We start from the raw sequence: 111807 nt of genomic DNA, 5'->3' as shown, positions 1-111807 counted from the left end.
AGGGCTACGACCACTCCTACTTCTTCATCTCCACCTTCATGGACGATCATATCGCCTGGGCCGCCGACCGCCTGAAGTAAGGCCCCAGCCACTCACCCCATCCCCGGCCAACCGCGCCCGGGGATGGGTCCATCGGCCGTCGTCCGAGACGGGCCGCACTCCGCCACGCAAAGCGTCGCGTCGAGAACGGGCCCCGGCCCTCATCCGGTTCCACCGCTTCGATCCGCTGGCTCACGCCCCGATCCCGCATCATTTCTGCCTGTGACATCTCCGGCAGGCTGAGTGCGCACAAGCATTACAACCTGCGCGGCCTGTGTCGAAGCAGCAACGGCGAACGACGAAGAGTGTTCGGTATCTTGCCACCGACCGAGCCGAAAGCTACGGCGGAAGGGCGAATACATGTTGTATTACAGTAGTTTATCATAATTCTAAAGAACACTGCAGGCTACGTCTCGCCACTTGCGCGAGCCCGTTCTGCTGCCCGTCATCCGGAGCCAGGCCGTCCATGCCGTCGTCCCCATTCGCCCGTTCCGCCGTCCTCGCGGCCGGGGTGTCGATCACGGTGCTCGCCCTGACGGGAGCCGGTTCGGCGCAGGAACGGGCCGTGACCCTCGATACGCTGAGCGTCGAAGGGTCGGGCGCGGGGAGCGGCACGGGAGTGGGGAATGGCCGCAGCGCGCCCGAGACCGCTCGTGGCCCGGTGGATGGTTACGTCGCGACCCGCAGCGCCACGGCCACCAAGACCGACACGCCGATCATCCGCACGCCGCAATCGATCAGCGTCGTCAGCGCCGATCAGATCAAGGCACAGGGCTCGCAGACCCTGTCCGAGGCCGTGCGCTACACGCCGGGCATCTACGCCAACCAGTTCGGCCCGGACACGCGCCTCGACTGGTTCCTGATCCGCGGCTTCTCGGCCACGGAATCCGGCCTGTTCCGGGATGGGCTCCAGCTGTTCCAGACCGGGTTCGCCAATTTCCGCATCGACCCGTTCGGCGCCGAACGCATCGAGCTGCTGCGCGGCCCCGCCGCCACCCTTTTCGGCGGCAGCCCCGTGGGCGGTCTCATCAACATCGTCTCGAAGCGGCCGACCTTCACGCCCCTGCGCTATCTCGAGCTCGGCGGCGGCTCGTTCAGCCAGCGCTACGCCGCCTTCGATCTCGGGGGGCCGGTGGACGAGTCCGGCCACTGGTTCTACCGCCTGACCGGCCGTTTCCAGAACGGCGACGCCCAGGTGAATTTCGCGCCGGAGGACCGCTACTACATCGCGCCGAGCTTCACCTATAAGCCCGACGGCGCCACCACCTTCACGGTGCTGACGAGCTTCCAGCGCGACGAGACCGGCGGTGCCGGTCAGTTCCTTCCGTATTTCGGCACCGTGCGCACCAACGCTTCCGGTCTCAGGATCGACCGCAAGCTCAACGCCAGCGATCCGCTGGTGGACCGCTACACCCGTAACCAGGCCAATCTCGGCTACGAGTTCGAGCACCATGTCGACGATGTCTGGACCGTGCGTCAGAACTTCCGCTACTCGTTCACGGAGGTCTCGGATTCCCGCTACGTCGCCAACGGCTACAACAATGCCGCCCAGACGGAGCTCGCCCGCTACGGCTTCCTGACGACGCCCCGCGCTGGCATCTTTACCGTCGACAATCAGGCCGAGGCCCGGTTCAACGACGGGACGTTCGGGCATACGGTGCTGATGGGCGTCGATTACAAGCGCTACAGCTTGTCGGACAATCAGGCTTCGACCTTCCCGGCCCCGCCCCTGAACATCCTCGCTCCGCGATACTTCCAGGCCGCCGCCGCGCCCGCCCCCTATCGCGTGCTGAACCAGCAGCTCCAGCAGGTCGGCCTCTACGCGCAGGATCAGATCGCGCTCACCGAACGCCTGACCTTCCTCATCGGCGGTCGCCAGGACTTCGTCGACAACAACATCGACAGCAAGATCCCGGCCGGGACATCGACCCAGATCAGCGAGAGCGCCTTCACCGGCCGGCTCGGCCTCATCTACAATCTCGACAACGGGCTGGCGCCGTACATCACCTACGGGACATCGTTCAACCCGACGGCGGGCGCCGACGTGAACAACCGGCCGTTCAAGTCAGAGACCGGCGATCAGGTGGAAATCGGAACCAAGTTCCAACCCGTCGGCTGGAACACGCTCTTCACCTTCGCGGCCTTCGATCTCGTCCGCAACAACACGCTGACGCCGAACCCGGACAACATCTTCACCAACCTGCAGATCGGTTCGGTGCGCTCGCGCGGCTTCGAACTCTCGGCCACGGCGACCCTCGCCGAAGGCCTGAACCTCACGGCCGCCTATACGCTCTACGGTCTGCGCACCATCGAGGGAACGGTCCTCGACCTCGGCAAGGTCCCGGTGGGCATTCCGCAGACCCTCGCCTCGCTCTGGGCCGATTACACGATCCCGGTCGGCACTTTCAAAGGCTTCGGTTTCGGTGGCGGCGTGAACTATGTCGGCCAGTCCTACGCGGACGTCGCCAACACCCTCGTCGTGCCCGAATACGTCACCTTCGACGCGGCGGTGCATTACGATTACGCCGGATGGCGCGCCGCCGTGAACATGATCAATGTCGGCGACAAGCGCTTCGTCTCGTCCTGCTCGTCCGCGACAGCCTGTTTCTACGGCACGCAGCGCAAGATCGTCGCGAGCGTCTCGTACAAGTGGTGAGCCCGCCCCTCCTGCGATGAGGGACGTTTCGATCCCGATGAGCCTGGCTCATCGGGATTTATCGTTCGCCGGTCAGGACTTGGTCGGCGCCCAGATGCCGGGCGCCGAGGCATCGACGGCGCGCGGCAGCAGGCCCTCGGCGCGGAACGCATCCGCGATGGTCTGTTGCTCGGCGAGACCGTCCCGGGTCACCGGCTCCACCGCGTAGGTGCGGCGGGCATTGGCCTTCGCGACGATGGCGGGATCGAGCTTCCACAGCGCGCCGAGGCGGTTCGCGGATTCGTCCGGGTTGGCCTTCACCCAGGTTCCGGTGTCGCGCAGCTTGGCGAAGACGATGTCGAGGATGTCGCCGTGCTTGGCCGCGTACTCGTCCGAGGCGAGGTAGTAGCGCTTGTAGAGCGACAGGCCGGTTCCGTCCTTCAGGACGCGGGCGCCCGTCTGCAGTTCGGCCGCCGAGAGGAACGGGTCCCAGGCGACCCAGGCCTCGACCCCGCCGCTGGCCAGCGCCGTGCGCCCGTCGGCCGGGGTGAGGTAGGCGGGCGTGATCGCCTTGAACGGAAGGCCTTCGGCCTTCAGGGCGGCGAGCAGGAGGTAATGCGCGCCGGCGCCCTTCGTCACCGCGACCTTGCGGCCCTTCAGGTCCGCCACTGTCTTGATGGGTGAATCGGCCCCCACCAGGATGGCCTGCGCGGCGGGGGAGGCGGCCTCCTGCGCCACATAGGTGATCCGCGCATTGGCGGCCTGGGCGAAGATCGGCACCGTGTCGGCCACATCGGCCGACAGGTCGATCTGGCCTGCGTTGAGCGCTTCCATCACCGGCAGGCCGCTGGTGAATTCGTGCCAGGTGAGCCCGACCTTGAGGGGCTCCAGTGCCTTCTCGAGGCTGCCATCCTGCTTCAGCAGGGCGATCAGGGTCGAGGATTTCTGGTAGCCGATGCGTAGCGTCCTCGGCTCGGCGGCGAGCACGCGTCCCGGGGCGAGGGCGAGAAGACTCAGCGCGGCGGCGGCCCGCAGCGCGTGGCGACGATGGATCATGGAGCGGCGTCTCTCGGTATGGCGCGGAATCAGGGATGCTTGTGGATCGGGTCGACCCAGTGGACCGTCTCGGGACGCTCTACGGGTTCCACATCGGTGATGTTGACCACCACCGCCTCGTTGTCGGAGCGCACCAGGACGCAGTTCAGCGGCTGGTCCGGATCGGCGTTGATCTCCTGGTGCGGCACGTAGGGCGGCACGAAGATGAAGTCGCCGGGTCCGGCCTCGGCCACGAATTCCAGCTTGTCGCCCCAGCGCATGCGGACGCGGCCGGAGACCACGTAGATGACGCTCTCCAGCGCGCCGTGATGGTGCACGCCGGTCTTGGCGTCGGGGGCGATCGCCACCGTGCCGGCCCAGATCTTCTGCGCGCCGACGCGGGCATGGTTGATCGCCGCCTGCCGGAACATGCCCGGTGTCTGGGCGGTGTTCGAATCGAGCTTGTCGCCCGGGATCACCCGCACGCCGTCATGCTTCCAGCGTTCGGCGGCTGGCGCCGCCTCGTGGTCATGCGCGTGGTCGTGGTCGGAATGGGCATGATCGTGGCTGTGGTCGGAAGGGTCGTGCATGGGTCCGGTCCTCGGCGGCGGTCTGTTCAACGTACCGCGATCGCGGCCGGTTCGAAGCTCCGATCGAGGATGATGTCGGCGCGCGGCGCCCGCGCGGCGGGGATCAGCCCGGAACGGACATAGAGGTCGATGTTGCGCTGCTCGTCGGCGATCACCGCGTCGTCGATGGGCACCGCCCGATATTCCGCCCGCGAGAACCAGCGCAGGGGCACCGCCTCCGGCAGGCCGATGAGCTTCGACCAGACCGCCGCGTAGGGCGCGGGGTCCTTGAGCGCCCATTCGCGCGCGCTCACGAGGCGCCGACCGAAATCGGCGAGCTGCGCGCGCTTGGTCTTCAGGGCGGCGTCGCTCGCCACCGCGAAGCTCAGGCCCGGCGTGATGCCGTTGCCGTCGCGCACGACACGGGCGAGGCCGGCGAGTTCGGCCGTGGAGGTGTAGGGCTCCCAGGTCGCCCAGGCATCGACGCTGCCGCCCGCGAGCGCGATCTTGGCATCCGCCGGGGGCAGGAAGCGCAGGGTCACGGCATTGGCCGGCAGGCCCGCCTCTTCCAGCGCGGCCAGCACCACCTGATGGCCGATGGAGCCGCGATTGGTGGCGATGCTCTTGCCCTTCAGGTCGGCCACCGTCTTGAACGGCGAATCCTTGGCGACGAGGATCGCCAGGCCGTCCTGCTTGTTGCGGAAGGCGACGAAGGCCTTCACCGGAACCCCGGCGGCGGCCGCGAAGGTGAAGGGCGCGTCGCCGACGCCGCCGGCATCGATCGCCCCGGCATTGAGGGCTTCGAGAAGAGGGGCGGCGGCGGGAAACTCGCTCCATTCGAGCCGGTAGGGCAGGTCGGCGAGGACGCCGGCCGCCTCCATCAGGGCGCGGGCATTGCCGCGCTGGTCGCCGACGCGAAGCACCGTCTCGTCGGCGCGGGCGATGCCGGCGAATGCCAGCACGGCGAGGAGAGTGATAAGGGCGCGCATCAGGCTGCCTCCGCCCGTGTCCCACGCCGGGCGAGGAGCCGCTTGAAGGTGGGGATCAGGTCACGGCCATACGCGATGGCGTCTTCCAGCGGGTCGAACCCGCGGATCAGGAAGGTCCGCACCCCGAGGTCGTGGTAATCGAGAAGGGCGTCGGCCACCTGCTCCGGCGTGCCGACGAGGGCGGTGGAATTGCCCGAGGCGCCCGTCTCCCTGGCGATGGCGGTGTAGAGCCGCTTGTCGAGGCGCGAGCCCTGGGACGCCGCCGCGAGCAGGCGGCGCGAGCCCTCGTTCTCCGGCACCGGCGCCGGCCCGAGGCCCCTGGCGGCGCGGGTGGCGCGGGTGCGGGCCAGGATGTCCTCGGCCCTGGCCCAGGCTTCCTCCTCCGTTGCAGCCAGGATCGGCCGGAACGACAGGCTGAACCGGGGATCGCGACCATGGGGGGAAGCCGCCGCTCTCACGCGGGCGATCGCCTCCCGGACTTGATCGAGGCTCTCGCCCCACAGGGCGTAGGTGTCGGCGTGACGCCCGGCGACAGTGATGGCGGCCGGGGAGGCCCCGCCGAAGAAGACCGGGATGCCGCGCGGGTCCACCGGCTTCACCTCGGAGAATCCCCGCTCGATCCGGTAATGCGCGCCGGCGAAATCGAACGGCGCTTCGGCGGTCCAGACCTGCCGGGCGATGGTGAGGAATTCGTCGGTGCGGGCGTAGCGCTCGTCCTTGGTCAGGTGGTCGCCGTCCTGCGCCAGCTCCCTGTCGTCGCCGCCGCTGATGGCGTGAATGGCGACGCGCCCGCCGGTCAGCTGGTCGAGGGTCGCGAATTGGCGCGCGGCCACCGTCGGCGCGGTGAATCCGGTACGATGGGCGATCATCAGGCCGATCCGGTCGGTCACCGCCGCGATCTGGGCGGAGAGCAGCAGCGCGTCGGGCTGGGTCGCGTAGAAGGCCACCAGGATACGGTCGAACCCGCCCCATTCATGGGCCTGGGCGAGCAGCCGGAGATAGTCCCGGTCGATGGCGGGGCCCGAGGGCGCATGGGTCTCGGAGGTGTAGCGCGGGGCGGCGAAGCCGATGAATTCGACGGCGTCCGGCGACGGAAAGCTCATCGCGATCTCCTTGAGTCCGTAACTGGGAAGGGGTCAGAGGCCGAGGGCGGCGCGCCCGGCGGCGATGCGGACCGCATCGGTCTGCGGCCAGTGGATGCGCCCGCACAGGACGTCGCGCAGGTGTCGTTCCAGCGGGTTCGCCCGCGACAGGCCGGGATTGCCGGCGAGTTCGACGGCGCGCTGCACCAGCTGGATCGCGTTCTCGGTGACGGTGGTCTTGAGGAAGCCGGATTCGGCGACCGAGGGGCAGGCGCCTCCGTCGACATCCGCGGCGAAGCTCCGGATCAGGCGGGCATTCACGGCGAGCAGTCGCTCGTTCTCGCCGATGGCCTCCTGGAAACGCGGTAGGGTCGCGAGGCTCTGGCCGAGGCTTCCGGGCTTGCGGTTTTTTGTGAAGGCGATGAACCAGGCCTGGGCCGAGCGCGCGACGCCGTCATAGAGGGCGGAGAGCATCGCCGTGCTCCAGGCCTGCTGCTGGAGATCCGGCTTGCGCCAGCCCTCGGGCGGGCGAAGGTCCACCGCATGGTCGGCGGGCACCGCCACATCCTCGAAGATCACGTCGTGGCTGCCGCTGGCGCGCAGGCCGAGATGATCCCAGGTCTCCTCGATCCGCACGCCATCGGAGGCCATCGGCACCAGGATGTTGCCGATGCGCGGCTCCGCCTCATCGGTGCGGACGAAGACGAGGCCATGGGTGAGGGCCGGGCTGCCGGTGGAATAGATTTTTCGGCCGCTGATCCGCCATCCGGTGGAGGTCGCCCGAGCCACCGTCTCCGGCATGCCGCCCCGTGAGGGGGTTCCGAGTTCGGGCTCGACCCGCAGGGCGTTGATGAGCGCGCCGTCCTCCACCGCCGCGCGACCGAGCCCATCGGCGATCGCCTGGGGCCAGCTTTCCTCCGGCGAGGCTGCGCGCGCATGGATCAGCCCATGCTGGAGAAAGTGCATGGTGAGCACCAAGGCGGTGGAGGGCTCGCCTCGCGCCAGGGTGCCGATCACCATCGCGGCCTGCCCGAGACCGGCGCCGGCGCCGCCCAGCCTGCGCGGCACGGTCAGCCCCGGCAGGCCGGCATTCCGGCAATCGGCGATGTTGTCATGCGCGAATCGACCGGCGCGGTCGTGACCGTCGGCCCGTTCGGCGAAAAGCCGGGCGAGCCCATCGGCGGTGTCGCGCAGAGGCGGGGAGAGGATCATTCGGAAAAGACAGGATTCTTCGGACGCGTCGGATCGCCGGGCTCACGGAAGACGCCGCGAAAGCCCCTCACCAAGTGCCTCAATGGTCCTGCCGAAACCCCGCCCTGTCAACGGGAACGTTCTTTTTTAAGAACGAAGGATCGGAGAAGGCCCTTGCCGTTCATCCGTCCCTTTCGCGAAAGTCCTTTCCCCTCAGCTCAAAGCAGAGGGGGAATGCGAATCTCACCCCCGGTCGGCCTTCATCCGTCCGGCGCTCGTTCGGGTCGATTCGTTCGACAAAACAAACGTTTCTGCGGCTCGGCGCGGCGGCTCGATCTCATCGCGATCGTCGAGATCGGGGCTGGCGGCGGAGGCGAACTTGGCGAATTCCCAGCCGTCGATCCAATCCAGTCGGTCGGCGGAATCCTTGCCGCCCGGGGCGTGATCGATGGTCTGGCCCTGCCCGTAGGCTTCGAAACCCAACCAGTAGAAATCCGGCGTCTCGGCGGTCGTCACGGCATTCTCCCTCTCCGGGACGGTCATGCCATGGGACGGGCCGCGCCACATCCTCCGGATGGGGTAGCGCGGTGATTGGTATCGGTCGGGCGTATCGAGATTCAGACGACGACGCCCTCGCTGGTCAACAGGGCGCGCTTGCGTGCGACGCCCCAGCGGTAGCCGGAGAGCGACCCGTCCGAACGGACCACCCGGTGGCAGGGTATCGCCACGGCAAGGGAATTCGCGCCACAGGCCAGCGCCACCGCACGGCTCGCCGCCGGAGCGCCGATGGCTCTGGCGATATCCGCATAGGTCGCGGTGGTGCCGATGGGGATCTTGCGCAGGGCGTCCCAGACCCGCTGCTGGAAGGCGGTGCCGCCGATATCCAGCGGCAGGCCGAGACCGCACGCGGGCGTGGCGACGAACCCCACCACCTGGGCCATCCAGCTCTCGAATGCCGCGTCGCCACCCAGCAGCTCGGCCTTCGGAAACCGGTCCTGCAAGTCGCGGGACAGTTGGTCGGGATCGTCTCCGAGCAGGATGGCGCAGATTCCCTTGACTGTCGCCGCCACCAGGATGGCGCCGAGGGCGCATTGGCCGATCCCGAACCGGATCGCGACGCCTTCGCCGCCCCGGCGGTAGGTCTCGGGCGCCATGCCGAGGCGGTTCGTCGCCTCCGCGTAGAAGCGACTGGGTGAGGCGTATCCGGCCTCATAGATCGCCTGCGTGACCGACGCCGCCCGGCTCAAGCCCGAGGCGAGAGCCTCCGCGCGTCGCGCCGCCGCGTAGGATTTCGGCGTCACACCGGTGACCGTCTTGAACACCCGGTGGAAATGGAACGCGCTGAGACCGGCGGCCTCCGCCAGTGCCCCGAGGTCGGGCAGGGTTTCGGCTTCGTCGATGAGGCGGCAGGCGCGGGCGACGGCCTCCGCCCGGCGCGCGACGAGGCTGGGCGCGTTGGGGAGGCAGCGCTTGCAGGCGCGAAAGCCGGCTGCTTCCGCCTCGGCGCAGGAGGCGTGAAAGCTCACATTCTCGGGTCGCGGCGCACGCGCGGCGCAGCTCGGCCGGCAATAGATCCCGGTGGTGCGCACCGCATAGACGAAGCTGCCATCGGCGGCCTCGTCCCGGGAGGCGAGGGCGGCCCATCGCGCAGCGTCGCCGCCTTCGAGGCGGCATCCTGCAGGATCGGCGATGGATGGGACGTCCGGGCTAGACATCGGTTCGGGGGCGGACACGGCGTCGATCTCCTGATCGGGCGACGACGGCGCGGGCCGCCGCTTCAGGGCATCATACTGGCGCCGAGGCTCGCCGGCCGCATCCCGGTTCTTGCTCCCGCTTTCGTCTCCTTGGTTCAGGCCGTCCTCGGCGCGCCGACGGGGGCGGGTTTCGCACGCTTGCGCGTCTGGAAATGCGCGACCTTGTGGGCGACCAGCGCGAACAGCCCCGCGAGGGCCACCATGGCGGCATCGAACCAGAGGAAGCCCGGATCATGCCGCAGCAGGGCGCTCGGCGACGGCGCGGCGGCGGCCAGGAGGTCCGCCAGGGCCACGGCGAGGAACAGGATCGCGGTGACGACGGCCATCTCCCGCCAAGCGGCGCGATGAGGCCGGAACAGCGGAACCACGCTCATCACGATCCAGGCGCCGAAAAAGGCCCGGACCTCCCAGTCGAGGCGGCCCTCGAGGCCGGGAGGGAGCACGCGGTTGGCGAGGAAATACACCGCGATCCCCGCCGGCAGGCCGATGACGGTGCCGATATTGAGGGCCTGCACCACGCGAAGGCCGAGGGACGGGGCCTCGCCGGGTTTCGGCAGCCGGGCGACGGACCACAGGATCAGCCCGCTCGCCACCATGACGCATCCCATCAGGCCGCAGAGGAAGAACAGGATGCGCAGGGCCGGCCCGGCGAAATGAGCCTCGTGCAGGCCGACCATGGTGGTGAAGGTCTTGGCCGCCGGCTTCAGCCCGCCCTGCAGGATCTCGACGATCTCGCCGGTGGTGCCGTCGAAGGCGATCTGCGGATGCTGGTGGGCGAGTCCGTGCGGCTCCTCGAAGATCGCGATCACCGTGGATCGGGCATCGCCCGGATTGACGATGGACAGGCGCTCCAGCGGCTCGTGGATCGTCGCCACGGCGCGGGCGACCATCGGCCCGATCGGGGCCAGGGTTCCGGGCTGGCCGAGGGGCGGGCGCTGGGCCGTGATCTGGGCGGTCTCGGCGTAGAAGCGCGTCGCATCGCCGTTATACGCGGCGGTGACGCCCCAGGGCATGTAGATCATCGCCAGGGTGACGATGCCCGTATAGGTGATCATCAGGTGGTAGGGCAGCGCCAGCACGCCGGTGACGTTGTGCGCGTCGAGCCAGCCGCGCTGGGCCGACTTGTCCCGGCGCAAGGTGAAGAAATCGGCGAAGATCCGGCGATGGGTGATGATGCCGCTGATGAGCGCCACCAGCATCACCATCGCGCAGATGCCGACGATCCAGCGCCCCCAGAGCGGCGGCATGTGCAGCTCGAAATGGAAACGGTAGAGGAAGTCGCCGCCCCTGGTCTTCCTGAAGGTCGCCGGCTCTCCCGTCTGCCCGTCGAGCTGGACGATGTTCGGGGGCGTGCCCGGCTTCGTCCGCCAGAACAGGTCGATGATCGGCCGGTCCGGCTGCGGCAGGCCGATGGACCAGGACCGCGCGCCCGCGGCATGGGCCTGGAGATGGGCGAGCCCGATCTCCGCCGCGCGGGCGAGGTCGGGGACCGGCTCGGCCCGCGCCGCCTGCCTCAGCTCCGGCTGCATCCAGGCCGTGATGTCGGTGCGATAATAGCTCGCCGTTCCGGTGACGAAGACGGCGAACAGCACCCAGCCGACCACGAGGCCGGACCAGGTGTGCAACCAGGCCATGGATTGGCGAAGGCCGTTCTTCATGCCGCATATCCTTCTGGCATGTCGTTCTCAAGCGGTCTCGGTCGAGGCACCGACGGGCGCGCGGCCATTCTCTACCAGCGATACCGGAGCGTCGCGAGCACGGTGCGCGGTGCGCCGTACCAGCACCAGGCCTGGAAGGCGCAGGATTGCACGTAGGTCTCGTCGAGGAGGTTCTGGGCGTTGACCTGCAACTGCATGCCCTTCAGGCTCGGCGACAGGTAGCTGAAGTCGTAGGACGCGACGGCATCCACGACGAGGTTCGCCGGCACCTTGAAGCTGTTGGCGGCGTCGCCCTGCGAGCCGCCGAGATAGCGGAACCCGCCGCCGAAGCCGAGGCCGGCGAACATGCCCGTGCGGACCTGATAGTTGCCGAAGAGCGAGATCGTGGTGTCCGGCACCTGGATCGGACGCAGGCCGACGAGGCCCACGGTCTGGCGGGTCGTCTCGTTCAGCGTCGTGCCGGTGCCGGCGGAGTTGATGGCGTCGATGAGGGAGAAGCCGCCGACGACGGTGAGGTTCTCGGTGACGTTGGCCCGCGCTTCGAACTCGACGCCCTGAACGCTGACTTCGCCGTTCTGAATGGAGAAGCGCGGACCGTTGGCGATATCGGGAGACAGCGAGTTCTGGCGCTTGATGTCGAAGGCCGCCGCCGTCAGCAGGATGTCCGTGCCGGGGGGCTGGTATTTAACGCCGGCCTCGAATTGCCGGCTGGTGATGGGATCGGGCAGGCGGCCGAAGCTTGGGTCGCCGGTGAAGATTTGCCCTGAAAACTGTGGCTCGAACGCTTCCGAATAGCTGACATAGGGAGCGATGCCGCTGTCGAAGAGATAGAGCAGGCTCGCCCGGCCCGTGAAGGCTTCGCTCGGCGCATCCTGATCGCTGACGAGCTGACCCGCCATGTCCCGGGTCGGGCCGCTCTGTCTCACCCAATCGTAGCGTCCGCCGAGGGTCAGGGTCAGGCGGTCGGCCTTGACCTGATCCTGGAAGTAGATCCCGGTCTGGTGGGAGGTGATGTCGGAATAACCCGAGAAGGCCGGGAAAGAGATATTGGTCAGTCCGTAGACCGGGTTGAGCACGTCGAGGCTCTGGGGGACTGTCGGGAACGGTGTGCTGAACGTCTTCGTATAAAGCGTCTGGTGGTCGAGCCCGACGAGGACGGTATGGGCGAGCGGGCCGGTCTGGAAATCGGCCACGATGTTGTTGTCGTTGGTAAAGGCGTCGATGGCCACGTTGGTGCCGCCGATGGCCCGATTGAGGAATCGGCCACCCCAGGCGAGGTTGTTCGAGGTGGCGTCGTAGAGGCTGCGGTAATCGCCGAGGGTGCGCAGGAAGCGCCCCGACGAGTGGACGCGGATGCCCTCGTCGAAACGGTGATCGAAGATATAGGTCGCCGAGGCCTGGGTGCGGTCCGAGCGCTCGATATTCGGGTCGCCGTCATAGAAGTTGCGCGGCAGGCGGCCGAGCGGTCCGTTGGCGACACCGAAATTCGAGGGGAACAGCGTGCCCTTGGCGGGCAGGGCGCCGTAATAGCCGGAATAAGGGTCGCGCTGGTACAGGCCGATGACCGTCAGCGAGGTGTCGGCGGACGGGCGCCACGTCACGCTGGGGTTGATGAAGCTGCGCTCGATCGAGGTGGTCTTGGCCGGGCCGTCGGCGTTCCAGCCCGCCGCGATGATGCGGTAGGCGAACTGGTCGGCCAGCACGCCGTGGCCCTCGATCGGGCCGCCGACATCCACGCCGCCGCGCACGGTGTTGTAATCCCCGCCCTGGATGAAGATTTCGCCGTGGCGAACGAAGGACGGAACCTTGCTGACGAGGTTGACGATGCCGCCCGGGCCCGATTGCCCGTAGAGGACCGAGGCCGGTCCCTTGATGATGTCGACGCGCTCCAGCCGGAACGGATCGACGGACGGGCCAGCGTCACGGCTGCTTGGCAGGCGCATGCCGTCGAGGAAGAGGGGAGCCGTGAAGCCGCGGATCAGGAACTGTTCGAGGCGGGTCGAGCCGGAGCCGCCGCGCTGCTCGGTGGTGACGCTCGGCGTGTAGCGCAGGGCCTGGTTGACGGTGAGTGCGTTCTGATCCTCGATCTGCTTTCGAGAGATGACAGAAATCGACTGGGCCGTTTCAAGAATAGGCGTATCCGTCTTGGTGCCGACGACGCTTCGCGTGGCAGTATAGCCGCGCACTGGACCGACGGGACCGCCGGCATCCGCGCCGGATGCGCTCGGACGTCCCGCGACACCATCGACCGACAAGGTATCGAGGGTCACCGCGTGGTCCGCGCCCTGCGCCATGACTGGTTTCGACAGTACAGCCAGTACCGCCACGCTCGATAGCAGGGCAAGGATGATTGGCGCGCGAACGGACGACATCGCAGAATGGCCGCGATAATTGAGCGAGGGCTGATGCACAGCGAAACCCGATTTGCCAGGATTTGATGAATTAGAAGCGTTGCAAAGAAAGACTGCTCTCTAATTCGTGTTGTGAAATCATCTGGCAAAGAAGCTATTCTGCATGCAAGTGCTATCTTCTAGAACTGTTTTAGATAAAAACTCCGATTTTATAATAGGTTACTCCTTCGCGGACGGCGTCGGCAGACGATTTTACCCTTCGCGATGGCGCTTGGCGTGAATCTCGCCCGCCCGCGCGGTGCAGTCCCGCAATGGAAGCATGGCCGTTCTGCCCTCCATTCTGGTGTGGATCGCGAGCGTGGCGAGGCGATCGACCCGCCCCGTGGTGGCCCCACCCGCACACAGACTAGCCATCGCGCCATGCGCACGAACGAGCAGGAATTTTAATCCGTGGTATATTGTATGCCTTGAATTTTGATGCATGATGGAGTGGGGATTTAACGACACACCCAAACAAGAATGGATTCAGGGATGGAACGACAGGACGCACCATCCGCCAAATGGCGGCAACTCGCCTTCGGCGTTCTCTGCATGGCGATGATCGCCAACCTGCAATATGGCTGGACGCTCTTCGTCGATCCCATCGACGCCAAGTTCCACTGGGGCCGCGCGGCGATCCAGTTCGCCTTCACGATCTTCGTCGCCACGGAGACTTGGCTGGTGCCGGTGGAAGCCTGGTTCGTCGATCGCTACGGCCCGCGCATCGTCGTCTGTTTCGGCGGCGTGATGATCGCGCTCGCCTGGCTCATCAACTCCCAGGCCTCGTCCCTGTGGATGCTGTACGGCGCGGCGGTGATCGGCGGCATCGGGGCCGGGTCGGTCTACGGCACCTGCGTCGGCAACGCCCTGAAATGGTTTCCACATCGGCGCGGCCTCGCGGCTGGTGCCACGGCAGCCGGTTTCGGCGCGGGCGCCGCGGTGACGGTGGTGCCGATCGCCAAGATGATCGCCAGCAGCGGCTACCAGGACGCCTTCCTGTATTTCGGCCTCGGCCAGGGCGCCATCGTGGTCCTGCTGTCGTTCCTGTTGCGCAAGCCGTCCGTCGCCGTGCCGATCCAGCGCAAGAGCCTGCGCCTGCCCCAGACCAAGGTCGACCGCACGCCGCGCGAGGTGGTGCGCACCCCGGTCTTCTGGGTCATGTACGCCATCTTCGTGATGGTGGCCTCGGGCGGTCTGATGGCAGCGGCGCAGATCGCGCCCATCGCCCATGACTTCCGGGTCGCCGACGTGCCCGTCAGCCTGTTCGGCCTGCAGATGGCGGCGCTGACCTTCGCCATCTCCCTGGATCGGATCTTCGACGGGTTCGGGCGTCCGTTCTTCGGTTTCGTCTCCGACACGATCGGGCGCGAGAACACGATGTTCATCGCTTTCGCGACGGCGGCGGCCGCGATCGTCCTGCTGCTGAGCTACGGCACCAACCCGCTGGTCTTCGTGTTCTCGACGGCGATCTATTTCGGTGTCTTCGGCGAGATCTACTCGCTGTTCCCGGCCACCTGCGGCGACACGTTCGGGTCCACCTTCGCCACCACCAATGCCGGCCTGCTCTACACCGCCAAGGGGACGGCCTCGTTCCTCGTGCCGGTGGCGAGCGTCATCTCGGCAACCTACGGCTGGTCGGCGGTGTTCTCGATCATCATCGGGCTCAACGTGGCGGCAGCGGCCCTGGCGATGTTCGTGCTCCGGCCGATGCGGGCGCGCTACCTCGCGCAAGGCCCGGCGCTGGCTTCGGACACGATCGAAGAATCCGGCCCCGCCCGCCTCGCGCGGACACCGGTCTGATCCGTCCGGATCGCGTCACCGGTCCGGCCTTAGAAGGCCCGGCCTCCTCGGGGAGGGGCCGGGAATACCCCCGCCCCTCGAGGATCGTCATGCACCTTCCCGCCATCCTGGCGCTCCAGACCGTTCCCTTCGCTGGCCTGATACTGGCCGGCAAAGAGGACAGGGACCTGTTCACGGTCGTCTACATCGCGGCCCTCGGGCTCATCCTGGCCCTCGACTTCCTGCTCGGCGGCACGTTCGAGATCGCCACGGCCTTCGGAGGCGGGGTCCGCTAGGGACACCCGCGCCCGGCCTCTCTCGGGAACGCCGCTCCTGGGTAGATGGGCGACGGTCCGCGTCCCATTCCCGTCGGGTCAGGCGGCGCGGATGGTCGAGAGGAAGCGAGAGACCTCCGCGCCGAGATGCTCGGACTGGCGCGACAGTTCGGAGGCGGCGGACAGGACCTGCCCGGCCGCCATCCCGGTCTCCTCCGAGGCCTGCGCCACACCGGCGATATTGCCGGTCACCTCGTTGGTGCCCGCCGAGGCCTGGGCGACGTTGCGGACGATCTCCTGCGTCGCCGCGCCCTGCTGCTCCACCGCGGCGGCGATCGAGGCCGCCATGTCGTCGATCTCGCGGATCCGCCCGGTGATGCCGCCGATCGCCATCACGGCCTGAGCGGTGACGGCCTGCACCTCGCCGATCTGGCGGCCGATCTCCTCGGTCGCCTTGGCGGTCTGGGCGGCGAGGGCCTTCACCTCGCTCGCCACCACCGCGAAGCCCCGCCCCGCCACGCCGGCGCGCGCCGCCTCGATCGTGGCATTGAGCGCCAGCAGGTTGGTCTGGCTCGCGATGTTCGAGATCATGCCCACCATGTCGCCGATCCGACCCGACGTGGTTTGCAGGGCCTGGACCAGATGCACGGTCTGGTCGGCCTCGCCCACGGCCGATTGAGCGAGCATGGCCGAACCGGACACCTGGCGACCGATCTCCTGCACCGACGAGCCCAATTCCTCGGCGGCCGCCGCGACCGTGTTGACGTTGGTGGCGGCCTCCTCGGCGGCGGCCGCGACGGTGGAGGACTGAGCCGCCGTCTCGTGGGCGCTGGCGGTCATCTGCTGTGCGGTGGCCTGGAGTTCGGTGGCCGATGAGGACACGGTCCCGACGATACCGCCGACGGCACGCTCGAACCCGTCCGCCAGCTCGATCATCGTGCGCTTGCGCTCGGCCGCCGCAGCCTCGTCCGCCCGGCGCTTGATCTCGAATTCCTCGGCGGCCTTGCGGGCGACCATGGCCTTGATGCCCTCGACGGCCTTGCCGACGGCGCCGATCTCGTCACCGCGGGCGACTTCCTTGATCTCCGCATCGATCTCACCCCGGGCCATGCGCTGGAGAACGCCGACGAGGTTGCCGAGCGGGCGGATGACATGCGCGATGATCGTGTAGACGCCGTAGGCAATGGTGAGCGCGGCCAGACCGAGCGCGGCCAGCAAGGTGAGCCGCGTCCAACCGGACGTCGCCTCGGAGCGCCTGTATTCCGCCTCCGCCTCACGCACCTGCAGCGTGGCCAGTTTCGTCAGCATCGGGTTGGTGGCCTGCAAGCCTTTCAGCAAGTCCGCATGCGTCGTCTCGAATTCCGAACCGTCCCCGGCAGCGACGCGCTTGAGGATCTCGGCCATGATGAGGCCATTCCCGTCGATCCGCCCCTGCAGGTCCTTGGCGATGATGTCCTCTTCCGGTGTCAGGTAGGTGGCCAGATAGGCCGACCATTGCGTGGTGATGTTCGAGAGGTCGCGCTCGATCTTCTCCCTGGCCTGGGCCGGTTCGATCAGCCGGCTGCGCAACGCGCGCGAGATGTTGGTCAGGTCGTCATAGGCATCCCGGATGACGATGAATTGTCGGAGGGGGACGACGCGATCGTCGAAGGTGGTTTTGAGGCTTTGATTGCTCCAATGCAGAGCAAGGTTGGCAATGCCTGACGTCGCAAGGAGAACTAGGCCGATACAAGCCAGGAGTGCTACAAGCCTCAGCTTGATCGTCATCTTCATTGCGAATGCTTTCAAACTGTGCAGATGAGGTGTCGCGGGTCCACAACTTGGTCAGCGGCACATCATTCAAGACGCACAATTTTTATGCAAATTACTTATAAACTCATAAGAGCTTCCGTTCAGGCGATGAATAATCAGCCTTCTGCGTCAATTTGGCGTCATGGGGAAAGGGCGGCGGCACAGCCTGACGCCGTTTAACTTCGAGCCTTCGACAACGGGGATCGAAGAGGACCATCACGATACCGGCCGAGGACCTGGACGACGCCTTTCGGGCGCCGCTCAAGCCGCGGTGGTCGACGGGTTCGGCGCGACATCGGCCCCGCTCACGGGCGCCCGGCAACGGGCGAGCCCCAGGCGGCGCACCGGTCTCGCTCAGATGGGCTGGTAGGTATGCTCGTCCGCCGGGAAACGGCCGGCGCGGACCTCTTCCGCATAGGCTTCCACCGCGCCCTCGATCTGCCCGCGCAAGGAGCCGAAGCGCTTCACGAATTTCGGCACCCGGTCACTCAAGCCGAGCATGTCTTCGAGGACGAGGATCTGGCCGTCGCAGGCGGTGGAGGCGCCGATGCCGATGGTCACCGTGGTGATGGAGGGGGTCGTGGCGATGGCGCGGGCCACCGGCTCGACGATGCCTTCGAGCACGATGGCGAAGGCTCCCGCATCGCTGATCGCCTGGGCGTCCTGCATCAGCTTGCGCTCGCCCTCCTCGCCGCGTCCCTGCACGCGGAACCCGCCCATCGTGTTCACGGATTGGGGGGTGAGGCCGATATGGCCCATCACCGGAATGCCCCGCTCCACGAGAAAAGAGACCGTCTCGGCGAAACGGGCGCCGCCCTCCATCTTGATCGCGCCGGCGCCGGTCTCCTTCAGCACGCGAGCGGCGCTCATGAAGGCCTGCTGCGGGCTCGCCTCGTAGGAGCCGAACGGCATGTCCACGACGATGAGGGCCCTGGAGGTGCCGCGGATCACGGCCTGCGCCTGGACGATCATCATCTCCAGGGTCACCGGCAGGGTCGTCTCCATCCCGTGCATGACCATGCCGAGGGAATCGCCCACCAGAATGAAGTCGCAATGAGGGTCGAGGATGCTGGCGGTATGGGCGTGGTAGGCCGTCAGCGCGATGATCTTGGCGCCTTCGGCCTTGCGCTTGGCGAGGTCCACGGCACGGATGCGGCGTGACTGAACGACTTGCGACATCGATCTCAACCCGGTTCGGCCGACGGCGCGAAGGCCGGAGGCATGTCGGGGATGTCTATACGCTCGGAATGCTGAAATCACCCGTCGTGATGACGGTCTTCGACGCTTGTAGGGTAAAGAACTGGAGCGGCTGACCGATATCCTGCTGACGATCTGGCGATGGCGTCGCCTGTCGTCGCAACCCTTGACGGGCGTTTCCTCCCTAGACGTCGGGCCGTCTCCGGTGCCTTTATTCTGCCACAACCGGAGCCTTGTCAACGGGCTACTTCGTTTCATAAGCCCCTGACGTTGCTGATTTCGTCGGCTTTCTTCGCCGCTCAGCCCAGTGTCGCTTGGTATACCTTAAAAACGGGTGGTCAGAGCTGTCAGCCAGTCCGGCGAGGCCGAGACGAGAGCCGTCTCGAGACGCTTGTCGAGCCCGGTCAGAATCGCCGATCCGGTGAGGACGAGAACGATTCCGAGCGCTGCTTTGAGGCCCGCGCCGGCCCGCATCATCCGCGACCGCCACGCCATCAGCACCCGGCGCGACAGCAGGCCGAGGCCGAGCAGGGGCAGGGCGGCGCCGAGGCCGAAGACCAGCATGGTGAGGGCGACCTCGGCGAGATCCTTGCCCTGCGCGGCGAGGAGAGACGCGGCACCCAGGGTCGGCCCCACGCAAGGGCTCCACACTGCGCCGAGCAGAAGACCGACGGTGAACTGGCCCGCGAGGCCGGTGGTCGCGATCCCGCCGAAGCGTCGCTCCAGCCGGTCGCTCAGGGGGCCGCCCGCGGCGGCGAGACGGACCTGCAAGGCGGGCACGATGAGGACGATTCCGACGAGAACGAGCAGGAGCGCCGCCACCGGGCGGAGCACGTCGCCGTCGATGCCGAGGCTGAACCCAACGGTCGCCACGAACAGGCCTAGCGCCACGAAGGACAGGGCGAGCCCGCCCGCCAGGGCCGCCGGCCCCAAACGATGCTCAGAGGCCGCAGCCCCCAAAACGATGGGAAGTAGCGGCAGCACGCAGGGAGAGAGAATCGTGAGCAGGCCGGCGAGGAAGGCGAGGCCCAGCGATGTGTTCATGGAAGGGACGTGTGCATGACAGGATGCCCGCTGGATTCCCGGCGCCGCTCTAAAGGGCCTTCTCCACCAGGGACTCGATCCATTCGCCCTGCGTCTCGCCCACGGAGCGGCCGACCTCCTCGCGTCCCTTGAAGACGATGAGCGTACTCTGCATGCGCGCATCGAACCGGCGCATCAGTGCCTTCTGCGTGTCGAAGTCGATCTCGTAGATCGCCAGATCCTTGAAACGCGGCTGTTCGGAGAGAGCCTTCAGGAGAGGCCGCTGCGCCTTGCAGATCGGGCACCAGGGGGCCGTCACCTCCACGACGATCGGGCGTCCGGCACCTTGAGCGGCCGCGAAGGCCGCCTCGTCGAACGGTTCGGCGGCGAGGGCCTCGCCGGCGATGGCGAGAAGGGCCGTCGTGAGGAGGAGGGCGCGACGGCTGATCATCGGGAATGTCTCGACAGTGAGGTGTAGGCGGCTTGAAGCCGGCCGCGTTACCGAGGCTGGTTACGTCGGTAACTGCTGCTCTATCGCTGGGCCGAGACCCGAATTGGGGCTCATGTCACCTGACCCATGGAAACGTACAAACTGGCTTTGATACCCAAGTCGTCATTCCGGGCTCGCCTTCGGCGCCCCGGAATGACGGTGTGCCCTGTCCATCGTCATGCCGAACCCCTTGACCCGAGTTCGGGCGCTGCCTCGCCGGCAGGCGACTATCTCTGCGCCTCGCCGGCGGGCTTGGCGGCCCAGGCGGCGTCGACCTTGAGGATCGTGGTGTCGTGCCTGTCCTGCCAGCCCTCGACCCCGTCGGCGAACCAGTAGACGCGGGTATAGCCGTTCTGGAGCAGGCGCTTGCCGGCATTCCAGCTGCCCCAGCATTCGGGATGGCAGAAGGTGACCACCGGCTTCGTCTTGTCGCCGCCGGTGAGGTCGGCGACGCGGGCGAGGAACTGCGCCTCCCGCGCCGGGGCCATCGGCGCCGCGCCCGCACCGGGCATCCAGACGCTGCCGGGAATCGAGCGGTGGGCGGGCAGCCAGGGCCGGTCGGTGGGGAAGCCCACCGGCTTCTGGTCGGCCATGGCCACATCGATCATCACCGGTTTCTCGGCGGCGACCAGCTTGTCGAGGGCGTCGATATCGACCACCGTCGCCCCCGTCAGGGTCTTGGGGGTGTAGGCCTTCGGCGGCCCGGTCCAGAAGCCTTCGGGCTCCGGCACGTTCACGGGTGAATCTGCGGGGCTCGCCGCCCAGGCCGGCGCGCCCGACAGTATGGCGAGGGCGATGGCTGCGACTCCGATCGATCGAATCATGCGCGGCATCCTCATCGTCAGTTGCTCGGGGTCGGCGTGTTGAAGCTGTGTTCCCAGCGGCTCTGCTGGTTGTCCGTGGCCACCACCTTGATCGGACCCTTTGCGTCGGGCGCGAGGGCGAAATTGATCACCGGGTTCGACGCGATGGAGATGTCGCCGTTCATGGAGAAGACGAGCTTGCCGTTGGAGGAGACGTCGAGTTTGTTGATGTAGCGGGCCGGCGTGTAATCGCGGGTGATCTGGTTCATCTGCATCCCGCTGAAATTCGGGTGACGGACCATCAGCGTCGCCTCCGTGGGCTTGCCCTGGCCGCCCTCGGCGAACTTCATCTTCATGTCGCCGGCCCCCTTCAGGGCCTCCTCGTCGCTCATCCCCATGGGGGCGGAACAGCCGCCCGAGGCTTTGACGAACTTCACGGCCTCGTAGAGCTTGCCGTCCTTGGTTTCGGCCACGGCATGGACGTTGGTGTAGTTGTTGATCCGCACCCGGAGCTTCACCTCGCTCGGGTCGGCGGCGGGGCCGAAGGTGATGTGGGCGGCATAGGGTGAGGGATTGTCGTCGATGATGAGATGAACGGCGGCGATCCTGTCCTTCTCCGGCATCATCAGGGTGATCGGCACCAGGGAGGCGTCGAGGGCGCGCGGCGGGGCGTCGACCTTGATGAGCGCATCGGTCGGCTCGATCGTGCGGTCGCCGAAAATGGATTTGGCGATGTCCCGCCAGCGCTCCAGCCGCTCCGCATCGGTGTCGCTGGAGCCGGCGGCGAGGGCGGAGCCGCCCATCAGCATGGCGGCGGACAGGCACAGGGCGGCGGTGAAGGACCGTTTGGTCGCGGAGATCGGTGTCGGCGCGTAGGTGGTCATGGCGTCTCTCCTCGTCGTGATGATGTGGCGCTGGCTCATTCCCACTCAAGCTCCTTGTAGGCCTGAGTGACGTTGCGGCCGTTATAGGTGTCGAACAGGACCCATTTCTCGCGCTCAGACTGGCCGATACTGTCGATCGCCTTGTCGATGGGTTGATCGGCGGCGATGGCCTTGCGGGTCTCGTCGCGGAGCGCCGTGAGGTAGCGCGTCAGGTCGGCGAAGGCGGGCGCGGCATCGACCAGGGTCGGGCCATGGCCGGGCACGGCCTTTGTCGCACCCAGTCCGGTCAGTGTCTCGACCTCCTTCAGCCAGCCGAGCAGGCTGCCGTCGAGGGACGGGACCCTCGTGACGAACAGGAGATCGGCCGGGAACAGGATGCCCGTCCGGGTATCGACCATGGAGAGGTCGCAATTGGTATGGGCGGTGCCGTGGGCGGTGAAGCGCAAGCTCCGTCCGCCGAGGTCGATCTCGGCCGTGTCGGCCACCTCCATCGTCGGGTACACCACCGATCCGGCCTTGTCGGCCCCGAGGATTTCCACGAGGCGCGTCCTGTAGAAGTCGCCCCGCGAATCGAGGGCGGACCGCAGGGCGTGGTGGCCGACGAAGACCGGCTTGTCCTGCGCGAAGGCCTGCGCGCCGAAGCAATGGTCGGGGTGGACATGGGTCAGCACCACATGGCTGACTGGCTTCGACGTGCGTTTCCCGATCTCGGCGCGCAACCATTCCCCATCGGCGAGGCTGCCGCCCGACTCCGTCACGAGCACGGATTTTTCGCCTACGATGAAGCCGATATTGGCGATGGCGTCGCCGTTCTCGGATGTCGCCTCGGCATCGAGGCCGCGCCGCATGAAGATGCCCGGCCCGACTTCGTCCATCGTGAAGGATTCCGCCGCCCGGCCGAGGCTCGGCAGGCAGCACAGGCACAGCCCGCCGAACAGAGTGGCGCGGCGCGTGGCCAAGCTCCGCAGAGGCTGCGGGTTCATGGCATATCCTGCGAGGATCGCCCGGCGAAGCGACCTTTCATGAATTATCCTCCCGTTTTTATGGCTACCATCTAGTAGGTAGATTTTTGCTGCCGTCAACGGCATAAGTGCTGACGCGCGGAGTTGCCCATCACGCCTTCGTGCCTCCTTCCCCGGTTTCGCGAAGCCCCCGACCATGATCGACCGACCATGAGAGACACCAGAGCGGAGCTGCTGGCCCAGGCCGAGATCCTGGTACGGGGCCGGGGCTATTCCGGTTTCAGCTACGGCGACCTCGCCGAGGCGGTGAGCATCCGCAAGGCGAGCATCCATCACCATTTCCGCACGAAGACCGACCTCGCCCTCGCATTGGTGGAGGCCTACGACGCCCGCTACGACGCGGCGCTCGCCGCCATCGTCGCGGCCCAGCCGGACGCGATCGCGCGGATCGAGGCGTATGGCCGGCACTATCTCACCGGGGTCGAGGATGGGCTCGGCTGTCTCTGCGCCGTGCTCGCCATCGAGAGGGACACGCTGCCGGACGCGCTGCGCGCCGAGCTCGCCCGGTTCTTCGACAAGCACATCGCCTGGCTGGAGCAGGTTCTGGCCGAGGGGTGTGCCGACGGGAGCCTGCGCCCCGGTCTCGATCCGGCCGCCACGGCCCGGATGGTGGTCGCGACCCTGGAGGGCGCGCTGATGCTGGAGCGGCTGCTCGCCGGATCGGCCGGCTTCCGCCTCACCCTGGCGGCGTTGTGCGAGAGTCTCAGGCCAGCCCGGACAGCGTGAGGAAACGCCCTTTCATCGCAGGGCGATGATACAATATAACAGGCGCCACACAGCCGACGCGGCCGATTACGCGAACCTGAAGAGCCTTTCATGTCCGACAGCCCGACACCCGCCTCCTCGAAGATCCCCGTGACCGTGCTCACCGGCTATCTCGGAGCCGGCAAGACCACGCTGCTCAATCGCATCCTCACCGAGAACCACGGCAAGCGCTACGCCGTCATCGTCAACGAATTCGGCGAAATCGGCATCGACAACGACCTCGTCATCGGCGCCGACGAAGAAGTGTTCGAGATGAACAACGGCTGCGTCTGCTGCACCGTGCGCGGCGACCTCATCCGCATCATGGACGGGCTGGTGAAGCGGCGCGGCAAGTTCGACGCGATCATCGTGGAGACCACCGGCCTCGCCGACCCGGCGCCCGTGGCCCAGACCTTCTTCATCGACGAGGATGTCGGCGCCGCCGCCCGCCTCGACGCGGTGGTGACGGTGGCGGATGCCAAATGGCTCGCCGACCGCCTCAAGGACGCGCCGGAGGCCAAGAACCAGATCGCCTTCGCGGATGTGATCCTGCTCAACAAGGCGGACCTTGTGGAGCCCGCCGATCTCGACCGGGTCGAGGGCCTGATCCGCTCCATCAACCCCTATGCCAAGGTCCACCGCACCAGCCGCTGCGACGTCGCGCTCGATCAGGTGCTCGACCGCAACGCCTTCGACCTCTCGCGCATCCTCGATATCGAGCCCGATTTCCTCGAAGAGGGCCACCACCATCACCATGACGACGAGATGCAGTCGGTCTCGGCCAGGATCGACGGCCCGGTGGACCCGGAGAAGTTCATGCCCTGGATCTCGACCCTGACCCAGGTCCAGGGGCCGGACATCCTGCGCTGCAAGGGCATCGTGGCCTTCCCGAACGAGCCCCAGCGCTTCGTCTTCCAGGGCGTTCACCAGATCCTCGACGGCGACCTCCAGGGGCCGTGGAAAGAGGACGAGGCCCGCGTCTCCCGCGTCGTCTTCATCGGCCGCAAGCTCGACCCTGAGGCGATCCGCGAAGGATTCTACGACTGCAAGGCGGCCTGACGGGCTTTGTCCGGAATCGAACCGCTCGGAAACAGGCGCATTGTCCGCCTGTCTTCCTTTCGTCCGGATGTCCCGATGATTCTGCGGCTCGCCTTCGCGTCCCTCCTCGTGCTGACGGCGGCGGCCCCCCTCGGGAGCGTCGCGTTCTCCACGCCGGTCGCGGCGAAATACACGATGGATCGCGAGAAACGTTTTGGCGGCCTCTGCAAGCCGCCGCTGAAATTCGCGGCCGGGGCCTGCGTCAAGCGGTGCCCCGCCGGCTATCGCGATACCGGCCGGGGCTATTGCCGCTTCAAGAACATGAACCGCTGAGATCCCGCCGTCATATCGATGAAGCGGCCTTGACCGAATCGGCGAGGTCGCGGCGGGATACGCTCACGTCTCGTCCATCGGAAACCGCCATGATCTCGCGTCTCGCCCTTCGCGCCGCCCTGTTGCTCGCCGCTTCCCTCACTCTCGGTGGAGAGGCGATGGCCGGTCCGGCGCAGGATTACGAGTTCCGGCCGCGGAGCGTCCGCAACGCCTGCCGCCCGCCGCTGAAATTCGCGGCCGGCGCCTGCGTCCGACGCTGCCCCGCCGGCTACCGCGACAACGGCCCCACCTGCGGGTTCAAGTCGATGAGGCGGTAAGCGCGGCGCACCCCCGCGTCCCGCCACGACCCACGTTCGGCGACGCATGGCTGTCGTTCAGTCGAGCGTCGTGAAAGACTTGGTTTACCATTCCGGCACAGGATCGAATCCGAGCCGGCTTGATGCTGCCGGCGGCTGTCGGCTGCTCGTTCCGGGCGCCGTAAGGCTCACGGAGAGCGACGCCCCATGATGTCCCGCGCGGAACGCACGCCCCTGACCGACTGGTGGTGGACCGTCGATCGCGGCCTGCTTGCCGGCCTCACCGCCCTGATGGTGGCCGGCCTCGTCTTCCTCATGGGCGGCGGACCGCCGGTGGCGGAGAAGATCGGCCTGCCGACCTTCCACTTCCTCAACCGCCAGGCGATGTACCTCGCCCCGACGATCCTCATCATCGTCGCGGTGTCGTTCCTGTCCCTGCGCCATATCCGCCGCGTGGCCCTGGCCACCTGGATCGTCGGCGTCACCCTCTGCATCCTCGCCGGCAAGTTCGGGCCGGAGATCAAGGGCGCGCATCGCTGGATCCAGTTCGGCCCGTTCGGCCTGCAGCCCTCCGAATTCGTGAAGCCGGCCTTCGTGGTCGTCGCAGCCTGGGCCTTCTCGGAAGGTGCGCAGCGCCGTGACATGCCCGGCGGCCTGCTGGCGATCCTGCTCCTGCCCGTCACCATCGTGCCGCTGATCCTGCAGCCGGATTTCGGCCAGACCATGCTGATCACCATCGTCTGGTGCTCGCTGTTCTTTGTTGCCGGCCTGCATTGGTTCTGGGTCGCGGGCCTCGGTGTCGCCGGCCTCGTCGGCGTCGGCTTCGCCTACCAGTTCCTGCATCACGTGCGCGAGCGCATCACCCGCTTCCTCGACAAGGATTCCGGCGACAGCTTCCAGGAATACTGGGCGCGGGAATCGTTCAATTCCGGCGGCTGGTTCGGCACCGGCCCGGGGGAGGGCGTGGCCAAGCGCCACCTGCCCGACGCCCATACCGACTTCATCTTCTCCGTCACCGGCGAGGAGTTCGGCGTCATCGTCTGCCTCGGCCTCGTCTGCCTCTTCGCCTATATCGTCATGCGGGGGCTGAAGCTGGCGCGACGCACCGACGACACCTTCTCGCGCCTGGCCATCACCGGTCTCACCACCCTGTTCGGCCTGCAGGCCTGCATCAACATGGCGGTGAACGTGCGGCTGATGCCGGCCAAGGGCATGACCCTGCCCTTCGTCTCGTATGGCGGCTCGTCGCTGATCTCGCTGGCATTGGGCATGGGCTTCCTCGTGGCGCTCACCCGCAAGCGGCCGCGCATGTCGACCCTCAGCCAGAAGCCCCCGGGCACCGCGCCCGCCACCGTCGCCGGAGTGATGCGGTGACCGTGATGACGCCGACGATCCTGCTCTGTGCCGGCGGCACGGGCGGCCATCTCTTCCCGGCCGAGAGCCTCGCCCATGCCCTGCGGGCGCGGGGCGTCCGCGTGGTGTTGGCGACAGACGCCCGCGTCGATTCCATCGCGGGTGAGTTTCCGGCCTCTGAGATCGTCACCATCGCCTCGGCGACGCCGTCCGGCCGCTCCATCGTGAAGCGGGCGGGGGCGCTCCTCACCCTCGGGCGCGGCTTCGGCGTGGCCGCGCGCGAGATCCGGCGGATCAACCCGGCCGCCATCGTGGGCTTTGGCGGCTATCCGACCGTGCCGCCGGTTCTCGCCGGGCAGATCCTGCGTGTTCCGACCATCCTGCACGAGCAGAACGCGGTGATGGGGCGCGCCAACGCCTTCCTCGCGCGGGGTGCGCGCGCCATCGCCACCGGCTTCGCGGAGGTGCGTGGCATCCCCCTGAAGGCCACTGCCCCGCGCACCCATACCGGCAACCCGCTCCGTCCCGCCGTGCTCGCCGCCGCGCGGACGCCCTACCCGCCCGTGGGCGAGGCGGATGAGCGCCATCTCCTCGTCTTCGGCGGCAGCCAGGGCGCGGCGGTGATGGGGCAGGTGGTGCCGAAAGCCATCGCCCAGCTGCCCGCCGACCTTCGCGCGCGGCTGATGCTGGTGCAGCAGGTGCGGGCCGAAGACCTCACCGAGGTCCAGAACCTCTACCTCTCCCTCGGCCTCGCCGGTCTCGAGACGGCGCCGTTCTTCAAGGACCTGCCGGCCCGCATGGCCCGCAGCCATCTGGTCGTCGGACGCTCCGGCGCGTCCACTGTATCGGAACTCGCCGCGATGGGGCGGCCGTCGATCCTGGTACCGTTGCCCGGCGCCCTCGACCAGGACCAGGCCGCCAATGCCGCGACGCTCAGCCGGATCGGCGCGGCGCTCGCCATCCAGCAGAGCGCCTTCACGCCGGATCGCCTCACGGCCGAGCTCCTCGACCTGTTCACCGATCCGGCAAAATTGACCGCGGCGGCCGCAGCCGCCAAAAGCGCGGGCATCCACGACGCCGCCGAGCGGCTGGCCGATGTCGTCCTCGAGACGGCGGCCCGCACCTGATTCCGAGCCGGGGCGCCCTCACGCGCTCCGCGACACGACGAGACTGAGTCACACCATGAAGCTGCCCGACAAGCTCGGCCCCATCCATTTCATCGGCATCGGCGGCATCGGCATGTCCGGCATCGCCGAGGTCATGTCGAATCTCGGCTACACGGTGCAGGGGTCGGACGCCAACGACAACGCCAATGTGCGGCGGCTGGCCGAGAAGGGCATGAAGACCTTCATCGGCCATGCGGCGCAGAACGTGGAGGAGGCCGCCCTCGTGGTGGTCTCCACGGCGATCCGGCGCGACAATCCCGAGCTCATCGCCGCCCGCGAGCGCCGCCTGCCGGTGGTGCGCCGCGCCGAGATGCTGGCCGAGCTGATGCGCTTCAAATCCTGCGTCGCCATCGCGGGCACGCATGGCAAGACCACCACGACGTCGCTGGTGGCGACGCTGCTGGACGCCGGCAATCTCGACCCCACCGTCATCAATGGCGGCATCATCAACGCCTACGGCACCAATGCCCGCATGGGCGAGGGCGAGTGGATGGTGGTGGAGGCCGACGAATCCGACGGCACCTTCCTGAAGCTTCCCGCCGACGTCGCCATCGTCACCAATATCGACCCCGAGCATCTCGACCATTTCGGATCGTTCGAGGCGGTCAAGGACGCGTTCCGGCGCTTCATCGACAATATCCCGTTCTACGGCTTCGCCGTCATGTGCATCGACCATCCGGTGGTGCAGGATCTCGTAGGGCATATCGAGGATCGCCGCATCATCACCTACGGCGAGAACCCGCAGGCCGATGTCCGCCTCATCGACGTGGACCTGCGCGGCGGCCAGAGCCGCTTCCGCGTCATGATCCGCGACCGGCGCCCCGGCTTCCGCATGGAGATGGAAGATCTGGTCCTCCCCATGCCGGGCAAGCACAATGCGCTCAACGCCACCGCGGCCCTTGCCGTCGCGCACGAGCTCGGCGTCGAGCCGGAGGCGATCCGCAAGGCACTGGCCGGGTTCGGCGGCGTCAAGCGCCGCTTCACCAAGACAGGCGAGTGGAACGGCGCGCTGATCTTCGACGATTACGGACACCATCCGGTGGAGATCAAGGCGGTGCTGAAGGCCGCCCGCGCCTCCACCGAGGGCAACGTCGTCGCCATCGTCCAGCCGCACCGCTACACCCGGCTCGCCTCGCTGTTCGACGATTTCTGCACCTGCTTCAACGATGCCGACACGGTCATCGTCGCCCCCGTCTACGCGGCCGGCGAAGCCCCGATCGAGGGCATGGACCGCGACGGCCTCGTCTCGGGCCTGAAGTCGCGCGGCCACCGCGATGCCCTCGCCTTGGAGCGCACCGAAGACCTCGCCGGCCTCGTGGCCACCCGCGCCAAGCCCGGCGATTACGTCGTGTGCCTCGGCGCCGGCAACATCACGCAATGGGCCTACGCCCTGCCGGGCGAATTGGCGGCGTTGCAGGGGTGAGGATGGGATGCGTGCCGGCGATCCGAGACGAACTGGATTTCGCCGGCATCTGAGACGGGAGCAGACCGATGCGGAGCGCCGTCTCTGGCATCACCTTCGCGATCGACGCCTCGCAGGCTTCAAGTTCACGCGCCAGGAGAGCATCGGCCCCTACATCGCCGATCTCGCCTGTCGCGAAGCGAGGCTCATCGTCGAGGCCGATGGCGGCCAGCATGCGGATAGTCTGCCGGATCGCGTTAGGGATGCGTGGTTGTCTGCGAGGGGCTATCGCGTCCTGCGCTTTTGGAATGCTGAGATCATGAACAACATCGCTGGCGTCATGGACACGATCCGAGCCGCTTTGCCCCCCTCTCCCCGCTTGCGGGGAGAGGGTCGCGACGACCTCGTCGTCGGCGCGACGAGCCCGCAGGGCGAGGGTGAGGGGGCGATTCCCGGAGAGTCACTTCCGGTGGCGCCCCCTCACCTTCGCTCCGCTCCCCTCTCCCCGCAAGCGGGGAGAGGGGAGGTGCTCCCATGACCGCCTTTCCCGACATCACCCCCGCCATCCGCGCCGCAGCGCCCGCCCTGCGTGGTCGGCTCTTGGCGAATCCGTCGCTCGCTGACCTCACCTGGTTCCGCGTCGGCGGGCCGGCGCAGGTGCTGTTCACGCCGGCCGATGAGGAGGACCTCGCGCACCTCCTGGGCGCCCTCGACCCGGAAACTCCGGTCACCGTGATCGGCCTCGGCTCGAACCTGATCGTCCGCGACGGTGGCATTCCCGGCGTCACGATCCGGCTCGGCGGCAAGGCCTTCGGGTCCGTGGAGATCGACGGCGAGACCCTGCGGGCCGGGACCGCGGTGCCGGACATGCGCCTCGCCAAGGCGGCGGCGGAGGCGTCCCTCGACGGATTGGCCTTCTTCCGGGGCATTCCCGGCTCCATCGGCGGCGCGCTGCGCATGAATGCCGGCGCGCATGGCGGGGAGACCACCGACGTGCTGGTGGAGGCGCGCGGCATCGACCGCTCGGGAGCGCTGCGGTGCTTCACCCATGCGGAAATGGGCTTCACCTACCGTCACAGCGCCTCGCCCGAGGACGTGATCTTCACGAGTGCGCTGTTCCGGGGCCGTCCCGGCGACCGCCACGCCATCGAAGCGGAAATGGACCGCGTCACCGCCGCGCGCGAGGCGGCCCAGCCGATCCGCGAGCGCACCGGCGGCTCGACCTTCAAGAACCCGCCGGGCGGCAAGGCGTGGCAGCTCGTCGATGCGGCCGGCTGCCGTGGGCTCACCATGGGTGGCGCCCAGGTCTCGGAGATGCACTGCAACTTCCTGATCAACCGCGACGGCGCCACCGCCGCCGATATCGAGGGGCTCGGCGAGGAGGTCCGCCGCCGGGTGCGCGAGCATTCGGGCGTCGAGCTGCATTGGGAGATCAAGCGAATCGGTGTCCCGGCCTCGACACCCGGCTAGAGGCGGCCCGAATCGCACGACGATTCTCGGCACAACGATTCTCGGCACAACGATTCTCGGAACCACGAGGCCGTCTGCCGAGCAGAACCAAGGGCGAGCGCGTCACGGCCATGGCCAACGACGCGGCATCGGAAGGAATTGGAAATGTCCAAGCACGTCGCCGTCCTGATGGGCGGATGGTCCTCCGAGCGTCAGGTCTCCCTGAACTCGGGCAGCGCCTGCGCGGAAGCCCTCGAAGGGGAGGGGTTCCGCGTCACGCAGGTGGATGTCGGACCGGATATCGCGACGGTGCTCACCGACCTGCGCCCGGACGTCGCCCTCAATGCCCTGCACGGTCCGGCCGGCGAGGACGGCACGATCCAGGGGCTGCTGGAGATCCTGCGCATTCCTTACACCCATTCGGGCGTCCTGGCCTCGGCCCTGGCGATGCATAAGGAACGTGCCAAAACGATCATGAAGGCCGCCGGGGTGAGCGTACCGGAGGGGCTGATCGTTAACCGTCATGATGCCGCGAAGGCACACCCGTTAACTCCTCCCTACGTGATCAAACCCATCGCCGAGGGCTCCTCCATGGGCGTCATCATCGTCCAGGACGGTCGCTCCCATCCGCCCCAGATTCTCGCCTCGGACGAGTGGGTCTATGGCGAGCAAGTCCTTGCAGAGACTTACATTGCTGGCCGTGAGCTCACCTGCGCGGTGATGGGGGACAAGGCCCTCGGTGTCATCGAGATCAAGCCCGCCTCGGGGGAGTGGTACGACTTCGATGCGAAGTACGCCGAGGGGGGGTCGATCCACGTTCTCCCGGCAGAAATTAAACCAAAAATTTACCAGCGTGTCCAAGAGTTGTCGTTAACGGCGCATCAAGCACTTGGATGCCGGGGCATCAGCCGTGCGGACCTTCGATACGACGACACACCGGGTGGAACCGGTGCCCTCGTCGTCCTGGAGGTCAACACGCAGCCCGGGATGACCAAGACGAGCCTTGTGCCGGAGATCGCAGCCTACGCTGGCTTGAGTTTCGGTGAGCTCGTCCGATGGATGGTGGAGGACGCTACTCTGGGTCGTTGAACGCAGCCGGTCAGGCTGGCGTCGACGGAACCCCCGCGCCCGGTCCGGGCTCGCTCGTCGCCGGTCTGGCGGCGCGCTTGCCCCGGCTGGTACGCCCCTTCATGCGGTCGCGCCGTGCGCGGCTCGCCCAGCCGATCGAGCGGCGCATCCCGCGTCATGCGGGCACGCTGACCGTCACGGTGGCCTTCGCCGCCCTGTCGATCACCGGTTTCGTCGCCAGCGGCCGCTACGACCGCTTCGTGCTCGAGAACGGCCGTCCCTCCGACGTCCTCGCCCGCCTCGCCGGTTTCGGCGTCGAGCGCGTTACCATTTCGGGCATCTCCCGGCTCTATGAGCGGGAAGTGCTGCAGGCCGCCGGCATCGACGGTCATTCTTCCGTGGTCTTCCTCGACGTCGCCGAAGCGCGCCAGCGCCTCCTCGACGTGCCGCTGATCGCCAGCGTCTCGGTGCGCAAGGTCTATCCGAACGAGATCGTCATCAACCAGGTCGAGCGCGAGCCCGCCGCCCTGTGGCAGCGCAACGGCGAGATCTCGGTCATCGCCGCCGACGGCACCGTCATCGACGAGATGCGCGACGACCGTTACGCCACTCTCCCCCTTGTGGTGGGTGAAGAGGCCAACGAGCGCCTCAAGGATTACCTCGCCCTCATCGAGGCGGCGGGCGATCTCGGCGAGCGGGTCAAGGCCGGCACCTACGTCTCCGGCCGGCGCTGGACCCTGAAGCTCGACGGCGTCGACATCCGCCTGCCCGAGACCGGGGCCGCTGAGGCTCTCGCCCGCCTCGCCAAGCTCGAGCGCGACAGCCGCATCCTCGAGAAGGACATCATCGCCGTGGACCTGCGACTGCCCGACCGGGTGGTGGTGCGGCTCACGGAGGAGGCGGCCGCCACCCGCGCCGAATCCCAGAAGAAGAAGCCGAAGGGCAAGGGGACAGAGACATGAGCCGTACGATTCGTCCGGCGCCTCTCGCGTCCCGCCAGCCCGCCCTTCCCGCCTCCTTCGCCCGGTAATCCGATGCACGCGCAACACGGCCTGACGCCGCGTATGAAACCGCTCTCCGCGCGCCGGAGCACCATCCTCTCGGTGCTCGACATCGGCACGAGCAAGGTCGTCTGCCTCATCGCCGAGCTCCAGCCGGCCGAGGCTCTCACCACCCTGCGCGGACGGACCCATTTCGCCCGCATCATCGGCATCGGACATCAGCGCTCGCACGGCCTCAAGGGCGGTGCCATCGTCGATCTCGAAGCCGCCGAAGGGGCGATCCGCCAAGCGGTCCACGCCGCCGAGCGGATGGCGAAGGTCGAGGTCCAGTCGGTCATCGTCAACATGTCCGGCGGCCGCCTCGGCTCGCAGCATTTCGAGGCGCATGTCGGTGTCCGCACTGGCACCGTCATGAGCTCGGATGTCGAGCGCGCCCTGGAGACGGCGAGCGCCCATGGCGTCAGCCACGGCCGGACCGTGCTCCATGCCCTTCCCACCGGCTACGCCATCGACGGCCAGGGCGCGGTCATCGACCCCACCGGGATGATCGGCGAGTCGCTCGGCGTCGACCTCCACGTGGTCACGGCGGAGGCGGCCGCCGCCCGCAACCTGATGCTCGCGGTGGAGCATTGCCATCTCGGCGTCGAGGCGGTGATCGCCACCCCCTACGCCGCCGGCCTCTCCGCCCTCGTCGACGACGAGGCCGAGATGGGCGTCTGCGTCGTCGACATGGGCGGCGGCACCACCAGCTTCGGCGTGTTCGAGGGCGGGCACCTCGTCCATGTGGACGCCCTGGCGGTGGGCGGCCACCACGTCACCATGGACATCGCCCGCGGCCTCTCCACCCGCGTGGTGGCGGCCGAGCGTCTCAAGACCCTCTACGGTTCGGCGATCTCCACCGCCTCCGACGAGCGCGACATGATCGCGGTCCACGGCGTCGGCGAGGACGAGGGCGACGCACCGACCCACGTGCCGCGCTCGCACCTCGTGCGGATCATCAAGCCCCGGGTGGAGGAGATCGTCGAACTCGTTCGCGATCGTCTCCGCAACGCCGGCTTCGCCGCCCAGGCCGGCCGCCGGGTGGTGCTGACGGGGGGCGCGAGCCAGCTCGTCGGACTGCCTGAGGTCGCCCGCCGGGTGATGCAGGGTCAGGTCCGGATCGGCCGGCCGCTCGGCATCCGCGGCCTTCCCGAGGCCGCCAAGGGCCCCGCCTTCTCCGCCGCGGTCGGCCTGCTGGTCTACCCGCAGGTGGCGCATGCGGAACATTTCGAGCCACGCGGGCACAGCGCCTTCGCGGGCACCGGAACCGACGGCTACATCCCCCGCGTGTACCGCTGGTTGCGCGAGAGTTTCTAGGAACGCCGGGACCGGTTGCCCGACGCCCCAGAAGGGGATCGGCGCCGGACCCGACACAAGCACATCGGCGGTCTCACCGAGAGGCCGTCAAATGAAACGTGAAAGGCACGAGAGGCTCGACACCATGGCCATCAGTCTGCAAGCGCCGGATATCCGCGAACTCAAGCCCCGCATCACCGTCTTCGGTGTCGGCGGAGCCGGCGGCAACGCCGTCAACAACATGATCGAATCGGGCCTCCTCGGCTGCGAGTTCGTCGTCGCCAACACCGACGCCCAGGCGCTCACCTCCTCCAAGGCCGAGCGCGTGATCCAGATGGGTCTCGGCGTGACGCAGGGCCTCGGCGCCGGCTCGCATCCCGAAGTCGGTTCGGCCGCCGCCGACGAGGTCATCGACGAGATCCGTGACCAGCTCTCCGGCGCCCACATGTGCTTCATCACCGCCGGCATGGGCGGCGGCACCGGCACCGGTGCGGCTCCGGTCATCGCCCGCGCCGCCCGCGACATGGGCATCCTCACCGTCGGCGTCGTCACGAAGCCGTTCCAGTTCGAGGGCGTGCGCCGCATGCGCACCGCCGAAGCCGGCATCCAGGAGCTCCAGGCCGCCGTCGACACCCTCATCGTGATCCCGAACCAGAACCTGTTCCGGGTCGCCAACGAGAAGACCACCTTCGCCGACGCCTTCGCCATGGCCGACCAGGTGCTCTATTCGGGCGTCGCCTGCATCACCGACCTGATGGTCAAGGAAGGCCTCATCAACCTCGACTTCGCCGACGTCCGCGCGATCATGCGCGGCATGGGCAAGGCCATGATGGGCACCGGCGAGGCCTCCGGCGAGAAGCGCGCCAACCGCGCCGCCGAAGCCGCCATCGCCAACCCGCTCCTCGACGACGTGTCGATGAAGGGCGCGCGCGGCCTGCTGATCTCGATCACGGGCGGCAACGACCTCACCCTCTACGAGCTCGACGAAGCCGCGACGCGGATTCGCGAAGAGGTGGATTCGGACGCCAACATCATCCTCGGCGCCACGTTCGACGAGAGCCTCGACGGCATCATCCGCGTCTCCGTGGTCGCCACCGGCATCGAGCCGGCGCTGATCACCGCGCATTCGCAGAACAACCCCGAGATCGTCCAGACCGAGCAGCGGATCGCTGAAGTGGCCGAGCGCCTGCGTGCGGAAGCGAGGGCCAGGGCGGCACAGCCCGCCCCCACCTTTCGTGCCCCCGGACAAGAGCAGCCGCTGACCGGCAACGCCCCCGCGCCCCAGGCGCCGGTCCAGCCGCAGGCTCCGCGCCCGGTGGCGTCCGAGCCGGTGGCCATGGCCCCCGAATCCGTGCGCATGGAAGCTCCCGCCGCCCCGATCGTTCATGACGAGGTCGTCCTGACCCAGATGCCGTCGCGGACGGCCGTGGCCTACGAGCCGGCTCCGGCTCCGGTCCAGGCTCCGGCCCCGGTGCAGCAGGCCGCCGGCCCGTTCGTGCCGCCGCGTCCGGCGGTGGCGGTGGCCCGCGCCCCGCGCATGCCGCAGATCCAGGATCTGCCGATGCCCGGCCAGGCTCAGCTTCGCGCCAGGAACGCCGTGGAGCCGGCCGAGCCGGCAGGGGATTCCAAGCGGATGACGCTGCTGCGCCGCCTTGCCACCGTCGGCTTCGGCGGACGCCGCGAGGAGGCCGAGACCGCTCCGCTGCCGCAGATGCGCGCGCCTGCCCCGCAGCCGGCGCCCCAGCCGGAATACGCCAAGCGGGCACCCGTTGCGGCTCCTCCGGCCTACCGTCCGGCTCAGGGCAACCTCGATCCACAGGGACGTGTGGCCCCCCAGCCCCGTCTGATGGATGACGACCAGCTCGAAATCCCGGCCTTCCTCCGTCGTCAGGCGAACTGAAACGCCACGCTAAGCGTCCGTAGCGGTGTTTATGCAACAAGCCCGGGGTCTCAGGACCCCGGGCTTAACCTCGTTTTAAGTCCTTGTCCGAAAACGGTTATCCAGAACGTCTCCGGAAAGCGTGTCTGTAACAGAGCGTAAGAAAGCGTGATTTGGCTAACGCTTCGGGCCCCGCGTATACGATTTTTGGAACGAAAAAGGCGCGGCGGTTTCGCCGTCAGCGCTCGCAGGGGCTTCAAGCAGCGGACGGATCGCAGAGGCGGCGCAATCCCGTAATCCAGGGAGAGCGAGCCTGATCACGGCCGAGGGCTAGGGAATGCGGACGAACCAACAAACAACTCTCAAGGGCCCGGCCACGCTTCGTGGCATCGGCGTCCATTCCGGCAAGCCGGTGGAGATCACTCTCCATCCCGCTGCGGCCAATCACGGAATCTGCTTCCTCCGTACCGGAATGCCCACCGGTCACGACCGGCTCATCAAGGCCCACCACGCCTGCGTCTCCGCCACCGAGTTGTGCACCGTCATCGGTGACGTGGAGAGCGGCGCGGTCGCCACCATCGAGCATCTGATGTCCGCCCTCTACGGGCTCGGCATCGACAACGTCCTCGTCGAGATCGACGGGCCGGAAATGCCGATCCTGGACGGCAGCGCCCGCCTCTACGTCGAAGCCATCGACGCCATCGGCATCACCACCTGCGGGGCGCCCCGCCGCTGGATCAAGGTGCTCCGCACCGTCCGCATCGAGGTAGGCCGCGCCTTCGCCGAACTCCGCCCCATCGACCGCGGCTTCCGCCTCGACGTGGAGATCGACTTCGAGAACCCGGTGATCGGCCGCAGCCGCAAGGCGATGGACCTGAACCCCGCCTCCTACCGCCGCGAAATCGCCAATGCCCGCACCTTCGGCATGATGAAGGACGTGGAGCGCTACTGGAAAGCCGGCTTCGCTCTCGGCGCCTCCCTCGAGAACACCGTGGCGGTCGGCGACAACGCCGTCGTCAACCCCGAGGGCCTGCGCTACGCCGACGAGTTCGTGCGGCACAAGTATCTCGATGCCGTCGGCGACCTGGCCCTCGCCGGCCTGCCGATCCAGGGCGCCTACCGCTCCTATTGCGGCGGCCACCGGATGAATGTCGGCGTCCTCGACGCGCTCTTCGCCGACCGCGCCAACTACACGATCCTCGAAGCAGCCGGCGCCCGCCGCGAGACCTCCCGCCCGGAATTCGGCGTCGGTCTCGGCCTCGCCGCCTTCGCCAGCGACCTGTAACCTCTCAGCAACACCCTCGCTTCGATTGCGTCAGCCTCTCGGCCGCCGCTTTCACGCCCAAATCGGACGCCACTGGTAAAGCGTCCGTGACAAGAGGCGAGGTTGCGTGTGCCCCAAAGAGGCACATGGGCCGTGGCACCGTGCCGTCAGCCGCTCGACCGACATTTGTATGGCTTGACGATGCGGCCCCCTTGCCGGGCGCATCTGTTGGGGGAACCGGAATGCGTCTCAACGATCGTAACCGCGGGGCGACGGCTTTCGTGCTCCTGGCGCTCTGCGGCCTCGGCCTCGGCGGCTGCGACACCCTCGACTCGATCAATCCCTTCGCCGAGAAGTACAAGCCCGAGGTCATTCCCGACGTCCCGGCCGACAAGCTCTACAGCGAGGGCTTGGCCAAGATGGAAGACAAGGATTTCGAGGGCGCGTCGAAGAAGTTCGGCGAACTCGACAAGGCCTATGCCTATTCGGACTGGTCGCGCAAAGCGCTGCTGATGACGGCCTACTCGAATTACGAGGGCCAGAAATACGACGACGCGATCAACGCCTCGAAGCGTTACCTGCAGCGCCATCCGGCGAGCAAGGACGCGGCCTACGCCCAGTACTTGATGGCGATGTCGCATTATAAGCAGATCCCCGACGTGACCCGCGACCAGGACCGCTCCGAGAAGGCGCTGGCCGGTCTGCAGGAGCTCGTCCAGAAATACCCGACCTCCGAATACGCGGCCGATGCCAAGGCCAAGATCCAGATCACCCGCGACCAGCTCGCCGGCAAGGAGATGGAAGTCGGCCGCTTCTACCTGGAGCGCCGCAACTTCCCCGCCGCGATCAACCGCTTCCGCGACGTGGTGAGCAAGTACCAGACGACCCGCCACGCCGAGGAGGCGTTGGAGCGTCTGGTGGAAGCCTACATGGCGCTCGGCATCACCGCCGAGGCACAGACCGCCGCCGCCGTGCTCGGCCACAACTTCCCCGACAGCCCCTGGTACAAGGATGCGTTCGCGCTCCTCCAGAACGGTGGCCTGGAGCCGCGCGAGGAGAAGTCCTCCTGGCTCAGCAAGGTCTATCGCGGCGTCATCGGCCGTACCGCCGACGCGCGCTGAGCGCTCTACGCCGAAGCGGATACCGGTTCGGCGACAAACGAGCCCTAGCCGCTCGATCCGGCCCGCGACGACACGCTTTCGTTCGCGGGCCATTTTTCGAGTGAAGCCGCCGCCGCTTCGCCGTAAGACGTGGCCACCGTATCCAACGAGGCCAAACCCGCGGCATGCTGAGTCAGCTCGCGATCCGCGACATCGTTCTCATCGATAAGCTCGCCCTGAATTTCCGCGAAGGCCTCAGCGTCCTGACCGGGGAGACCGGCGCGGGCAAGTCGATCCTGCTCGACGCCTTCGCGCTGGCCCTGGGCGGGCGCGGCGACGGCGGCCTGGTGCGCCATGGCGAAGGGCAGGGCGGCGTCACCGCCGTCTTCGATGTGCCCCTCGACCATCCCGCCCGCCGCCTCGCGGCCGAGGCCGATATCGACACCGAGGGCGACCTGATCCTGCGCCGGGTGCAGATGGCGGACGGCCGTACCCGCGCCTTCGTCAACGATCAGGCTGTCGGCGTGCAGGTGCTGCGGGCCATCGGCGCCACGCTCGTGGAGATCCACGGCCAGCACGACGATCGCGCCTTGGCCGATCCCGGCACCCACCGCGCCATCCTCGACGCGTTCGGCGGCCTGCACGCGCCCCTGGCGGCGGTGGGGGAGGCGGCCAAGCGCGTGCGCACCGCCCGCTCCGCCCTGGCCGAGCATCGCGCCAGGGTCGAGGCCGCCCGCAAGGAAGTCGATTTCCTACGCCATGCGGCGGCGGAGCTCGAAACGCTCGATCCCCAGGCCGGCGAGGAAACCTCGCTGGCCGAGCGCCGCATGGTCATGCAGCAGAGCGAGAAGGTGGCCCGCGAGCTGACCGAGGCGATCGAGGCGGCGGGCGGCCCGAATTCGGCCGTGTCCCACCTCTCCTCGGCGATGCGCAAGCTGGAGCGGCGGGCGAGCCAGATCCCGGCCCTGGTCGAGCCCTGCATCGCCGCCCTGGATGCCGCGCTCGCCGCCCTCGACGAGGCCCATTCCGTCCTCGACACGGCGTTGCGCGAATCGGAATTCGATCCGCGCGAATTGGAGCAGGTCGAGGAGCGGCTGTTCGCCCTCCGTGCGGCCTCCCGCAAGTATCAGGTGCCGGTGGACGACCTCGCCGCCCTGCGCCAGCGCTACGAGGCGGATGTGGCCGCCATCGATGCCGGCGAAGAAGCTCTCACTGGCCTGGAGGCGACCCTCGCCCAGGCCGAGGCCGCCTATGCCAAGGCCGCGACCAAGCTCAGCGAGGGGCGTCGCAAGGCCGCCAAGGCCCTCGACCTCGCGGTGAAGGCCGAATTGCCGCCCCTGAAGCTGGAGCGCGCCCGCTTCATCACCGAGATCGTCACCGATCCCGAATCGCGGGACCCGGCGGGCTACGAGCGCGTGGAGTTCTGGGCCCAGACCAATCCCGGAACGCGGCCCGGCCCGATGATGAAGGTGGCGTCCGGCGGTGAGCTCTCCCGCTTCATGCTGGCCCTCAAGGTGGTGCTGGCCGACAAGGGCTCGGCTCCGACCCTGATCTTCGACGAGATCGATACCGGCGTCGGCGGCGCCGTGGCCGATGCCATCGGCGCCCGCCTCGCCCGTCTCGCCGCCGGGGTGCAGGTCGTTGCCGTGACCCATGCTCCTCAGGTCGCCGCGCGGGCCGAGACGCATTTCCTCATCGCCAAGGACCCGGTGAAGGGCCGCGACCGGGTCGCCACCCGCGTCTCGCCCCTCGAAGCCCCGGCGCGGCGCGAGGAGATCGCCCGGATGCTGGCCGGTGCCACGGTGACCGACGAGGCCCGTGCGGCGGCGGCGCGACTTCTTCAATCCACGGATGCGTGAGGCGCGATCTTAACCTTTGGTTAACCATCTTCGCCGATGATGCGAGCACGACGCAGGGAATCTTAGCGAAACGCGTCGGCACATCGGGAGATCGCGTGATGGATCTGGGTGACGGTGAGACCGATCCCCGGCCTGTGAACGAAGCGGATGGGATGCCGATCCTGTCGAGTCCGACCCGTCACCATCTCGGTGGCACTCTTCGGGCGATCTACGAAGACACGTTCGACACGCAGCCGATCCCCGACGGTCAGATCGACCTTCTCCTGCGCCTCCGGCACAAGGAACGCGATCGCCGCCGCGTGGGCTGATCCCGTTCTCCGGAGGTCGCCGCTACCAGCGGCGAGCTCCCGGCATGCGCTGATACTCGGCGCCGCGGATCAGGGTCATCACCGCGTCGAGCTCCGCCAGCAGGGCGCGCTCGTCCTGGCCCGCCTTCTCCACTTCGCCCGGATCGGTCCCGAATTGCCGGCGCTGCTGGGCGAAAGCGAGGTCGCGTTCGAGGTCCTCCCTGCGCTCGTGCAGGGCGAGGAAATCGGCATCGCCATCACCCCCGGCGGGTGTCATGCTCGATTCGTTCTCCAAGATGCTGACCTTCCAGGACGGCTGGCGAGACGGGCTGCTCCGTCGTCGACATCGCCGAATCGTATAACGCACGAGCCCGTCAAACCGTGCCGCGCTCGTTCGAGCCCCGGTCCATACCGTGTTTTCCCCCTGTCCTACAGCGCTCGAGCGGTCGCCGGCCGGCCCCTGTCATCGATCTGTCATGGCTCCGTCATAGAGCCAGCATGATCGGGCGGGTAACGGTGCGCTGCAGCAGGATTGCTCTTGCAGCGCGGCACGTACAGCGCCCGGACAGATTACGGAGAGCCACCGTGAAACCCTTCCATTTCGCCCTCGCCATCGGGCTCGCGACCGCACAGTTCGGCGCCGTCGCCCAGGCCGCCGACATCACCGGTGCCGGCGCGACCTTCCCCTTCCCGGTCTATTCGAAATGGGCTGAAGCCTACCGCAAGGATACCGGCACTGGCCTGAACTACCAGTCCATCGGCTCCGGCGGCGGCATCAAGCAGATCCAGGCCAAGACCGTCGATTTCGGCGCCACCGACGCCCCGCTGAAGGGCCCCGCCCTTGAGAAGGACGGCTTCGTCCAGTTCCCCACCGTCATGGGCGGCGTCGTCACCGTGGTGAACATCGCCGGCGTCGAGCCGGGCAAACTCAAGCTCACCGGCGAACTCGTCGCCGACATCTACGCCAACAAGATCACCAAGTGGAGCGACCCCAAAATCGCTGCCCTCAACAACGGCCTGAAGCTCCCCGACGCGCCGATCACCCCGGTCTACCGTTCGGATGCCTCCGGCACGACCAGCATCTTCACCACCTATCTCAGCGCGGTCTCCGAGAGCTGGAAGAAGGAATTCGGTGCGGCCACCACGGTCAGCTGGCCCGCCGGCCAGGGTGGTAAGGGCAACGAGGGCGTTACCGCCACCGTCAAGCAGGTCGCGAACTCCATCGGCTACGTGGAATCGGCCTACGCCAAGCAGAACAAGCTCAGCCACACCCTGATCCAGAACAAGGCCGGCAAGTTCCCGGCCCCGGATGACAAGGCGTTCCAGGCCGCCGCCGCCTCCGCCGATTGGAAGGCCGCTCCCGGCTTCGGCATCTCCCTCGTGAACCAGGCCGGCGACGAAGCTTGGCCGATCACCGCGGCCACCTTCATCCTCGTCTACAAAGAGCCGGCCGACGCCGCCAAGTCCGCGGAAGTGCTCAAGTTCTTCGATTGGGCCTACAAGAACGGCGACAAGCTCGCCGTCGATCTCGACTACGTGCCGCTGCCCGACAACGTCGTCGCCCTCGTCCACAGCGAGTGGAAGGAAATCAAGGGCAAGGACGGCAAGCCCGTCTTCTAAGGCACGTCCTCACGGACCGAACCACCCTCTCAGGCCCGGCGAAAGCGTCGGGCCTGCTCCACGAGAAGACATGGCGACACACCTCGCCACCCGTCTCCCCACGCGATACGACCCCTCAAGGTGAAGAAGTAGACGTCGGATGGCCGCCTTGACTGAACAGATTTCGCTGGCCCGCACGGGCTCCCCCGCTCGCAAGAAGCCGGGCGGCCTCGGCGACCAGCTCTTCCGCGCCGCCTCCTACGCGTCGGCGCTGCTGGTCCTCCTCTTCCTCGCGGGCATCCTCGCCTCGATCGCCTATGGCGGCTGGCCGGCCTTCGCGGAATTCGGCCTCGGCTTCATCACCTCCAGCTCCTGGAACATCGGCCAGGAGCAGTACGGCGCTCTCGTCGCCATCGTCGGCACCCTGGTCTCGGCCGTCCTCGCCCTCCTCATCGGCGTGCCGATCTCCATCGGCATCGCGGTCTACCTCACGCAGCTCTGCCCCGGCTGGGCGCGCAAGCCCGTCTCGATGACGATCGAGCTCCTCGCCTCGGTGCCGAGCATCATCTACGGCATGTGGGGCCTGTTCATCTTCGCCCCGCTCTTCGCCCATTACGTGCAGATGCCGGTCTCGAGCGTAGTGGAGGGCATGCCCATCGTCGGCACGCTGTTCTACGCCCGCGTCCCCTCGGGCGTCGGCATTCTCACCGCCGGTATCATCCTGGCGATCATGATCGTGCCCTTCGTCGCCTCGATCACCCGCGACATGCTCGACCAGATCCCCACCGTGCTGCGCGAGAGCGCCTACGGCATCGGCTGCACCACCTGGGAGGTCGTGCGCCACGTGCTGGTGCCGCAGGCCTCGGTCTCGATCATCGGCGCGGTCATGCTCGGCCTCGGCCGCGCGCTCGGCGAGACCATGGCGGTGACCTTCGTCATCGGTAACGCCAACCGCCTCTCCGGTTCGATCTTCGATCCCGGCTCCACCATCGCCTCGCGCATCGCCAACGAGTTCAACGAGGCCGACGGCCTGCAGCTCAACTCGCTGATGGCGCTCGGCTGCATCCTCTTCATCATCACCTTCATCGTCCTGATCATCGCACGCCTGCTCGTCCGGCGCGTGAAGGTCGCCTGACCCCGGGAGCCCGAATCATGGACGCCGTCACCACTCTCCCCACAACCGCGGCCCCGGCGCGTGTCAGCCGGGTCCGGTCGAGCCGCCGGGTCGCCGACAAGCTCCTCATCGTCGGCAGCACCGTCGCCACGCTGATCGGTATCGTCGTGCTGGGCTCGATCCTGCTCATGCTCATCGTCGAGGGCATGAAGGGCTTCTCGCCGCTGCTCTTCACCGAGCCGACGCCTGGCCCGGGCTCCGAAGGCGGCGGCATCGCCAACGCCATCCTCGGAAGCCTGGTCCTCACCCTCATCGGCATCGTCATCGCGACGCCGGTGGGTGTCATGGCCGGCACCTATCTGGCCGAATACGGCCGCAACTCGAAGCTCGCCGACGTGATCCGCTTCCTCAACGACATCCTGCTCTCGGCCCCCTCGATCCTCATCGGCCTGTTCGTCTACACGCTGATGGTGCGACCGATGGGGACCTATTCGGGCTGGGCCGGCGGCGTGGCTCTGGCCATCATCGCCACCCCGGTGATCGTGCGCACCACCGAGGACATGCTGCGCCTCGTGCCCTCGACCCTGCGCGAGGCCGGCGCGGCCCTCGGTGCCCCGCCCTCCATCGTCATCAAGAGCATCACCTGGCGCGGCGCCAGCGCCGGCATCGTGACCGGCATCATCCTGGCACTCGCCCGCATCGCCGGCGAGACCGCGCCGCTGCTCTTCACCGCGCTCAACAACAACAGCTGGTTCTCGCCCAACCTCATGGGCGGCATCCCCAACCTTCCGGTGATGATCTACCAGTTCGCACTCTCGCCCTACTCGAACTGGCAGCAGCTCGCCTGGGCCGGCGCCCTCCTCATCACCGCTACGATCCTCGCCCTGTCGATCGTGGCCCGCTTCGTCATCAAGAGCGAGCGGGCGCGCTGATCCCGCGCCCCCGTCCCACCCCGTTTTCGACAAGGACACGCATCCGATGAACGCCGCTCCCGCGATCACGCAGGCCCAGCTGACCGGTCGCCACCAGGCCGACGATCAGGCCCCCATCCGCATCGCCGTGAAGGACCTGAACTTCTATTACGGCTCGTTCCACGGCCTGAAGTCGGTCAACCTCAACTTCCACGACCGCCAGGTCACTGCCCTGATCGGCCCGTCGGGCTGCGGGAAGTCGACCCTGCTGCGGACCTTCAACCGCATCTACAGCCTCTATCCGGAGCAGCGCGCCGAGGGTGAGATCCTCCTCGACGGGCAGAACGTGCTCGATTCGAAGGTCGATCTGAACGAGCTGCGCTCGCGCATCGGCATGGTGTTCCAGAAGCCGACGCCCTTCCCGATGTCGATCTACGACAACGTCGCCTTCGGCCTGCGTCTCTACGAGAAGCTGCCCAAGGCCGATCTCGACGTGCGCGTCGAGGAGAGCCTGCGCAAGGCCGCCCTCTGGGACGAGGTGAAGGACAAGCTCAAGCAATCCGGCATGGGTCTCTCCGGCGGTCAGCAGCAGCGTCTCTGCATCGCCCGCACCGTCGCCCAGCGTCCCGAGGTGATCCTGTTCGACGAGCCGACCTCGGCCCTCGACCCGATCTCCACGGGCCGCATCGAGGAGCTGATCGAGCAGCTGCGCTCGGAATTCACGATCGTCATCGTGACCCACAACATGCAGCAGGCCGCGCGCATCTCGCAGTTCACGGCGTTCATGTATCTTGGCGAACTGGTCGAGTTCGGCCCGACGACACGGATCTTCATGAACCCCGAGAAGCGTCAGACCCAGGACTACATCACCGGCCGCTTCGGCTGAGCCCGCCGGGGCCGCGTTCCGCGGCACCGGTCCCGATCCTACGCGATGCAGGCTGCCAGGGGCGGCCTCGGTCGAGGAGTGCGAGCATGCCCAACCACATCGTCAGTTCCTACGACACGGAACTGGAAAACCTGCGCCGCTCGATTTCCGAGATGGGCGGGATCGCCGAGAAGATGATGACCGATTCCGGCAATGCCCTGGTGCGCCGGGACGTGCCCCTGGCCCACGCTGTCATCGCCGCCGACAAGCGTCTCGACGCGATCCAGCACGAGGTCGAGGAGAGGGCGATCCTGCTCATCGCCAAGCGCCAGCCGCTGTCCATCGACCTGCGCGAGACGGTATCGGCGATCCGCGTCTCGAACGATCTCGAGCGGATCGGCGACCTGTCCAAGAACGTCGCCAAGCGCGTGGTCGCCATCGCCGATCAGATCCAGCCGCAGAAGATCGTCATCGGCGTCCAGCATATGGGCGATCTGGTGCAGGAGCAGCTGAAGGACGTCCTCGACGCCTATGGCAGCCAAGACGTGAAGGCCGCCCTCGACGTCTGGGAGCGCGACGATTCCATCGACGCCCTCTACAACTCGCTCTTCCGCGAGCTGCTGACCTACATGATGGAAGATCCGCGCAACATCTCGTTCTGCACGCATCTCCTGTTCTGCGCCAAGAACATCGAGCGGATCGGCGATCACACCACCAACATCGCCGAGACGATCCATTATCTCGTCACCGGCACGAACGAGCTCGCCGAGCGGGACCGCCCGAAGAACGACGCGTCGAACTACGCCACCGTGTCGATGCCCGCCAGCGCCTGATCGCTGCCCCTGCCGGCCGCTCCAGCACACGCTCGGCGCGGCCGTCGCATCCATCCGGGACGGTCGCCATCACCCTGAAAACATCCGCATGAACACGCGCATCCTGATCGTCGAGGACGAGGAGGCCCTCACTCTCCTCCTCCGCTACAACCTGGAAGCGGAGGGCTTCGTCGTCGATTCCGCCGCGCGGGGCGACGAGGCCGATCTGCGCCTTCAGGAGCAGGTTCCCGATCTCGTCCTGCTCGATTGGATGATGCCCGGCCTGTCCGGCATCGAGCTGTGCCGCCGCATCCGCGCACGGCGGGAGACCGAGCGGCTGCCGGTGATCATGCTGACGGCGCGAGGCGAGGAGGGCGACCGCATCCGCGGCCTCGGAACCGGCGCCGACGATTACATCGTCAAGCCGTTCTCGGTGCCCGAGCTCCTCGCGCGGGTGCGTGCGCTCCTGCGGCGGGCCAAGCCGACCCACGTGTCGGACCTGCTGGTGGCCGGCAATATCGAACTCGACCGGGTCAGCCACCGCATCCGGCGGCAGGGCCGCGAGATCCATCTCGGGCCCACCGAGTTCAAGCTCCTCGAATTCCTGATGCAGAGCCCCGGCCGCGTGTTCTCGCGCGAGCAGCTGCTCGACGGGGTCTGGGGCCACGACGTCTATATCGACGAGCGCACGGTGGACGTCCATGTGGGCCGCCTGCGCAAGGCGATCAACCGCCCGCGCCAGAGCGACCCGATCCGCACCGTGCGGGGCTCCGGCTATTCCTTCGACGAGATGTTCTCCACGGACGAGTGAGGCCACGGCCGGCTTTGCGCCGCTCCGTCCGGAACGAGCGTCCCCATCGTGACGATGGCGGGGCGCCTTGCCTCCGGGCGATACTCGCGAACCGATGCCATTCCGGCCGCCACGAGATAGCGCGTTCGATCTCGGACGTCTGTCCGTTCCGGCATGTGCTCGCCCCAGGGGGGCTCAGGCATTCACCCATCTGGCGGGCAGCATGAGTCCCCCTCTTTTTCCAGGGGACGGGTGGCGGTCGCGCCTGTCGAATCTTCCTGGATAGAGGGAACAGCCGTCGGGCAGATGTCTGAATCCGTCAGACCTAGAGCTGCACCCGACCACGTTGGGTCGGGTGCAGCTCTAGGCCTTTGTTTTGCCGCGCTCTTTTTCGCCGAACCGGCATCCACTTCGGCGGTGAGCGCTCTAGGGGCGGAAATCCGACGTTCGGTGCCCGCTGCCGGGTCCGCTTTCGACCCGACGTCGACGGATCCTGCGGCCGCCGCCATCCGCTGAGAGCGGACATTGATCATGGGCGGAAACGACCGCTCCACTATGCGGATTATCCGCTTTCGACGTCGCGACGTCACCTTGTCAGGTGACGTCGGGCTTCAGCACCCGCGTGTCATACCAACCGAGACGGCGGTCATCGGCGGATCGCAAGGTGAGTTGAGCGACCGGAGCCCCGACTTCACGATCGACCAAGCGAGACCGGCGATCGGTCGGCTCATAAAGATGAGCCTCCCCCCATTGTCGAAGCGCGACGATGACGAGGAACAGGCCGCGCCCCTTCTCCGTCAGGACGTATCCCCGGTAGGCGGTCCCGTCCGAGGCGGGCGCCGTCTCCAGAATTCCCCGTTCGGTCAGGTCGCGAAGGCGGGTCGCCAACATACCCTTAGCGATGCCGAGACCAGTCTGGAACTCACTGAAGCGCCGCACACCGTCGAAAGCATCGCGGATGATGAGGAGCGACCACCAGTCGCCAATGACATCGAGCGCGCGCGCAACCGGGCACCCGGCGTTCCAGAGGCTGACGCGCTTTGCCACGAAGGTACGCTCCCGTTCCAAACTAGTCTCAATTTAGAACTGGAATGGGCCGGTCACAAGTGGTCTCAAAATAAAACCAGATTGGATGTCATCGACAGGACCGCCATGCCGCACGGAAAAGATGAGCGAACCTCCACCGAGCCGGAGGGGGCCTTACCCAGGACGACGATCCTGATTTTCGCTGTCGCCGCCGGCTTGAGCGTCGCCAACATCTACTACGCCCAGCCCCTGCTCGATGCGATGGCGTGGGAGTTCGGCATCTCGCCTGCCGCGATCGGGCTCGTGGTGACCCTGACCCAGGTCGGCTATGGGCTGGGCTTGATCTTCATCGTGCCGCTCGGCGATCTCATCGACCGCCGTCGCCTCATCCTCGGCCAGGGGCTTCTGTCGGTGCTCGCGCTGGTGGCGGTGGCCACGGCCAAGTCCGGAGCGATCCTGTTCGCCGGCATGGCGGCGGTTGGGTTGCTCGCCGTCGTGGTTCAGGTTCTGGTCGCATTCGCCGCGACGCTCGCGACACCGACCGAACGAGGTCGCGTGGTCGGTACGGTCACGAGCGGCATCGTGATCGGCATCCTGGCGGCGCGCTTCGCGGCCGGGATACTGGCCGATATCGGTGGCTGGCGAGCGGTCTATCTGGTCTCCGCGATCCTGTCGCTCGCCCTCGTCGGCCTGCTCGTGCGCGTCCTGCCACGGCATCGGATCCCGGCCGGAACCGGCAGCTACGTCGCTGCACTTCGCTCGGTCCCCATCCTGTTCCTCAGCGAGCCGGTCTTGCTGGTTCGCGGTGTTCTCGCGCTTCTGATCTTTGCGTCGTTCAGCACATTCTGGACCGCGCTGGTGCTGCCGCTGAGTGCGCCGCCCTTCTCCTACTCCCATACCTGGATCGGCCTGTTCGGCCTCGTAGGCCTGGCGGGAGCGATGGCCGCGACGGGGGCCGGGCGGCTCGCGGACCGGGGCCACGGTCAATGGACGACAGGCTTAGCTCTTATGCTCCTGCTCGTATCGTGGGCGCCGATTGCGCTGCTGCCGGTATCGATTCCGGCCCTGATCTTTGGCGTCGTCCTGCTCGATCTCGCCGTACAGGCCGTTCATGTCACGAACCAGAGCCTCATCGTCTCCCTGCGTCCCGAAGCCAGCAGCCGGCTCATCGGCGGCTACATGGTGTTCTATTCAGTGGGCAGCGCCCTCGGCGCCGCTGCTGCGACGTCCATCTATGCCCGGGCTGGCTGGCCCGGCGTCTCGGCGCTCGGAGCGACGTTCAGCACTGCGGCCCTGCTCGTGTGGCTGTTCACCTTGCGCGCGGTGCGGACATGTCGAACGTAACTCGGTGATCCAACCGAAACGGCAGCTCCATCCTCGATCTTCGCGGAGAGCGGCCGGTCCGCTCACCACCCATCTCGGGCGTTCAGGGCGGGTACCAACCGTCAGAGTTTGACGACGACAGGGCGCGGGTAACGGAGGAAGGCGCCAAGTTGCCGTCGATGCCGGCTCAGCGGTCGAGGCGGCGCATCGAACGGCTGTCCCGCTCGGCGTTGCGCCGAATCCTGTCATCCGCTCGGGCCCGGTCGCGCTGGACCGTCTCCATACGCCGGAGCGTCTCCGTCTGCTCGCGGTGGGCCCGCGCCAGGTCGCTCACCGCGTTCATCGCACGCACCCGGTTCGCATCCTGTGCTCGTGCGTCGAAGGACCATGCCGCGAGAAGTAGGGCGACGAGGGCTGTGGTGGGGCGGGGCATCTGGCTGGGACCTTCGGGTGGGGGAGGGGCGGATCGAGCTTGCGGCTCAGCATGCACCATAGTGCGTTAAATGCAGGGCTTCGCAGGATATCGTGCATTCCATGCGCGGACTGCATGAGTGGTATTTGGCGTTTGGTATACCAGCCCGGCCGGCGGGCTGTCATACATGCTGCAACGCAAACGCATCGCTTCGAGGAACACCGATATGACCGCTCTCATTCTCACCGCCGTCGCTGTCGCCGCTGCCGCCAACATCTCCCTGGTGGCCTTCGTCGCCGATCGCCTGACCCCCACCTCGAACACCTCCACCAACACGGCGGGCGAGCTCGTTCTCGTCAACGACAACGCTCCCGAAGCCCTGAAGCTCGCAGCCTAAATCTACGCGCACGGCTCCAATGGCACCGTCATCGGCCCCGCCTTACCAGGCGGGGCCTTTTCACGTCGCGTACCGCCATAAACCCCTGTCCCATGGCGGTCGAAACGGGGGTCGCGTGGCGGTCGATCCGCCCGTCTCATCCGACGGATTTCGGGGCCGATGCGTCGCTCTCCCGCGCCAGCGAGGCGGCCTCGGCGAACCGGGCGCGGACCGTCTCGCTCATCCGGCCGAGGCCCAGCTGCGCGGCCATCCGCCCCTCGACACCGGGTGCCGGATCGAGGTCGCGGGCGAGGCCGGTGAGTTCCTGAAGCGGGATGTCGGCGGGGGCTCGCCCATCCCCTTGAGCCGGCCGGAAACTCACCGGCCCGGCGGGCGCCACCCCCGGCCAGAGAACGATGCGCTCACCCTCACTCGTATGGGGGCAGCGGGGATCGACGGCCGCCAAAGCGCGCTGGCGCAGGCGGGCCGTGATCCGGGCAAAGCCATGGGCGCGCAGCAAGCGCTCGGCGAGAATGTCAGCGAAAACAGGACCTTCGCGCAGGACCACCTCGCTCGCCATCGCCGCCAGCGTGGCCTCGTAAGCCACATCGTGGAAGCGCGCGGCATTGGGAGAGAAGCCCGACAGGTCGGCGGGTTCATAGAGGCCGGGGGGCTCCACCTGCGGGATATCGGGAGTGTCCGGCTCGGTCGCGACCGGCTCCGGCTTCGCCCTGTCGGCGTCGAGATCGGCCCGCAACGCCGTGTCGAGCCGGTCGAGGGCGCCTTGCGGATCGTTCCACCAATCGGTGCTCCAGACCCGGTGGATGCGCCATCCGAGATCGGTCAGCACCCATTCGCGCAGACGGTCCCTGTCCCGCGCCGTCGCCGCCCGGTGATAGGTCGCCCCGTCGCACTCCACTCCCGCGAGGTAGCGCCCCGGAGCGTCGGGATGGACGATGCCGAGGTCGATCCGAAAGGCGGAAACCCCGACCTGAGGTACGATTCTCCAGCCTCGTGCGGCCAAAGCCGCCATCACGGCACCCTCGAACGGCGATTCGATGTCTCCCCCCGTGGGAGCAGCCGCCGTTTCGAGAGCGCCGGCACCGTGCTCGGCGAAGGCGAGGAAGTGCTTGAAATCACGCACGCCACGGGCGCTGCCGCGGCCGAGATCCACCTGATCGGCCCGCATCGACGCGAAGACAACGAGCTCCCGCCGGGCCCGGGTGATCGCCACGTTGAGGCGTCGGTGACCGCCCTCGCGGTTGAGCGAACTGATCTGTCCGGTGATCCGGCCCGTGGCATCCGGCCCTGCCGCCACCGAGAACAGGATCACGTCGCGCTCGTCGCCCTGCACGGTCTCGAGGTTCTTCACGAAGACCGGCTCTTTCCAGATCCGCCCGTCGAAGAACCGCTCCAGCTCCGGCCTACCCCGCCTCTCGGCATCGAGCAGGTTCTCGATCAGGCGCTGCTGCTCGCCATTGAAGGTGACGATGCCGAGCGAGCGCTCCTCCGCCGCGAAGGCGGGGTCCGAGAGGCGGGCGACCACCTCCGCCACCAGGGCGCGCGCTTCCGGCCGGTTCACCCGAGCGCCGCCGCGCTCGTAGAGGCCATCGGCCACGAGCTGTAGCCGCACCGCCCGGTCCTCGGTGACGGGGGAGGGGAAAGTGACGAGCCCGCCGCGATAATAGTGACGGTTCGAGAAGGCGATGAGGCTCTCGTGCCGGCTTCTGTAGTGCCAGGCGAGGCGCCTCTGCGGCAGATGCGCGGCCAGGCACTCGTCGAGGATGCTCTCCTGATCGGCGACGTCGAGACCGTCCGAGATCTCGTCGACCCCGCGATCGCCCACATTGGTGGGCGGCAATTGTTCGGGATCGCCGACGATGACCACCTGCCGGCCCCGTGCGATGGCACCGATGGCATCCCACGGCGCGATCTGCGAGGCTTCGTCGAAGATGACAATGTCAAACGGCTTCGCCTCGGCCGGCCAATATTGGGCGATGGAGAGTGGGCTCATCATTAAGCAAGGCGTCAGGCGGGTCAGCGCATTCGGCATCCGCGCGAAGAGCTGGCGCAGGGGTATGTGCCTGGCGCGCTTGGTGATTTCCCGCGCCAGGGTGCCCCATTCGGGATCGGTGCCGAAGGCGCCGGCGAGCGGTACGCCGCCACCGATGCGGGCACGCACCGCCGCCCCGGCGAGGCCGGAGAGCCGGGAATCTGCCTCGCCGAAGCCCCGGATCGCCTCTTCGTGGCGCTGGCCCATGAAGTCGCGCAGGCGGATGTCGTCGGTGGCGGCATGGTCGATCCACCAGCGCGCATAGGCGCCCTCGAAGGCTGGAAGGATGGCGTCGTCCTGCAGCGTTCCCACCTCGATCGCGGCGACGAGTGGCCCGAGCCCCGCCTTCGTCGCCGCGCTCGCTGCCACCTGCCAACCTGCCCAGGCCTGCGCTTTGGGCAGCGCCCTCCGCCAGCCTTCCGCAACGGCGAGGGTGCCGGCCACCCAATCGCCCTCCGTCTCCACTGGGCGGTCGGGCTTGGCCCTGCCGGCCAGACGCCCGAGCGTCTCGATCGCCTTCACGGCAGCGCTTCTCCGCGTCGTGAAATCCTCCTTTGCCAAGGCCAAGCTGCCGCCAGGTTCGAGCCTGCGATCCTCGGTGTCGAGGAACGCGGCGAGCCTCGCGCGGACGATGTCCGGGCCTCCGACGAGCGGCGCCACGGCGGTGATGACCGGTGCGAGCCGCGTCGCCCAGGCTATCGGAGCGGTGAACAGGTCGGCGGGGGCCGCTGGATCCGACCAGGGATGCCCGAGTTCCACGGTGGCGCTCTCTAGAACTTCCGTCAGAGCGGGTCTTGTCGCCTGCAGGGCCCTGATCTCGGCGAGGGTGACGAGGTCTGGCCCGATATCCTCCGGTGCGTTCCCTTGCGCGAAGGGGGCGAGGAGGTCGCGGACCCGGCCGAGGCGCCGCCCCCGCAGGAAGAAGTTGGAGGCTTTCGCTTCGCGCCAGTCGGCCAGCAGGCGGTCGAGGTCGTTGCCGAACACAGAGGAGGCGTAGGGGACGAAGAGCCGGGCGTTCAGCCGGGCGAGCTCGTCCTGTCGGATGCGACGCGCCTCGACGGCCTGACGCAAAGCCGCGCCTCCGGGGCCGAGGAAGCGCAGGCCCATCCGCGCCTCCGGCCGGAACAGGGCAATGGCGAGGGAGGACAGCGCGCGCAGGCCGTCATAGGTCTGGCCGAGGGGCGTCAGGCCCATCGCCTCGGCGAGACGCTGGCCGGATGTCGCGAAGTCCGGCAGGGTGCGGGCGAGTTCGGGAACAGCCTGCTCCATCTCGGCCCGCCACAGGGGCGACCATGCGATGGCGCCGATGCCCCGGAGGGGATGGTTCGCGATGTCCCCGACGATGGGGCGAAGGGCGGCAAGCTCACCGCACTGGGCGCGTAGGCTATCCCGGTGGCCGGGCGCTGAAATCGCGTCCTTCGGCCAGACGAGGCTGAGACCCTCCCGGCCGGCCTGCCGGTCGGCGATGACCCGCGCCATGGCCGTATGGGCGCTGAGGCCGTTCGCCCGTGTGGTGTGCAAGCTCTCAACCACGCCGTTCAGGCCCTCTCGGCGGCGCTGAAGATCGGTGGCCGCGTCCTCCCAGGGGACGTTCTCGCCGCCCCTCGCGGTCCAGGCCTCGCGTAGCTGCGCGATGACGTGCGTCTTCTGGGCCTTGGCCGCATGGACTTCGAGGCAGCAGGCGCCCAGCCCCACCGCGTCGAGGCGCCGGCGCACCACTTCCAGGGCGGCGCTCTTCTGCGAGACGAACAGCACCGTGCGCCCAAGCGCCAGGCACTGCGCGATCATGTTGGCGATGGTCTGGCTCTTGCCGGTGCCGGGCGGGCCGAACAGCACGAAATCCTTGCCCGAGGCCGCCGCGAGGATCGCCGAGAGCTGAGAGGAATCGGCGAGCAGCGGCGTGAAGATACCGGAAGGCGGATGCTCCGCGTCGAGGCGCTCAGGCACGGGAAAGCCCGTCCCGTCGCCGTAGGCCTGTTTCGGCGTGTCGAGAAGGTGGCGCACCACCGGGCTGCGCTTCAGGAGGTCCGCCCGCTCGCTCAGATCCTTCCACATCAGAAATTTGGTGAAAGAGAAGGCCGAGAGCACCACCTCGGTCGTGACCTCGAACCCCTTCAGGTTGCGGATATGGGTGCGCACGATGCGCCAGACGGCCTCGACATCGATGCCGGATTCATCGCCCGGCAAGCCCTCGGCGAAATCCGGCATGTCGAGGTCGAAATCCTGGCGCAGCATCTCCAGTAGCGTCGGGTTGAGGCGCGCCTCCTCGTCGTGCCGGACGAGACGGAAGCCGGCGCGGACGCTCGCGCGGGTCAGGGCCGCCGGTACCAGCAGCAGCGGTGCCCGGGCAGGCGGCATGCCGTTGCCACGGGTCCAGGTGAGGAAGCCGAAGGCGAGGAAGAGCACGTTGGCCCCGCCCTCTTCGAAACTGCCGCGGGCGAGCCGGAACAGGTCGGTGAGGCGCGCCTCCACTTCCTCCGATCCGACATCGACGGTGATCTCGCCGCGTTCCTGCCCCGACCCGTCGATTGGCGCCTCGGGGGCGGGCCGAGCGACGAGGCGGAAGGCACGGCCCGTCGTGAGGGCATCCTCGAAAGCGCCCGGCTCGGGACAATCGAGGGTCAGCGAGCCCTTGCCCGGTTTGAAGTTGAGGAGCTTGTTGCGCAGGGTCAGATCGAGGAGCCGCAGCTTCCAGGCTTCCAGCCGGTCGCGGGGCTCGCGACGGGGCAGATCGAGGCGGGGAGCGGGGATATCCTCGACGAAGGATGGGGGCGCGCCGAGCGCCTGGACGAGCGCAGCCGCCATCTCCGGAGCCGGCGCCTGTGCGCCGGGCTCGCCTGTGTCGAGGGGAGAGATGCCGGATAGACGGGCTCGCCGCAGATCGAGGACCATCTCCATGGGGGACTCGGCATCCGCATCGATCAAGCGCGCGCCGGCCGCCACCGCATCCGCGAAACTCCCTGGCGGATCGGCGGTGAGTACGGTGGTCTCGATCAGGATCAGTTCCTGCAGGTCACGGCGTTTCCGCAGGGCCTGGGCGTCGTCGCCGACCCTTTCCGGCAGGGTCTCGTCCACGAGCCACAGCCCGAGCAGCGCGTGATCGCGGGTGAGAACCAGGAGCGGATGGAGCCCGGCCTGTTCACAGCAGGCGGCCCAGAGCAGGGTGAGGTCGAGGCAGGTGGCGAGCCGTCGCTCGACGATGGCTCCGGGCTCGCGGACCTTCTGTCCCGAGCGTTCGAAGCTCGCGGGCGGTAGGATGTAGGTAATCCGCAGGGCCGCCATCGCCGCGTGGATCGCCTCCGCCATCTCCCAGGCCCTGGCCTTCCTTCCGCTGCGATAGCCGTCGAAGGCGGTGCTCCGCCTTGCCCGCTCCAGGATCGCCGCAGCGGAGCGCAGGATGCCGTCCACGGCCGGGTCGTTGGGCCTGACGAAGGCCGCGAGCAGTTCGGGCGCCGCATCCGCGCCTCCCCAATGCGAGGGCGGCAGGAGCCGCAGGTCGAACTCCTCTCGGGCTAACTCGCTCTCCTCGCCCGAGCTCATCAGTGTCAGCGTCACCGTACAGGACCGGCTTTCCAGTAGTCCGGCCAGGATCGCTCCATCGATCCGCAGACCCGGTGCATCGATGCGCTGCACGCCCCCTGCGGTTATCCGCTGGATCGTCAGGGTGGTAGGTCGGAACAGCGGCGGCGTCGCGCTGATATGGAGGGTGACATCGGCGAGATCGGTATCACCGCCATTGGTCAGAGTGATGTCCCGGATGAGTGGAACCCCATTCTGCCAAAAGGCGACGCTGGCATGATCGACCACCGTGCAGGCGAGAGCACAACGCGTGCGGACCCTATCGGAAGCCTCGAGCGTATCGGTCATCGCGCCCGGTTCTCCGTCACCGCCAGCGTTCTACAAGCGCGCCGCGCGTGCTCGCAAGCGCCGCCTGCCCGTCGCTCGCGTGTCTGCAGGCTCGTCCAGGCATCGTACTTGGAATCATTCCACAACATAGCGATTGCCCGCGGAAGACGAGGCTTTGTATAGCGTTCGGTGTTCGGCGTTTCAGCAAAGATGCCGACTGTCGTGACGCCGAGGCCATCGGTTCTGCTGGCGCTGCGTTGCTGAGCCCATTTGTCATTCGCTCCTCGACCGGGAGCGCCCGCTTCCTCGCAAACCGGGGCCGACCGCCGATGACGGATATGACCAAGCCGAGTATACCGCCATCGCAGGGTCGCTACCGCCTGATAGTGGCCGGCCGGACCCTCCTTGCGATCTTCGGCGGTTATGCCCTGGCGGCCGTTGCCACGGCCTTCTTGTCCCTGACCTTGCCCCTCGACCGTTCGGAGGCCGTTGCCGCCGCCACCCTGGCGAGCTTCGCGATCATGGCGGGTGCGGTGATCTGGGTCTTCTCCGCCCGCACCCTCGCCCGTGCGGCGATAGGGCTGGCGCTTCCGGCTTTGTGCCTGGGCGCCGGTCTCTGGCTCGCCCTCGGCAACGCGGTGCAGCCTGCATGAAGCAGAGTTTTCGCCAATCGATGGCATGGCTGCACACCTGGGCGGGGCTCGTGACCGGCTGGGTGATGTTCGCCGTCTTCGTCACCGGCACTGCCACCTACTACAAGTCCGACATCTCTCTCTGGATGCGGCCCGAATTACGCGCGCAGGCGGAATACGACGTGGTTCGCGCGACCGAACTCGGAGTCGCGTATCTCAAGGTCCATGCCCCAAAGGCGATGGCTTGGTTTGTGGGCGTGCCGCAGCCCGACAAGCCGTATATCGGCGCCTATTGGATGGTCACGCCGGACGGCGAGTTTGGAAAGGCTCTCCTCGATCCGGATACCGGCGCGCCAACAGAGGCCCGGGCGACACAGGGCGGTGACTTCTTCTACCGCTTCCATTTCGAATTGCAGATGCTCCCGGCAATCGGCCGCTGGATCGTCGGCATCTGCGCGATGGTCCTGCTCGTCGCCCTCATCAGCGGCATCGTCACCCATCGCCGGATCTTCGCCGATTTCTTCACCTTCCGGCGTTCGAAATCCGCCCAGCGCGGCTGGCTCGACGCGCACAACGTCACCGGTGTTCTGGCGCTGCCGTTCCACCTGATGATCACCTATACGGGCATCGTCTCGCTCGCGCTCATGTACATGCCGTGGGGAATGGTGAGCGCCTACAAGGGCGACGAGCTACGCTTCTACGTCGAGTCCGGTCAGATGCCGGCCTGGCGAGCCGCCGAGGGCAAGCCGGCCGAGCCGGCGCCGCTCGGTCCTCTCATCCGCCGCGCCCAGGCCGAGGTGAGCGAGCCGCTCGAGATGGTCTCGATCAACAATCCCGGTGATGCCAATGCCACCGTGGTGGCGGTGTTCGAGGAGCCCCATGGGCTCGCCCATCGCCATCCGCAGATCGCCTTCCACGCGGTGACCGGAGAGGTGGTCGAACGGACCGGGCCGCTGAAGCCGGCGGCGCATGCCTATACGAGCTTCGTCGGCCTGCACGAGGCGCATTTCGCCGGGCCGGCCCTGCGCATCCTGTTCTTCCTGTCGGGCCTAATGGGCTGTGCCGCCATCGCCACTGGCCTCGTCCTGTGGACCGTGGCGCGGGCGCCGAAGGCGGTCGTGCGGCCCACTCTCGGTTGGCGCATCGTCCATTCCCTCAATATCGGTACGATTCTCGGCCTTCCCATCGGCATGGCGGCGCTCTTCCTCGCCAACCGTCTGATTCCTGCAGGATGGGCCGCTCGTGAATCCTGGGAGGGTGGCGTGTTTTTCGCAGCCTGGTTCCTCGCCGCCCTGGTCTCCCACGCTCGCCCACATCGCCAGGCATGGGGCGAGATGAGCTATGCCGCCGCGCTGCTGTTCCTGGCCGTTCCTCTGGTCGATTGGGCACAGACGGGATGGCGCACAGAGTTCCTGGGCTTCAACGCCGCCATGGTGGCGCTCGCACTGATTTTCCTCTTCGGCGCGCGAAAGCTCGGGTGCCATGAGGGATCGCAGAGAGCGGCCCGTACCACCGGAGATTTCGCCCGCGTATGACGCCACTTGCCGTCTCCCTCACCTCCCTCTTGAGCTTCTCCGGCCTCGCCTGCCTCTGCCTGAGCATGGACCGGCATGGCCGGACCTTGTTCCACGGGCGCCCCTCCCGGCGGCGCGACACAGCGTTCCGTGTGGCGGGCTGGCTTTTCATCGCCCTGGCTTTCGCGGCCGCCGTCGTCACGGCGAACTGGAATTTCGGTCCGGTGCAATGGCTCGGCTCGCTCACCGGGGCCGCGCTCATCGTCGTGGCGCTGATGTCTTATCGTCCGGCCTGGATCCGTCCGGCAGCCATCGCCGCTCTTCCCCTCGCCATGGCCACCGCGTTCTTCGTCTGAACCGGGGCCGATTTTCCGAGCGTCCGGATAGGCCTATGTGAAGGGTTGCCCGACAGGCTTTCACGAGGAGTATCCATGGCGCTCGACCCCGCTCTCGCGGATCGCATCTCCGCCTCGGTCGAACAGGGATTTGCCGATCAGGTCGCCCATATCCAGGACCTCGTTCGGTTCGGGTCGGTGCGCGGCGCCGAGCACGCGATTCAGGACCATGTCTTCCGGTGCCTGGAGCAACGCGGCTATGCGATGGAGCGAATCCGCATGGATTCTACGGCCATCGCCGCGCATCCTGGCGGAGGCAGGATTGCACCGGGACATTCGGATGCGCCCATCGTTGTCGGCATCCACCGGCCTCGTCACGAGACGGGACGCTCCCTGATTCTGCAGGCACATGTGGACGTGGTGCCACCGGGCCCACTCGACCTCTGGAGCCAGCCGCCCTTCGATCCGGTGATACGGGGCGACTGGATGTACGGCCGAGGTGCCGCCGACATGAAGGCCGGGCACGCGGCCAACCTGTTCGCGCTCGATGCGCTCAGGCGGATCGGCCTTCAGCCGGCGGCGACGGTCACGATCCAGTCCGTGGTCGAGGAGGAATCCACGGGCAATGGAGCTCTCATGGCACATCTGCACGGTTACCGCGCCGATGCCGTGCTGATCCCCGAGCCGGAGGACGAGAAGCTCGTGCGGGCCAATACCGGCGTGCTGTGGTTCACGGTCGAGGTGCAGGGCACGCCGGTCCATGTTCGCGAGATGGGTGCTGGCGCCAACGCCATCGATGCCACCTATCGGGTGATCGGTGCCTTGCGCGAACTCGAAGGGAATTGGAATGCCCGTAAGGCAGGCCGCCGCCATTTCGAAGGCGAGGCCCATCCGATCAACCTCAATGTCGGCCGGATCGAGGGCGGAGACTGGGCGTCTTCCGTCCCCGCCTGGTGCCGGATCGATTGCCGTATCGCCATTTATCCCGGTGTGAAGGCGGCGGATGCGGCGGAAGAGATTGAATCTGCGGTGGCGACTTTCGCCCGATCCGATCCGTTCCTGGCAAAGTCGCCACCGGTGGTGGCTTTCAACGGGTTCTTCGCGGAAGGCTACGAGTTAGACGAAGGCTCGGAGGCCGAGGCCGTACTCGCCGCCGCTCACAAGCGGGCCGTGGGTGTCGATCTTCAGAGCTTCATGTCACCGAGCTATCTCGATACCCGCGTCCACGCACTCTACGACCGGGTTCCGGCCCTCTGCTATGGGCCGATCAGCGAGAACATCCATGGCTCCGACGAGCGCGTGAGCCTCGCCTCGGTGAAGCGCATCACCAAAGCCATTGCGTTGTTTATGGCCGAGTGGTGCGGGACCGAACCGCTCGAGCATGTGAGGTAGGCGACGACATCGCGCTCACCGATCCCGCGCGTACCCGATTGTAAGCGCGCGGGCGTTGTGTCGTGCTTACCGAATGCCGCCGCTGGCGGTGATCACCTCGCCGGTCAGCCAGCGGGCATCGTCTGAGGCGAGGAACGCGACCACCCCGGCGATGTCGTCCGGTTGGCCCGCCCTGCCTAGCGGCGTCTGCGCGATGAAGCCGGCCTCCATGTCGGAACCGACGACTCCGGCCGTATGGGTGCCTTCGGTCACTACGAAGCCGGGGCTAACCACATTGACCCGGATCTTGCGTGGCGCGAGCTCGTTGGCCAGCACGCCCGAGATAGCGTTCAATGCCCCCTTGGTTCCGGCATAAACCCCGGCGGCCGGTGTATGGACATGGGTGATGGCCGAAGAAATATTGACGATGCTTCCGTTTTCTCCAAGATGCTTCACTGCCGCTTGGGTCGTGAGCAATACGCCGAGCACATTCACGTCAAAGAGACGGCGATAATGCTCTTCGGTCACGTCCTCGATCGTCGCGAATTCATAGATGCCGGAATTATTGACCAGCACGTCGAGGCGGCCGAACTGATTTACCGCCGCCTCGATCAGCCCCTGTGCCTCTTCCGCTTTGGAGACATCGGCCTTCACCGCGATAGCTTTGCCTCCAGCTGACGCAATGGCCTCGACAACGGCGTCGGCACCCGCCCTACTCGAGGCGTAATTGACCACGATCGCGGCACCGTGCTGTGCGAGATTTTTGGCGATCGCGGCACCGATGCCCTTCGATGCGCCGGTCACTACGGCGACCTTTCCGTCAAGCTTCGACATATGTGCTATCCTTCGACGGGAACCGGCTCGGACTGGTTGGCCTTAGTTCCATAGTTCGGAAATTCGGAACTAATGGAGCGAAGGTCAAGCCCCAAATGGATGAAATATGAGGCCGCTGTTTCACCCGGCGATTGAGGACGTCCAGCCACAGGCAATCCTGCACGCCTTGTCGGATCCCCGCCGGGCAGCGATCTTCGCCGCAATCGCAACGGCGGGCTGCGTTGAGGCCTGCTCGGCGCTGTCGGGTGTCGGAGACCGGACGATTCCGAAATCGTCGTTGTCCAGCCATTTCAAGGTACTGCGCGAAGCCGGCTTGATCCGGTGCGAGCGTCGCGGTGTCGAGATGCGAAACCATTCGCGCTGCGCGGAGGTGAACGCACGTTTCCCTGGCTTACTCGCCGCGATCATGGCCGCTTATGCGTCGGGTGGAGAGCCCGGCGCCCATGGGGCAGATGCGTAGGCGCTATCAGAATGCTCGCTTCGCCTCGATGATCCATGACGGAACGCTCCTTCGACCGCCGTCTCATTCCGATGCGATACGCCAATCCGCGCGATCGTGCGCCGACCCGGATTCACCCTATTCCCGTACGGATAAGTATCCGGTGGGATAGGTGCCGTTCGACGGGTTCCGGGCGATCTTGAGAGGCGGCGGCGCGAGATGAGAGGCAGACACGCAGTCACACCCCTTGCCGGAACGCTCTACACCTTATATTGCGACGCGATAGCTCGATCCCGTGACCCGGCGCTGCCGGCCGCATTCCTGCGGCCCGTCGCGTGACGGGCTCTACTCGCTTCCGGATACCTTATGAAGCTTCGCAACATCGCCATCATCGCCCACGTCGACCACGGCAAGACGACACTCGTCGACAAGCTGCTGTCCCAGTCGGGATCGTTCCGAGACAATCAGCGCGTCGAAGAGCGCGCGATGGACTCGAACGACCTCGAGAAGGAGCGTGGCATCACGATCCTGGCCAAGGCGACTTCGGTCGTCTGGAAGGATACCCGCGTCAACGTCGTCGACACCCCCGGCCACGCCGATTTCGGCGGTGAGGTGGAACGTATCCTCTCGATGGTGGACGGCGTGATCGTGCTCGTCGATGCCGCCGAGGGTCCTATGCCCCAGACCAAGTTCGTGGTCGGTAAGGCGCTCAAGATTGGCTTGAAGCCGATCGTGGCGATCAACAAGGTCGACCGTCCGGACGCTCGCATCACGGAAGTCGTCAACGAGGTGTTCGACCTCTTCGCCGCTCTCGATGCGACCGACGACCAGCTCGATTTCCCGATCCTCTACGGTTCGGGCCGCGCAGGCTGGATGGCGACGTCCCCCGATGGTTCTCAGGAAGACGGTCTGGCGCCGCTCTTCGACCTCGTGCTCACGCATGTACCTCAGGCCAAGGTCGAAGAGGGTCCGTTCCGGATGCTCGGCACCCTGCTCGAAGCCAATCCCTTCCTGGGTCGCATCATCACCGGCCGCATCGCGTCCGGCACTGTGAAGCCGAACCAGGCCATCAAGGTCATGGATCGTACGGGCAAGCTGGTTGAAACCGGCCGCGTCTCGAAGATCCTGGCCTTCCGCGGCCTGGAGCGCGCACCCATCGACATCGGCGAGGCGGGCGACATCGTCTCCATCGCCGGCCTCGTGAAGGGCACCGTGGCCGACACCTTCTGCGACCCGCAGGTCGAGACCCCGATCCAGGCCCAGCCGATCGATCCGCCCACCGTCACCATGTCCTTCATCGTCAACGATTCGCCCCTGGCAGGCACCGAAGGCGACAAGGTCACGAGCCGCATGATCCGCGACCGCCTGTTCAAGGAGGCCGAGGGCAATGTGACGCTCAAGATCGAGGAAGCGGCCGACAAGGATTCGTTCTTCGTCTCCGGCCGCGGCGAGTTGCAGCTTGCCATCCTGATCGAAACCATGCGCCGCGAAGGCTTCGAGATCGCCGTGTCGCGTCCTCGCGTGGTGCTCTCCAAGGACGAGAACGACAATGTCCTCGAGCCGGTCGAGGAGGTCGTGGTCGACGTGGACGAGGAATACTCGGGCGTCGTCGTGCAGAAGATGTCTGAGCGCAAGGCCGAGATGATCGAGATGCGGCCCTCGGGCGGTAGCCGCCTGCGCCTCGTCTTCCATGCGCCAACCCGTGGCCTCATCGGCTACCAGGGCGAGCTCATGACAGACACGCGCGGCACCGCGATCATGAACCGCTTGTTCAAGGCCTACGAGCCCTACAAGGGCGAGATGCCCGGCCGCCGCAACGGCGTGCTGATCTCGAACGACAAGGGCGAGGCCGTGGCTTACGCCATGTGGAACCTGGAAGATCGCGGCCCGATGATGATCGAGCCCGGCGCCAAGGTCTATCAGGGCATGATCATCGGCGAGCACAACCGCGAGAACGACCTCGAGGTGAACGTGCTCAAGGGCAAGAAGCTCACCAACATCCGTACCACTTCGAAGGACGAGGCCGTGCGCCTCACCCCTCCGATCCGCATGACCCTCGAGCGCTCGCTGGCCTGGATCCAGGACGACGAGCTGATGGAAGTCACGCCGAAGTCGATCCGCCTGCGCAAGACCTACCTCGATCCCAACGAGCGCAAGCGCTTCGAGCGTTCGGGCGGCGTCGCGTAAAACGCTACTCATTCGAAGAGAAACGAAAAGGCCGGGCATCGCCCGGCCTTTTCCGTTCATACTGCCAACAGGGCCTGCCTCGATGCCGTTTCGCCTTCCCCGATCGTGAGGTGGGATCGGACGTGGGCTTCAACACGAGGGGCTGGAGTGGATAGAGGCCTCACTCTTCCTTCGCCCGCTCTCGCAAGAGGTACTTTTGCACCTTGCCGGTCGAGGTCTTGGGGAGCTCGCCAAAAACGATCTTGAGGGGCAGCTTGTAGCCAGCGAGTCGTTCGCGACACCAGGCAATCAGGGCATCGGCTTCCACGGTCGCGCCGGCTTTGAGCTCCACGAAGGCCATCGGGGTCTCGCCCCATTTTTCGTCGGGTCGCGCCACTACAGCGGCGGCCGAGACGGCGGGGTGGCGGAACAGAGCATCCTCGACCTCAATGGAGGAAATGTTCTCGCCTCCTGAGATGATGATGTCCTTCGATCGGTCCTTGAGCTGGATGTAGCCGTCAGGATGCTTCACTCCGAGGTCGCCAGAGCGGAACCAGCCACCGGCGAAGGCAGCCTGAGTGGCGGAGGGGTTCTTGAGGTAGCCACGCATCACCACATTGCCGCGAAACATCGCCTCGCCCATGGTCTCACCATCGGAGGGTACGGATTCGCAGGTCTCCGGGTCTCGGATGTCGAAGCCTTCGAGCACAGGGTAGCGCACGCCTTGTCGCGCCATCCTGGCCGCTTTCGCCTCGTCCTCAAGAGCGTCCCAGTCGCGATGCCAAGCATTCACGACTGCGGGGCCGTACGTCTCGGTAAGGCCATAGAGGTGCGTGACGTCGAAGCCAGCCTTGCCCATGGCAGCGAGCACCGCCTGTGGCGGGGGCGCAGCCGCCGTGAGGAAGGCGACCCGGCGGGGGAGGGGGCGACGCTCGTCCTCGGACGCATTCAGAAGAAGCTGCATCACGATCGGCGCCCCGCACAGATGGGTGACACCGTGCTCCGCCAGTGCCGCGTAGAGTGCGCCCGCCCTGACCTGCCGGAGGCAGACATGGGTGCCAGCGACGACGGACAACGTCCACGGGAAGCACCAGCCATTGCAGTGGAACATGGGCAGCGTCCAGAGATAGACAGGGTGCTGCCCAAGCTGACCGGTTATGACGTTGCCGAGCGAGAGAAGGGCCGCACCGCGGTGGTGATAGACCACGCCTTTAGGGTCGCCCGTCGTGCCGGAGGTGTAGTTCAGCGAGATCGCATCCCACTCGTCCGCCGGCATGGCCCAGTCCTGTGCCAGATCCCCTTTTTCAAGAAACGCCTCGTAGCCAATCTGCCCGAGGATCGTGCCGTCCCCGGTATAGACCGGATCGTCGACATCAATGACCAGTGGGCTCACTCCCGCCCGTTCCAGGGCGGCACTAACGACGCGACTGAACTCACGATCTGCAATCAATACCTTGGCTTCGCCGTGGTCGAGACAGAAGGCGAGACCTGCAGGATCGAGGCGGGTGTTCAAGGTGTTGAGCACGGCGCCAGTCATCGGTATCCCGTAATGACACTCGATCATTTCGGGCGTGTTGGCGAGCATCACAGCGACCGTGTCCCCGCGTCCGATACCGTGCGCCGTCAGTGCAGCAGCAAGTCGTCTGCTCCGTGCATACAATTCGGCATAGGTTCGGCGCAGAGGGCCATGGATGACGGCGATATGTTCGGGAAAGACACGCGCCGAACGGTCCAGGTAGTTCAGCGGCGTCAGCGGCTGATAGTTCGCCGGATTCCGGTCGAGGTCCCGATCATAGATCGAAAGCTCAACCTGTGAGGCTGTAGTGGTCGCCATGGATGTATCTCCCTGTCGCGCATCGTATCAGGAGATCGACATCCGACAATCAACCGTTCGATACGGCGAGCCGAATTGGATCGCCACACCGAACGAAACCTATAGCTCGCTCGTGCTATGCTGTGAAAAGCGGAAGGAAGACACCAACTCTCAACCCCCGCCCGGATCAGTCTCGTCGTCGGGTGTCGTGCCGCCCTTTGAACCTTTGCCGGGCGTGGGCCCTTCACCCGGCTTGCCGTCGGTCTTTTCATTGGGATCCATGACGGCGTCGGGGGCCGAATTGGCTGGCTTACCCGTATTCTTTGCGGTGTTACTCTCGGTCTCGCTCATGGCTGCTCACCTTCTCGAGTGATCTTCAATCCTGCCGGCGATCGGATTGCCCGTTAGACGAGCCGCCTACCGGCGCCGGGTTTCGACCCTTCTGACCGCCGGCCTCGTTCCAGTTCTGATTACGCTCGGCATCTGTGACGCCACCGGCCCCCTGATCGCGCGCTGCCTCCTGTTCGGGCGTTTGTCGGCCGCCCCCGACGGCGGGTGCACCCTGCGAGCCGACATCGTCGTCGGGCTTGCGCGTCGCTGCATCGGTGGGATTGTCCTTCTCGCTCACGCGCCGTCCTCCGAATCCTTGCCGACCGGTGCGGTCGCGCGGTCGACAGCCTCCGACACGGTGCTCGTCTGGGAAGCATCGCCGATATGGCGCAGGTTCTCTGGTGGCGTCTCGGCCTCGGTGGCCTCGGTGGCGTCCTGGCGCGGTGTGCCGGATGCGATGCGCGCAGCTTCGGCTTGGCCTGACGGATCGCTCTTCAGGTCGTGCTGGGTCCGGGCGGGAGTACCGATGTCGCGGGCATCGTCCTGGCCGAGACCCTGTCCGTTGCGATCGCTATAAGCGTCGAAATCCTTCAGCGAGGGGCGCTCGCGCTGCTCGTTGCTCATGGTTTCCTCCAATGTTGGAGGTTCAACCTGTCGAACGCTCATGAGGTTGCCTGACGCTTGGAGAGCTCACTCCCTTCGGGGGACGACGCGCAGAAAAAAGGCGCTCCCGTGAGGGAGCGCCGATGATCGGGATGGGTCCAAGAAGAGGTCAGATCCCTTCGAAGAGTGCGGACGAGATGTAACGTTCGGCGAAGGAGCACGCGACGGTAACAATGCGCTTGCCCTGGAATTCCGGACGTGCCGCCAGCTTCAATGCGGCAGCGACATTGCCGCCTGTGGAGATGCCGCCGGGAATACCTTCCAGCTTGGCGAGGAGCCGCGCCGTGTCGAAAGCTTCCTGGTTCGATACGGTGATGACCTCATCGATGATTTCACGGTCGAGATTGCCCGGGATGAAGCCGGCGCCGATTCCCTGGATCTTGTGCGGGCCAGGCTGACCGCCGGAGATCACCGGGGAATCCGTCGGCTCGACGGCGATGACCTTGAGGTTCGGCAGGCGAGGCTTCAGCACGGAGCCGACGCCCGTGATCGTTCCGCCCGTGCCGACACCGGCGACGAAGGCGTCGAGCTGGCCCTGCGTATCGTTCCAGATCTCCTCGGCCGTTGTCTTGCGATGGATCTCGGGATTCGCCGGGTTCGAGAATTGCTGTGGCATGATCGAGCCGGGGATCTCGTTGAGAAGCTCCTCGGCCTTGCTGATCGCTCCCTTCATGCCCTGCGGACCGGGCGTGAGGGCCAGTTCCGCGCCGAGGAAGGCCAGCATCTTGCGGCGCTCCAGGGACATGGTCTCGGGCATGACGAGAATCAGGCGGTAGCCGCGCGCCGCCGCCACGAAGGCCAGGGCGATTCCGGTATTTCCAGAGGTAGGCTCCACCAGCGTGCCGCCGGGCTTCAGCTGGCCGGAGGCTTCGAGGGCATCGATCATGTTGACGCCGATACGATCCTTAACGCTCGCGATCGGGTTGAAGAACTCGAGCTTCAGCAGGATTTCGGCATCGACGCCGCGCTCCTTGGTGATCCGGTTGAGCCGGACGAGGGGCGTGTTGCCGATCGTCTCCGTGATCGAGCCGTAGATATGACCGTGGCCGGGTTTGCGGGACTGCGAGGGGCTGGTGTCGGCCATGACGAAATCTCCTGAGCGGCGTTTATGCGTTGTGCAGGCGTCGATCGACCTTGCACACGGTGCGCGCCGGGATATCGCGTCGTCCTAGGCGAAGCAATCGCTCATAGACTTAACGCAAAGACAAATCTTCTCTGTCGTCAAGTGCGAGTGCTGCCAGTAGACATTTTCATTTGCTGGATGCGTTGTCTGTGGGACATTGTTCTCCGGCGCCGCCTTCTATCCCGTCCCGTGAAGTATCTGCTCGGTCGCGCCCCAGCCAAGGCGGCGAAGAGGCGGCGCCTACGAAAACAGGATCATCGCGGAGAGCACGAGAAAAGTCGCACAAAGCGGTGCCGACAATGCGATCCGGAATGCGGCCGGATGCAGGCTCGGCGAGCAAGTGTAGATCATCTCTTCGGAGACGCCATGCCGGACGATACTGCCGGTCGCCCATTCAAGCCGCTTCACCATTTCGCGTCCCCTGCGCTCAGCCGTGATGGGCAGAAAGCGACAGGGGCATTCAACGAGGGGTAAAGCTGAAGCCGCGACCTTGGATCGTCGTCAATGCGATCTTAAAGAGAGGCTGACGATTGCGACGGAGTCGGTACTGGCCCCGGCCCGGCCCGGCCCGGCCCGGTCTCATTCTCTGCGACGGCTCTTCCAGGCCCGAAGACTTCGGAGGTTTAGCCGAGATGCCAAACGACCCGCGCGCCCGGGCCCGTGCCTGTCTGCATGCCGATTCCCGAGAGCATGGGAGGCGCTTCGTCCGGGCGATCCAGTTGCACCGCCGGTGGTCGCAGGGTTCATGGCTCGGCTGTGCGAGGCAACCGGCATCAGCAGTAGTCGCTGAAGTAGGTCGCAGACTGTCACGACACTGCCAGCCCCGGGGAAATCTCTCATGGCCCGCTCTACGGCCCGTTAGACGAGCCGTAAAAAGTGGGTATCTTGCCGCCCCGCGTTTTCACGAGGGACGGTATGGTCGGCAATTGCCGGTCAAGCGCAGAGATTTAGAGCGCGCGGTCGAACTTCAGTTCGCCCTTCTGGCTCTTGATCACCAGCTGCGAGCCTACGAGGTCCCATTGGGCAGCGGTTCGCAGGGCGATGAAGAAATCCTGCTCGCTCGCTCCGGTACCCTTGTCGCAAGGCTTCTTCGTCAAGGCGAGGGGGCCGACCGCAAGATGCTGCTCGCGCAGGGGGAAGGCCGTGGCGGCGAAGGTGTTGCACCCGCCGTAGCCGCGTGCGCGATACTGCTTGTCGATGATGAAGCTCGGCCGGTCGGTGCCGTTGAACGGCTTGCCGTTCAGGCTCACGGCAGTCCAAGTCGCGTCGAGGGGAAACATCTTTTCCTGAGCCTTGGCGGCCGGAACATACTGTTTCTTCTCTGGCTTCTCGCGATTGTCCTTGCCGAAACCCGTGACGTTGGATCCCTGCGCCATTGCCTCCGTCATCGGCATCCCTGCCGTCGCGGCAAAAGCCATCACGGCGAACAGCATCGCTCTCATCGTCAGGCCCTCCTTCGTCATCATCAATCGAACTCGCGTCGTCGCGCGCCTCACCCCGGTTTCGAGGCGTGATCATTTGGACCGTGCGCCACACACCAGGGTCGGCGTCGGCCGATGCGTCGCGTGGACAGGGTGCAACCGCCCATCGGATAAGATTCCAGCACAAATATGGTCAAGACTGCGGGCGGCGAGATTTCATGATCATCCCCTCCTAAACGACGTTCCATGCTTGCTGTACGTGAACTATCCCGATGCCAGTCTCGTTAAGCCAGCTTAGAGGCTGCGGCAGGTGGAGCGCCGCCGAGGAAGGGGAGAGTTTCCGTGTCGGGACTGGACGAGAGCGGGCGTGGTGGATCAGGGCTGAATACGATGAGCCCTGCGCAATCGCGGGCCGCCCGCGGGATGCTGGGCTGGTCGGAAGCGGATCTCGCTGGCAGGGTCGGACTCGCAGAGCAGGATGTGAAGGATTTCGAGAGCGGAGCCAACGATCCTGCCTCGGGGCAGATCGAGGCGCTGAGAAGTGCTCTGATGAGCGCCGGCATCGTCTTTCATGAGGGGCGCGAGAACGGCGTCAGCCTACGCGCTAAGGGCGGAGACGAAGGTACGCGGCTCTCCTCGCTGACCACCGAAAACGATCACTGAAGTCCGCAAAGGAAACCTTTGGGGCTCCGGGATCGGCACTGAGCGAATGCGTTACGCGCCGCCTCGTCCCATGGCGAGAGCCTTCAAATCGAACGTGGGATCGGCGGCCTCATCTGGCGTTGGTGAAAGGCCGCGCGCGATGATCCGGCGGGCGGCCATGTGCTCGGTCGCCGAATCCACCGTCTCGATTCCTGTCAGGTATGCATCGCGATAGCGGAACACCGCGAAGCCTCCGGCGGTCGGGCGCCGTACCGAAACATCGCCTGGCAATGGCAACCCAACCATTTGCAGTTTGTGTCCGCCCTGATCGCTCCAGAACCACGGGACGGCATCGTAGGGCGCCGGGCGTCCGGCGATGCGGGCGGCGACACAACGTGCCTGGTCGATCGCGTTTTGGACGGATTCTACGCGCGCTACGCCATGCGCGGCGAAACGTGTTGGAAACCTGGCGCAATCGCCGATAGCCGAGATCGACGGATCGTCGGTGACGAGGACAGGATCGACGACGATGCCGTCTTCTACACGGAGCCCCGCCTCGGCTGCGAGCTCCTGGTTCGGAAGCACACCGATGCCGATCAGGACCAGATCCGCCGGGCACGCGGTGCCGTCGGACAGGCGGAGGGCCTCGACCCGACCGGTGCGGCCCTCGATGGCCTGGACGCCGCTGCCAAACAAGAAGCGGATACCGGCTTTCTCGTGAGTCTCTCGGAAGAAAGCGGCGACGGGTTCGGACACGGCCCGCGCCATGGGTCGGTCGGCGGCTTCGATGACGGTGACACAAAGACCACGCGCGGCGCAGATACTGGCGAATTCGAGCCCGATGAACCCCGCACCGACGATGGCAATGTTGCGCGCCTCGCCGATGGCCTCCTGGATTCGATCTGCATCCGTGATCGAGCGCAACTGGTAGACGCCCGTAAGTTCGGCTCCCGATACGGGAAGAGGCCGGTTCCGCGAACCTGTGGCGAGGACGAGATGATCGTAGGCAATCTCGCGTCCATCGCCGAGGCGGATTCGGCGCCCTCCACGGTCGATCGAGACCGCCATGGACGAGGTCTCGCAGTCGATGCGGTGCTCCACATAGAACTCGCGTGCACGCAGGAACAGGCCGGCGGCGTCCACCTTGCCAGCCAGATAGGCTTTCGAGAGCGGCGGTCGCTGATAGGGAAGGATCGGCTCGTCGCCAATCATCGTCACCGGTCCGTCGAAGCCCGACTCCCGAAGGGAGGCTGCCGCCTGCAAGCCGGCCTGACCGGCACCGATGATGACGATCCCGCTCTCGTTCACGCCTCGAACTCCGCGGTCACCGGGCTGACGGCTGGCGACAGCGCCAGACGCGGCAGTTTCCGTCCGCCTTCCTTCACCGTGAAATCCCAGAATGCCGCCGCCGCCGGACCCAGCACCTTGTCGGCGCGGCGGACCACGTACCAGTCGCGACGGATCGGCAATCCCTGCACGTCGAGCAGGATCATGCGACCGCTTTCAACCTCGGCCGCTACCGTGTGGGCGGAGATGAGTGCGATACCGAGTCCGGCCATCACCGCCTGCTTGATCGTCTCGTTCGATCCGGAATCGATTCCGAGCTTCGCGCGCTGAATCATGATGCCCGACATGAACTCCTCGAACACCGTGCGGGTGCCGGACCCTTCCTCGCGAACCAGGAAGGATTCCTCGGCCAGATCCGCCCGCGTAAGATTGGTGCGCGTGCTGAAGCGATGGTTTGGCGCAGCGATGATGACGAGCGGATGCGCGCCGAACATCTCGGCCTCGATCGCGAAATCGCGGGGCGGCCGGCCCATGATCGCGAAGTCGATCTCGTAGTTGCGCAGGGCCTCGACCATGGCGCCGCGATTGCCGACAACGAGGTTGATCTCCACCGCTGGAAAGCGCGCGACGAAGCCGGCGATGATCTGAGGCGTAAAGTACTTGGCCGTCGAGACCACCCCCATGGCGACCCGGCCGCCGCTCCCGCCCTTGAGGGTCTGGAGCTTGTCGGCACAGGTCTCGAGCACGGTGTTGATGCTGTCGATTGCCCAGAGCATTTCGCGCCCGGCATCCGTGGGTTTCAGGCCCGTCGGCGTGCGGTCGAACAGGAGCAGCCCCGCCTCCTCCTCGAGCTGGCGGATGCGCGCGTAAAGCGCCGCCGAGGTGACGTTGAGTTCCTGGGCCGCGCGGGTCATCGTTCCGAGGCGGGCGACCGCTGCGACGGCCTGGAGTTGCTTGAGCGAGAGGTTGCGCATTCGCCGTTTTTAGTTTTTTTGGAACTGCCCGCAAGTTTTTTCATAATTCCTTCTTTGCACGGGGATTGCCTGTCTGGCGCTCTGGTTGATGGCAGCGCTATCGTGCAAAGGGCGCTATCAGGCCGTGGAAGCTTGATGCCGGGTTGGGCGCTGAATGGCCGGGTTCTCCCGGCAGGTCGATGAAGAGGACGTGAGCCGATGTCGTTGGGGTCTCTGGAGATCGGGTCTCGTCTCGATGCATGCCTCGCTCAGGCCGTTGCGGCCAATCCGGCCCTGACCGATGTGGCGGCCGTGATCGCGGCCTGCGCCGAAGCGGCCGTGGATGTGAGCGAGGTCATCGGTCGCGGCGCCCTGGGCGGTGGCGATCTCGCTGCGCAAGGCGAGCAGAATAGCGACGGCGACGTTCAGAAGGCCCTCGACGTCCTCGCCCACGAGCGTTTCACCGAGGCTCTGCGCGGTGCGCCGGTGGCGGAGGTTGCCTCGGAGGAGGCGGAGGGGATCATGCTCCTGAACGCGGGCGCCCCCCTTGCCGTCGCGATCGATCCCCTGGACGGCTCTTCCAACATCGGCGTCAACATGGCGGTTGGGTCGATCTTCGGCATCCGTCCGGTCGCCGCCACCCCGGATAATCCGGCCGGTTCCTTCGCGACACCCGGTACGGCACAGCTCGCCGCCGGCTTCGTCACCTACGGCCCGGCGACGTCCCTTGTCGTTACCCTGGGCTTCGGCACGCAGATCTACACCCTCGATCGGGCAGAGCGCGTATTCCGCCTTACCAGCCCGCGGATCGAAGTCGTGGCGACAGCCAAGGAATACGCAATCAACGCCTCGAATGCCCGTCATTGGGACACGCCGGTCAAGGCCTATATCGAGGATTGTCTGGCCGGCGCTGACGGCCCCCTCGACAAGAACTTCAACATGCGCTGGCTCGGCTCGCTGGTGGCGGACGCCCAGAGAGTTCTCATCCGCGGCGGAGTGTTCCTGTATCCCGGCGACAACCGGAAAGGCTATGCCCAGGGTCGTCTGCGCCTCCTCTATGAGGCAGCTCCCATCGCGATGCTGATGGAACAGGCCGGAGCCTCCGCCACGGACGGTGCCAACCGCATCCTCGACATCAGCGCCACCGGCATTCACGAGCGCGTGCCCTTGGTCTTCGGATCGACCGAGGAAGTCGCCTGCGTCGCGAAGTACTACGGCGGCCGCAATCCCGCTGCCGGCCGTTCACCCCTGTTCGGCCAGCGCGGCCTGATGCGCGGCTGACAGGGCAGAGACTGGAACCGGTCGGGCATCGTTCATGTCGGCGCGTCACCCCATCATCTCGGTGACCGGCTCGTCCGGGGCCGGCACGACGTCCGTACGCAACACGTTCGAGCAGATCTTCCGCCGCGAGGATGTCAGTGCCGTCTATATCGAGGGCGACGCTTTCCACGCCCTCGATCGCAATGCCATGCGCAAGGCGATGGCGGAGGAGCCGACGCTCAGCCATTTCGCGCCACGCGCCAATCTTCTCCCCGAGCTGGAGGAGGTGTTCCGCACCTATGGCGAATCAGGCATCGGGCGGACGCGTCATTACGTCCACGACGCCGCCGACGCTCAGGCGTATGGGGCAGAGCCCGGCACGTTCACCCCCTGGGAGGATTTTCAGCCTGGTTCGGATCTGCTGTTCTACGAGGGACTGCACGGTTGCGTGGTCGACGACAATGTCGACATGGCCCGCTACGCCGATCTCAAAATCGGTGTAGTGCCGGTGATCAACCTCGAATGGATTCAGAAGCTGCACCGGGACCGCTCGTTCCGCGGTTATTCCACCGAGGCGGTGACCGACGTCATCCTGCGGCGCATGCCCGATTACGTGCAGACGATCTGCCCGCAATTCACCTGGACGGACATCAACTTCCAGCGCGTGCCCACGGTCGACACGTCGAACCCGTTCATCGCCCGCTGGATCCCCACCGCCGACGAATCGATGGTGGTGATCCGCTTCAAGGACCCGAAGGGCATCGATTTTTCCTACCTGATCTCGATGATCCAGGGCTCCTTCATGAGCCGCGCCAATTCCATTGTGATCCCGGGCGGCAAGCTCGATATCGCCATGCAACTCATCCTCACGCCGATCATCATGCAATTGGTGGAGCGCAAGCGCCGGCTTGCCTGAGACCGCCGAACGTCCGGGCTCATGCTCTTGCCGGACCGACAGAGTGAACGAGATAGTCCGAATGACGACCCGCATGACCGGCCCCATCATCTCCCCGTCGATCCTCTCGGCTGACTTCGCCGCCCTTGGCGAGGAGGTTCGCGCGGTGTCCGAGGCGGGGGCGGACTGGATTCATCTCGACGTGATGGACGGGCATTTCGTGCCTAACATCACCTTCGGGCCCGATGTGGTGAAAGCGCTCCGACCCCATAGCGACAAGGTGTTCGACGTTCATCTGATGATCGCGCCGGCCGACCCGTATCTCGCGGCGTTCGCTGAGGCGGGAGCGGATGCGATTTCGGTCCATGTGGAGGCCGGCCCGCACATTCACCGCTCGCTCCAGACTATCCTGAACCTCGGAAAGCGCGCCGGAATCGCGCTGAATCCGGGCACCCCTGCGAGCGCCATCGAACCCTTGATCGACATGGTCGACCTCGTCCTGGTGATGACGGTGAATCCCGGCTTCGGAGGGCAGAGTTTCATCCCCTCGACGCTGGAGACCATCGCCCGGATCAAGGCGATGAGCGCCGGACGCGACATCGATATCGAGGTGGATGGCGGCATCACGCCCGAGAATGTGGGCCTCGCCGCTGCCGCCGGAGCCAACGCGTTCGTGGCCGGCAGCGCCGTATTCAAGGGCGGGCCCGCCGGCTATGCCGGGCGCATCGCCGCCATCCGGGCGGGCGCCAGCGGCACCGTCGCATGCTGAAGGCGCTGATCTTCGACGTCGACGGGACACTCGCCGAGACCGAGGACCTGCACCGACAGGCATTCAACCGGGCCTTCGCCGAACTGGGGCTCGACTGGAACTGGTCGCCGGAGGCCTATGCCGACCTTCTCACCGTCATGGGCGGGAAGGAGAGGCTCGCGCATTACGTGCGGACCGAGCATGGCGAGCCGGATGCGCAGCGTCGCGTCCAGATGAGCGAGATCCACGACCGCAAGACCAGGATCTATGGCGATCTCGTCACGCAGGGGGCGCTCGCCCTGCGCCCTGGCATTGCGCGCCTGGTCGAGGAGGCGAAACGCGCGGGCCTACGTCTCGCGGTGGCCAGCACCACGAGCAGGCCCAATATCGATACCTTGATCGCCGTGAATTTCCCCGAGGGCAATCCGTTCGATGCCATCGCCTGCGGCGACGAGGCCGAGCGCAAGAAACCCCATCCAGACGTGTTCGTGCTCGCCCTGAAGCGCCTCGGGGTCGAACCGGGCGAGGCCATCGCCTTCGAGGATTCCGCCCCCGGCATTCGCTCCGCCCTGGATGCCGGCCTGCCGGTCATCGCCACGCGCAGCCTCTATACCGGTGGTCACAGCCTGGAGGGCGCGTTCTCGGCCGTTTCCGATCTCGGCGAGAGGGAGGCGCCGCATAGCCATCTCGCCGGATCGGCATGGCCCGGCGACGTCATCACTCTCGCGGCGTTGAAGGACTGGCACGCCCGGCACGCGGGGTGACCCCTTTCGCGGGCCGCGGAAACAAAGTCGAGCCCGCAACGATGCCGAGGCAGGCGGTAAAGGCGAGGCGCCACCAGGGCCGCACCGCGCCGCCGTTTCCTTCGTCTGCCATCGCTTCTGTCCCCGTTGCGAGGAGAGAAACTCCCTGCCGCATCAACGCCGGGGGCCTCACCGCGTTGCCTCGATGAGCGGACCCGGCCTATAACCCGGCCCAACCCCGCTGCGGTGACGCGCGCGCGCACTTCCGCTCCACCTCCGACACGACCCAAGGTCACGCTATGGCCGGCCATTCCCAGTTCAAGAACATCATGCACCGCAAGGGCCGCGTCGATGCGGTCCGTTCCAAGATCTTCGGCAAGCTCGCCCGCGAGATCACGGTTGCGGCCAAGCTCGGCATGCCCGACCCGGCGATGAATGCGCGCCTGCGCGCCGCCATCATCGCGGCACGGGCCGAGAACGTGCCCAAGGACAATATCGAGCGCGCCATCAAGAAGGCCTCGGGCGCCGACGCCGAAAGCTACGACGAGATCCGCTACGAGGGCTACGGCCCGGGGGGCGCTGCCCTCATCGTCGAGGCGCAGACCGACAACCGCAACCGTACCGCCTCCGACGTGCGCTCGGCCTTCACAAAGTCCGGCGGCAGCTTGGCCGAGACCGGCGCGGTCTCCTTCATGTTCGACCATGTCGGCGTGGTGGAGTTCGATGCCAAGGTGGCGGATGCCGACACGATGCTCGAGGCTGCCATCGAGGCAGGCGCCGACGACGTGCGCTCCTCCGAGGATGGCCACGAGATCACCTGCGCCCAGGATTCCTACGGCGAGGTCTCCAAGGCCCTGGAGGCCCGCTTCGGCGAGCCGCGCCGCACGGCCCTGATCTGGAAGGCCCAGAACACCATCGAGGTCGACGACGAGACCGGCGAGAAGCTGATCCGCCTCGTCGAAGTCATCGAAGACCAGGACGACGTCCAGAACGTCTACGTCAATTTCGCTCTCTCCGACGCCCTGGTCGCCAAGCTCGAAGGGTGAGCGGCCCGGAGCCACAAGCGATCGTTCCAGATCCGATAGTCCCCTTCGTGATGGCGGATCCAGGATTCGGTCCGGTGCCGCGCGTACTCGGCTGATCCGGCATCCGCTTCGTTCGAGCGGAGCCAGGATCAGGCTGCTTTTGCGGTGTCGAGGAAGCGGTTGACCAACGCCGGCGCGTCAGCTTTCCGAGCCCCGCCAGAACGGTTGCCGCCAGGATCGGCCCTGTCGGAACGTTCCCGCTGAACTGAGCTCCGAGCCCGGCGATCGGCAGGATTAGCCAGAGGCAGATGCTCAGGAATCAGTCGGAGCTCCGCCGGCAAGTCTCGATATCCGCATTGGAATTCTGATTTTTCGGATACGTCGGGCTTATGGAACGGGAGCTTACGCGCGCGTCGCCGGTATCCGCGACGAGCTACGCGCTGGAGACGTAGAGACGGGCGACGAGATCCGGTGGGACGGCGGTGACCACGACGCTGTGGGTCCGTCCCCCCATGGATAGGATCGTTTCCCGCCAGCTCAGGCGACGAGGGCGGCAATGTCTTGCCCATGCCATCGCCCATGCCTTGGCACAAGACTTCGTTCACGATATGTCCTTAACGCTCAGATCGGCGCGGCGCTCGCGCCCGGACCTGTCCAACCCATGATTTTGTCACCTCTGGTTTTGAGCGCATGACCGGCTCCGTCCGCATCCTCGGCATCGATCCCGGCCTGCGCCGGACCGGCTGGGGGCTCATCTCCGTCGTCGGGACGAAGCTGACCTATGTCGATTGCGGCGTGGTGACGTCGGATGGGGACCTGCCTCTCGCCCTGCGCCTTCGAGAATTGCACGAGGGCATCACCCGCGTCGTGTCGGGTTTCTCGCCCGACGAGGTCGCCGTGGAGGAGACCTTCGTCAACAAGGACGCGCAGGCGACCCTGAAGCTCGGCCATGCCCGCGCTATCGCCCTGCTGGTGCCGGCTCTGGCGGGTCTGCCGGTCTCCGAATACGCCGCCAACCTGGTGAAGAAGACCGTCTGCGGCTCGGGCCATGCCGAGAAGGTGCAGATCCAGGCGATGGTGAAGTTTCTGATGCCCAAGGCCGAGTTCAAGACGGCTGATGCCGCCGATGCCCTCGCCATCGCCGTCACCCATGCCAATCATCGCGGTGCGCATGCGCTGAAGAAGCTCCACGCTCCCGTCGCCGGGGTGAGCGGGCTTGCCGCCGCACGGATCGCGGCGGCTCTGGCGAAGAGGTGAGCATGTCCTCTCCCGGCGCTGGGCGCGGGGAGAGGGGGCTTTACGTCCTGGGCGGGTTTACTGGGCCTTGAACTCGCCCTCCAGGCGCAGGCTCACTTCGTCGCTCACTGCCGGCACGAAGGCCGAGACACCGAAATCCGAACGCTTGATCACGGCCCAGCCATCGAAGCCCACGGTGTAGCGCTTGTCGACGGGGTTGGTGCCGGCTTGGTTGAACGTGGCGTCGAAGGAGACGGGCTTCGTCACACCTTTCAGGGTAAGGGTGCCGGTGATCCGCGCCGTGGTCGGGCTGGTGGGCTCCACCAGGGTCGCCGTGTAGGTGGCGGTGGGGAACTTGGCCGTGTCGAAGAACTCGGGGGCCTGGAGATGCTTGTTCAAGGCATCGTTGAGGCCGTTGATGCTGGCCATGCCGATGGTGACGCTAAGCTGGCTCTTTGCCGGCTCCTTCGGATCCAGAACGGCCTTGGCCGCCACATCGGTGATCTGCCCATAATAGGTCGAGTAGCCGAGATGGATCACCGACCAGGTGATCTTGCCGTGTGCCGGATCGAGCACGTAGGTGCCGGGCTTGACCTGGGTCGGGTCGCGCGACGGACCAGCTTCGGGTGGCGTCTCCTGCGCGTAGGCGCAGGGCGAGGCCAGAAGCAGGAGGGCGAGGAGGCGCGTGCGCATCATGCGGTCACTTTCTCTATGGCTGGTCGGACAGGAGGGCCGGTCCCTGATAAGACCCTGTCTCTGATGACGAGATGATGCATGATCGGCAAGCTGAAGGGTGTGGTGGATTCCTACGGAGAGGATTTCGTGATCCTCGACGTGCAGGGGGTCGGCTACGTGGTGCATTGTTCCGCCCGGACCTTGCAGCGGATGCCGGGCGCGGGCGAGGCCGCTTCCCTCGCCATCGAGACCCATGTCCGCGAGGACATGATCCGGCTCTATGGTTTCCGCTCCGATGCCGAGCGCGAATGGTTTCGCCTGCTTCAGACCGTTCAGGGGGTCGGCTCCAAGGTGGCCCTCGGCCTGCTCTCCGTGCTGGAGCCGGAGGCCCTCGCCACCGCCATCGCCATGGGTGACAAGACCGCCATCGCCCGCGCCCCCGGGGTCGGGCCACGCCTCGCCGCCCGGCTCACCGCCGAATTGAAGGACAAGGCCCCCGCCTTCGCGCCGATCGACCCCGCCGTCCTAGCCCTCTCCGGAGCGGTGGAGGATCGAACTGCGCCTCAGCCCGCCGCCGATGCCATCTCGGCCCTGGTCAATCTCGGTTACGCCCCGGTCCAGGCCTCCGCCGCCATCGCCGCCGCGATGAAAGGAGCCGGTGAGGGCGCCGAAGCCAAGACCCTTATCCGCCTTGGCCTGCGCGAACTCGCCCGGTGAATCGGATGGTCCAAGGCGCAAATCCGCGTCCGGCCCGACGCCTGTTTTAACGGTTTATGCTACATAGTTACCCATCATCCTATGGGAGAACCAGCTTTCGTTCTTCCGGTAAACTGTCTAATCCGCTATCGACCGGAGCCCCGACTGGGCGGACCGCGCTCCGGGATTGAATATGACGGGCTTCTGGACATTCCTGGCGACCGCGCTGGTCTCCTGCGCGGCAGTGGCACCGGCGCTGGCCGCCGATCCGGCCGGCGCGCAGCCACCCCTTCCGGATGCGCCTTCGCCGTTCTTTCTCTTTACCGATACCCAGGTGAGCTACCACTACCAGTTCCCCGCCGCCGAGCCGGGTATACGGGTGCGGGACGCCGACGGGTCGTTCCGCTCGCGCGGTATCCCCAAACAGATCTTCAATGTCGCGCATGCCAATGCCTGGGCCTACGGCACCAATCTGTTCTCGCTCGACATCCTGAAATCCGGAGCGCAGGAGCGAGCCGGTACCACCAACGCGCCGGGCGGGTTCCTGCTTCGCGATGAGGGTGCGACGGAAGTCTACGGCCTCTACCGCGGCACACTCAGCCTCAACGCGCTCACCGGGACCAAGGCGTTCGTGGTGCCCGGCCTCGTCAAGGACATCTCCCTGTCCTACGGGTTCGACGCCAATACGAAGGATACCGCCTTCGGCCCCCGCAAGCGCAACGTCGTCGGCGGTCTTAACCTTTCCTTCGACGTGCCGGCCGGTTTTCTCAACGCCTCGGTCCATGCCTACAAGGAGTGGAACCGCAACGGCTTCAATCCCTATCCGAACCGGGACATCAGCTACGACACCGTCCCCGAGATCGAGATCGCCTATAGCTTCCCGCTGGCCTTCACCGGCCTGCCGCTCAGCGTCACCGGCATCAACAACATTGTCCTGCCCAAGGGGCGCGGTGTCCGTAATCCAGCGATCTTCGCCTTCAATCGAGAGACGGGGCTCGAATTCGTCTCCCGCACCAATCTGGTGCTCGACCTCGGCAAGCTCGTCTACGACCAGCCCAACCGCGTCGATGTGTTCATCGGCTTCCAGTACTGGCTGAACAAGTTCGGCAATCTCGAAACGGCGACCCTGAAGGGTACGGAAGAGAAGAGCTTCCTCGCTGGCGTCGCGTTCCACGTCTTCTGAGCGGGTTCGTCCCCGCCAGGATATCGCTGCCGCGAGGACGGTCGCGGTACCGATGGCCACGGCTGTGTGACCTACCCGACTTCGACCCGAGAGACTGCGCCCCAGAGACGGTGTTGCACGCCCACGGGGCTGGCTCCTGTCGTCGCAGGCAGGTCTGCGCGCCTTGCGCAAAAATCCCATGCCAGTTAAGTTATTGAAAATGCAGTAGATTTTAAGAGTTCTAAAGAGGCGCTCAAGTCGATGCACGAAACGGGGAATCTGCCTCGCGCACGATTCTTTCGTGGTCGATCGAAGCCTCTCATCCCGTCCAGCGAGCTGTCATGATCGTCTGTTCCTGTAACGTGTTGTCCGACGGCGCCGTCCGCGCCTGCCTCAAGGATGGGCCTGATTGTCCGCGCACGCCGGCACAGGTCCAGGCCTGTCTCGGTTGCAGCCCGAAATGCGGTCGCTGCGCCCGGACGATCCGCTCGATCATGCAGGCGGCCCTGCAGGGTGCTCTGCAAGACGCCGTGGCGGAAGCCGGCCATGCGTGCGGAACGGGTTGCGCCAGCGCTTGTAGTTTGGTTCAATTCCAAACTGCGGAGGAGGGGATCGCCGCCTGAGGGCCTGTGCGAGGCTCCACGCTCCCCTTCATGCTCGAGAAGCTGAACGGGAGTGAGTGTTATGAAGGGTGATGTGAAGGTCGTCGAGTACCTCAATCGAGGTCTCCGCAGCGAGCTGACGGCCGTGAGCCAGTACTGGCTCCATTTCCGGATGCTGAACGACTGGGGCTACATCGACCTCGCCAAGTTCTGGCGCAAGGAATCGATCGAAGAGATGAACCATGCCGACCGGTTCATCGACCGGATCCTGTTCCTCGATGGGTTTCCGAACCTGCAGGAGCTTGATCCGCTGCGGATCGGCCAAAATATCGAAGAGATCATTGCTTCTGATCTCGCGGCCGAGACCGAGGCCCGCGCGCTTTATCTCGAAGCCGCGCAGTATTGCGATTCGATCAACGACCGCGTGTCGAAGATCCTGTTCGAGGAGCTGGCCGCCGACGAGGAGGGCCATATCGATTTCCTCGAGACCCAGCAGACCCTGATCGCTCAGATCGGCCTGCCGCTCTACGCCCAGAAGCATATCGGTGGCCTCGAGGCGATCGCTCCCGAAAAGGACTGACATCACACCAACACCCCGGAATGCAGGCGGCATTCCGAGGGGTTTCGTCGGACGATGAAGGTAAGGCCCGCGCCGGAATGGGGCGGGCCTTTTTTGCATTCAGGACATCTGCTGCGTCTGGGCGCCACTATCCGGGCGTGCCGGACCAAGAACCGGCTCTTCGCCCATGGGGGCGTTCTTGACCACGTTGAACGTACCCTTTCCGTCGAGAGACGGGCCGCTGGTCCAGCGTCCTTCGGGGAGAGGCGAATCGTCGGCGGTGGAGACGAAGAAGCTGTAGCTGTGCTTCTGGCTCTCCTCGCTCTGCGGGAAGCTGTTGGGGATTGGAAGGTTCGCTTCCATGCCGCCCATATCCTCAATGACGGCGAGCCATTGCTGCTGGTGCATCGTGTCGCGCGCGATGAGGAAGCTCCACATGTCGCGCATGCCCGGATCGTTTGTCGCGGTCATGAGGCGCACGGCGAGGGTTCGTCCCGTGGTCTCGGCGGCGACGTTGCAATACATGTCCGCCGCGAGGTTTCCGCTGGCGTAGATGTGGGACATGTCGAAGGGAACGCCGTCGCAATTGGCCGGGAAGGCGGCCATGCCGGTGGAGAGGATGTGGCGGTGGAGCATGCCTTCCACCACGTGACGCGGGTTCTCACCGTTCATCACGGCGCCGACTACCGCATCCTTCACGCCCGCTTCCTGCAGCTTGGTCGGAGCTGTCTCCAAGTTGAGGGCGACGGCGGTGGCGAGCATTTCGATATGCCCGATCTCCTCCGTCGCGGTGTTGAGGAGCATATCGCGATACTTGGTCGTCGGTCCGCGTGCGCCCCAGCCCTGGAAGAAGTACTGCATACAGACGCGGATCTCACCCTCGATCCCGCCGATGGCCTGCTGCAACATCCGCGCATAGACCGGATCGGGAGACTCGACCCGAACGGGATATTGCAGACGCTTGTCGAGATAGAACATGCTGGTCGGCCCTTTCGAGTGAGATGATGCGGCCAACGGCGGATTGACCGCCGATGGATCGCTAATTTAAGAAGTTAGTCCTATAAGCGGCCGTAAAGTCGTTCGGCCGGCCCTGGCCCAGAGGTGAATCCACCAGCCGCGACGCTGCCCGGAGCGCCAACGGTCTCCGGTCACCAAGTTGCGAGCAGATGTGACGGAGATATCGCCGGTACGGCCACGATCTCCAGAACTGCCATGGTTGTTGTAGACAAGACCATGTTGTCTTGCCGCAATCGCCCATCGTCCTGGCTTGATAAATCTCTCTGAAGCGTAGAGTTCCAGAAAATTGTCGTTGTGTCAGGCATAAGACATAGCAAAAATCGGCGTTAACCTGGATCATGCGCTGTGTTTACATAAGATAGTCGCTCCCGCGGTTCGGGCTCGTCATAGGCGTTGCTGATCCGTGACGCTTGGAGCGAGGTCGTGCTGGACCGAGGCCACTCTGCTTTGTTCTTGCGGGAAGAAGGCGAGAGGGTGCCGATCCGTCACGCATTCAGGTGCGCAGGGTCACCATGAGACCCTCGTGCCACGCATCCGCCTTCGTGGCGCCGGGCGCCTGTCGCCGGCCGGCGACGTAGCGCGCGCGGCGGCGTTGTGCGACATCGGGCGAAACGCCCATCCACCGGAGCAGGCCCTGTGCCGGGCCCCGACCGAGAGCCCGTGTGAGCAAGCTCCCCAGATCGCCGAAATCGCCCACCCTTCATCCGCTGCCGGAATCGCTCCTGACGCCGGAGCGGCGGCCGGACGATGTGGAGCAGTCGATCCGTCCGCTGAGCCTTCCCGAATTCATCGGGCAGCGCGCGGCGCGGGCAAACATGCAGATTTTCATCGAATCCGCGAAAAAGACCGGCTCGGCCCTCGATCACGTCCTGTTCGTGGGGCCGCCGGGCCTGGGCAAGACCACTCTGGCGCAGATCGTGGCCCGCGAACTCGGGGTGAATTTCCGCTCCACCTCCGGCCCGGTCATCGCCAAGGCGGGAGACCTCGCGGCGCAGCTCACCAATCTCGAGGAACGCGACGTCCTGTTCATCGACGAGATCCACCGTCTCAATCCGGCGGTGGAGGAAATCCTCTATCCGGCGATGGAGGATTACCAGCTCGACCTCATCATCGGCGAGGGGCCGGCCGCCCGCTCGGTGAAGATCGAACTCCCGAAATTCACGCTGGTGGGCGCCACCACCCGTGCCGGCCTGCTCACCACGCCGCTTCGCGATCGGTTCGGCATCCCGATCCGCCTCGAATTCTACGATGTCGACGAGCTCGAACTCATCGTCTCGCGCGGCGCGCGGGTGCTCGGCATCGGCATGTCGGCGGAGGGCGCGAACGAGATCGCCAAACGGGCGCGGGGCACGCCGCGCATCGCCGGGCGACTCCTGCGCCGGGTGCGCGACTTCGCCATCGTGGCCGACGCTCCCACCGTCACGCGGGCCATCGCCGACCGGGCGCTCCAACTCCTCGACGTGGACCCGGCCGGCCTCGACGTGATGGACCGCAAATACCTGACCATGATCGCCACCTCCTTCGGCGGCGGCCCGGTGGGAATCGAGACCATCGCGGCGGCGCTTTCCGAGCCGCGCGACGCCATCGAAGACATCATCGAACCCTTCCTCATCCAGAAGGGCTTCGTCCAGCGCACCCCGCGTGGGCGCATGCTGACCCCGCACGCCTACAAGCATATGGGCTTTGCCGTGCCCCGGCGCGATCCGGCCTCGCAGTTCGGGCTGTTCGGGTCGGAGGATCCCGATGGCTGAGGCAGCCAATGGCGTCTGCGTTCTGCTCCCCGCAAAGACAGTGCGATGACGGATGGGCAGCGTGTTTGAAGTGAGACGATGTGTGCACATCCCCTCTCCCCGTGGGCGGGAAGACGGGGGCTAACGTCGGTCCGAACAGCAAGTCCTCTGCGATAGAACCGGCCGAAAAGCGACCTCCACCCCATGAGCTCCGACCCCGCATCCTCCCCGGTCCGGATCACCCGCCGCACCGTCGTGCTCGGCCTCGGGGCAATGGCGTTGGCGGGCAGCGGCACGGCGGCCTACGGGATCGGGGTCGAGCCGATGCGTCTCGCCATCACGCACTACCGGATCACCCCGATGGCGCCGTGGCCGGCGGGACTGTCCCTGCGGATCGTCGCCGTCTCCGACGTCCATGCCTGCGATCCGTTCATGACCCCCGCGCATATTCGGCGGATCGTCGAGGCGGCCAACGGCATCGGCGGTGACGTGATCGTGCTGCTCGGCGACTACGTGAGTGGCATGGACCGGCTCGCCGGCATCGTGGACTCCGCCGATTGGGCGCCCGTCCTCGGGGCGTTGAAGGCGCCCCTCGGCACCTATGCCATCCTGGGCAATCACGATTGGTGGGCGGATCGCGCCGCCTGCGAGCGAGGGCACGGCCCGACCTTTGCCGGGGAGGCTCTGACCCGCGCCGGCATCCGCGTGCTCGAGAACGAGGCGTTGCCGCTTCGGTTGAGGGGACACGAAGTCTGGCTCGCCGGGCTCGGCGATCAACTGAGCTTCGAGCGCACATGGTGGCGTTTCGGTCTCCCCCGGAAGGGCAGCGACGACCTGCCGGCCACCCTCGCCGCCATCCCCGACGGCGCGCCCTCCATCCTCCTCGCCCACGAGCCGGACATCTTCCCGCAGGTGCCCGCCCATGTGGCCCTCACTCTCTCGGGCCATACCCATGGCGGACAGGTCCGGTTCCTTGGCTACGCCCCCGTCGTCCCCTCCCGTTATGGGCGTCGCTATGCCTATGGCCATGTGCGCGAGCAGACCGACCTCGTGGTTTCCGGTGGCCTAGGCATGAGCGGCCTGCCGGTGCGCTTCGGGGTTCCGCCAGAGATCGTGGTGGTCGACCTGTCCTCGGAGCCCATGGCATGAACCCGGTTGACGATCGGATCGGCGAGGAGACTCTGCCCTCCAGGACACAAGCGGTGAGGATCACGCGCCGGACGGTTCTCGCCGGCCTCGGCGGCATGGCCCTCGCAGGAAGTGCGACGGCGGCCTACGGCGTCTGCATCGAGCCCATGCGCCTGTCGGTGACGCGCTACGCCATCACGCCGAAGGGCCACTGGCCTGCCGGGCTGAAGCTCCGCATCGTGGCGCTGGCCGACATCCATGCCTGCGAGCCGTGGATGAGTGCTGCCCGCATCGCCGGGATCGTCGAGACCGCCAATGCGCTCGGCGGCGACCTGACGGTGCTCCTCGGCGACTACGTCACCGGGCAGAACTTCGTCACTCGCACCGTCGAGGCCGCCGAATGGGCGCCCGAACTCGGCCGCCTCAGGGCGCCGCTGGGCACCTTCGCCATCCTCGGCAATCACGATTGGTGGGAGGATCGTACGGCACAGGCACGTGGCGCCGGCCCGACCATCGCCGGTGAGGCCCTGACGCGCACGGGCATCCGCGTCCTCGACAACGAGGCGATCCGCTTGGAAAAGGACGGGCGCGGGTTCTGGCTCGCGGGTTTGGGCGACCAGCTCGCCCTCCTTCCGGGCGCCAAGCGCCACGGCCATGCCCGTATCGGGGTCGACGATCTCGACAGGACGCTCGCCGCCGTGCCGCAGGGCGCACCGACGATCCTGCTGGCGCATGAGCCGGACATCTTCCCGCAAGTGCCGGCTCATGTGGCGCTGACCCTGTCCGGCCATACCCATGGCGGGCAGGTGCGGTTGTTCGGCTATTCTCCCGTGGTTCCGTCGCGCTACGCCAACCGTTACGCCTACGGCCATGTCCGCGAGCAGGCGGATCTCGTCGTCTCCGGCGGCCTCGGCAACAGCATCGCGCCGGTTCGCTTCGGCGTTCCCCCCGAGATCGTCGTGGTCGACCTGTCCTCGGAAGCCATCGCATGACCTCTCATCGCATCGATATCCGCGTCTATTACGAGGACACCGATTTTTCCGGTTTCGTCTATCACGCCAATTACTTGCGCTACATGGAGCGCGGCCGCACCGAGCTGCTTCGTGCCCTCGCCATGGAGCAGGTCGATCTGCAGCGCGATGCCGGGTTGATCTTCGTCGTCCGGCGCATGGTGCTCGACTTCCTGAAGCCAGCGCGGATGGACGACATGCTCGCCATCATGACCACCGTCGTCGAACTGCGCGGCGCTTCGATGCCGATGATCCAGGAAGTGCGGCGCGGCGACGAGGTCCTGCTGAAGGCCGAGGTCACCGTGGCGGCGGTGCGGGATGGCCGCGCCGTGCGCCTTCCGGACAGCCTCCGCCGGGCCATGTCCCAGCGTTTCGAGAGCCCGTCGCTTTAGGCTCTCGCGGGCCGGCCTGGCTTTCCGTCGGTTAAGCGATGTGCCCAGGACAGCGAGAGGTCCGGCGAGAGAGAATCCGACGCTTCCTCATGGTTCATTAACCTTGACGGACGAGGAAGGTGCGGCGTGCATTTTGCGATGCACCCCATACTTTCGACAGATTCACCAGCGATCTGGGGAACATACCGCCCGGGTCAGGTGGAGCGCGGGAGTCGACCGCCCGGTCGACCCGGGACGAGGACGAACGCATGAATCCCGCCGATGCCATGCAGGCGCTGCCGCCGCCGGACATGAGCCTGTTCAACCTGTTCTGGCACGCCCATCTCGTGGTGAAGCTGGTGATGGTGGGCCTGCTCGGCTGCTCCGTCTGGTGCTGGGCCATCATCGTCGACAAGACCCTGCTGTTCCGCCGCACCAAGACCGAGATGGACGCGTTCGAGGAGGCGTTCTGGTCCGGCCGTTCGCTGGAAGAACTCTACCGCTCGTTCAACGACCGGCCTGCCACCAATCTCGGCGCCCTGTTCGTCGCCGCCATGCGCGAATGGAAGCGCTCGTTCGAGGGCTCCGGCCGGCAGATCCAGAGCCTGTCCCAGCGCATCGACAAAGTGCTCGACGTCACCATCCAGCGCGAGGTCGAGCGTCTTGAGTCGCGCCTGCTCTTTCTCGCCTCCATCGGTTCTGCCGGTCCCTATGTCGGGCTGTTCGGCACGGTCTGGGGCATCATGACCTCCTTCACGGCCATTGCGGCTTCGAAGAACACGTCTCTGGCCGTGGTCGCACCCGGTATCGCCGAGGCCCTGTTCGCCACTGCCATCGGCCTGTTCGCGGCCATTCCCGCGGTGCTCGCCTACAACAAGCTGCAGTCGAACGTGTCCAAGGCCCAGTCGCGGCTCGAGGGCTTCGCCGACGAGTTCTCCGCCATCCTCTCGCGTCAGATCGACGAGCGCCTGTCGCTCGCCGCCTGATCCCGACCGACAACAGAGCGAGGCACGATCATGGGCATGGCCCACGGAGCGGCGCAGGGTGGAAGCAGGCGGCGTCGTGCGCGCCGCGGCGGCGCCATCAACGAGATCAACATGACGCCGTTCATCGACGTCGTGCTCGTGCTGCTGATCGTCTTCATGGTGGCCGCGCCGATGATGACGGTGGGCGTTCCCCTTGACCTGCCGCAATCCAAGGCGAGCCCTCTCAACTCTGATTCGACGCCGGTGACCCTGTCGATCCGCCAGACCGGCCAGGTCTTCATGGGCGAGGCCGAACTCACCGACGACACCATCGTGCCGAAGCTGGTGGAGACCTCAAAATCCGGCTTCGAGGAGCGGGTCTTCGTGCGCGGCGACAAACGGGTGGATTATGGCCGCGTGGCCCAGGTGATGGCGATCGTGACCGGAGGCGGCTTCAAGAAGGTCGCCCTCGTCACCGAGCCGGACCAGAAGTAACGGGCGCGGCGGATCGTGAAGCTTCCCTCCAAATTCCGGGAACCGGGCGTCTGGGTGTCGAGCGGCGTGCATGTCGCCGTGCTCACCGTGGCGCTGATGTCCGTCGCCGCTCCCGCCCTGCCCGACGCCCAGGAGGGTGTGCCAGTGGAGGTGATGACCGAGCAGCAATTCTCGGAACTGACCAAGGGCGAGAAGAACGCCGACAAGCCGATGCCCGACGCCAAGCCCCGCGCCGACAAGGTCGCGGAGAAGGTCGAGGAGCGCGAGCCCGAGAATGCCAAGGTCGATGCGCCCGCGCCGCCGAAACGCCCGGCCGACATGAAGGTCGCCAGCGCCGAGGAGATGCCCCTGCGCATGCCCGATCACGAATCCGAGAAGGAAGCGGCAGAGGCCGCCGCCAAGGCCGAAGCGGCGAAGCTCGCCAAGGAAGCCGCCAAAGCCGAGGCCGCGAAAGCAGCAGAAGCCAAGGCTGCGGCGGAAGCTAAGGCTGAGGCTAAGGCCGCCGCCAAGGCCGAGGCTGCCAAGGCCGAGGCTGCCAAGGCGGAAGCGGCCAAGGCTGAAGCCAAGGCCGAGGCAGTGAAGGCCGCCAAGGTCGAGGCCGAGAAGCGCGAGAAACTCGCCGAGCTCATCGAGCGCCAGGAGGCCGAGGCCATCGCCAAGGCGGAAGCCGCCAAGGCCGAGAAAGCCAAGGCCCTGGCGGAAGCCAAGGCCCAGGCCGAAGCCAAAGCTCTGGCCGAGGCGAAGGCGCGGGCCGATGCGAAGGCCAAGGCCGAAGCGCTCGCCAAGGCGGAGAAGGCCGAAGCCGAGGCGGAAGCCAAGGCCGAAGCGAAGGCGAAGGCCGAGGCCGAACGTCAGCAGGCCGTCGCGGAGGCCAAAGCCGCTGCGGATGCCAAGGCCCAGGCCGAAGCGAAGGCCAGGGCAGATGCCGCCGCCAAGGCCAAGGCGAAAGCCATGGCGGATGCGCGCGCCAAGGCCGACGCGGAGGCCAAGGCGAAGAAGCAGGCCGAGCTCGCCGACAAGTTCAATTCCGGCGACATCAAGCAGCTGCTCGCCTCGCGGGCGCCCTCGCAATCCACCGGCGCTACCGGCCACGAGGTCCAGCGCACGGCCTCGCTGGGAGCCGCAAGCGGCACCTCGCAGCGTTTGTCGCCCTCCATGCGCGATTCGCTGATCGGAATGCTGACCCAGCAGATCGAGCGCTGCTACTCGGCGCCCCCCGGCGCGTCGCAGGGCGTGGTGCTGCCGATGCTCGATATCCGCCTCTCGGCCAACGGTTCGCTGAGCACCGAGCCGCGGATCATGCGCGGTGGCGCCAACGCCGTGGACCGCTCCCTCGCCGAGGCCGCGCTTCGTGCCGTGAAGCGCTGTGCACCCTACAAGATCCCGCCCCAGTTCGCGCCGTATTATGACGACTGGAAGGCGATCAACGCGGAATTCGAGTTCTCGCGGGTGTGATACAGATCGGTGATCCTTCCTTCGGATTCGTCCAATCCCTCTCCCTCAACCTGAGGTGCCGAAGCGTGAGCGAAGGCCTCGAAGGAGGCATCCAGGGCCCTCGTGCTGTCTGGAAATCTCCTTCGAGGCCCGCTGACGCGGACATCTCAGGGTGAGGTCGAGGATAGGAAGAACCGACGCTCCCAGAATCCCTGTTCAAGGTTTTCGGAATCTCTTCATGACCGACATTCTCCACCGGCGGCTCGCCTCGCCCCTGGCGTCGCTCCTCGCGGTGCTGGCCCTCGTGCTCGCCTTCGCCGTGCCCGCCCAGGCGCAGCTGAACCTGCGGATCGGCGGCGGCTCGTTCCAGCCGATGCCCATCGCGGTGGCCGATTTCTCCGGCGATCCGAGCCTTGGCCTGCTGGTGTCGAGCGTGGTCACGAACAATCTGAGGCGGTCCGGCTATTTCGTGCCCCTGGAGAAGGGGAAGTTTCCGGAGAACCCCGGATTCGATGCGGTGCCGGGCTTCGACAAGTGGCGTGCCGCCGGTGCCCAGGCTCTCATTACCGGCCGGGTCGGGCGTGATCCTTCGGGCAAGCTCAAGGTTGAATTCCGGCTCTGGGACGTGACCTCGGGCCAGCAGCTCACCGGTCAGCAATACGGCGCGGATGTCGCCAATGCGCGCCGCACCGGCCACCTCATCTCCGACGTGGTCTATACCAAGATCACCGGACTCGGCGGCTGGTTCGACAGCCGCATCGCCTTCGTCGACGAATCCGGATCGAAGGAGAACCGCCGCAAGCGCCTGATGGTGATGGACCAGGACGGCGCCAATGTTCGCGCCCTCACCAACGGCGAATCCGCCGTGGTGGCGCCGCGCTACTCGCCCTCGACGCAGGACATCGCGTTCATGACCCAGTCCACCGGCCAGCAGCCGCGTGTCCAGGTGATCAACCTCGAGACCGGCGCGCGCCAGGCCATCGGCCGGATGGATTCGATGAGCACCAGCCCGCGCTTCGCGCCGGACGGTCACCACCTCGTCATGAGCGTACAGCAGGGCGGCAACGCCGACATCGTCAAGATGGATCTCGGCTCGAAGGCGCAGACGCCGATCACCAACGGCAACGCCATCGACACCTCGCCGACCTATTCGCCGGATGGGCGGCAGATCGTCTTCGAATCGGATCGCGGCGGCTCGCAGCAGATCTACGTGATGGGCGCCGACGGCTCGAACCCGACCCGTATCTCCTTCGGCGAGGGCTCGGCCTCGCAACCGGCCTGGTCGCCCAAGGGAGACCTCATCGCCTTCACCCGCCAGCGCAAGGGCGGTTTCGCCATCTGCGTGATGAAGCCGGACGGTTCGGGCGAGCGCGTGCTCACGGAAGGCTTCCACAACGAAGGACCGACCTTCGCGCCCAATGGCCAGTACGTCCTGTTCTTCCGCGATCCCGGCGGCCAGGGCGGCGGCAAGCTCTACATGGTCGACATCACCGGCAAGGTGGAACAGCCCGTCCCGACGCCGTCCTACGCCTCCGACCCCACCTGGTCGCCGCTGCTGGCGGGGAAGTAGGGGGAGCGGCTGGCGACGATCTCGACCGGCATTCCCCCCAAGCCAAGTGCTTCCGTCGAAAGGCATTATCCCTTACCGAGCCCTTGCGTGACGGGAAAGGGATAATGCCACCACAGGACGTGGCGGGGATGCGTACCCCGGGGCTACGGCGTCCCGATCACTCCGCCGGCAGCAATCGGTCCCCCGCCTTGAGCGCCGGGAACAGGCGGCCCCACAGCACCGCCACGAGGATCGTCGCGAGCCCGCCCGCCACCACGGCGGGTACCGCGCCGACGAGGGTGGCGAGCGTGCCGGATTCGAACTCGCCGAGTTCGTTGGAGGCGCCGATGAACACCGTGTTCACTGCCGAGACCCGTCCGCGCATGGAATCGGGCGTCTCACCCTGGGCGAAGGTCTGCCGCACGTAGACGCTGATCATGTCGGCCGCCCCCGTGACGAACAGGCAGGCCATCGAGAGCGGGAGGGATGTGGACAGGCCGAACGCCGTGATGGCGACGCCGAAGACGGCCACCGCCTGCAGCATCCGCTGGCCGGCATGGCGTTCGAGGGGGCGATAGGCGAGGAGGATGGCGGTGACCACCGCACCGGCCGCTGGCATGCTTCGCAATGCGCCGAGCCCAAGGGGGCCGACATGAAGGATCTCGGCGGCGAAGATCGGCAGCAGGGCGGTCGCTCCTCCCAGCAGCACGGCCACGAGATCGAGGCTGATCGCGCCGAGCACCACCGGCTGCGAGCGGATGTAGGACAGGCCAGCCGAGAGGGTGGCCCAGGTCACGGGTGGACGCTCCATCACAGCAGCGGGGCGAAAGCGGATCGCGACCACGAGGGCGCTCGCCAGGGCGAAGCTCGCCGCCGCCGCCCCGAACACCGCCGCAGGGCCGAGCATGTAGAGAAACCCACCAGCGGCCGGGCCGAGGATCGACGCGCTCTGCCAGAGCGAGGCGTTCCAGGCGATGGCCGATCCGAACAGGGGGCGCGGCACCAGGGTCGGAAGAAGTGCCTGGAGCGCCGGGTTGGCGAAGGCGCGCGACGTGCCGATGACCACGACGAGGGCATAGATGGGCCAGATCGAACCGGTGCCGGACAGGGCGATGGCAACGAGGCCGAGATCGGCCGCGGCGAGGGTCGCATAGGCGATCGCCGTCACCAGACGCCGGTCGTAGGTATCGGCCACGTGCCCGGTGATCAGGGCGGAGAGCATCGCCGGGAGGAAGCTCGCGAGCCCCACGAGGCCGAGGGCGAGAGCCGAGCGGGTCAGGTCGTAGACGAACCATCCCACCGCCACGGCCTGCATCTGGTAGGCGAGGCCGGTGAGGAACCGTGCGGCTCCGTACAGTCGGAAATCGCCGTTGCGGAAGACCGACCAGCGGGGCGCGGCGGATGCTGTCATGAGGGATGGGCCAAGGGCGTGAAGGGAGAGCCGCACCGCATCGTCTCTACAACGCCGAGGGTGCGACAGTGATGCCGCAGCTATGCCGCATGCGAAGTGCGGCCTTGTCGAATTGCTAATCTATCGGCCGAATAATTGCTGGTCGGGACGGAGCGTCATCGGGTTGTGCCAGCATGAACCAAACTAGCCTTGGGCTGAACCCGGAAGGCCAAGCTCAGCTTCCGGCTGACGTTCAAAATATCGTGGCTTCGTCTTCACGCGGCTCGATCCGTGCGTTCCAGAGGAGCGATATTCCGCAGGTCTGTCACCTGTTCTCGCAGACGTTCCGCCTCGGCAAGACTTATCAGGCGGCCAAGCTCGCGGCCTGCCTGGAAGCGACCTATTTCGATTCGCCCGGCTATACCGAGGGCACCGGCTCCATCGTCCATCTGGATCGGAACGGGGCCGTGAACGGTTTCATGGGCGTCATCTCCATGACCATGGTCGTCGGGGAGCGGACCCTGCGCGCCGGCATTCTCAGCGCCTACATGGCCGCCGATCCCGACAACAACCCCGGCATCGGCGTCAGCCTCATCCGGGGCGTCACCGCCCGCGATTTCGACCTCCTCTTCACCGACACCGCCAACCGCACGTCCCTCGATATCGCCCGTGCCACCCGCTTCGTGATCCTGCCGGCGCAGAGCCTGGAATGGGTGAAGATCCACCGGCCCGCGGGGACGGCGGCGTATTTCCTGGGTAAGCGCCTGCCCCGGCTCGCGCGCTGGACCATCCCGATCGCCCGCGTGGCGGATAGCGTGCTCCGGCGATTCCTGCCCTTCGGCTCCCCGCGCCCCGACGGTATCGTCTCGCGCCCCATCACCGCCGCCGATTTCGCAGAGGCCGCCCGTCCCTTCCTCGCTCACTACGATCTCAAGCCGGACCCGGCCGAACTCGGCTGGTTCGTCGAACAGGCTGGTCTCCAGACCAAGTATGGTCTCCTCCAAATTCGCGAGGTGGTGGATCGGATCGGCCGCCGGATCGGGTTGTATCTCCTCTACGCCCGCCGCGACGGCGTCGCCTATGCGCTCCAGATCTTGGCACTGCCCAACCGCGAGGAACTCGTCGTCGGCCAGATGTTCGTCGATGCGGCTGAATTCGGGGCCGTGGCCGTACGCGGGGCGACCTCACCCGACCTGATGAAGGGGCTCTTCCGCCAGAAGGGCCTGCTCTATCACCACATCATGGGAACGATTGCCTGGACGCGCGATCCGGAGGTGGCGGCGACACTTCGCGGCGGTAACGTGTTTCTCGGCGGTATCGCCGGCGAGACCTGGGCGCGGATCGTCACCGAAGATTTCTCGTGACGGGGTGGCGTCCCTACGAGGCGTATTTCACCGTGCAGCCATAGGGCTTTGCAGTCTTCACGCTCACCAGTCTGCCGGCGGCGATCTCGTTGAGGGCAAGGTCCACGTAGTTCTTTGCGGTCTTGAGATCGTCGAGATTGGCGGAGGGCTTATCGTCGATGCCGCCCTGGAAGAGCAGGGTTCCGTCTCCCGAGACGATGAACATGTGCGGCGTCGTCCGGGCAGCGTAAGCCCGACCGATCGTGCCGGTTGGGTCTAGGATGACAGCGGTGGGGGAGGCGCCGCGGGTCTGTGTCAGACGGTTCGCTGCCTGCCCGTCCACCGCGCCCTGCTCGCCGGGAGCAGACGAGATGACCGACAGCCAGACGATCCCGGCCTCGGTCCACTTCTTCTGCAGGGCCTGCATCGCCTGGCCACCGTAATGCTTCATCACGAAGGGGCAATCGTGGTTGGTCCATTCGAGGACGACGGTCTTGCCCTTGTAATCCTCGAGCCGGACGGTCCGGCCATCGGCATCCGTGCCGGTGAAGAGGGGAGCGGGTTTACCCACCTGTGGGCCTGCCGCCATCGCTGCGTGCATGCACAGTGGACCGGCCAGCGCGGCGGCGATGGCGGCTCCGAGAAACATCCGGCGGGGCAGGGCCATGGCTCTCACCTTTTCGTGGTTTCCAGGGCGGCGCGCTGGTTAGCGGTATTCTCAGGGATCTTGGAGAGTTCGTCGAGGACGATTCCCGATGTCAGGATCTGCGGCAGCACGATGGGCTCGCCGGTGCCGGTATAGAGCAGGTAGAGCGGCACGCCGCTGCGGCCATGCTTCTCTAGGAGGGCGGTGATCTCTGGGTTCTGGTTGGTCCAGTCGCCCTTGAGATAGGTCACGTTACGCGCCTTGAACGCGGCCTCCACGCTCTGCGTGCGGAGCGCCGTGCGTTCGTTGACCTGGCAGGTGATGCACCAGGCCGCCGTCATGTTGACGAAGACCGGCTTGCCCTCGGCCACGAGGGAATCGAGGCGTGCCTGCGTGAACGGGGTGATACCCTCGGCCGTCGCATTCCTCATATCCGTCGAGGCCCGATCCTGGTCGAGGCCGAAGGTCAGCGCGAGCGTCGCCGCCAGGGCCGCGACGGAGGTCAGGCGGGCGAGCCCGGCGCCGATCCCGCCCGCGTGGCGGGCCCGCTCCCAGGCCCAGGCGGCGAGGCCCACGAGGACGAGGCCGATCAGCGCAGCGAGGAGCCCGGCCGACCCGACCTGTTGCGACAGCACCCAGACGAGCCAGGCCACGGTGGCGTAGATCGGGAAGGCGAGCGCCCCCTTCAACGTCTCCATCCAGGCGCCCGGACGTGGCAGGCGCCGTACAGCCGCCGGCCATGTAGTGAGGACGAGGAAGGGCAAAGCGAGGCCGAGGCCGAGGCTCGCAAACACAGTGAGGCTCACCAGCGGTGCCTGCGTGAGTGCGAACCCTACCGCAGAGCCCATGAAGGGAGCGGTGCAGGGGGTGGCCACCACTGTCGCCAGGATGCCGGTGAAGAACGAGCCTTCGAGCCCCGCCCGCCGGGTCAGCCCATCGCCGAGCCCGGCGATTCCGCCGCCCAGATGGACCACACCGGAGAGGCTGAGGCCCATCGCGAAGAGCAGGTAGGCGAGGCCCGCCACCACGAGGGGTGATTGCAGCTGGAAGCCCCAGCCGATTCCGGCGCCCGCGCCCTTGAGGGCGATGAGCAGCCCCGCCAGGGAGAGAAAGGCGGCGAGGACGCCGGCGGTATAGGCGAGACCGTGCAGGCGCACGCGGGAGGCCGGCTCGCCCGAATGCTTGACGAGGCTCAGCACCTTGATCGACAGCACGGGAAAGACGCAGGGCATCAGGTTGAGGAGGAGCCCGCCGAGGAAGGCGAGGCCGGCCGCACTCCACAGGGTCAGGCTCTCCTCCGGCGAAGTGTTTCGCGATGCGGAATCCGATGCCGTGGGGATCACCCCGGTGGGAGCGGCGGCCGGCGCCTCGCCGATGGCATAGGAGCGCTGAACCAGCCCATCGGCGGTCTGTTCCCCGAAGGTGAGGACGCCGGGAAGCTCCGCCGGGGCGGGCTCGCCGGGTGTCGCTCGCGCGAGACTGAGGCTGAACCCCTTGTCGTCGATAGTCAGGGTCTGGGGAGCGGCGTTCTCGATCGCCGTCTCGGAATAGGGGAAGAAGGCGGGGTCGCGGATCGCGTCCGGTTTCAGGTCGGGCGCGGCGGCGGTGAGAAGCAGCCTTTCGCCCTCGCTCGTCAGTTTGACCGGCCAGGGGGCCGGAATGGGGAGGGCCGCGCGGGCATCCTCGAACAGCAGGATGTTGGTGGCCGAACTGCCGGTGCTGGTTCCTGGAGCGGCCACCGGTACACTCAGCTTGAGGTCGGCAGATCCCGGAATGCATTCGCGCTCGCAGACGAGGTAGGTGAGCTTGGCCGTCAGTGTCACGGCCTTGCCGGGCGGCAGCACCGCCGGCGGGGTCACCTCGGCCAGCAGCACCGTCTCACCCTCGAAACCGAAATTCACCAGGTGAGCCACTGGAATGCGACTCGGCGTCGGCCACTGGATCGCGCCCGCCGTGAAGCCCTGCGGCAGCGACCAGGCGACTTCCGGCGAAAGACCGGAATCGCCCGGATTGCGCCAGTAGACGTGCCAGTGCGGGCGCATCACCATGCGGATACCGATGGTGAAGGGTTCCCCGGCCCGGATCGCGCCCGGCTCGGCCACGAGGTTCGCCTTGACGAGGTCGGCCGGCGGCTTGAGGCCTTGCGCCGAGGCGCCAGCCGCACCGATCAGCGCGAGGAGCAGGAGGGCGAGGAGCCGGATCATCGAAACCTTGAGGCGGAGGGGGCACCGAACATGGCACCCTGACGCCTAGATATGGCCGTTTGGTGCCGGGGTAAAACCGGCGGCACGCAATTGCCCGCGACGGAATTGCCGCAATGGGGCGCTTCACGTGGGTCTGCGAGGTTCACAGGAAGCGTCGGGGATCGAACGGCGCGAGGGGGATTTCCGGTGTCGCGCCGCCGACGAGCTGGGCGACGAGGCGTCCGGTCCGCGCCGAACCGACAAGACCCACATGGCCATGGCCGAAGGCGTAGACGACATCCGTGGTCTTGCGCGCCGTGCCGATACAGGGCCGCCCATCCGGCATGCTCGGGCGGTGGCCGAGCCAGACCTTCAGGCGGTCGGCCGGTATCGGGTTCGGCAATTCGGGAAACATCGAGATCAGGTGGTCGTGCAGGATCTCCGCGCGCTTCCAGTTGGGGGCCGCCGCCAGCCCGGCGAACTCCACCTGACCGGCCGCGCGCAGGCCGCCATTCATGAAGTTCACGATCATCTTGGCATCCGATGCCATGACGGGCGTGCGCGGCCCCGCCTCGGCACCGGTCACCATGACGTGGTAGCCGCGCTCGCTCTCCAATGGCAGCGGATCGCCGAGGGACGCGGCGAGAGGCTTCGACCGGGCGCCCGCCGCGACGACGGCGCGGTCGCAGGGTATCTCGCCCTGTTCCGTCGTGACGGCGGCGAGGCGCCCGCGTTCAAGCCGGAACCCGGTCGCGCGGGTGGCGATCCGGGCGGCCCCGCGCGCCTGTGCCAGATCGGACAGGGCGGCGACGTATCCGCCGGGATCGCGGCAATGGCCGGCCTCCTCGACCACGAGGCCGAACGTGTAGCGCCGATGCAAGGTCGGCTCCCTCAGCCGCAACTCATCGGCCGAGAGTTCGAGCCACGTGACGCCGACCTTGCGCCTGATCTCCCAGGACCGCGCCTCGCGCTCGAAGGCCGCCCGGTCGGGATAGACATGCAGCACGCCGCGCCGCTCGACGAGTTGCGGAACCCCCGCCTCCACGGCGAGCGTCGCGTGGAGCTTCGGCGCATCGACGAGGAGTGTCCGCATGGCACGGGCGGTGCGCTCGATCCGGGGTGTCGTGGAGGCGGCGAGCAGAAACCGCGTGAGCCAGAGCATCACCTTCGGCAGGTAGGCCCAGCGGATCGAGAGTGGCCCGAGCGGATCGAGGAGGAAGGAGGGCACACGCTTCCACATGCCGGGCTCCGCCGGCGGGATGACCGAATGCGACGAGAGCCAGCCGGCATTGCCATAGCTCGACGCCTGCTCGCCGCCGGGCGGGCCGGGATCGACCACGGTGACCCGGTGGCCCGCCCGCAGGCATTCGATGGTGCTCACCGTCCCGACCGCGCCTGAGCCGATGACGACCACGTGAAGACCCGTCTGGGCGGTCATCGGCTCTGTTCCCGTGTGGATATGTCGATGAGCCTCGTCATCAAGCGCGGCGCCCGTTCGCCTGCAAAGGCCGCGTCGCCGCTTCGAGCCACACCCGCGTCTCGTCGTCGAGATCGGCGTTCAGGGCGTCCCGCACCCGCGCGTAATACGAATCGATCCAGGCGATCTCGGCCTCGTCCAGCAGCGAGAGGTCGATGAGGCTGGCATCGTAGGGGGCGAGCGTCAGGGTCTCGAAGCCGAGCATCGGCCGGTCCCCGCCGGGGATCGCCCGTTCTTCCACGAGGACGAGGTTCTCGATGCGGATGCCGTAGGCGCCGGCCCGGTAGTAGCCGGGCTCGTTGGAGAGGATCATGCCGGGAGAAAGGGCGGTGGTGCCGGTCTTGGCGATGCGCTGCGGGCCTTCATGGACGGAGAGAAACGCGCCGACGCCGTGGCCGGTGCCGTGATCGAAATCGAGCCCCGCCTCCCAGAGCGGCGCGCGGGCGAAGGAATCGATCTGCGCACCCGTGGTGCCCTTCGGGAACATTGCCCGCGCGATGGCGATATGGCCCTTGAGCACGCGCGTGAAGCGGTCGCGCATCTCGTCCGTCGGCGTGCCGATCGCAACGGTGCGGGTGATGTCGGTGGTGCCGTCGGCATATTGCGCGCCCGAATCCACGAGGAACAGTTCGCCCTCGCCGACCGTACGGTCTGTGTCGCGGGTCACGCGGTAATGCACGATAGCGCCGTTCGGGCCGCTGCCCGAGATGGTCGGGAAGGAGATGTCCCGCAACAGGCAGGTCTCGCCGCGAAAATCCTCCAGAGCCTCCACGGCGGCAATCTCGGTGAGGCGGCCGCCCGGCGCCTGCCGCGAGAGCCAGGCGAGAAAGCGGGTGACTGCGATTCCGTCGCGTTGATGGGCCGCGCGCGATCCGGCGATCTCGCCCGCGTTTTTTACCGCCTTCATCAGCGTGATCGGATCCGGGCCGGGATCGACCCGGCCCCCGGCCTGTTCCACCAGTGTCGCCAGCGCCGACGCGCCGGTGGCGGAATCGAGCCTGATCCTGGACTCTCCGGCAGCGAGAGCGGCGAGGGCGGCGTCGAAATCCGCCCGCCCGGCGATGTCCGCGGCGGACGAGAGCGCGTCCCGCAAGGCGGGATCAATGGCGGACGAGGTCAGGTAGAGGGCGGCGCGTCCCGTCCGGGGGACGACGGCATAGCCCAGCGCCAGGGGCGTATGTGCCACGTCGCCGCCGCGCAGGTTGAAGGCCCAGGCGAGATTGTGCGGATCGGAGATCACCAGGGCGTCGCAGCCGCCGCGTCCCAACGCTTCGCGGATGCGGCTCAGCTTGGCCTCGACGGATTCCCCGGCGAGTTCGAGGGGATGCGCCACCACCGCGCCCGCGGGAGAGGCCGGCCTGCCGGTCCAGACTGCATCGACGAGGTTCTCAGGGACCGGCGTGATGCGGGCCCCAGCCTTGGTCGCCGCCTTCTCCAATTTGGCGACGCCCTCGGCGGTGTGAAGCCATGGATCGTAGCCAAGTACGGAACCCTGCCTCAGATGCCGGCCGATCCAGGCTTCGAGACTGGTTTCGGCGAGCTGAACCGGGGTGAGGATCGTGGTGTCCACCTGGGCGGGGGCCTGCAGCGTGTAGCGCCCGTCCACCACCAGGGCCGCTTCGTCGGCAAGGATCACGGCAGTGCCGGCCGAGCCGGTGAAGCCCGTGAGCCAGGCGAGGCGTTCGGCATTCGCGGGCACGTATTCCGACTGATGCTCGTCGGCGCGGGGCACCACGAACCCATCGATCCCCGCCCGCCGCATCGCCTCCCTCAGGGCGGCGATGCGCGTCGCGCCCTCCCGGTGGCTCGGATCGTCGAAGGTCTGGAAGCGGGCGCGGCTCATGGCGCCGAGAGTTACGCGCCGCCGGACGAGGCGGCAACCGCCCTCAGAGCGGGCGCGGTGCCGCTCCGCCGCGCTTGAGCACCAGGGTCGCCCAGCCTTCGATCAGGCCATGCCGGGCCAGGTGGAAGCCGCGATGACGATAGGTCGAGAGAACGCCGGGCACGTCGCGTTCGATCAGCCCCGAGAGGATGAGCACGCCGTGGTCGGCCACCGTCGCGGTGAGGGTCGGTGCGAGGCGCTTCAGGGGCCGGGCGAGGATGTTGGCGAAGACTACATCGAAGCGGCGGCTGCGGTCGGCGCTCGCATGGCGCACGCCGGGTCCGACATAGAGCCGGACGAGGCCGCCGAGACCGTTCAAACGGGCATTGCCCTTGGCGGTGGAGACCGCCTCGGGGTCGAGGTCGCCGGCATGGACCGGCTGGTGCAGGGCCTTGGCCGCCGCGAAGGCGAGGATGCCGGTGCCCGTGCCCACATCGAGCACATGCGCCGGTCGGCCTTTCTTCATGACATCGACCAGGGCCTTGAGGCAGCCCAGCGTCGTGCCGTGATGCCCGGTGCCGAACGCGAGAGCCGCCTCGATCTCTATGGCGAGGTCGTTCGGACGTATCGTGTGGCGGTCATGCGAGCCATGGACGAGAAACCGCCCGGCGCGGACCGGATTCAGCCCCTCCAGGGAAGCTCGAACCCAATCCTGCTGGTCGATCGTCTCGAAGATGGCGGCGTCCGCCTGTTCGCCCACGAGGGGGCGAATCAGGTCGCGGACCATCTCCTCGTCCGGCGCATCGGCGAAATAGGCCTCCAGCCGCCAGGTCTTGCCATCCTCCGCCTCGAAAGCGGCGACGGCCGTCTCCGTCGGGTCGAACATCTCGCCCAGGATATCGGTCATGGCCCGCGCCGACCTCTCGTCGGTGAGGAGGCGCAGCACGTGGGTCGGACGGTTGGGGTGAAGGCCTTCGAGCATGAAAGGGGCTCTAGCATCCGTGAGGATTCCCCGCCACCGTCGCGGAACCGTGCGCTGCGATCGGCGTTTTCCTGCGCTTCTCCTGTCGTCCCCGTGGCGTTCGAGGGTGCGGTGTTGAGTACGAACCAGAAGAAAAACATGACCCGGGCCCCCGTGGCCATCGTCGGCAAGAGGACCGCCAGGCGTCTCCGTCGCAACGGAACGTCGGGTCTCCTGGATTCCGAGCCGAATTTCGAGCCTGTCCCGGGCTCGATGCTGGTGCTTCTCAGCCGGCTGCATCGTGCCGAGCGTCAGGCAGCGAGTGAGGACGACGTATCGAAGCCCTGATCCTGGACAGGATTCCGTGCTAACGACGCCTCCGGCGGATGAGGGAGCGCGCGTCGTCATGATCCAGTGCAGAGGCACCCTCTCCCCCGAGAGCCGGCGCTGATCCGTCGCCGGTGATCGCTCTGACACCCGACGAATGGACAGCCATCGGCCTCAGCCTGCGGGTCGCTGCCGTGGCCACGCTGGCGAGTTTGATCCCCGGTCTCTTCGTCGCCATGCTGCTGGCGCGTGGGCGTTTTCACGGCCGCGCCCTGCTCGATGGCCTCGTCCACCTTCCCCTGATCCTGCCGCCTGTAGTGACGGGATATCTTTTGCTCCTGTCGTTCGGGCGGCGCGGCACCTTCGGTGCGGCGCTCGCCGAGGTCGGGATCGTGTTCTCGTTCCGCTGGACCGGAGCAGCCCTGGCCTGCGCGATCATGGGGTTCCCCCTCATGGTCCGGGCCATGCGCTTGTCCATCGAAGCGGTGGACCGACGCCTCGAACAGGCGGCCGCCACGCTCGGAGCACGGCCGAGCGCGGTTTTCCTCACCGTCACCCTTCCGCTCGCCATGCCGGGGATTCTCGCCGGGGCGGTGCTGGCTTTCGCCAAGGCGATGGGCGAGTTCGGTGCCACCATCACCTTCGTCTCGAACATCCCCGGCGAGACCCAGACACTGCCATCCGCGATCTACAGTCTGACACAGGTGCCGGGCGGGGAGGCGGGTGCTTTGCGCCTCACCCTGATCTCGGTGGCGCTGTCGATGACGGCTCTTCTCGTGTCCGAGCTGCTGGCCCGCCGCCTCGCCCGCCGCCTTGGAACCGGGTGAGGCCCCCTATGTCCGCGACGCTCGATATCGACGTCTCGCTGAACCGGGGCGCCTTCAGCCTCGAGGTCGCGTTCGCCGCCGGCCCTGGCCTGACCGCCCTGTTCGGTCGCTCGGGTTCGGGCAAAACCACGGTGATCGATCTTATCGCCGGCCTGGCGCGACCGGATCGGGGTCGCATCGCGGTGACCGGTGAGACGTTGCTCGACACGGAGCGCGGGATCGCCGTGCCGGTTCATCGCCGGCGTATCGGCGTGGTGTTCCAGCAGGCGCGACTGATGCCGCATCTCTCGGTACGCCGGAACCTTAGCTATGGCCGAGCCTTCGCCCGCGGCCGCAGCGACGGCATCGCCTTCGAGGGCGTCGTCGACCTGCTGGGGCTTGGCCATCTGCTCGAACGGCGACCGGCCGGTCTCTCGGGTGGTGAAGCGCAAAGAGTAGCGATCGGCCGGGCCCTGCTCAGCCGGCCCCGGCTCCTGCTCATGGACGAGCCCCTCGCTGCCCTCGATGAGGGCCGCAAGGCGGAGATCCTTCCCTATATCGAGCGCCTGCGCGACGAGGCTGGCTTGCCCATCGTCTATGTCAGCCACGCGGTTTCGGAGGTGGCGCGACTGGCGCGCACCGTCGTGGTGCTCGAAGCGGGTCGCGTCGCTGCCGTTGGAGCGGCCGATACCGTCCTTCGGCGGGCCGATCTTCTCGCAACGCAGGAGGCCGAAGCCGGTGCGATCCTCGACATGATCGTGGAGGAGACGGATTCCGAGACTGGCCTGACCCGTCTGAGCGGACGCGTCGGTCGCCTTTGGGTTCCCCGCTTGCTACGAAGCATCGGCACAGCCGTCCGCATCCGCGTGCCGGCGCGGGACGTTCTCCTCGCGACGCAAGCCCCTGTCGGCTTGAGCGCGCGCAATATTCTGGAAGGGCATGTCGTCTCGATCCATGCCTTCGGGGAAGCGGCTGCCATGGTTCAGATCGATTGCCACGGCGTGCTGCTCGCCGCCCGCCTGACCCGCGCCTCGGTGCGCGATCTCGCCCTTGCGCCCGGCCGCGCCGTCTATGCCGTGGTGAAAAGCATCGCTTTCGATCCCCAGGGGGTGGGGACGGCCGGGCCCGCGCCGGTGGAGATCTGATGGCGGGCTGGTAGGATCGTTAAAATTTCATACTTTCTCTGAACGACTTCTTTGCCGTTCTGTTGAACAGCGGTGAGTAACCGGCCCATCTTAAGAAGCGATTCATCCTCGCCATCGTTTTTGGTTGCATGACACGACCACCTTCGAAAGGGCGTGCAATGACGATCCTGAGTATTTCTTCGGTGTCGACGGCTCCCGTCGCTCCAAATAATCCATCCGTGAATTCACCGACGCCGGTGCCCAAGGCTGCGCCCGTGACGCGCGTCGCCACGCCTCTGGACCCGCCTGTGAAGTTCGATGTTCGCCGGGACGAAACACCCGCCGCCGATGAACCGGCGTCCAAGTCGGATATTGGGCTGCCCACTGCGGATGAGCGTCGGGTCACCGTGGATCAGGACACCAAGAGCATCGTGTATCAGGTAGTGGACCCCGATTCCGGCGACGTGGTCGTGCAACTGCCCGAGGCCACTCTCCTGAGAGCGCGCGCCTATGCGGAAGCGACGGCGAATCGGGCCAGCGCCTTCCGGGTGACGGAAGACGAGCAGCCCGTGGATCGGACCGCCTGATCAGGGCCGACGCATCGCCCCATTCATCGATAGGAAACACGTAAGGCTGGAGCGAAGGCTCCGGCCTTTTGGTACTTGCGCAGGACGCCCAACTCAGGCTCGCTGAGCCTGCGAACGATCGAAAAGGCTCCGCTTCGGCCGAGACAAACCCGGTCTCCCAAATGGATGCATTCAGGCGGTGTGAGCGTCACAAGGCGCGGCGGGCTCGCCGCCCGAGCCCGCACTTATCCGGGCTCCGCTGACCTCGTAGCGAGGCACGTTCCGCTGCGACGCCAGTGATGGGCGTTCGCTTCGCGTCGTGAGTGCCCAGCGAGGTGTCAGGTCCGTAGGCCGGCCGCGATCTGGTGGTTGATGTTGATGAGTGCCGTCAGTTTTTCAGCCTTGGGTTCGATCATCGTGTCGATCATGCGTTTGAACACGAAGGTCGAGAGTTCGGCGATGCTCGTCTTGATCGAATCCGGCAACGGATTCTCCGGCGCGGTCGCGGAGCCGGCGATGATGGTCCAGACTTTCTGGTTGAAGTTCAAGGCATCGTTCAAAGCCGGGCGCTGATTGTCCCAATCCGCCTGAATTGCCTGGAGCCTACCTGCCGCCTTGATAAGGACAGCTGCCTCGGCGCCGCGAGGCGTCAACGCGGTCTGCGCGACCCGCGCATAGGCACTGGCTCCATAGGACATGATCGCTCCTTCTCCCGACGCGGCCATGCCGATTCGTGCCGCTCGAATCAGACCGTAGTCGAGGTAAGGTTAAAAGACGGTAAGGCGGCGGGATCGCCCCAATCATGCCGGGAAGCTGGGGGAGGACGGAGCGACGGGGGAGCGACCCTGATCAATCCGGCGGGATCAACCTATACCGATGGCGTGCATTGCAACACATAGTCACCGAGATCCGGCTTTTTGCAACGCATCCGTCAGGTTTTGCGAGCATCCTGGAGATGGGCCGAGTCGGGCCCCCGATGGGTACGCCCCTTCACTGACATGATGAATTTTCTGCTCGGTACGCTCGCCGGAGGTCTCATCGCCGGAATCGTGACCATCGTCGCCGTGCGTCATCCGGAGGTACAGACCAAGCTCGGTCTTCATCCGGTCTCGTCGGCGCTTCTGCTCCCCGCTGCACCGCCGCGGATCGAGCCTCCCTGCAGTCTGGTCCCGGCTCGTCCCCAGGGCGACCAGAGCGTCGGCAACGCGGACATGCTGTTCTCCAGGCGACGGTTCTGGTTCGTCGCCCCGTAGCCGCGGCGCTCGATCAGAGGCTGCTGAGCAGGAACATCACCATCGTCGTGGCGACCGTCGTCGAGAGGAAGCCGCACAAGGCTGCGGCGAAGGAGGGGCCGGTCGCGGCGGAATGCGTAGCCTGGGACGATAGCAGAGACAGATCGCTATGCTGGGCGGATGCGTTCATGGGTTTGGCCTCCCGACGGACAAGTCCTCCGTCGTTCCTTGATCTGTGATGTGAACGGAAAAGCGTGGCTGTGCGTGGCCGCACCGGGTCGGCACGTGCGGAAAATATCCGCATATGGGAAAGTGTTGTCAGATACTGATATTCGGTACCGCGGGGCCGGGAAGGAGTATCGGCATCCCGGCCGCAGAGTTCAGTCGCAGCGATTGACAGATTTTGCTGCGCGCAAAGCCCGCGTTTCGCTGCGTAGGTCGATGGCGACGATGCCGGCACCGCAATCCTCGAACGCGTCCTTGGCCTCTTCGTAGCGATCGCCCACTTCATCGAGCGTGTCGCAGACCCGGTCGCGATTACCGAGCCGCGCTTCTTCACGGGCCTGGTAGCGAAGGGCTGCGGCTTCCTGAACCTTCCGTTCACCCTGGAGGCATGACGGCGCCGCCAGTATCGGAGTGATCATGCACAGCACGAAGCCAAATGCGGCGATGGGCGTTGCAGGAGCGAAGCGCATGGGGAAATCCAATTGTGCGTCTCGTTGAAGGCGGATGTCCGTCTTTCGAGTTCAGTGCCAGAGCAAGGTTAGCGCCAAAGACACGTCCCTATCGTCCAGTCTGCGTCACAAACGGCGAACTCACGGCGAAGGTTCCGCAGGTTTCTTGCGCCTGCGAGAAACCAGAATTTCGTCGAGTCGCACCGGGGCGCAGGCATGAACGTCGACCCCGACATCGTACTGGCGCGGGGCCGGCGCGAGCTTGCCGTGCGAATGGCCGTGTAGGTTGAGTGCGCCCCGCCCGATGCCGTTCCAGGTTCGGAACGCATAATGGCAGAGCACGAGCTGGCGTCCGTCCACGTCGATCTCGGCATAATGGCCCACCGAGGCCCAGGCTTGCAGCGCCAGCGTGCCGGGCCCGTCATTGTTGCCGATGATGAGGTGCTTCACGCCGTTGAGTGAGCCGACGATCTCGGCGATGCGCGTGTCGGAGGGGCCGAGCGCGACGTCGCCGAGATGCCAGACCGTGTCGTCGGGTGCGATCCTCTCGTTCCAGTTGGCGATCAACCCGGCATCATGGGCCGCGAGGTCCGGATAAGGGCGGCGGTCGATATTCAGCGCACGCCGGTCGCCGAAATGCGTATCGCTGGTGAACCAGACTGCCACCGCCCCTCCCGGCTCAGCCGCCTGGCCGGAAGCGCATGGGGACGGTGACGGCGAGGCTGCTCACGGTGACGCCAGGAGGAGCCGCCGGCAGCGATCCGCGCACGGCGGCAAGCGCCGCCCCGTCGATGACGCTGATGCCGCTGCTGCTAGCGAGCCCGGCACTGAGCACCTGACCCGACCGCGAGACGGTGAAGCGCACCACGGCGGTACCGCCCGCCGTCCCCGCCGCCGCGTTACGGTTCATGCGCCCATTGATGGCCGAGGCGAGAGCTCCCTGCCATTGACGCAGGGCGCTGGGATCGTTGCCGGAGGCGGATGAGCCCGTGCTCGCCTGCCTCGCGGACGAGGCCGAGCTGCTCGGACCGCCCTCCTGAGCGGCGCGTCGGCTGGTCTCACGCGCAGCCCTCAGCTTGGCCTCCTTAGCCGCCTTCAGCTTTGCTTCGCGAATGGCCTCGCGCTTGGCTTCCAGTTCCTCCTGACGCTTCGCCTCGATCTTGGGATCGGGCTTCGGCTTCGGTTTGACGATCTCGACGGGCTTGGGCGGCTTCACCGGCTCGGGCGGCTTGGCCACGACGGGCGGCGGGGGAGCGAGGGGCTCGGCCACTTCGGCGGTGGAAGTCACGACCTGCTCCTCCGGCGGCACCTCTGTGATCGTGTCGGGCGTGACGATGGGCTGAGTCTCTTCGGGTGGGACTTCCGCAGTCTCGGGCGGCGTCACCTCCGCCATCTCCGGCGGCTGCACCTCTTCGAGGACGTCCGGCGTCTCGACGGGGGATTCTTCCGCCGGGGGAGGCACCGCCTCCGTCATGGCGGGGGCGGACGGGGCTTCGGCCTCGGTCGATTGCGGCGCCAGATCGATGGTGATCGTGTTCTCGCCGGGTGGCGCCTTGGGTGGCTGGCCGAACAGCATCATGCCCGCTAGAACCGTCAGGTGCAGGACGAAGGCCACGAGGAAGGCCGCAGCGAGGCCCGTGGGACCTCGCTGTCCGGGCTCATGTGTCGAGACGAGGGCGTTCATCGGGTCTACCGCGTCGCTCCGCTCGCCGCAGGGGCCGCCGGAAGCGCTCCGCCCGGGGATTGCGCGATGAGGGACACCTTGGTGAAGCCGGCCTGGCCGACGAGGCCCATCACTTCCATGATCTTGCCGTAGGGCACGTCCTTGTCTCCGCGCACCAGCATGACCTGGGACGGGTCTTCCGCCGCCAGCGCCTTCAGGCGCGGCATGATCGTCTCCGCTGTCAGCTCGTCCTTGGCGAGGAATGGCTTGCCTTCCTTGTCGATGGAAATCTCCAGGGGCTTCTTCGCCTGCGCGACCTTGGCGGCGGTGGTCTTGGGCAATTGCACCGGCACGCCCGTCGTCATCAGCGGTGCCGCCACCATGAAGATGATCAGCAGCACCAGCATCACGTCCACCATCGGGGTGACGTTGATCTCAGACATCGGCGCGGAATCGAGGTCATCCTCGTCATCGCCGCCGCCGCTGGCGCGGACCGAACCCATACCCATCGTTTAGCCCTCCGGGGCTTCGGCGGCCGGCTCGATGGCCCGCCGCATGTCGTCATCGTGCCGTCGCGTCCGCGCCGGCCATGAAATGTTCGTTGCGTGGGAGACGCCGTGCTACTCGGCGGCCGCGGCGTGCGGCACGCTCTTGCGGTCCCGCGCGAGGCGGTTGCCGAGGGTACCGATGCTGGCGACGAAGGCGGATTGCACCCGGCCGAGATCGTTCGTGAGCTTGTTGTAGGCCATCACCGCCGGGATCGCGACGATGAGGCCGATCGCCGTGGCGAAGAGGGCCTCGGCGATGCCGGGGGCCACCACGGCGAGCGAGGTATCCTGGCTCTGGGCGATGGACGAGAACGAGTTCATGATGCCCCAGACCGTGCCGAAGAGACCGATGAAGGGGGCGGTGGAACCGGAGGTCGCCAGGAGCGGCAGGCCCGTCTGAAGGCGTTTGACCCGCAGCGTCAGGGCGGCCCGCATGGCGCGCTCGATGCGTTCGCGCCGCTCGGCGCGGGTCTCGGTGGCGTCCTGGTCGCGCCAGGCTTCGAGCCCGGCCTGCACGATGCCGGCATCGATACCCGATCCCGTCGTTTCGAGGGAGCCGCCCGAGCGCACCAGCGTGTCGAAGGCCTTGGCCTGACGCTTGGCGGCGGCGAAACGCACCAGCTTCTCGAACACCACCGTCCAACAGGCGATCGAGGCGATCACCAGTAGAATCATGACACTTTTGACGATCGGGTCTGCTTGAAGGAACAGGCCGATGAAGGAAAAGTCGTGGGCGACAGCGGCCGGCGCGGAAGTCGGATCCATGGCGGGCTCCTCGGGGTTCGTTGGGTGGTGGCGATCGCCGAGGGGCGACCGGATCGGCAATCAGAAGGTCGGCGTGTCAGCCCGTGGGATCAGCGCGTGAAGCTCGCGCTCGTCTTGCTCTCGGTCTCGATCCGGTCGAGGCATGTCTCGCGGCTGGCCTCGCCGCCTTCGCAGGCGAGCACGTCGTTCAGGAGGACGCGGCCGATCTTCGGGCAGGAAAGGGCCGGGAAATCGAACAGCCGCACCATGGTCTTTCGGTCCTGGATGGGGCCGAGTTCGACGGCGAGGCGCTTCTGCGCGACGCCTTCCGTATCGAACGCGAAGAGGTCGAGCTTGAGGGATTTCAGCGCGGGGCCGCGGCTGTTGTCCACGAGGAGATAGGTGCGGCACGCCTCGCCCGCCGGCTCGAGACGGTTGAGCTCGAGCTTCAGGGGGCTAGGTTTCGCATCCTGGGCGATGGCGGGCGCGCCCCATCCCACCGAAAGGGCAACGGTGACCAGCGCGGCGCCAATGGCACGGCCGGCCGGGAAGGATGGGAATTCGGTCACGCAGTGCGCCTCGTTCATAACGGTCCGATTCTCCTCGGTTACGGCAGTCCCAAGTCGCATGCCCAAGTTGCCTGCCCAGGTCGCCTGCGTCGATGCGCCTTCGCGAACGGCAATCGCAGAGACCCCCAGGGGGATCGTCTTCGGCGGTTCCTCTGGCATTGAGCGCGACGCTCGCGTTGCGGTGCCGCTCCAACCTGACGCATGACGCCCGGCGCTCGCACCGCCGCATCGTTCGACGTGGCGCGGAGTATCCGAGTTGTCCCTGTAAGATCAAGCTTTGCGCTGAAAATCAGAGCAGTTCCAAACTGTTACTGCGACGCTCGGCGCAGCGACGGGATTGCCTAATGCTCCCATGTCCAATGCTTGATCATCCCAGGTTTCCCTCTTTGACGACATCCACAGCCTCTTCCTGTCCGCTCCGCTGATCTTCGGGCTCGACATTTCCGTGCGGTCAGGGAGGCGAGTCGACGCGAGGACCGGTCTGACGGCGGTGCCCTTGATGCCGCTTTTCCACATCTCCATATCGCGGTGACCGGCAGACGACCGTCGGGAGGAGTGCTGCTTCAGGCGGGCTCCGACAGATCGAAGTGCCTCATCTATCGACCCCGGGGCTTCGCCAAGGACTAGATCACGTGACCACACGGCCTTCACCGTTCGGACATCCGTTTCTTCTCGGCTTCGACGAAATTGAACAGGCCCTCGACCGCGTGTCGAAGGCGGCCAATGACGGGTATCCGCCCTACAATATCGAGCGGGTGGCCCGTTCCGACGATCAACCGGAGCGGCTGCGGATCACTCTCGCGGTGGCCGGGTTCACCCGGGACCAGCTCGACGTGATGCTGGAGGAGAACCAACTCGTGGTGCGAGGGCGGCAAGTCGACGACAAGGCGCGGCAATTCCTGCACCGAGGCATCGCCGCGCGTCAGTTCCAGCGTGCGTTTCTTCTCGCCGACGGCATGGAGGTGATGGGCGCGGACCTTTCGAACGGGCTCCTGTCCATCGATCTGACCCGCCCCGAGCCGGAGCGGATCGTCCGCAAGATCACCATCGCGTCGCGCGACGAGGTCTGAGGGCACACTGAGTTTTCACCCGGATACGGGCCGAACGCGGCGCCGATCCTATACGCTCTGCCTCGAAAGGAGGGCATCATGACCGATTTCAATGCGAACCCGATCACCCAGGCCGATCTCGACCCGGCCGAATTCAACGCTGCCGATCTCGCCGCCCTCGGCGAAGGCCACATTGCCTATGTGCGCCCGATCCGTTCCGATGAGGTGAAGCGGCTGTTCCCGCAGGCTCCCGAACTGTCGCCGGGCCTCGACCTGTTCGCCCTGCTCTCGGCCAGCGGGGCTCCGATCCTCCTCGCCGATTCGCGGGATGCGATCGTCGCCAACGCCATGGCCAACGACCTTTTCGCCGTCAGCCTCCACTGAGGCGCAAGGGGGCGCTCAGGCGATCTCGGCCACAGCTGCCGTCAGTCGGGCTAGATCCTGCGGACGAGACAGCCGGTGGTCACCATCGGCGATGAGGGTGAGGACTGTGCCGGCGGCTGGCAGCCGGCCCACCGTCGCGATCGCGTGTTCGTATGGCACATCCTGGTCCTTCATGCCCTGCAGGATGTGGATGGGGCAGCCCGGATCGATCGGCGCATCGAGCAGCAGGTGCCGGCGTCCGTCCTCGATCAGCGACATGGTGGTGGGGACCGGGTCGGGCCCGTATTCCGTCGCCCGCCACCAGACGCCGTCCCGTTCCATCGTCGCGCGGATCTCCGGCGGGAAACGCTCCCACATCAGCGTCTCGGTGAAATCGACGGCCGGTGCGATCAACACCATTCCGGCCGGTGCGGCGTCGCCGCGCGAGGCTCGGGCTCGCGCGACCAGACAGGCGATCCAGCCCCCCATCGACGAACCGATGAGGATTGGTGGCCTCGTCACGGTCGCGTCCAGCACCGCCATGGCGTCTTCCAGCCATGTGGAGATGGTCGAGGCGGCGAACTCGCCTTCGGATTCTCCATGTCCGGTATAGTCGAACCGGATGAGGGCGCGGCCCTGGTCCCGCGCCCAAGCGTCGAGGACTGTCGCCTTGGTCGCCCCCATGTCAGATCGGAATCCTCCGAGCCAGACGAGCGGAGGCCCGTCCCCCTCGCGGATCCGTATCGCGATGCGGCGCGCGGCGTCTCCCTCTCCAACCGAGATGAAGATCGGGTTCTGGCGGGTCGCGAAATCCATGCTTCATCCGTAATCCGAAGAAAACGAGAATTGAATGCCTCGGAGTCGCTTTTCGTTTACCGAGACGTAAAGCGTGCCCCCGATGCTGGAGACCATGATCGAGACACGAGACGAATACCGGGCCTGCGCCGCAAACCAATGTCCGTCGTGTCTCCGGTTCCGAAAAGGATCACCGGAGTGAACGGCGGCGAGCGGTCGGGCGCAGGCTTTCCCGGTGACATCCAGCCTCTGGCGGGCGCAACGATCCTGCAGATCATTCCTGCCCTCGATGCCGGCGGCGCGGAGCGTACGACGGTGGATGTAGCAGCGGCATTGGCCGCCGTCGGGGCCCGTGCCCTGGTGGCGACGGAAGGCGGGCGGCTCGTCGGCGAGATGCAGGCCAAGGGTGGAACCTGGCTTCCCTTTCCGGCTGCCTCCAAGAATCCCCTCGCCATGGCCGTGAATATCGGCCGCCTCGCCAGCCTGTGTCGGCGCGAGGGAGTTCAGATCGTCCATGCCCGCTCACGTGCGCCCGCCTGGGTGGCGCTCGGCGCGGTACGGCGGCTGAAGATCCCCTACGTGACCACCTATCACGGCAGTTATTCCGGCCGGACCGGGGTGAAGGTGCTCTACAATTCGGTCATGGCGCGGGGCGACGTGGTCATCGCCAATTCCCACTACACCGCCGACCTCATCCGGATGCTTCATCCCGAGCAGGCCGGTGACCGCGTGCGGGTCGTCCATCGCGGTACCGACCTCGCCCAGTTCTCGCCCGGCGCTGTGGCACCGGCGCGCGTCGAGACCCTGCGCCGATCCTGGGGGGTCGCCCCGCACCAGCGCGTTGTTCTTCTTGCCGCCCGGCTGACGGCCTGGAAGGGCCAGCGCGTGCTGATCGAAGCGGCGGCCGTCCTGCGGGACCGGGGTGTCGCCGATGTCGCCTTCATCCTGGCCGGAGACCCGCAGGGTCGCTCTGCCTACGAACGTGAGCTCGATGCGCTGATCGAGGCCCGCGGACTCCGCGATATCGTGCTGCGGGTCGGTCATTGCACCGACATGCCGGCCGCCTTCCGGGCGGCCTCGGTGGTGGCCGTCCCCTCCGTGGAGCCCGAGGCATTCGGGCGTTCGGCCGTGGAGGCCCAGGCTCTCGGAACTCCAGTGGTGGTCTCGGATCTCGGCGCGGTGCCCGAAACGGTGCTTGCCCCGCCGGAAGTGCCCGCCGCGCAGCGCACCGGCTGGCGCGTGCCTCCAGGCGACGCACCGGCCCTGGCAGAGGCCTTGCTCGAGGCGCTGAATCTCGGGGCTAGTGCGCGGGACGCCATGACCCGCCGGGGACGTGCGCATGTGGAAGCGCATTTCTCCCTCGACGGCATGGTGGGCGCCACTTTGGACATCTAT

At 66.6% G+C, this 111807-nt stretch carries 111 protein-coding genes (2 of these 111 only partly in view); 63 read left to right on the top strand and 48 right to left on the bottom strand.

Translation table 11 applies throughout. From position 1 onward, the window contains the following. A protein-coding gene (gene fghA, locus AC0IXR_RS22635) for an S-formylglutathione hydrolase (RefSeq protein ID WP_461234440.1) crosses the window boundary here: on the top strand, nucleotides 1-80 show its end. 754 nt of this gene lie to the left of the window's left edge; only the last 80 of its 834 coding nucleotides appear in the window; its start codon lies beyond the left edge, outside the window; its stop codon occupies nucleotides 78-80. A gap of 425 nt (nucleotides 81-505) precedes the next feature. Beyond that, nucleotides 506-2695, top strand: coding sequence for a TonB-dependent siderophore receptor (locus AC0IXR_RS22630; protein WP_471762254.1), 2190 nt, complete (start codon nucleotides 506-508; stop codon nucleotides 2693-2695). A gap of 72 nt (nucleotides 2696-2767) precedes the next feature. Here the strand turns inward: AC0IXR_RS22630 and AC0IXR_RS22625 are convergent, their stop codons facing one another. The 9 genes from AC0IXR_RS22625 to AC0IXR_RS22585 all read right to left on the bottom strand — a co-directional run bounded on the left by AC0IXR_RS22625 (nucleotide 2768) and on the right by AC0IXR_RS22585 (nucleotide 13324). Beyond that, nucleotides 2768-3730, bottom strand: a complete 963-nt coding sequence (locus tag AC0IXR_RS22625) for an aliphatic sulfonate ABC transporter substrate-binding protein (protein ID WP_471762253.1) — start codon at nucleotides 3728-3730, stop codon at nucleotides 2768-2770. A gap of 29 nt (nucleotides 3731-3759) precedes the next feature. Continuing rightward, nucleotides 3760-4299, bottom strand: coding sequence for a cupin domain-containing protein (locus AC0IXR_RS22620; protein ID WP_471762252.1), 540 nt, complete (start codon nucleotides 4297-4299; stop codon nucleotides 3760-3762). A gap of 26 nt (nucleotides 4300-4325) precedes the next feature. Next, complete coding sequence (locus AC0IXR_RS22615) at nucleotides 4326-5267, bottom strand: ABC transporter substrate-binding protein (protein ID WP_156467945.1); 942 nt, start codon at nucleotides 5265-5267, stop codon at nucleotides 4326-4328. Next, nucleotides 5267-6370 (bottom strand): LLM class flavin-dependent oxidoreductase, encoded by a 1104-nt coding sequence (locus AC0IXR_RS22610; RefSeq protein ID WP_471762250.1) that lies wholly within the window; start codon nucleotides 6368-6370, stop codon nucleotides 5267-5269. Before AC0IXR_RS22610 ends, AC0IXR_RS22615 begins: the two co-directional genes overlap by 1 nt. Before the next feature lie 33 nt (nucleotides 6371-6403). Then, the gene (locus AC0IXR_RS22605; protein WP_471762249.1) at nucleotides 6404-7561 is read right to left on the bottom strand and encodes an acyl-CoA dehydrogenase family protein; all 1158 of its coding nucleotides are present in this window, start codon (nucleotides 7559-7561) and stop codon (nucleotides 6404-6406) included. A 222-nt stretch (nucleotides 7562-7783) separates the two neighbouring features. Further along, nucleotides 7784-8056, bottom strand: coding sequence for a hypothetical protein (locus AC0IXR_RS22600; protein ID WP_471762248.1), 273 nt, complete (start codon nucleotides 8054-8056; stop codon nucleotides 7784-7786). A 101-nt stretch (nucleotides 8057-8157) separates the two neighbouring features. Beyond that, nucleotides 8158-9255 carry a bifunctional DNA-binding transcriptional regulator/O6-methylguanine-DNA methyltransferase Ada gene (gene ada / locus AC0IXR_RS22595; RefSeq protein WP_471762256.1) on the bottom strand — a complete coding sequence of 366 codons (1098 nt, stop codon included), beginning with the start codon at nucleotides 9253-9255 and terminating at the stop codon, nucleotides 8158-8160. Nucleotides 9256-9389: 134 nt separating this feature from the next. Next, on the bottom strand, nucleotides 9390-10952 hold the full coding sequence (locus AC0IXR_RS22590) for a PepSY-associated TM helix domain-containing protein (protein ID WP_471762247.1): 1563 nt from the start codon (nucleotides 10950-10952) through the stop codon (nucleotides 9390-9392). A gap of 71 nt (nucleotides 10953-11023) precedes the next feature. Continuing rightward, on the bottom strand, nucleotides 11024-13324 hold the full coding sequence (locus AC0IXR_RS22585; protein ID WP_471762246.1) for a TonB-dependent siderophore receptor: 2301 nt from the start codon (nucleotides 13322-13324) through the stop codon (nucleotides 11024-11026). A gap of 510 nt (nucleotides 13325-13834) precedes the next feature. On the opposite strand from AC0IXR_RS22585, the gene oxlT reads away from it, so the two are divergent. After that, a complete protein-coding gene (oxlT, locus tag AC0IXR_RS22580; protein ID WP_471762245.1) occupies nucleotides 13835-15142 on the top strand; it encodes an oxalate/formate MFS antiporter in 1308 nt (435 codons plus the stop codon). An 89-nt stretch (nucleotides 15143-15231) separates the two neighbouring features. Continuing rightward, entirely contained in the window at nucleotides 15232-15417 is a 186-nt protein-coding gene (locus tag AC0IXR_RS22575) for a hypothetical protein (RefSeq protein WP_461234435.1), read from the top strand. A 78-nt stretch (nucleotides 15418-15495) separates the two neighbouring features. On the opposite strand, the gene AC0IXR_RS22570 is transcribed toward AC0IXR_RS22575, so the two are convergent. The 7 genes from AC0IXR_RS22570 to AC0IXR_RS22540 all read right to left on the bottom strand — a co-directional run bounded on the left by AC0IXR_RS22570 (nucleotide 15496) and on the right by AC0IXR_RS22540 (nucleotide 22567). After that, nucleotides 15496-17169 (bottom strand): methyl-accepting chemotaxis protein, encoded by a 1674-nt coding sequence (locus tag AC0IXR_RS22570; RefSeq protein ID WP_471762244.1) that lies wholly within the window; start codon nucleotides 17167-17169, stop codon nucleotides 15496-15498. A 372-nt stretch (nucleotides 17170-17541) separates the two neighbouring features. Then, on the bottom strand, nucleotides 17542-18366 hold the full coding sequence (gene panB, locus AC0IXR_RS22565; protein ID WP_419951364.1) for a 3-methyl-2-oxobutanoate hydroxymethyltransferase: 825 nt from the start codon (nucleotides 18364-18366) through the stop codon (nucleotides 17542-17544). A gap of 342 nt (nucleotides 18367-18708) precedes the next feature. Continuing rightward, nucleotides 18709-19428, bottom strand: coding sequence for a cytochrome c biogenesis CcdA family protein (locus tag AC0IXR_RS22560; RefSeq protein WP_471762243.1), 720 nt, complete (start codon nucleotides 19426-19428; stop codon nucleotides 18709-18711). Between the two features lie 49 nt (nucleotides 19429-19477). Continuing rightward, nucleotides 19478-19858 (bottom strand): thioredoxin family protein, encoded by a 381-nt coding sequence (locus AC0IXR_RS22555; RefSeq protein WP_461234432.1) that lies wholly within the window; start codon nucleotides 19856-19858, stop codon nucleotides 19478-19480. 266 nt (nucleotides 19859-20124) lie between these two features. Further along, nucleotides 20125-20730 carry a rhodanese-like domain-containing protein gene (locus AC0IXR_RS22550; protein ID WP_461222323.1) on the bottom strand — a complete coding sequence of 202 codons (606 nt, stop codon included), beginning with the start codon at nucleotides 20728-20730 and terminating at the stop codon, nucleotides 20125-20127. 8 nt (nucleotides 20731-20738) lie between these two features. Next, on the bottom strand, nucleotides 20739-21584 hold the full coding sequence (locus AC0IXR_RS22545) for a quinoprotein dehydrogenase-associated SoxYZ-like carrier (RefSeq protein WP_419951366.1): 846 nt from the start codon (nucleotides 21582-21584) through the stop codon (nucleotides 20739-20741). 35 nt (nucleotides 21585-21619) lie between these two features. Beyond that, nucleotides 21620-22567 carry a quinoprotein relay system zinc metallohydrolase 2 gene (locus AC0IXR_RS22540; RefSeq protein ID WP_471762241.1) on the bottom strand — a complete coding sequence of 316 codons (948 nt, stop codon included), beginning with the start codon at nucleotides 22565-22567 and terminating at the stop codon, nucleotides 21620-21622. Between the two features lie 189 nt (nucleotides 22568-22756). Between AC0IXR_RS22540 and AC0IXR_RS22535 the strand changes: the two genes are divergently transcribed. From AC0IXR_RS22535 to AC0IXR_RS22455, 17 genes are all read left to right on the top strand, one after another. Next, the gene (locus tag AC0IXR_RS22535) at nucleotides 22757-23332 is read left to right on the top strand and encodes a TetR/AcrR family transcriptional regulator (RefSeq protein ID WP_471762240.1); all 576 of its coding nucleotides are present in this window, start codon (nucleotides 22757-22759) and stop codon (nucleotides 23330-23332) included. Nucleotides 23333-23422: 90 nt separating this feature from the next. Then, a complete protein-coding gene (locus tag AC0IXR_RS22530) occupies nucleotides 23423-24409 on the top strand; it encodes a CobW family GTP-binding protein (RefSeq protein ID WP_056434552.1) in 987 nt (328 codons plus the stop codon). A gap of 75 nt (nucleotides 24410-24484) precedes the next feature. Continuing rightward, a complete protein-coding gene (locus AC0IXR_RS22525; RefSeq protein ID WP_471762238.1) occupies nucleotides 24485-24721 on the top strand; it encodes a hypothetical protein in 237 nt (78 codons plus the stop codon). Nucleotides 24722-24810: 89 nt separating this feature from the next. Then, nucleotides 24811-25038 (top strand): hypothetical protein, encoded by a 228-nt coding sequence (locus tag AC0IXR_RS22520; protein WP_207413432.1) that lies wholly within the window; start codon nucleotides 24811-24813, stop codon nucleotides 25036-25038. A 186-nt stretch (nucleotides 25039-25224) separates the two neighbouring features. Then, a complete protein-coding gene (locus AC0IXR_RS22515) occupies nucleotides 25225-26391 on the top strand; it encodes an FtsW/RodA/SpoVE family cell cycle protein (RefSeq protein ID WP_056434546.1) in 1167 nt (388 codons plus the stop codon). Next, nucleotides 26388-27497, top strand: a complete 1110-nt coding sequence (murG, locus tag AC0IXR_RS22510; RefSeq protein ID WP_056434544.1) for an undecaprenyldiphospho-muramoylpentapeptide beta-N-acetylglucosaminyltransferase — start codon at nucleotides 26388-26390, stop codon at nucleotides 27495-27497. The genes AC0IXR_RS22515 and murG overlap by 4 nt, the downstream gene beginning before the upstream one ends. A gap of 55 nt (nucleotides 27498-27552) precedes the next feature. After that, nucleotides 27553-28959 (top strand): UDP-N-acetylmuramate--L-alanine ligase, encoded by a 1407-nt coding sequence (gene murC / locus AC0IXR_RS22505; protein ID WP_056434542.1) that lies wholly within the window; start codon nucleotides 27553-27555, stop codon nucleotides 28957-28959. A 7-nt stretch (nucleotides 28960-28966) separates the two neighbouring features. Next, nucleotides 28967-29476: an endonuclease domain-containing protein gene (locus tag AC0IXR_RS22500; RefSeq protein ID WP_471762237.1), complete on the top strand. Its 510-nt coding sequence runs from the start codon at nucleotides 28967-28969 to the stop codon at nucleotides 29474-29476. After that, entirely contained in the window at nucleotides 29473-30408 is a 936-nt protein-coding gene (gene murB, locus AC0IXR_RS22495; RefSeq protein ID WP_471762236.1) for a UDP-N-acetylmuramate dehydrogenase, read from the top strand. The genes AC0IXR_RS22500 and murB overlap by 4 nt, the downstream gene beginning before the upstream one ends. A gap of 144 nt (nucleotides 30409-30552) precedes the next feature. Next, the gene (locus AC0IXR_RS22490) at nucleotides 30553-31476 is read left to right on the top strand and encodes a D-alanine--D-alanine ligase (protein ID WP_471762235.1); all 924 of its coding nucleotides are present in this window, start codon (nucleotides 30553-30555) and stop codon (nucleotides 31474-31476) included. Beyond that, entirely contained in the window at nucleotides 31443-32417 is a 975-nt protein-coding gene (locus AC0IXR_RS22485; protein ID WP_056434534.1) for a cell division protein FtsQ/DivIB, read from the top strand. The genes AC0IXR_RS22490 and AC0IXR_RS22485 overlap by 34 nt, the downstream gene beginning before the upstream one ends. A 72-nt stretch (nucleotides 32418-32489) precedes the next feature. After that, nucleotides 32490-33812, top strand: a complete 1323-nt coding sequence (gene ftsA, locus AC0IXR_RS22480) for a cell division protein FtsA (protein WP_056434532.1) — start codon at nucleotides 32490-32492, stop codon at nucleotides 33810-33812. Nucleotides 33813-33936: 124 nt separating this feature from the next. After that, nucleotides 33937-35691: a cell division protein FtsZ gene (gene ftsZ / locus AC0IXR_RS22475; RefSeq protein WP_419951374.1), complete on the top strand. Its 1755-nt coding sequence runs from the start codon at nucleotides 33937-33939 to the stop codon at nucleotides 35689-35691. Nucleotides 35692-36007: 316 nt separating this feature from the next. Next, complete coding sequence (lpxC, locus tag AC0IXR_RS22470) at nucleotides 36008-36955, top strand: UDP-3-O-acyl-N-acetylglucosamine deacetylase (RefSeq protein ID WP_056434528.1); 948 nt, start codon at nucleotides 36008-36010, stop codon at nucleotides 36953-36955. 221 nt (nucleotides 36956-37176) lie between these two features. Beyond that, a complete protein-coding gene (locus tag AC0IXR_RS22465; RefSeq protein ID WP_056434527.1) occupies nucleotides 37177-38055 on the top strand; it encodes an outer membrane protein assembly factor BamD in 879 nt (292 codons plus the stop codon). A 164-nt stretch (nucleotides 38056-38219) separates the two neighbouring features. Further along, entirely contained in the window at nucleotides 38220-39893 is a 1674-nt protein-coding gene (gene recN / locus AC0IXR_RS22460) for a DNA repair protein RecN (protein WP_471762233.1), read from the top strand. Between the two features lie 98 nt (nucleotides 39894-39991). After that, nucleotides 39992-40201, top strand: coding sequence for a hypothetical protein (locus AC0IXR_RS22455; protein ID WP_056434523.1), 210 nt, complete (start codon nucleotides 39992-39994; stop codon nucleotides 40199-40201). Nucleotides 40202-40223: 22 nt separating this feature from the next. On the opposite strand, the gene AC0IXR_RS22450 is transcribed toward AC0IXR_RS22455, so the two are convergent. Next, complete coding sequence (locus AC0IXR_RS22450; RefSeq protein ID WP_056434520.1) at nucleotides 40224-40457, bottom strand: hypothetical protein; 234 nt, start codon at nucleotides 40455-40457, stop codon at nucleotides 40224-40226. A 308-nt stretch (nucleotides 40458-40765) separates the two neighbouring features. Here AC0IXR_RS22450 and pstS point away from each other — a divergent pair, with 308 nt between their 5' ends. The 6 genes from pstS to phoB all read left to right on the top strand — a co-directional run bounded on the left by pstS (nucleotide 40766) and on the right by phoB (nucleotide 46292). Further along, nucleotides 40766-41800: a phosphate ABC transporter substrate-binding protein PstS gene (gene pstS, locus AC0IXR_RS22445; RefSeq protein ID WP_056434518.1), complete on the top strand. Its 1035-nt coding sequence runs from the start codon at nucleotides 40766-40768 to the stop codon at nucleotides 41798-41800. Nucleotides 41801-41939: 139 nt separating this feature from the next. Beyond that, complete coding sequence (gene pstC / locus AC0IXR_RS22440) at nucleotides 41940-42914, top strand: phosphate ABC transporter permease subunit PstC (protein WP_056434516.1); 975 nt, start codon at nucleotides 41940-41942, stop codon at nucleotides 42912-42914. A gap of 17 nt (nucleotides 42915-42931) precedes the next feature. Further along, nucleotides 42932-43825, top strand: a complete 894-nt coding sequence (gene pstA / locus AC0IXR_RS22435) for a phosphate ABC transporter permease PstA (RefSeq protein ID WP_056434514.1) — start codon at nucleotides 42932-42934, stop codon at nucleotides 43823-43825. A gap of 46 nt (nucleotides 43826-43871) precedes the next feature. Continuing rightward, on the top strand, nucleotides 43872-44690 hold the full coding sequence (gene pstB, locus AC0IXR_RS22430; protein WP_056434512.1) for a phosphate ABC transporter ATP-binding protein PstB: 819 nt from the start codon (nucleotides 43872-43874) through the stop codon (nucleotides 44688-44690). A gap of 86 nt (nucleotides 44691-44776) precedes the next feature. Further along, complete coding sequence (gene phoU, locus AC0IXR_RS22425; RefSeq protein ID WP_471762232.1) at nucleotides 44777-45502, top strand: phosphate signaling complex protein PhoU; 726 nt, start codon at nucleotides 44777-44779, stop codon at nucleotides 45500-45502. Between the two features lie 88 nt (nucleotides 45503-45590). Continuing rightward, a complete protein-coding gene (gene phoB, locus AC0IXR_RS22420) occupies nucleotides 45591-46292 on the top strand; it encodes a phosphate regulon transcriptional regulator PhoB (RefSeq protein WP_056434508.1) in 702 nt (233 codons plus the stop codon). A gap of 573 nt (nucleotides 46293-46865) precedes the next feature. Here the strand turns inward: phoB and AC0IXR_RS22415 are convergent. Continuing rightward, nucleotides 46866-47318, bottom strand: coding sequence for a winged helix-turn-helix transcriptional regulator (locus tag AC0IXR_RS22415; RefSeq protein ID WP_471762231.1), 453 nt, complete (start codon nucleotides 47316-47318; stop codon nucleotides 46866-46868). A 105-nt stretch (nucleotides 47319-47423) separates the two neighbouring features. On the opposite strand from AC0IXR_RS22415, the gene AC0IXR_RS22410 reads away from it, so the two are divergent. After that, a complete protein-coding gene (locus AC0IXR_RS22410) occupies nucleotides 47424-48641 on the top strand; it encodes an MFS transporter (protein WP_471762230.1) in 1218 nt (405 codons plus the stop codon). Nucleotides 48642-48807: 166 nt separating this feature from the next. Here AC0IXR_RS22410 and AC0IXR_RS22405 read toward each other — a convergent pair whose 3' ends face one another. Next, entirely contained in the window at nucleotides 48808-49053 is a 246-nt protein-coding gene (locus AC0IXR_RS22405; protein ID WP_471762229.1) for a hypothetical protein, read from the bottom strand. A gap of 205 nt (nucleotides 49054-49258) precedes the next feature. On the opposite strand from AC0IXR_RS22405, the gene AC0IXR_RS22400 reads away from it, so the two are divergent. Further along, nucleotides 49259-49429 (top strand): hypothetical protein, encoded by a 171-nt coding sequence (locus AC0IXR_RS22400; RefSeq protein WP_471762228.1) that lies wholly within the window; start codon nucleotides 49259-49261, stop codon nucleotides 49427-49429. Nucleotides 49430-49565: 136 nt separating this feature from the next. Here the strand turns inward: AC0IXR_RS22400 and AC0IXR_RS22395 are convergent, their stop codons facing one another. Next, entirely contained in the window at nucleotides 49566-55328 is a 5763-nt protein-coding gene (locus tag AC0IXR_RS22395; protein ID WP_471762226.1) for a DUF3320 domain-containing protein, read from the bottom strand. A gap of 308 nt (nucleotides 55329-55636) precedes the next feature. Between AC0IXR_RS22395 and AC0IXR_RS22390 the strand changes: the two genes are divergently transcribed. The 4 genes from AC0IXR_RS22390 to AC0IXR_RS22375 all read left to right on the top strand — a co-directional run bounded on the left by AC0IXR_RS22390 (nucleotide 55637) and on the right by AC0IXR_RS22375 (nucleotide 59180). After that, nucleotides 55637-55960: a hypothetical protein gene (locus AC0IXR_RS22390; protein ID WP_056434500.1), complete on the top strand. Its 324-nt coding sequence runs from the start codon at nucleotides 55637-55639 to the stop codon at nucleotides 55958-55960. Then, on the top strand, nucleotides 55957-57474 hold the full coding sequence (locus AC0IXR_RS22385; RefSeq protein WP_471762225.1) for a PepSY-associated TM helix domain-containing protein: 1518 nt from the start codon (nucleotides 55957-55959) through the stop codon (nucleotides 57472-57474). Before AC0IXR_RS22390 ends, AC0IXR_RS22385 begins: the two co-directional genes overlap by 4 nt. Next, nucleotides 57471-57809, top strand: a complete 339-nt coding sequence (locus AC0IXR_RS22380) for a DUF3325 domain-containing protein (protein ID WP_056434496.1) — start codon at nucleotides 57471-57473, stop codon at nucleotides 57807-57809. Before AC0IXR_RS22385 ends, AC0IXR_RS22380 begins: the two co-directional genes overlap by 4 nt. Nucleotides 57810-57884: 75 nt before the next feature. Next, nucleotides 57885-59180 (top strand): ArgE/DapE family deacylase, encoded by a 1296-nt coding sequence (locus AC0IXR_RS22375; RefSeq protein ID WP_471762224.1) that lies wholly within the window; start codon nucleotides 57885-57887, stop codon nucleotides 59178-59180. Between the two features lie 66 nt (nucleotides 59181-59246). Here AC0IXR_RS22375 and AC0IXR_RS22370 read toward each other — a convergent pair whose 3' ends face one another. Then, nucleotides 59247-59993 carry a glucose 1-dehydrogenase gene (locus AC0IXR_RS22370; RefSeq protein WP_461234417.1) on the bottom strand — a complete coding sequence of 249 codons (747 nt, stop codon included), beginning with the start codon at nucleotides 59991-59993 and terminating at the stop codon, nucleotides 59247-59249. Between the two features lie 106 nt (nucleotides 59994-60099). Between AC0IXR_RS22370 and AC0IXR_RS22365 the strand changes: the two genes are divergently transcribed. Together AC0IXR_RS22365 and typA are read left to right on the top strand one after the other, a co-directional pair. Then, entirely contained in the window at nucleotides 60100-60453 is a 354-nt protein-coding gene (locus AC0IXR_RS22365) for a helix-turn-helix domain-containing protein (RefSeq protein WP_461234416.1), read from the top strand. 345 nt (nucleotides 60454-60798) lie between these two features. Then, complete coding sequence (gene typA / locus AC0IXR_RS22360; RefSeq protein WP_056434487.1) at nucleotides 60799-62619, top strand: translational GTPase TypA; 1821 nt, start codon at nucleotides 60799-60801, stop codon at nucleotides 62617-62619. A 160-nt stretch (nucleotides 62620-62779) separates the two neighbouring features. Here typA and AC0IXR_RS22355 read toward each other — a convergent pair whose 3' ends face one another. The 7 genes from AC0IXR_RS22355 to AC0IXR_RS22325 all read right to left on the bottom strand — a co-directional run bounded on the left by AC0IXR_RS22355 (nucleotide 62780) and on the right by AC0IXR_RS22325 (nucleotide 67969). Continuing rightward, nucleotides 62780-64432 carry an acyl-CoA synthetase gene (locus AC0IXR_RS22355; protein WP_471762222.1) on the bottom strand — a complete coding sequence of 551 codons (1653 nt, stop codon included), beginning with the start codon at nucleotides 64430-64432 and terminating at the stop codon, nucleotides 62780-62782. A 150-nt stretch (nucleotides 64433-64582) separates the two neighbouring features. Then, a complete protein-coding gene (locus AC0IXR_RS22350) occupies nucleotides 64583-64762 on the bottom strand; it encodes a hypothetical protein (RefSeq protein WP_056434484.1) in 180 nt (59 codons plus the stop codon). A 25-nt stretch (nucleotides 64763-64787) separates the two neighbouring features. Further along, a complete protein-coding gene (locus tag AC0IXR_RS22345; RefSeq protein ID WP_311276284.1) occupies nucleotides 64788-65039 on the bottom strand; it encodes a hypothetical protein in 252 nt (83 codons plus the stop codon). Then, on the bottom strand, nucleotides 65036-65365 hold the full coding sequence (locus tag AC0IXR_RS22340; protein WP_471762220.1) for a hypothetical protein: 330 nt from the start codon (nucleotides 65363-65365) through the stop codon (nucleotides 65036-65038). Before AC0IXR_RS22340 ends, AC0IXR_RS22345 begins: the two co-directional genes overlap by 4 nt. A 148-nt stretch (nucleotides 65366-65513) precedes the next feature. Continuing rightward, complete coding sequence (gene cysK, locus AC0IXR_RS22335; RefSeq protein WP_471762218.1) at nucleotides 65514-66488, bottom strand: cysteine synthase A; 975 nt, start codon at nucleotides 66486-66488, stop codon at nucleotides 65514-65516. A 279-nt stretch (nucleotides 66489-66767) separates the two neighbouring features. Then, a complete protein-coding gene (locus tag AC0IXR_RS22330) occupies nucleotides 66768-66938 on the bottom strand; it encodes a hypothetical protein (RefSeq protein WP_471762217.1) in 171 nt (56 codons plus the stop codon). 536 nt (nucleotides 66939-67474) lie between these two features. Continuing rightward, on the bottom strand, nucleotides 67475-67969 hold the full coding sequence (locus AC0IXR_RS22325) for an META domain-containing protein (RefSeq protein ID WP_056434721.1): 495 nt from the start codon (nucleotides 67967-67969) through the stop codon (nucleotides 67475-67477). A gap of 321 nt (nucleotides 67970-68290) precedes the next feature. Between AC0IXR_RS22325 and AC0IXR_RS22320 the strand changes: the two genes are divergently transcribed. Continuing rightward, on the top strand, nucleotides 68291-68611 hold the full coding sequence (locus AC0IXR_RS22320) for a helix-turn-helix domain-containing protein (protein WP_244478154.1): 321 nt from the start codon (nucleotides 68291-68293) through the stop codon (nucleotides 68609-68611). A 51-nt stretch (nucleotides 68612-68662) separates the two neighbouring features. On the opposite strand, the gene AC0IXR_RS22315 is transcribed toward AC0IXR_RS22320, so the two are convergent. Beyond that, complete coding sequence (locus AC0IXR_RS22315; RefSeq protein ID WP_461234415.1) at nucleotides 68663-69898, bottom strand: NAD(P)/FAD-dependent oxidoreductase; 1236 nt, start codon at nucleotides 69896-69898, stop codon at nucleotides 68663-68665. Continuing rightward, on the bottom strand, nucleotides 69895-70851 hold the full coding sequence (locus AC0IXR_RS22310) for a LysR family transcriptional regulator (RefSeq protein WP_056434475.1): 957 nt from the start codon (nucleotides 70849-70851) through the stop codon (nucleotides 69895-69897). Before AC0IXR_RS22310 ends, AC0IXR_RS22315 begins: the two co-directional genes overlap by 4 nt. 198 nt (nucleotides 70852-71049) lie before the next feature. On the opposite strand from AC0IXR_RS22310, the gene AC0IXR_RS22305 reads away from it, so the two are divergent. The 6 genes from AC0IXR_RS22305 to ruvC all read left to right on the top strand — a co-directional run bounded on the left by AC0IXR_RS22305 (nucleotide 71050) and on the right by ruvC (nucleotide 76758). Then, the gene (locus AC0IXR_RS22305; RefSeq protein WP_471762215.1) at nucleotides 71050-72111 is read left to right on the top strand and encodes a class 1 fructose-bisphosphatase; all 1062 of its coding nucleotides are present in this window, start codon (nucleotides 71050-71052) and stop codon (nucleotides 72109-72111) included. 34 nt (nucleotides 72112-72145) lie between these two features. Then, nucleotides 72146-73006 (top strand): phosphoribulokinase, encoded by an 861-nt coding sequence (locus AC0IXR_RS22300; RefSeq protein WP_056434471.1) that lies wholly within the window; start codon nucleotides 72146-72148, stop codon nucleotides 73004-73006. 73 nt (nucleotides 73007-73079) lie between these two features. Further along, nucleotides 73080-73754, top strand: a complete 675-nt coding sequence (gene rpe / locus AC0IXR_RS22295) for a ribulose-phosphate 3-epimerase (RefSeq protein WP_461235633.1) — start codon at nucleotides 73080-73082, stop codon at nucleotides 73752-73754. Then, nucleotides 73748-74497 (top strand): HAD-IA family hydrolase, encoded by a 750-nt coding sequence (locus tag AC0IXR_RS22290; RefSeq protein WP_311276281.1) that lies wholly within the window; start codon nucleotides 73748-73750, stop codon nucleotides 74495-74497. Before rpe ends, AC0IXR_RS22290 begins: the two co-directional genes overlap by 7 nt. Nucleotides 74498-74775: 278 nt before the next feature. After that, entirely contained in the window at nucleotides 74776-75522 is a 747-nt protein-coding gene (locus AC0IXR_RS22285; RefSeq protein ID WP_207412230.1) for a YebC/PmpR family DNA-binding transcriptional regulator, read from the top strand. A gap of 669 nt (nucleotides 75523-76191) precedes the next feature. Continuing rightward, nucleotides 76192-76758 carry a crossover junction endodeoxyribonuclease RuvC gene (ruvC, locus tag AC0IXR_RS22280; protein ID WP_056434462.1) on the top strand — a complete coding sequence of 189 codons (567 nt, stop codon included), beginning with the start codon at nucleotides 76192-76194 and terminating at the stop codon, nucleotides 76756-76758. A gap of 57 nt (nucleotides 76759-76815) precedes the next feature. On the opposite strand, the gene AC0IXR_RS22275 is transcribed toward ruvC, so the two are convergent. Then, entirely contained in the window at nucleotides 76816-77433 is a 618-nt protein-coding gene (locus AC0IXR_RS22275) for a YceI family protein (protein WP_056434460.1), read from the bottom strand. A gap of 78 nt (nucleotides 77434-77511) precedes the next feature. Here AC0IXR_RS22275 and ruvA point away from each other — a divergent pair, with 78 nt between their 5' ends. The 4 genes from ruvA (at nucleotide 77512) to bfr (ending at nucleotide 80452) form a co-directional block, all read left to right on the top strand. Further along, nucleotides 77512-78129 (top strand): Holliday junction branch migration protein RuvA, encoded by a 618-nt coding sequence (ruvA, locus tag AC0IXR_RS22270; RefSeq protein WP_056434458.1) that lies wholly within the window; start codon nucleotides 77512-77514, stop codon nucleotides 78127-78129. A 172-nt stretch (nucleotides 78130-78301) separates the two neighbouring features. After that, a complete protein-coding gene (locus AC0IXR_RS22265; RefSeq protein WP_471762213.1) occupies nucleotides 78302-79291 on the top strand; it encodes a hypothetical protein in 990 nt (329 codons plus the stop codon). A 320-nt stretch (nucleotides 79292-79611) separates the two neighbouring features. Next, nucleotides 79612-79893 (top strand): (2Fe-2S)-binding protein, encoded by a 282-nt coding sequence (locus AC0IXR_RS22260; RefSeq protein ID WP_056434454.1) that lies wholly within the window; start codon nucleotides 79612-79614, stop codon nucleotides 79891-79893. A gap of 61 nt (nucleotides 79894-79954) precedes the next feature. Further along, nucleotides 79955-80452 carry a bacterioferritin gene (gene bfr, locus AC0IXR_RS22255; protein ID WP_056434452.1) on the top strand — a complete coding sequence of 166 codons (498 nt, stop codon included), beginning with the start codon at nucleotides 79955-79957 and terminating at the stop codon, nucleotides 80450-80452. A gap of 99 nt (nucleotides 80453-80551) precedes the next feature. On the opposite strand, the gene AC0IXR_RS22250 is transcribed toward bfr, so the two are convergent. After that, complete coding sequence (locus AC0IXR_RS22250) at nucleotides 80552-81409, bottom strand: manganese catalase family protein (RefSeq protein ID WP_056434450.1); 858 nt, start codon at nucleotides 81407-81409, stop codon at nucleotides 80552-80554. A 532-nt stretch (nucleotides 81410-81941) separates the two neighbouring features. After that, a complete protein-coding gene (locus tag AC0IXR_RS22245; protein WP_471762211.1) occupies nucleotides 81942-82118 on the bottom strand; it encodes a hypothetical protein in 177 nt (58 codons plus the stop codon). Between AC0IXR_RS22245 and ruvB the strand changes: the two genes are divergently transcribed. The 8 genes from ruvB to tolB all read left to right on the top strand — a co-directional run bounded on the left by ruvB (nucleotide 82111) and on the right by tolB (nucleotide 90151). Continuing rightward, on the top strand, nucleotides 82111-83199 hold the full coding sequence (gene ruvB / locus AC0IXR_RS22240; protein WP_018041980.1) for a Holliday junction branch migration DNA helicase RuvB: 1089 nt from the start codon (nucleotides 82111-82113) through the stop codon (nucleotides 83197-83199). The two genes, AC0IXR_RS22245 and ruvB, sit on opposite strands and share 8 nt — an antisense overlap. A gap of 183 nt (nucleotides 83200-83382) precedes the next feature. Continuing rightward, entirely contained in the window at nucleotides 83383-84327 is a 945-nt protein-coding gene (locus tag AC0IXR_RS22235; RefSeq protein ID WP_471762209.1) for a metallophosphoesterase, read from the top strand. After that, nucleotides 84324-85298: a metallophosphoesterase gene (locus tag AC0IXR_RS22230; protein WP_471762208.1), complete on the top strand. Its 975-nt coding sequence runs from the start codon at nucleotides 84324-84326 to the stop codon at nucleotides 85296-85298. Before AC0IXR_RS22235 ends, AC0IXR_RS22230 begins: the two co-directional genes overlap by 4 nt. Continuing rightward, nucleotides 85295-85708 carry a tol-pal system-associated acyl-CoA thioesterase gene (gene ybgC, locus AC0IXR_RS22225; protein WP_056434442.1) on the top strand — a complete coding sequence of 138 codons (414 nt, stop codon included), beginning with the start codon at nucleotides 85295-85297 and terminating at the stop codon, nucleotides 85706-85708. The genes AC0IXR_RS22230 and ybgC overlap by 4 nt, the downstream gene beginning before the upstream one ends. Before the next feature lie 248 nt (nucleotides 85709-85956). Next, a complete protein-coding gene (gene tolQ / locus AC0IXR_RS22220; RefSeq protein ID WP_207412235.1) occupies nucleotides 85957-86673 on the top strand; it encodes a protein TolQ in 717 nt (238 codons plus the stop codon). 30 nt (nucleotides 86674-86703) lie between these two features. Further along, the gene (locus AC0IXR_RS22215) at nucleotides 86704-87147 is read left to right on the top strand and encodes an ExbD/TolR family protein (protein ID WP_056434437.1); all 444 of its coding nucleotides are present in this window, start codon (nucleotides 86704-86706) and stop codon (nucleotides 87145-87147) included. A 15-nt stretch (nucleotides 87148-87162) separates the two neighbouring features. Beyond that, nucleotides 87163-88602, top strand: coding sequence for a cell envelope integrity protein TolA (gene tolA / locus AC0IXR_RS22210; RefSeq protein ID WP_471762206.1), 1440 nt, complete (start codon nucleotides 87163-87165; stop codon nucleotides 88600-88602). 217 nt (nucleotides 88603-88819) lie between these two features. Continuing rightward, complete coding sequence (gene tolB, locus AC0IXR_RS22205) at nucleotides 88820-90151, top strand: Tol-Pal system beta propeller repeat protein TolB (protein ID WP_056434433.1); 1332 nt, start codon at nucleotides 88820-88822, stop codon at nucleotides 90149-90151. Between the two features lie 157 nt (nucleotides 90152-90308). On the opposite strand, the gene AC0IXR_RS22200 is transcribed toward tolB, so the two are convergent. Beyond that, nucleotides 90309-91541 (bottom strand): MFS transporter, encoded by a 1233-nt coding sequence (locus tag AC0IXR_RS22200; RefSeq protein WP_471762205.1) that lies wholly within the window; start codon nucleotides 91539-91541, stop codon nucleotides 90309-90311. Nucleotides 91542-91714: 173 nt separating this feature from the next. Between AC0IXR_RS22200 and AC0IXR_RS22195 the strand changes: the two genes are divergently transcribed. Next, complete coding sequence (locus tag AC0IXR_RS22195) at nucleotides 91715-92884, top strand: hypothetical protein (protein ID WP_471762204.1); 1170 nt, start codon at nucleotides 91715-91717, stop codon at nucleotides 92882-92884. Nucleotides 92885-92897: 13 nt separating this feature from the next. Here the strand turns inward: AC0IXR_RS22195 and AC0IXR_RS22190 are convergent, their stop codons facing one another. From AC0IXR_RS22190 to AC0IXR_RS22170, 5 genes are all read right to left on the bottom strand, one after another. Further along, nucleotides 92898-93530: a redoxin domain-containing protein gene (locus tag AC0IXR_RS22190; RefSeq protein ID WP_471762203.1), complete on the bottom strand. Its 633-nt coding sequence runs from the start codon at nucleotides 93528-93530 to the stop codon at nucleotides 92898-92900. 5 nt (nucleotides 93531-93535) lie between these two features. Next, nucleotides 93536-95713 carry a protein-disulfide reductase DsbD family protein gene (locus AC0IXR_RS22185; protein WP_471762201.1) on the bottom strand — a complete coding sequence of 726 codons (2178 nt, stop codon included), beginning with the start codon at nucleotides 95711-95713 and terminating at the stop codon, nucleotides 93536-93538. Nucleotides 95714-95855: 142 nt separating this feature from the next. Further along, nucleotides 95856-97130 carry an NAD(P)/FAD-dependent oxidoreductase gene (locus AC0IXR_RS22180; RefSeq protein WP_471762200.1) on the bottom strand — a complete coding sequence of 425 codons (1275 nt, stop codon included), beginning with the start codon at nucleotides 97128-97130 and terminating at the stop codon, nucleotides 95856-95858. A gap of 40 nt (nucleotides 97131-97170) precedes the next feature. Further along, a complete protein-coding gene (locus tag AC0IXR_RS22175) occupies nucleotides 97171-99012 on the bottom strand; it encodes an aminopeptidase P family protein (protein WP_471762198.1) in 1842 nt (613 codons plus the stop codon). Nucleotides 99013-99055: 43 nt separating this feature from the next. After that, on the bottom strand, nucleotides 99056-99973 hold the full coding sequence (locus tag AC0IXR_RS22170; RefSeq protein WP_311276267.1) for a 50S ribosomal protein L11 methyltransferase: 918 nt from the start codon (nucleotides 99971-99973) through the stop codon (nucleotides 99056-99058). A 138-nt stretch (nucleotides 99974-100111) separates the two neighbouring features. Here AC0IXR_RS22170 and AC0IXR_RS22165 point away from each other — a divergent pair, with 138 nt between their 5' ends. The 4 genes from AC0IXR_RS22165 (at nucleotide 100112) to AC0IXR_RS22150 (ending at nucleotide 102796) form a co-directional block, all read left to right on the top strand. Further along, nucleotides 100112-100300, top strand: a complete 189-nt coding sequence (locus tag AC0IXR_RS22165) for a hypothetical protein (RefSeq protein WP_056434417.1) — start codon at nucleotides 100112-100114, stop codon at nucleotides 100298-100300. A 113-nt stretch (nucleotides 100301-100413) separates the two neighbouring features. Next, nucleotides 100414-101106 carry a molybdate ABC transporter permease subunit gene (modB, locus tag AC0IXR_RS22160; RefSeq protein ID WP_056434414.1) on the top strand — a complete coding sequence of 231 codons (693 nt, stop codon included), beginning with the start codon at nucleotides 100414-100416 and terminating at the stop codon, nucleotides 101104-101106. 8 nt (nucleotides 101107-101114) lie between these two features. After that, complete coding sequence (gene modC / locus AC0IXR_RS22155; RefSeq protein WP_461234397.1) at nucleotides 101115-102230, top strand: molybdenum ABC transporter ATP-binding protein; 1116 nt, start codon at nucleotides 101115-101117, stop codon at nucleotides 102228-102230. A 158-nt stretch (nucleotides 102231-102388) separates the two neighbouring features. Continuing rightward, nucleotides 102389-102796 (top strand): hypothetical protein, encoded by a 408-nt coding sequence (locus AC0IXR_RS22150; RefSeq protein ID WP_471762196.1) that lies wholly within the window; start codon nucleotides 102389-102391, stop codon nucleotides 102794-102796. Between the two features lie 317 nt (nucleotides 102797-103113). On the opposite strand, the gene flaF is transcribed toward AC0IXR_RS22150, so the two are convergent. Continuing rightward, nucleotides 103114-103473 carry a flagellar biosynthesis regulator FlaF gene (gene flaF / locus AC0IXR_RS22145; RefSeq protein WP_056434719.1) on the bottom strand — a complete coding sequence of 120 codons (360 nt, stop codon included), beginning with the start codon at nucleotides 103471-103473 and terminating at the stop codon, nucleotides 103114-103116. A 300-nt stretch (nucleotides 103474-103773) separates the two neighbouring features. On the opposite strand from flaF, the gene AC0IXR_RS22140 reads away from it, so the two are divergent. Next, entirely contained in the window at nucleotides 103774-104028 is a 255-nt protein-coding gene (locus AC0IXR_RS22140) for a hypothetical protein (protein WP_207412247.1), read from the top strand. 13 nt (nucleotides 104029-104041) lie between these two features. On the opposite strand, the gene AC0IXR_RS22135 is transcribed toward AC0IXR_RS22140, so the two are convergent. The 7 genes from AC0IXR_RS22135 to AC0IXR_RS22105 all read right to left on the bottom strand — a co-directional run bounded on the left by AC0IXR_RS22135 (nucleotide 104042) and on the right by AC0IXR_RS22105 (nucleotide 108223). Continuing rightward, on the bottom strand, nucleotides 104042-104197 hold the full coding sequence (locus AC0IXR_RS22135; RefSeq protein WP_207412292.1) for a hypothetical protein: 156 nt from the start codon (nucleotides 104195-104197) through the stop codon (nucleotides 104042-104044). Between the two features lie 190 nt (nucleotides 104198-104387). Then, nucleotides 104388-104651 carry a hypothetical protein gene (locus tag AC0IXR_RS22130; RefSeq protein ID WP_244478158.1) on the bottom strand — a complete coding sequence of 88 codons (264 nt, stop codon included), beginning with the start codon at nucleotides 104649-104651 and terminating at the stop codon, nucleotides 104388-104390. Between the two features lie 171 nt (nucleotides 104652-104822). Further along, on the bottom strand, nucleotides 104823-105347 hold the full coding sequence (locus AC0IXR_RS22125) for a metallophosphoesterase family protein (protein WP_461234395.1): 525 nt from the start codon (nucleotides 105345-105347) through the stop codon (nucleotides 104823-104825). A gap of 13 nt (nucleotides 105348-105360) precedes the next feature. Beyond that, the gene (locus AC0IXR_RS22120) at nucleotides 105361-106365 is read right to left on the bottom strand and encodes an energy transducer TonB family protein (protein WP_471762194.1); all 1005 of its coding nucleotides are present in this window, start codon (nucleotides 106363-106365) and stop codon (nucleotides 105361-105363) included. 5 nt (nucleotides 106366-106370) lie between these two features. Then, the gene (gene tolR / locus AC0IXR_RS22115) at nucleotides 106371-106853 is read right to left on the bottom strand and encodes a protein TolR (protein WP_056434403.1); all 483 of its coding nucleotides are present in this window, start codon (nucleotides 106851-106853) and stop codon (nucleotides 106371-106373) included. Between the two features lie 111 nt (nucleotides 106854-106964). Further along, the gene (locus AC0IXR_RS22110) at nucleotides 106965-107657 is read right to left on the bottom strand and encodes a MotA/TolQ/ExbB proton channel family protein (RefSeq protein WP_056434401.1); all 693 of its coding nucleotides are present in this window, start codon (nucleotides 107655-107657) and stop codon (nucleotides 106965-106967) included. An 89-nt stretch (nucleotides 107658-107746) separates the two neighbouring features. Beyond that, nucleotides 107747-108223 carry a Tat pathway signal protein gene (locus AC0IXR_RS22105; RefSeq protein ID WP_461234391.1) on the bottom strand — a complete coding sequence of 159 codons (477 nt, stop codon included), beginning with the start codon at nucleotides 108221-108223 and terminating at the stop codon, nucleotides 107747-107749. Between the two features lie 614 nt (nucleotides 108224-108837). On the opposite strand from AC0IXR_RS22105, the gene AC0IXR_RS22100 reads away from it, so the two are divergent. Both AC0IXR_RS22100 and AC0IXR_RS22095 read left to right on the top strand, forming a co-directional pair. Then, nucleotides 108838-109275, top strand: a complete 438-nt coding sequence (locus AC0IXR_RS22100) for an Hsp20 family protein (protein ID WP_207412252.1) — start codon at nucleotides 108838-108840, stop codon at nucleotides 109273-109275. 78 nt (nucleotides 109276-109353) lie between these two features. After that, on the top strand, nucleotides 109354-109638 hold the full coding sequence (locus tag AC0IXR_RS22095; RefSeq protein ID WP_056434395.1) for a BQ00720 family protein: 285 nt from the start codon (nucleotides 109354-109356) through the stop codon (nucleotides 109636-109638). Between the two features lie 15 nt (nucleotides 109639-109653). On the opposite strand, the gene AC0IXR_RS22090 is transcribed toward AC0IXR_RS22095, so the two are convergent. After that, nucleotides 109654-110433 (bottom strand): alpha/beta hydrolase, encoded by a 780-nt coding sequence (locus AC0IXR_RS22090; protein WP_311276261.1) that lies wholly within the window; start codon nucleotides 110431-110433, stop codon nucleotides 109654-109656. 177 nt (nucleotides 110434-110610) lie between these two features. On the opposite strand from AC0IXR_RS22090, the gene AC0IXR_RS22085 reads away from it, so the two are divergent. After that, nucleotides 110611-111807, top strand: the 5' portion of a protein-coding gene (locus tag AC0IXR_RS22085; protein ID WP_471762192.1) for a glycosyltransferase family 4 protein. 30 nt of this gene lie beyond the right edge of the window; only the first 1197 of its 1227 coding nucleotides appear in the window; the start codon lies at nucleotides 110611-110613; its stop codon lies beyond the right edge, outside the window.

The organism is Methylobacterium sp. AC832, assembly GCF_979256025.1.
The sequence above is the reverse complement of the archived record's forward strand: the minus strand, read 5'-3'. Positions and strand labels throughout refer to the sequence as shown.

Coding starts and splice junctions, on each gene's coding strand:
- AC0IXR_RS22630 (WP_471762254.1), top strand. CDS start 506: ATGCCGTCGTCCCCATTCGCCCGTTCCGCCGTCCTCGCGGCCGGGGTG.
- AC0IXR_RS22625 (WP_471762253.1), bottom strand. CDS start 3,730: ATGATCCATCGTCGCCACGCGCTGCGGGCCGCCGCCGCGCTGAGTCTT.
- AC0IXR_RS22620 (WP_471762252.1), bottom strand. CDS start 4,299: ATGCACGACCCTTCCGACCACAGCCACGATCATGCCCATTCCGACCAC.
- AC0IXR_RS22615 (WP_156467945.1), bottom strand. CDS start 5,267: ATGCGCGCCCTTATCACTCTCCTCGCCGTGCTGGCATTCGCCGGCATC.
- AC0IXR_RS22610 (WP_471762250.1), bottom strand. CDS start 6,370: ATGAGCTTTCCGTCGCCGGACGCCGTCGAATTCATCGGCTTCGCCGCC.
- AC0IXR_RS22605 (WP_471762249.1), bottom strand. CDS start 7,561: ATGATCCTCTCCCCGCCTCTGCGCGACACCGCCGATGGGCTCGCCCGG.
- ada (WP_471762256.1), bottom strand. CDS start 9,255: ATGTCTAGCCCGGACGTCCCATCCATCGCCGATCCTGCAGGATGCCGC.
- AC0IXR_RS22590 (WP_471762247.1), bottom strand. CDS start 10,952: ATGAAGAACGGCCTTCGCCAATCCATGGCCTGGTTGCACACCTGGTCC.
- AC0IXR_RS22585 (WP_471762246.1), bottom strand. CDS start 13,324: ATGTCGTCCGTTCGCGCGCCAATCATCCTTGCCCTGCTATCGAGCGTG.
- oxlT (WP_471762245.1), top strand. CDS start 13,835: ATGGAACGACAGGACGCACCATCCGCCAAATGGCGGCAACTCGCCTTC.
- AC0IXR_RS22575 (WP_461234435.1), top strand. CDS start 15,232: ATGCACCTTCCCGCCATCCTGGCGCTCCAGACCGTTCCCTTCGCTGGC.
- AC0IXR_RS22570 (WP_471762244.1), bottom strand. CDS start 17,169: ATGAAGATGACGATCAAGCTGAGGCTTGTAGCACTCCTGGCTTGTATC.
- panB (WP_419951364.1), bottom strand. CDS start 18,366: ATGTCGCAAGTCGTTCAGTCACGCCGCATCCGTGCCGTGGACCTCGCC.
- AC0IXR_RS22560 (WP_471762243.1), bottom strand. CDS start 19,428: ATGAACACATCGCTGGGCCTCGCCTTCCTCGCCGGCCTGCTCACGATT.
- AC0IXR_RS22555 (WP_461234432.1), bottom strand. CDS start 19,858: ATGATCAGCCGTCGCGCCCTCCTCCTCACGACGGCCCTTCTCGCCATC.
- AC0IXR_RS22550 (WP_461222323.1), bottom strand. CDS start 20,730: ATGCCGCGCATGATTCGATCGATCGGAGTCGCAGCCATCGCCCTCGCC.
- AC0IXR_RS22545 (WP_419951366.1), bottom strand. CDS start 21,584: ATGACCACCTACGCGCCGACACCGATCTCCGCGACCAAACGGTCCTTC.
- AC0IXR_RS22540 (WP_471762241.1), bottom strand. CDS start 22,567: ATGAACCCGCAGCCTCTGCGGAGCTTGGCCACGCGCCGCGCCACTCTG.
- AC0IXR_RS22535 (WP_471762240.1), top strand. CDS start 22,757: ATGAGAGACACCAGAGCGGAGCTGCTGGCCCAGGCCGAGATCCTGGTA.
- AC0IXR_RS22530 (WP_056434552.1), top strand. CDS start 23,423: ATGTCCGACAGCCCGACACCCGCCTCCTCGAAGATCCCCGTGACCGTG.
- AC0IXR_RS22525 (WP_471762238.1), top strand. CDS start 24,485: ATGATTCTGCGGCTCGCCTTCGCGTCCCTCCTCGTGCTGACGGCGGCG.
- AC0IXR_RS22520 (WP_207413432.1), top strand. CDS start 24,811: ATGATCTCGCGTCTCGCCCTTCGCGCCGCCCTGTTGCTCGCCGCTTCC.
- AC0IXR_RS22515 (WP_056434546.1), top strand. CDS start 25,225: ATGATGTCCCGCGCGGAACGCACGCCCCTGACCGACTGGTGGTGGACC.
- murC (WP_056434542.1), top strand. CDS start 27,553: ATGAAGCTGCCCGACAAGCTCGGCCCCATCCATTTCATCGGCATCGGC.
- AC0IXR_RS22500 (WP_471762237.1), top strand. CDS start 28,967: ATGCGTGCCGGCGATCCGAGACGAACTGGATTTCGCCGGCATCTGAGA.
- murB (WP_471762236.1), top strand. CDS start 29,473: ATGACCGCCTTTCCCGACATCACCCCCGCCATCCGCGCCGCAGCGCCC.
- AC0IXR_RS22490 (WP_471762235.1), top strand. CDS start 30,553: ATGTCCAAGCACGTCGCCGTCCTGATGGGCGGATGGTCCTCCGAGCGT.
- AC0IXR_RS22485 (WP_056434534.1), top strand. CDS start 31,443: ATGGATGGTGGAGGACGCTACTCTGGGTCGTTGAACGCAGCCGGTCAG.
- ftsA (WP_056434532.1), top strand. CDS start 32,490: ATGCACGCGCAACACGGCCTGACGCCGCGTATGAAACCGCTCTCCGCG.
- ftsZ (WP_419951374.1), top strand. CDS start 33,937: ATGGCCATCAGTCTGCAAGCGCCGGATATCCGCGAACTCAAGCCCCGC.
- lpxC (WP_056434528.1), top strand. CDS start 36,008: ATGCGGACGAACCAACAAACAACTCTCAAGGGCCCGGCCACGCTTCGT.
- AC0IXR_RS22465 (WP_056434527.1), top strand. CDS start 37,177: ATGCGTCTCAACGATCGTAACCGCGGGGCGACGGCTTTCGTGCTCCTG.
- recN (WP_471762233.1), top strand. CDS start 38,220: ATGCTGAGTCAGCTCGCGATCCGCGACATCGTTCTCATCGATAAGCTC.
- AC0IXR_RS22455 (WP_056434523.1), top strand. CDS start 39,992: ATGGATCTGGGTGACGGTGAGACCGATCCCCGGCCTGTGAACGAAGCG.
- AC0IXR_RS22450 (WP_056434520.1), bottom strand. CDS start 40,457: ATGACACCCGCCGGGGGTGATGGCGATGCCGATTTCCTCGCCCTGCAC.
- pstC (WP_056434516.1), top strand. CDS start 41,940: ATGGCCGCCTTGACTGAACAGATTTCGCTGGCCCGCACGGGCTCCCCC.
- pstA (WP_056434514.1), top strand. CDS start 42,932: ATGGACGCCGTCACCACTCTCCCCACAACCGCGGCCCCGGCGCGTGTC.
- pstB (WP_056434512.1), top strand. CDS start 43,872: ATGAACGCCGCTCCCGCGATCACGCAGGCCCAGCTGACCGGTCGCCAC.
- phoU (WP_471762232.1), top strand. CDS start 44,777: ATGCCCAACCACATCGTCAGTTCCTACGACACGGAACTGGAAAACCTG.
- phoB (WP_056434508.1), top strand. CDS start 45,591: ATGAACACGCGCATCCTGATCGTCGAGGACGAGGAGGCCCTCACTCTC.
- AC0IXR_RS22410 (WP_471762230.1), top strand. CDS start 47,424: ATGCCGCACGGAAAAGATGAGCGAACCTCCACCGAGCCGGAGGGGGCC.
- AC0IXR_RS22405 (WP_471762229.1), bottom strand. CDS start 49,053: ATGCCCCGCCCCACCACAGCCCTCGTCGCCCTACTTCTCGCGGCATGG.
- AC0IXR_RS22400 (WP_471762228.1), top strand. CDS start 49,259: ATGACCGCTCTCATTCTCACCGCCGTCGCTGTCGCCGCTGCCGCCAAC.
- AC0IXR_RS22395 (WP_471762226.1), bottom strand. CDS start 55,328: ATGACCGATACGCTCGAGGCTTCCGATAGGGTCCGCACGCGTTGTGCT.
- AC0IXR_RS22390 (WP_056434500.1), top strand. CDS start 55,637: ATGACGGATATGACCAAGCCGAGTATACCGCCATCGCAGGGTCGCTAC.
- AC0IXR_RS22385 (WP_471762225.1), top strand. CDS start 55,957: ATGAAGCAGAGTTTTCGCCAATCGATGGCATGGCTGCACACCTGGGCG.
- AC0IXR_RS22380 (WP_056434496.1), top strand. CDS start 57,471: ATGACGCCACTTGCCGTCTCCCTCACCTCCCTCTTGAGCTTCTCCGGC.
- AC0IXR_RS22375 (WP_471762224.1), top strand. CDS start 57,885: ATGGCGCTCGACCCCGCTCTCGCGGATCGCATCTCCGCCTCGGTCGAA.
- AC0IXR_RS22370 (WP_461234417.1), bottom strand. CDS start 59,993: ATGTCGAAGCTTGACGGAAAGGTCGCCGTAGTGACCGGCGCATCGAAG.
- AC0IXR_RS22365 (WP_461234416.1), top strand. CDS start 60,100: ATGAGGCCGCTGTTTCACCCGGCGATTGAGGACGTCCAGCCACAGGCA.
- typA (WP_056434487.1), top strand. CDS start 60,799: ATGAAGCTTCGCAACATCGCCATCATCGCCCACGTCGACCACGGCAAG.
- AC0IXR_RS22355 (WP_471762222.1), bottom strand. CDS start 64,432: ATGGCGACCACTACAGCCTCACAGGTTGAGCTTTCGATCTATGATCGG.
- AC0IXR_RS22350 (WP_056434484.1), bottom strand. CDS start 64,762: ATGAGCGAGACCGAGAGTAACACCGCAAAGAATACGGGTAAGCCAGCC.
- AC0IXR_RS22340 (WP_471762220.1), bottom strand. CDS start 65,365: ATGAGCAACGAGCAGCGCGAGCGCCCCTCGCTGAAGGATTTCGACGCT.
- cysK (WP_471762218.1), bottom strand. CDS start 66,488: ATGGCCGACACCAGCCCCTCGCAGTCCCGCAAACCCGGCCACGGTCAT.
- AC0IXR_RS22330 (WP_471762217.1), bottom strand. CDS start 66,938: ATGGTGAAGCGGCTTGAATGGGCGACCGGCAGTATCGTCCGGCATGGC.
- AC0IXR_RS22325 (WP_056434721.1), bottom strand. CDS start 67,969: ATGAGAGCGATGCTGTTCGCCGTGATGGCTTTTGCCGCGACGGCAGGG.
- AC0IXR_RS22310 (WP_056434475.1), bottom strand. CDS start 70,851: ATGCGCAACCTCTCGCTCAAGCAACTCCAGGCCGTCGCAGCGGTCGCC.
- AC0IXR_RS22305 (WP_471762215.1), top strand. CDS start 71,050: ATGTCGTTGGGGTCTCTGGAGATCGGGTCTCGTCTCGATGCATGCCTC.
- AC0IXR_RS22300 (WP_056434471.1), top strand. CDS start 72,146: ATGTCGGCGCGTCACCCCATCATCTCGGTGACCGGCTCGTCCGGGGCC.
- rpe (WP_461235633.1), top strand. CDS start 73,080: ATGACCGGCCCCATCATCTCCCCGTCGATCCTCTCGGCTGACTTCGCC.
- AC0IXR_RS22290 (WP_311276281.1), top strand. CDS start 73,748: ATGCTGAAGGCGCTGATCTTCGACGTCGACGGGACACTCGCCGAGACC.
- AC0IXR_RS22285 (WP_207412230.1), top strand. CDS start 74,776: ATGGCCGGCCATTCCCAGTTCAAGAACATCATGCACCGCAAGGGCCGC.
- ruvC (WP_056434462.1), top strand. CDS start 76,192: ATGACCGGCTCCGTCCGCATCCTCGGCATCGATCCCGGCCTGCGCCGG.
- AC0IXR_RS22275 (WP_056434460.1), bottom strand. CDS start 77,433: ATGATGCGCACGCGCCTCCTCGCCCTCCTGCTTCTGGCCTCGCCCTGC.
- ruvA (WP_056434458.1), top strand. CDS start 77,512: ATGATCGGCAAGCTGAAGGGTGTGGTGGATTCCTACGGAGAGGATTTC.
- AC0IXR_RS22265 (WP_471762213.1), top strand. CDS start 78,302: ATGACGGGCTTCTGGACATTCCTGGCGACCGCGCTGGTCTCCTGCGCG.
- AC0IXR_RS22260 (WP_056434454.1), top strand. CDS start 79,612: ATGATCGTCTGTTCCTGTAACGTGTTGTCCGACGGCGCCGTCCGCGCC.
- bfr (WP_056434452.1), top strand. CDS start 79,955: ATGAAGGGTGATGTGAAGGTCGTCGAGTACCTCAATCGAGGTCTCCGC.
- AC0IXR_RS22250 (WP_056434450.1), bottom strand. CDS start 81,409: ATGTTCTATCTCGACAAGCGTCTGCAATATCCCGTTCGGGTCGAGTCT.
- AC0IXR_RS22235 (WP_471762209.1), top strand. CDS start 83,383: ATGAGCTCCGACCCCGCATCCTCCCCGGTCCGGATCACCCGCCGCACC.
- AC0IXR_RS22230 (WP_471762208.1), top strand. CDS start 84,324: ATGAACCCGGTTGACGATCGGATCGGCGAGGAGACTCTGCCCTCCAGG.
- ybgC (WP_056434442.1), top strand. CDS start 85,295: ATGACCTCTCATCGCATCGATATCCGCGTCTATTACGAGGACACCGAT.
- tolQ (WP_207412235.1), top strand. CDS start 85,957: ATGAATCCCGCCGATGCCATGCAGGCGCTGCCGCCGCCGGACATGAGC.
- AC0IXR_RS22215 (WP_056434437.1), top strand. CDS start 86,704: ATGGGCATGGCCCACGGAGCGGCGCAGGGTGGAAGCAGGCGGCGTCGT.
- tolB (WP_056434433.1), top strand. CDS start 88,820: ATGACCGACATTCTCCACCGGCGGCTCGCCTCGCCCCTGGCGTCGCTC.
- AC0IXR_RS22200 (WP_471762205.1), bottom strand. CDS start 91,541: ATGACAGCATCCGCCGCGCCCCGCTGGTCGGTCTTCCGCAACGGCGAT.
- AC0IXR_RS22195 (WP_471762204.1), top strand. CDS start 91,715: ATGAACCAAACTAGCCTTGGGCTGAACCCGGAAGGCCAAGCTCAGCTT.
- AC0IXR_RS22190 (WP_471762203.1), bottom strand. CDS start 93,530: ATGGCCCTGCCCCGCCGGATGTTTCTCGGAGCCGCCATCGCCGCCGCG.
- AC0IXR_RS22185 (WP_471762201.1), bottom strand. CDS start 95,713: ATGATCCGGCTCCTCGCCCTCCTGCTCCTCGCGCTGATCGGTGCGGCT.
- AC0IXR_RS22180 (WP_471762200.1), bottom strand. CDS start 97,130: ATGACCGCCCAGACGGGTCTTCACGTGGTCGTCATCGGCTCAGGCGCG.
- AC0IXR_RS22175 (WP_471762198.1), bottom strand. CDS start 99,012: ATGAGCCGCGCCCGCTTCCAGACCTTCGACGATCCGAGCCACCGGGAG.
- AC0IXR_RS22170 (WP_311276267.1), bottom strand. CDS start 99,973: ATGCTCGAAGGCCTTCACCCCAACCGTCCGACCCACGTGCTGCGCCTC.
- AC0IXR_RS22165 (WP_056434417.1), top strand. CDS start 100,112: ATGACCCGGGCCCCCGTGGCCATCGTCGGCAAGAGGACCGCCAGGCGT.
- modC (WP_461234397.1), top strand. CDS start 101,115: ATGTCCGCGACGCTCGATATCGACGTCTCGCTGAACCGGGGCGCCTTC.
- AC0IXR_RS22150 (WP_471762196.1), top strand. CDS start 102,389: ATGACGATCCTGAGTATTTCTTCGGTGTCGACGGCTCCCGTCGCTCCA.
- flaF (WP_056434719.1), bottom strand. CDS start 103,473: ATGTCCTATGGAGCCAGTGCCTATGCGCGGGTCGCGCAGACCGCGTTG.
- AC0IXR_RS22140 (WP_207412247.1), top strand. CDS start 103,774: ATGATGAATTTTCTGCTCGGTACGCTCGCCGGAGGTCTCATCGCCGGA.
- AC0IXR_RS22135 (WP_207412292.1), bottom strand. CDS start 104,197: ATGAACGCATCCGCCCAGCATAGCGATCTGTCTCTGCTATCGTCCCAG.
- AC0IXR_RS22130 (WP_244478158.1), bottom strand. CDS start 104,651: ATGATCACTCCGATACTGGCGGCGCCGTCATGCCTCCAGGGTGAACGG.
- AC0IXR_RS22120 (WP_471762194.1), bottom strand. CDS start 106,365: ATGAACGCCCTCGTCTCGACACATGAGCCCGGACAGCGAGGTCCCACG.
- tolR (WP_056434403.1), bottom strand. CDS start 106,853: ATGGGTATGGGTTCGGTCCGCGCCAGCGGCGGCGGCGATGACGAGGAT.
- AC0IXR_RS22110 (WP_056434401.1), bottom strand. CDS start 107,657: ATGGATCCGACTTCCGCGCCGGCCGCTGTCGCCCACGACTTTTCCTTC.
- AC0IXR_RS22105 (WP_461234391.1), bottom strand. CDS start 108,223: ATGAACGAGGCGCACTGCGTGACCGAATTCCCATCCTTCCCGGCCGGC.
- AC0IXR_RS22095 (WP_056434395.1), top strand. CDS start 109,354: ATGACCGATTTCAATGCGAACCCGATCACCCAGGCCGATCTCGACCCG.
- AC0IXR_RS22090 (WP_311276261.1), bottom strand. CDS start 110,433: ATGGATTTCGCGACCCGCCAGAACCCGATCTTCATCTCGGTTGGAGAG.